Origin of the sequence: Acinetobacter bereziniae, from assembly GCF_016576965.1 — a bacterium.
GTDB classification, from domain to species: Bacteria; Pseudomonadota; Gammaproteobacteria; order Pseudomonadales; family Moraxellaceae; genus Acinetobacter; species Acinetobacter bereziniae.
Genome location: NZ_CP066119.1, coordinates 4,440,341 through 4,555,683 on the forward strand (window position 1 = coordinate 4,440,341; position 115,343 = coordinate 4,555,683).

Sequence of the window (115,343 nt, forward strand, 5' to 3'; positions counted from 1 at the left end):
TTTTTAGGTTTCTCCAAAAGTTCTTTGTCATATTTTTATGCAAACTCAGTTGAATTTTCTGCATTCAAATACCTAAACCAACCTAGAGTTGCTATAGTCTTGCCAGTTCAAAATGACTTTAATTGCTTGAATGATCGCATAGGAAAATAACATGAGTTTTTCTCAACAGCTTTGGCAACGTAATCTTGCCTTATATAACAAAACATTAGCTTTACCATTTAATCAAGAACTTGCTACAGGCACATTAAGCAAAGACGTTTTTTGTCATTATGTGATCCAAGATGCCCATTATTTAGTGGCTTATGGACGTGCATTGGCTATCTGTGGTGCAAAAGCCTTTGATGCTGACGATATTATTCAATTTACACAAGGCGCGAAAGAAGCCATTGTGGTTGAACGCAGTTTGCATGATGGATTTATGCAAAACTTCGGCATTAGCAAAGCTGATTTTGAAAACACACCACTGACGCTTGCTTGCCATCACTATACCTCTTTCTTAACAGCGACAGCGTGGTCAGAAAGCTATCCTGTTGTATTGGCATCATTACTGCCTTGTTTCTGGATTTATGCTGAAGTCGGTAAAGATATTGTCAACAAATCTGTCGCCAATAATCCTTATCAAGCATGGATTGATACTTATTCTGGTGAAGAGTTTAATGAAGCGGTTAAAAATGTTTTGGCAACTATTGACCGTATTGCTGAACATTGTGATGCCGCAACACTTGAGAAAATGCATAAGGCCTATACCAAAGGTGCTGAGTTAGAATGGTTATTTTGGGATGGTGCTTATCATCAAAGACAATGGTTAGGCTTAGATCAGTAATTTATAGATATATGCTTCCCACTCTCCCTTATACATATTAAGTTTGGGGCAGTGGGCGTTGAAAATGTAATAAAAAAGAGTGCCAAAGCACTCTTTAAAACGAAGGGATTAATTTAAAATTCTACTTTAAATTAATCTGATAAATTGCTGTACTACCGCTCACCTCGTTACCCACAATCAACATTGGTTTAGCATTCGGTGAATCTTTCGCAGAAACAAACGTCAGTCCTTCAGGTCCTAGATCACTCTTTTCAATTAAAATAGATTCACCTTTGGAATTGACATAAGTTTGATCTTGTTTAAAAGTGCGGTTGTTAAAATACTGCACAAAAACAGGTTTTTGAGGATTACTAATATCATAAACCATAATCCCACTTTGACGCTCTAAGCCAATAAAGGCAAAGGTTTTCTTACCAATCGTCCCTAAAGCCAAACCTTCGGGTTCAGGTCCTTTATTATCACTACGGTCATCAAAAGCAGCCGCTTCATGATCACTGTTAAAGTAATTTGGAAATAACTCAGCAACTTTACGTTCAAACTCACTGCCTGAGTCCCAAACCAATTTACCTTGTGTGTCCCAGATACTAAATGAGCGTGCGCCATAGCTATACAGTTTGTTATAGGTCAATAATCCGTTGGCATCTAGTTTTGGAGAACCATCGGTATTGGTTTCATACCCCATATTCCATGCAATATTTAAACGCCCCAATTGGTCGTCCTCACGGCATAAACCTGGACCAGTTGCTGTTGCTCCACAATATGCAAAGACTGTGGCATCCAATTTGGCTCCTTTTACCCCAGCAACAAGATGAGTCAAATGCGCAGGATAATCCCCTTTATTATTAAAACCTTTGACATTGAATAAATGCTTCATTCGAATTGCTTCAGCAAAACCTTTACTTTGGTCTCCAGCATAATATGCAGTTGTGTCATTTAACCATTCACGTGAGTCACCTTCATTTGCGGTCACTAAGTAACTGGTACCATTGGCTTGATAGTGGGCAATTGAATCAGGTTGATACATTCCCATCAAACCTGGCCAAGCTTGAATATTAATTTTTTTATCTTTATCACTGACATCTAAAGCATTATTTGCCAGACCATGATCTTTATAGCCCAATGGTAAAATATCAGTCACTTTTTTTGCGACAATATCAATTTTTGCAATGGCATTATTTTCTTGTAAGCTTGCCCAAGCAGTTTTTCCATCTTGGCTAACTGCAATGTATTCAGGTTCTAAGTCTTGAGCGACTGTCGCTTTTGGACCAAAAATTCGTACACCTGATTTAATCAACTCTGCTTTTTTATCATTAAATGCTTTGAAGTCTGCAACAGTTGCGGTTGGCTGACGAATATTCGTGATATCAATAATGCTGATTGAGCCTTCAGGATCAATACTATAATCATCATTAGGCTCAGCCTCATTGGCAACCAAAACTGTTTTACCATCTGGGGTAAAAGTCAGCATATCTGGTAAAGCACCCACTTCAACTTTACTGATGAGTTTTAAATCCTTAGCATCAAAAAACGCCACCAACCCTTTGTCAGTTTTTTGCTTGGCTTGAACAGCAAGCGCAACAATACCATTTTTGATCGCCACAGAATTTACTTCTGACTCTGCCAAGGCTTCACGAGCAGAGAGCTCGCCAATATGAACTGGTGCATCTGGCTTAGACACATCAAGTACATCGACCAAACCTTTTTTGGCGTTAACTACAAATACTCGTTTGGTGCTTGCATCATAAGCAGGAATTTCTGCTGCGCTTTCAGCAAAAACACCTGTCTCATAACGACCTAATAGACTTAGGCTAATACTTTCAGGTGTTGCTTCCTCAACCACTGGTGGTGTTGATTGATCATTGTCATCATTACATGCCACCAGTCCCACAGAAAGCATTGCTAAACACAATGCAGAAATCTTTAAGTTCATGCGCCAATCCGTTGTAGTTTAAATTTTCACCACTATAAGGATTAGGGGTGTAAATTTCATGACCAACACATTACACTTTTATTGCAGTTTCTTGACCTTTGACACAGTATCTTTGGCAAAAGCATTCTAAATGCGGGGAAGCTTACTCAGTGATCACATTTTAACTTTGCACAGAAATCAGTGCATTCAGATCAACTGTACAATGCCTCATTTTTTGACTCATGTACCAAAGCTCATTTATCTCGCTGGTTCAACAACGATTTCATACAGATTTAAGCTGAGCATTGTTTTAAACTATTCACAAAATTGACTTATTTCAGTTCTATGACTGCAACGCCATCGCACAGCAAATTACAGCCTAAATTTTATTTATTGGTTTTTTTAGTTTCGATCGGCTTTTTCATGCAAGGCTTGGATACCACGATTATCAATACTGCCTTGCCTGCAATGGCGGAAAGTTTGCAAGAAAATCCATTAAAAATGCATGGTATTGTCATCAGCTATGTATTGGCTGTTGCCGCCTGTATTCCTTTGAGTGGCTGGTTGGCTGATCGCTTTGGAGTACGGAATACTTTTTTTATCGCAATTGTGATTTTTACCAGTGCCTCTTTGGGTTGTGCGCTATCCAACAATTTCAATTTGCTGATCGCATTCCGAGTCATTCAAGGCATAGGTGGTGCACTACTGGTTCCAGTAGGTCGTTTAGCTATGTTAAAAATTATTCCTCGTGAACAATTTCTTTCAGCAATGAGTCTGATGAGTTTGGCAGGGCTACTCGGACCATTGATGGGTCCTGTTTTAGGAGGGTGGCTGGTTGAATATGCCTCGTGGCATTGGATTTTTTTGATCAATTTACCGATCGGAATTTTAGGGACATTTGTCACCTTTAAAGCCATGCCCAATGTCAAAGAGGCTTCAGTGAAATCTTTCGATTTCAGCGGTTTTGTTCTTTTAGCCATCGCAATGGTGGGTATGGCTCTCGGTATTGAAAATATTGCCAGTAAAGAGATCTCTCGAAACTTCAGTATTGGCTTACTTTTAATTGGCATCATTTCAGCATGTATTTACGCTTATCATGCACATACACATCAGAATGCATTATTTCGTAGCCGTTTATTTAAAAATAAAATTTATACCATCGGTGTATTGGGAAATTTCTTTGCCCGTTTTGGTGGCAATGCGGTGCCTTTTATTTTACCACTCATGTTACAAGTGGCTTTTAAAATGGAACCCTTGATGACAGGGATTATGATGACACCAATTGTATTGGGCTCATTATTTTCCAAACCCATCATCCGCCCTATTTTACAACGCACAGGCTATCGTCCATTTTTATTGGTCAACACCTTATTGATTGGTGCATGTATTGCCAGCTTTGCCTTACATACTGTCGATACGCCACTTTGGCTGCGCACACTACACTTCTTTGTTTTTGGTGTACTCAATTCATTGCAGTTTGTGACCATGAATACGTTGACGCTGAAAGATTTAACTCAACAAGACGCCAGTAGTGGTAACAGTTTCTTGTCGATGATTATGATGCTTTCAATGAGTATTGGTATTGCCTTAGCAGGCACATTGTTGAATACTTTTACTGTATATTTTACAGAGACACATATTACTCAAGCTTTTCACTATACGCTGATCTGCTTAGGTGCAATCAATATCATCACTGCTTTAATTTTCTTTCAGATCCCAAAAGATACCCGAGATTAAACTGTTCAAAATAAAACTGAATAAAGAATAAGGACACATCATATGATCATTCCAAGATATTGGGCAGAAGCAAAAATAACAACACAATACGAAAAACGCCAAGTCACCATCAAACGATTTGGTTGGTCAGATTTGAGTATGCATGATGCACTAATACATGCAGAAACACGTGTTAAAGAGGCACTTGAGCAACTTAGATCAGGACAGAACATTCGCAAACTTGACCATAAAATTCCTTATAATGGCAGTGAAGGTTTGCCCATTCGTGAAGAAATTATTCAACAACACGATGATGTGGTGATCACACGTAATTCTTATGGTGCACTCTGTCTCAATACGCCCGATGTTTTATTTGCAGACATTGATTTTAATTATGCGCCGAATAGTCGACTGTATTTTTTAAGTTTTATATTGCTCTTTTTCATCAGTATCGTCTGTACTGTATTACTTAAAACATGGTGGGTGTTGCTATTCGGCGTGTTTTTTTCCATTGTACTCAGCAAACAAACTGCCGAAATATTGTTGAGTATTCAAAATAAATGGAAGGGTTCACCGGAACAACAAGCCTTAAAATCCATTCGTCAATTTTCTATGCAACATCCAACTTGGCATTTACGTGTCTATCAAACCCCAAAAGGCTATCGGGTCTTGGTCATGCATCAGCTCTTTGAACCTCGAAGTGAAGAAACTCAACAGTTTTTTATTGCACTACAAGCCGATCCAAACTATGTGCGTATGTGTAAGAACCAAAACTGTTTCCGAGCAAGGATTAGTCCGAAACCGTGGAGAATTGGTATAGATGCCTTACGTTTAGGGGTTTGGCCAGTTCAAGAAAACCGTATGCTTGACCGAGACAGATGGATTACTGAATATCAAGCACGTGCCAAAAAATATGCATCATGTAAATTTATTGAACAATTGGGTAGTCAAATGACGCACCCTAAAGCGAAACGCGTACAATCAACACATGATCAATACTGCAACGCGACGATTAATCTAGAAATTGCATAACATTGGCAACAGGATGATTTTTGTGAAACACCAACCTAAATATCGTTCTATCTTCACCAGTATCGGATGTATCAGTTTATTGGGTATCGCCAGTTACTTGGCTGTGTTTTATCCACAAAATGCTGGTGCTCAAGATTATGTTATTCGTGGTTTCGATGTATCACATCATCAAGGTGAGATCGATTGGAAAAAAATCTCTCCTCAGCAGTATCAATTTGTTTATCTCAAAGCCACTGAAGGCGGAGATTATCAAGATGATAAATTTCAGGATTACTGGTTAGAAGCACGTGAACGTGGTATGCGTGTAGGTGCATATCACTTTTTCCGTTTGTGTCGAGACGGCGCAATTCAAGCACAAAACTTTATCAAAACAGTACCCAACAAAAGTAATGCCTTGCCCCCTGTCATCGACTTGGAATATGACAGTGCCTGTATCAACACTTACACCAAAGAACAATTACTGAAACAAATCAAAATTATACATGATCAGTTGCATCAACATTATGCTAAACAACCCATTTTTTACACGTCCAAAGTATTTTATAACATGGTTCTTACAGGCGAATTTAAGGACACACCGATTTGGATTCGTGAGTATAAAGATAAGCCTGATTTAAAAGATGGTCGTGAATGGACTTTTTGGCAAAATACCAATCAGGGAACAATTCAAGGCATTGCTAAAAATGTTGATTTAAATGTTTTTTATGGAGATGCTGAACAGTGGAAACAGTTTTTACAACAGAATAAGTTAAATTAGCCAACCCTCATCTCGACACAGACTGTCGCAGATTCGCTACCAAACACCAAATTCATCACTTACAACAAACCAGATCGGTTAGAATAAACACACAGCGCTGCAACACTGTGTCATTCATGAGAAAAATCATCCATATCGACATGGATGCATTCTATGCATCTGTGGAACTACTTGAACGTCCTGAATTGAGGCATTTACCTGTGGTGATTTCTTCACATCACCCTCGGGCGGTGATTGCTGCGGCATCTTACCCTGCCCGTGAGTTCGGCTTACGCTCTGCCATGTCGATGTCACAAGCGAAAAAACGTTGCCCACAAGTCTATGTGATTGAACCTAATTTTGAAAAATACCGTGATGTTTCTCGTCAAATTCATGAAATTTTTCAAAAATATACATCACTCATTGAACCTTTGTCTTTAGATGAAGCTTATCTTGATGTGACTGAAAACTTATTCAATATTCCCAGTGCCACGGAAGTCGCTGAACGAATTCGTGCTGATATTTTCCAACAAACGGGTCTTACTGCATCTGCAGGCGTTGCACCAAATAAATTTCTTGCCAAAGTGGCTTCAGATTGGAACAAGCCCAATGGGATTTGCATCATTAAACCCAGCCAAGTGCAAAACTTTATTCAAGATTTAGCCCTGAAAAAAATTCCTGGCGTGGGTAAAGTTACTCAAGAAAAACTCAAAAGTTTAAATTTAGAAACATTGGGCGACTTGCAAAAAATTGAAGAAAACATCTTAATTCACCATTTCGGTAAATATGGCAAACAGTTGTTTTTATATGCTCAAGGCATAGATGATCGACCTGTACAAGCAGAACGACAACGGCAGCAAATTTCAAAAGAAACCACATTTGATGACGATTTTAATCTCGAACAATGTGCAATCTATTGGGATAATTTAATCTCACGGGTTTGGCTCAGTTTAGAAAAGAAACAGATGCAAGCACGAGGTGTGACCGTCAAACTGAAATTAAAGAATTTTCAGGTACTACAACACAGTAAGAGCTTTAAGACTGCACTTAAATCACCACAAGAAATGACTCAAGTGGTTCAAATCTTATTGAATGAAATGCAGATTCCTGAGCATTTTCAATTCCGTTTAATTGGCGTGGGGCTATATCAACTCACAGATCGACAAGACGAGTCACAATTGTCATTATGGTAAAGTACATTCATGTTCGGAAAGAAAATCTTCAACCCATTCTGTCACTTGATCTGCAAAAACATGAGCTAAATCATGCTCACCTTGTGGAATGACATGTAATATTGAATTTTTGATTTTGTCCTGTAAATATTCACCGACTTTAACTGGACTGATTGGATCTGAATCACCCCAGATTAATAGAACAGGACAAGAAATCTGGGTTAATACATCATCCAAATAAGATCGATGATCCATAAACCAACTTGGAACAGCAAAAGTTTGACGATAGTCTTCTCGCCAATCCGCCACATGAAATGGAGCTAAATTGATTCCTCCTGAAGTTGCAACCAATACCAGTCCCTTAACCCATTCTGGTTTTTGTAATGCTGCTTGGACAGCAAAGATGCCTCCCATAGACTGCGCAATCAATATCGATGGTTGTTCAATCTGATCAAGAACATAAGTCTGTAGATCTTCAAAACTATGAATTTGAGGATGATCTGGGCATCCCCCAAAGCTTGGATAGGCAATCACGGTTTTTGCATAATTCATCGACAAGCTTTGCATCACGGGTTGCCAAAATTCAGTACTTCCAGATGCACCCGGTAAAAAGATCAAATTCATTTAGACTTCACTTTGAGCTCTCAAATAATTAATCGCCGCTTTTTGCTTTAGCACGTTGATAAGCAGGTCGCTGCTGAATGCGTTCCGCATAAGCTGCAATTTGAGGCATCTTATTTTGAGTACGTTGCTGCATTGCTATCACAGGGAAGCTCATCTGAATATCAGCAAAAGAGAATTCTCCTGCCGCATAATCATGCTGGCTAAAATAGTCTTCCAAAAATGCAGAATGCTCTTTTAAACGTGGATTGATAAAACCACCACGTACCCCTTCGGAGATTTTTTTTGCTATCGGTCGAATCAAAAATGGTACATGTTTCGGCATATTGGTCATCACCAAAGTCATCACCAAATAAGGCATTAAAGAACCTTCTGCATAATGCATCCAATAGTTATATTGCATCAGATCTTGAGACTTCTGAGGCTTAAACTGATTTTGGGTATCATAGGTCGTTTGAAGATAGTCCAAAATCACCGCAGATTCGGCAATTGTTAAATCACCATCCGTCAACACAGGTGATTTTCCAAGTGGATGCACAGCTTTTAACTCTGGCGGTGCAGCAAAGGTAGGCAAACGCTTATAGTGCTTAATTTCATATTCAAGCCCCAACTCCTCCAAAGCCCAAATAATCCGTAATGAGCGTGATTGATCCAGATGATGTAATGTAATCATTTTTATTGCCTCAATTATTGTGTTCTGACTATAGATTGATCTTGGCTTTTCAACAATTGAATTGCTATATTTTTAACACTTTTTTAAGTGTGCTCTGGAATGACTGTGTTTATAATCTGTCTGAATATCAGCCATACTGAAAAATAAAAATGAAGCATTTACTCGGTTTAACTCTATTATTGGCATGCGCCAATGCATATTCCTATCAGCCCAAACTTATTTTGCTTGGAGCTATTGAGCCTCAAGGTCAAGCCTTTATTGACAGTAAGGCAAATAAAGTGATTCGTGATTCATTTAAACAAGCGGTGATCTACGAAAAATATACTGCGCCAATCAAACGAAACACTGATCTGCCTTATCAATCTGTGATTAAACAACTTATTGTCGACTGTAAAGGGAAAACTATTGCCCTTCGAGGTGCTGATTACTTTGCAGGACAAACCTCAAACAGCAAACTCGTAAAAAAATTTGATGACATTACCTTGAGTCATGACGGCGAAACTGGTGCTGCGTTTTATTCTTTTGATGATTTAGATTTTAAGCCCTTAAACCAAGCTCAGTTTTATACACAAATTTATAACATCAGTTGTAAATAAGTCATCAGCAATATTGACCATATAAAAAAAGACACTTTGTTGCTCAACAAAATGTCTTTTCCAAATCAAATTATTTTTTCAATATCACTCAAATAATCGAGGTATTGATTTCTACACTACGTAACAAGGTTTTGGTGACAGGTGTTTTTTGGCAAATGTCTAATACCTTTTGGTGCAACTCTTCTGATAAAGCATTGGCAAATGATAAACGGCGTTCAATCCATTCTTTACCTTCTTTGTTGGCATTAAAATCTGCTTCAACTGTAAACTCGCCCAAATCAAAACCTTTATGTTGCGCATACATCCGTAACGTAATCATCGTACAGGAAATCAAACCAGAACAAACAAAATCATAAGGTGCTAAACCTTTGTCTTGCCCCCCAAAAGATTCAGGTTTATCAGTAATCAGTTGGTGCTTACCACTGAGCACTTCGCCAGACCATGGTTCTGGATAAGTTTTTACTTTTGCATTTGCAATAATTGCCATTTTATTTTCCTATAATATTGAAATTTTTATTTAACCTTCGTTTAGATGAAACTTTGTAAGCTCAGTATTTGCGCTAAGGGATGAGCCTTTAACGCAAATTGTTTAATTTAAGCTCGTGTCTCAAGATCAGCAATCAATCATGGTGCCGATTACTTCGATGGTCGCATCTTATCTGGAAATGCTGGGGCTTCTAAACGTGGACCATCATAATCAGGAATTGTTCCAAAACGGGCATCTTGATTGATCCATTGCTCTGTCGCTGTTTTCAGTTCCTCTTGGGTACGTCCCACAAGGTTCCACCACAATAAAATAGGCGACTCAAAGGGTTCTCCACCAATCAACAACAAACGAGAACCTTTCGGAAGTTCCACTTCAATCTGGGAGATTCCTGGTTCCAGCACCACCATATTGTCACTATTTAAATCATGACCATTGACGATTGCATCACCCTCTAAAGCCATAAATCCATACTCAAATTTAGGATTGAGCGGAATACGAGTTTTAGTCTGTTCTTTGGCAAAAAAATCAATGCCTAATAATTCTGTATGAACTTGGACTGGAGACACGGTATCCATAAATTCACCAACTAATACAGTGAATTCAATATTGTCCTTTTCGACCACAGGCAATACAGGATAATGGTCAAATTGAGGTGCCATATTGATTTTATCATCAGGCAAGGCGATCCACAGTTGTGCCGCATGCATTCGGGTTTCGGTATCAGGTGCAACTTCTGTATGAGAAATTCCGTAACCTGCCGTCATCAAATTAACTTGCTTTGGGCGAATCAATTGTTTTGAGCCAATGCTGTCTGTATGCATCATTGTGCCTTCAATCATCCACGTAAAAGTCTGTAGCCCGATATGTGGATGTGGTCCAACATCCAATCCATCTCCTTGAGGAAATGTCACTGGTCCTGCGTGATCTAAAAAGCACCATGCTCCTATCATACGTTTCTGACGACTTGGTAATGCACGTTTAATGACGGTGCCTCTGCCTATTTCTGCTGAGCGAATTGGAAAATCTTGAATAAATTGATTCACGTATTTTTCACAATCGTCAGAATTAGAAATCTCGGTATAGTTGGTATTGGTCATTTTGTTATCCTAAAGTTGTTCATCAGCTCAGGATGTTCTTTCAACATCTGCCATTTCAATATATCTAGCCTAGCGGTTTTATATCCATCAACCTATAGCTATCTTAATACGCTGAATACTATGAATAGGACAATAATAGTGTGGTTTTTGTTATGAGGATGGTGATGCTCAACTGATGATGTTGTATTTTCTGATATTGGCTTGCGCTTAAAATGCTCTACACCTAATCTCCATCCAACACCATCCATTTTCAGAACCTTTTGTTTAAGGTGCTGGCGGCGGTGTGAGATTTACAAATAGTCCAGTAAAACGGCGGACGATCGGTAAAAATATCAATACCATTGGAAAGGCAATCATCCATGAAAATAGCCAGACATCGAACCATTTTGTAAAAAATGCATCAAACCATCCCACATTTTTCCATAAATTAATCATAGAAATAGTGGCACTCATTAATCCTGAAAGGAAAAATGGCATCAACCAAGTGGCATATTTTGCGGGTAATTTGGGAATTTTACCCACGATCATTGTAGATTTTGCTTGCATTATACCAACACTCTAAATGTATCTGTTTTAATCATCATGCCTCTTTCTTTACATTTTGCTTTAAATTTTTCATAAATTGTTTTACTGCGGGTTCAAAGTCTTTAAATAAAATATGATCACGATGTGTAATCATCACTTCTAAAAACAATTTGAGTCCGACTGCAAATGCCTTTGTTGTCTCATCATCAAAAAACTCAGCTTTTTTTAAACGTTCAACAATTTCAAAAATATCGTCGTGGTTTCCCACATTAAATTCGATATTTTCACTGTAGTTTGATGGTTGACCTTTGGCATCTGCAAGATGCTGTACACTCACGTGGTATTGATGTTGTTTCATACTATTTCTCTAAACCTTCTAGTGTAATGTGTTGTTAAATTCAATCTCTAAAATATCGATATTGAATTGTTGGAAAACCTTTTCCAGTGATTCAATCAAAGAAGATTTATTGATCTGTTTCAGATCAGCACAATGAATGTTGAGAAATTCAGCTTCGGACTTGTTAATCAAGGCATAGCGTGCTTCATCTCTACCATTCAATTTTTGACTCACCAAACCCGCCCTTTCTAAGTCACTCACTACACGATAGATGGTGGATAAGCTAATCTGCTGATTGTTCAGATATAACTGCTGATAAATTTGTTTAGCCGTCAGTTGTGCTTTTTGATCTGATAAGGCTTTGAATACAATCACTCGTGCCTGAGTAATTTTTAAGTTTGCGTGACGTAATTTCTGTTGGATTTCAATATTCATGTCTCACCTTTTGGATGTCATGCTATAAACGCCCAATCTTTACAGCTGCTTGATCAATGATCTCAGCAACTTGTCTGACCTGTTCTGCATTAAAATCTTTACCTTTGAGCTTTAAACGCAACGCCGTTTTTAAATTTTCCATGGCGCGATGCACATCCAGATATTGGTCATTTTCATGAATTTCACGACGCGTTTCTAAACGCGCTAATAAATGTTGAATGTGTTGCTGTTGATCTTTTAAGTGTAACTTTCCAGCGTCAGTAATATGATATTGCTTGCGATCATCCGCCGTACTCTCTACCCGAACAAAGCCTATTTCTTCAAGATAGGTCAGTGTGGGATAAATAGTGCCTGAACTGGGTGTATAGCCGCCACCCACCAGATCACTAATGTCCTTGATAATTTCATAACCATGTTTGGCTTGCTGTTCAATCAGATGAAGTACCAAAAGCTTCATTTTTCCTGATTCAAATAAGCGACCTCTACGTCCAGCATAGCCTTTTTCTGGATGATGACCACGATGTTCAAAGTCATGCTGTGAATGATCATGCTGAGCTGATTTCATCTTTATTTTTCTCAAATTGATTAATTTATACATATTAAGATATATCTTAATGTGTCTTAATTCAATAAAATATTTATAATAAACCATAATTAATTGATTTATATTAAATTAATTTTATAAAGAGATATTGCTTAAGATATGAAAAAGACATTCTTTCAATTTTTAAAGTGGACATGATCAATTCAGAAATATCAGCAGATTTGAATCCTTTTGCCGATTGAATCAGCACATGGCTTGTTTTTATTCGTATAGTTTACTCATTATATTTTTAATCATATGCCAATAAAAAAGCGCCTATATCAGCGCTTTTTCATTTGAAATTACTGTTCCAAATGCAACATTCGCAATTGCAAACTCACATTGCCATTGAATTGATTTTTATCCAACTCATAGACGATACGAACACGATCCTGCATCGGATCAAAATTAAATTTATCACGAACATTAAATGCAATGGCATCCACAGCCTGCCCATCTGCTAAAGCCAAACGCAATTTTAAATGAGCATCTTTCAGCCAGCGGTAGTCAATCACCTTAAACTGCCCTTCGAACACAGGGGCAGGAAACTTTTGTCCCCAAGGACCCAATTGTTCGAGTGTATCAACCGTTTGCAGTTGAAAGGCTTGAGCAGGTAATTCACCGTCTGTCCATAACACCGCTTGAAACAGAGATTCATCTGATTGAGCAACCAGTTCAGTAAAACGCTGCTTAAATGCTTCGAAATCTTGCTTTTGAATGGTCAAACCTGCCGCAGCAGCATGACCACCAAAATGGCTAATTAAATCAGGATACTGTTCTGCCACTTTTTCAATCATATCTCGAATATGGATACCCTCTATCGAGCGAGCAGATCCTTTGATATGAATGCCATCTTTATCGGCAGCAAATACAATACTCGGACGATGAAATTGTTCTTTTAAACGCCCCGCAACAATACCAATCACGCCTTGATGCCAATGCTCTTCAAACATCACCAACGCAGCGGGTAAATTGTCTTGGTCTAATTCAAGTTGTTCTAGCTCAGTCAGTGCTTCTTGCTTTATTTGTGATTCAACTTGACGGCGCTCCAAATTTAAATCGTTCAACTGACGCGCCAATGCATAGGCAGTTTGCATATCAGTTGCCAATAGACATTCAATCCCAATATCCATGGTTTCCATACGTCCTGCCGCATTAATTCGAGGACCTAAGACAAACCCTAAATCAGAAGCTTTTAACTCAGCTGGATCACGCCCTGCGATATCCAACAATGCACTGATTCCAGCACGACACTGATTTTGCTGAATTCGCTTCACACCTGCATCGACCAAAATCCGATTGTTATAATCCAGACTTGCCACATCGGCATAAGTGCCTAAAGCAACCAAATCTAAATATTGCTGCATTTTTGCAGTCGATTTAGCAAGTTTTGCACGATGACTACTTAAATTCGCCAATAAATAAAAAGCAACCCCCACACCCGCCAATGCCTTGCTTGGAAACTCACATCCCAGTTGATTCGGATTCACCACAGCTTCAGCTTGAGGTGTTTGCTTCGTAGTCAAATGGTGGTCGGTAATAATGACCTGCATACCCAGTAAATGCGCTTGATCAACTCCTGCATGACTGGAAATTCCATTATCTACAGTGACCAATAAATCGGGTTGAAATTTTTTAAAAGCTAAATCGGCAATCTTAGGGGTGAGACCATAACCATATTTAAAACGATCAGGCACTAAATATTGAACATTTGCTCCCATTTCATTTAAAGCCAATATCATCAGTGCTGTACTGGTCGCACCATCGGCATCATAATCCCCCACAATGACGATTTTTTTCTGTTCATCTATGGCTTGGTCAATGATCTGAATCGCCTGCTCCAAACCTTTCATTTTGGGTGCAAGTAAATATTTCAGTTTTAAATCAAGTTCTTGTTCTGACTGCACTCCACGTCTTGCCAAAAGTTCAGCAATAAACGGTGATACGCCCTGAAAATGATCAGGGCGTGTCAACAGTGGTCGTTGTTTAATTTGTATTTTTTGCATTTATGGCATCAAACGTTGTAATTTCCAAAATCCCTCAACCTTTTCATAAGTTAAACGATCATGTAAACGATTTGGACGACCTTGCCAAAACTCATAATAGTCGGGTTGCAAACGATAGCCTCCCCAAAACTCAGGTTTTACCAGTTGGTCTTTCTCCGCAACTTGATCATACAGTGCTTGAAAGCGTTGTTGAAGTTGTTCACGATTCGCAATCACCCCACTTTGAGGTGTACTGATATGCGCTGCAATTTGGCTATCGCGTGGACGCTTGTGATAATAATCAGTAGACTCTTGCTCAGATATTTTCTCGACTTGACCACTAACACGGACTTGGCGCTCCAACTCAGGCCAGTAAAAGAGAAGTTCTGCAAAAGGATTTTCAGCTAAATCCAAACCTTTTTGACTGTCATAGTTGGTATAAAAGTCATAACCAGCTTCGGTTGCACCACGCAATAACACTGTCCTCACATGCGGGCGACCTTGTGCATTTGCAGTCGCTAAGGACATTGCATAAGGTTCATGAAGTTTGGCTTCTAGAGCCAAATTAAACCAATTGAGAAACTGTTCGTGTGGATGGGCATCCACCTGTTCCTCATGCAGTTCACCTTTCTGATAGGTTAAACGAAGCTCGCTTAAATCTTTAATCACATCACTCATGAACCCAAACCTTCTACAGATTAGATACTATTTTTAGGCAGCATTTTTGCGTACAGCATCTGCTAAATGATTTGCTAAATCAGTGACTTCTTGCAAATCATCACCTTCTACCATAACACGGATAATCGGTTCAGTCCCAGATTTACGAATTAAAATTCGACCACGCCCTTTGAGTAATGTTTCTGCTTTATCAAATTCAGCAACCAAGGCAGGCACTGCATATGGGTCAAACATTTGTTCAAGGCGTACATTGACCAACACATTGGGCAAAGTTTTAAACTCGGCGACCAATTCATCCAAAGCTTTATTTTGCTCAACCAACACCGTCAATACTTGCAGTGCCGCGATAATGGCATCACCTGTTGTGCTCTTGTCTAAAGTCAAAATATGACCTGATGGCTCACCGCCAATGACCCAGTTGTTTTCTTCTAGATTTTGTAAAACATAGCGGTCACCCACTTTAGCACGTACAAAAGGTACTTTTGCCTTTTCCAATGCCAATTCCAAAGCCATGTTACTCATCACTGTACCCACTACACCTGCTGGTTTCTGTGAAGACTGTGTGGCTAAGATATAAAGAATATGGTCACCATCTACCAGCTTTCCATGACGATCAACCAATACAACACGGTCAGCATCGCCATCAAAAGCAATGCCTAAATCTGCTTGATGCTCCACAACAGCTTTTTGTAAGTTTTCAGGATGTGTTGACCCACAATCTTTATTGATATTTAAACCATCAGGATCATTATAAAGTGCAATCACTTTGGCACCCAATTCACGGAACACCGCAGGACCCACGCTATAAGCTGCACCATTGGCGCAATCCACAACAATTTTTAAATGGCGTAAATTGAAATGATACGGGAACGTCGATTTGCAAAATTCAATATATCGCCCATTGGCATCTTTAACACGTACACTTTTACCCAAGTTAGCGGTGTCTTCAATGACTATATCTTTTTCTAATTCACGGTTAATCGCTTCTTGAATCGTATCAGGTAGTTTCTTGCCTTCATCTGAGAAAAATTTAATGCCATTATCAAAATAAGGATTGTGTGATGCAGAAATGACGATCCCTAAATTGGCATGCAATGCACGTGTTAAATGGGCAATCGCTGGGGTAGGTAACGGTCCTAACAAGTGCACATAAACACCTGCTGCATTTAAGCCTGCCTGTAATGCTGCTTCAAGAATATAACCAGATAAACGTGTATCTTTACCTAAAACCACAATAGGTTTTGTTTTTGGGCTAATTTGCTTTAATACTTTACCCGCGGCAAACCCCAATTTAAGTGCAAATTCAGGGGTAATTGGGAGTTCACCAAATTTTCCACGAATCCCGTCTGTACCGAAATAACTCATTTTTTACCCACTTATTATGCGTTGTATAACAATCAATTTTTCACGTTTATACTTTACACCAAAATAAAAAAGCCGTCATAAACTGACGGCTTTTTTCAATCAAAATATTACAAAAGATTAACCCACTCGATAGTTCGGTGCTTCTTTAGTAATCGTGACATCATGCACATGCGACTCTTGCATACCTGCTGCAGTAATTTTCACAAATTTTGCATTTTGGCGAAGATCTTCAATGGTTGCGGAACCTGTATAGCCCATTGATGAACGTAAACCGCCCATCATTTGATGTACGATGTTACCCATTGGTCCTTTGTAAGGTACACGACCTTCAATACCTTCAGGAACTAACTTTTCAGCACCTGCTTTAGAGTCTTGGAAATAACGGTCTGCAGAACCTGTTGCACCTGCCATTGCACCCAAAGACCCCATACCACGGTAAGCTTTGTAGTAACGACCTTGGAAGAATTCAACTTCACCAGGTGCTTCTTCAGTACCTGCCATGAGTGAACCCACCATAATGGTACTTGCACCAGCACCAATCGCTTTTGCCATATCGCCAGAGAAGCGGATACCACCATCAGCAATTAACGGAATTTGATCTTTCAGTGCATTTGCAACACTATCAATTGCTGAAATTTGCGGCATACCAATACCCGCAACAATACGTGTTGTACAGATTGAACCAGGACCAATCCCGACTTTTACAGCATCTGCACCCGCGTCAAGCAATGCCAATGCCGCATCACCTGTTGCGATATTTCCGCCAATGACTTGAACTTGTGGGAAATTGGCTTTGACCCAACGTACACGCTCAATCACGCCTGCAGAGTGACCATGCGCAGTATCTACCACAATCGCATCGACACCTGCCTCTACTAAAGCTTCAACACGGCTTGGCGTTTCTGCACCAGTACCCACCGCAGCACCAACACGTAAACGACCTAATTCGTCTTTACAGCTATTTGGATAAGATTCTGCTTTGCGGAAATCAGTGACAGTAATCAAACCTTTTAAGGCATGGTTATCATCCACCACCAACACTTTTTCAATGCGATGTTGTTGTAACAATGCTTGAATATTTTCTTTAGACTCATTTTCACGAACAGTCACAAGACGATCTTGCCCGGTCATGATGTTACTTACAGGTTGCTCTAAATTGGTCACAAAACGAGTATCTCGTCCTGTCACAATTCCAACAACCTTGCCGTCTTTAACAACAGGAACACCACTGATATTGTTGGCTTGAGTAATCGCAATCAAGTCACGTATCGTCGTTTCAGGAGTCACGGTGATAGGATCTTTCACCATGCCTGCTTCAAATTTTTTCACACGGCGAACTTCTGCAGCTTGCGCAGAAATATCCATGTTTTTATGTAAAATACCGATACCACCATTTTGCGCCATTGCAATCGCCATACGTGACTCAGTCACTGTATCCATTGCTGCTGAAACCATAGGTATGTTCAGTTGAATGCCGCGTGTGAGGCGTGTCTTTAGAGAGACATCTTTTGGGAGGATAGTAGAATAGGCAGGGAGTAATAAGACATCATCGAAGGTTAACGCTTCTTGAACGATGGTCAACATAACAGTCTCGCTGGTAATTTCCGTGAGCTATTATATACAAATTTCCGTTCAATTTTCATTTTTTATTGTGCGGATTTATCTTATTCTCGATCACCCTTTATTTTTCAGTATCTTATTGAAATAAAAATGGGCTTTGAATATAAAATTATAGTAGATTTAACACCACAGCAAACTGTCAGCTGACAGTCTCTGCTTTTTAAACAACTCTAGGCTACTGTCAAAAAACGACTCAATATATGATTAGAGCTTGTATCTCTTGTAAAAAAAATCTTCTCATATCCTAAACTTCCCCATTGCAGCATTAGCACACCTGATCAAAATCTTCATCATTACTGGGTGTCATGACATCAATATCAATCAAAGGAATTAAATTATGTGCCTGCCTTGCTTTGGCACATTGTGCATCCCCAGCTTGCACCTCTTTACAAGATGAACTGCGTTGTTCATACATGGTACAACTGACCTGCTGTCCAACAACACCATCCAATGCAATACAACGGGGTTGTTTTTGATTGGTCCCTTGCATACATGAATATACTGCAGTTAACGGTTCTACATAATCTGAAGGCATTGCTTCTCCCTCCGCCCAATAAAATGAGACTCGGAAAAAGGCGCAACACGCCCCACAGTTTAAGCATGCATCCTGTGCTGAGATTTGTGACAACATTTTTTTAAGATTCTCGTTATCAGTTTAAGATTTTGGCAAGAAAATCCTAAAAAAAGTCGTATCCAAACACAATAGATTTTTTGAGTTTTTTTATTGAGGACAGGTAAACACGGTCTCATCCATCAAATCAACACCGCACTGTAAATTTTCAATCCAATCTAAAAATTGATTGATCATTTCCTTTCCAATAAAAGGTTTGCCATGCTGAGGCACGATCATCTCAATATCCATCTGACGCACCATTTTCACCCATAAGCGAATGATTCTGTTGGTACACATATACCGTTGATGAAAACCACGCATACTTGGAATATGACTATTAAAATCATCTATCGGTGTAGATGCATCATCAACAATAGATGCCCCCATATCCCCAGAAAATAAAATTTTAGAGATGGGGTCGTAAAACTGAAAATTCCCTACTGAATGTAAGAAATGTGCAGGAACGACAATAATTCGAGTTTCACCCAAAGGAATTGAACCCCCTTGATCAGGTAACTCAATCAAACGCTCTAGCCAACCGCCTTTCATACGGTCACTCATAAAAGCGGAATTTAAGTGAGGTAAAAAGCGCGCCCACAACTTAGAAGCGACCACTTTAGCATCGGTATACACTAACCAACGTGGCATTGAGGTAATAATGTCAGGGTCTTGATGAGATGCCATCACATAGTCTAGGTTTTGCAAACGTGTGTATTTATTTAATTCCATAGTTAAAGGTACATAAGTTAAATCACCACCTGGATCCAAAACTGCTGCACGTTCATTATTGAGAATCAAAAATTGATTGGCTTGTACACCTTCGCCTTTCACCAAACTGGTAAAACTAATACATTTATGTGTGCCATTATCAAACAAAACTTGCGATGTGGTGCGATCTAAAGCCATACCCAGAACCCCAAAACCTTTTTTAAAATAAATCTTTATTTATCCCATACAACATATAAGGTTTTCTTCAAAGTTACAATAAATATACAACCTAAGTTTTATGATTATTTGTGTGATTATTCTCAAAATAATAAAAAACCCAACACTAGGTTGAGTTTTTTATCTTGAAAAGGTGCTGATCCAATCACAGCTTAAAGCTGCATCGAAAAAACAGCCTTAAAAAAAGTAATGTTGTACCAATGCGGCAACACCAATGATAAAGAATATCGCTGCGCCAATTTTATGAATTAAAGAAATTGGTAATTTATCTGCCAACTTATTACCAATAAATACAGCAGGTGCATTGACCAACATAATGCCCAGTGTAGTCCCTAGAGTGACCCATCCGATACTGTCAAAACGTGCAGCAAGTGCTACGGTCGCAATTTGAGTTTTATCACCGATTTCAGCCAGGAAGAACAACACAAATGTTGCACCAAAGACCCCATATTTCTGCCATTTATTTATGCTTTCAGATTCATCATCCAGTTCGTCTGGAATCAGCATCCAACCCGCCATGGCGATAAAGCCAAGTGAAACGATCCATAACAGAACAGTTGGACTGAGTACCGTGGTAATCCATTGCCCCAGCACAGCTGACACGCCATGATTGACCAATGTCGCAATCAGAATCGCGAATAAAATCGGAATAGGTTTACGGAAACGTGCAGCAAGAAGTAATGCGAGTAGTTGCGTTTTATCGCCCATTTCGGATAAAGCAACAACCACCAAAGAGATGAGGAAGGCATTTAACATGTCAAAGTCTCTGGCTAGCAATATTTACCGATGACTTACCCCTCCTGCTAGCCAATATGAATAGTCACCTATCCAACGCGGAGTGATAAATCAAAGGTCTTGCCAACAAAAGATAGCTGAGTACATGCCTTCAGCTAAATTGGTTCTTTGCTATGATGACCATACTCTGTTGAGTAATTATGTTGATCATCACCCATTTATTATCGTATTGATAACAAACAGCGGCTACTCCCCAATGAAGTACAACTATTCTACAATGCTTTTCAGTTTATTTTCAATTTTTACTATTCAATATCTTAAACACCAATCAAAGCAAAAGATTTGATCGGCTTAAATATAAAAAAACCCCGCATAAAGCGAGGTTTCCTCATCTTTAAAACTTAAAGCAAGATGTTACGAATGTCCGATAACAACTTGGTTAATTTATTGGTAAATCGAGCCGCATCCGCACCATTAATCACACGATGGTCATAAGACAATGACAGTGGCAACATCAATTTCGGATCAAAACCTGAACCATTCCAAACTGGCTGCATGGTGGCAGGTGAAATTCCCAAGATTGCAACTTGTGGCCAGTTCACCAAAGGTGTAAATGCTGTACCACCAATTGAACCTAAGCTGGTAATTGTAAAGTTGGCACCTTGCAAATCTTTCGGAGAAAGTTTCTTATCACGTGCTTTTTTACTCAACTCACCCAATTCAATCGCAATTTGCTTAATTGATTTTTGGTCAGGATTGCGCAATACAGGAACAGTTAATCCATCTGGTGTCGCCACTGCGATTCCCATATGAATTTCCTTACGTAACACCACTGACTTTTGATCGTCAGCAAGATGACCTGCAAAATAAGGTTCTTCTTTCAACAAGAACGCTACAGCTTTCGCAATAAAAGCAAGAATGGTTAAGCTTATACCGTCTTGCTTAAACTTACCTTTGAGTTCACCACGCCAAGCTTCAAGCTCAGTAATATCCGCCAAATCAAATTGTGTCACTTGCGGAATAAAATTGTTCAGTGACAACTGCGGTACAGACACTTGCTGTAAACGTGTCATTGGCGCAATTTCACTACCACCAAATGCGCTGAAGTCTGGTAAAGCAGGTAAACCTGAAGCAACCTGAGCAACTGTAGTTTGTGGCGCTGCTTGTGGTGCAGTCAGTTTCGCTTTAACAAAAGCAAAAACATCGGCTTTCATCACACGTGCATGTGGACCAGAAGCTTGAACTTGAGAAAGTATAACGCCCAATTCACGTGCAAGTTTACGCACAGCTGGACCCGCATAGACTTTAGCATTTTCAGCTTGCTGTGCTTTTGATAATTTCTCACATGAGTCTACAGCAGTAAGCGTCTCAACTTTTGCAGATGCAGTGGTCGGTGCTTGAGCTGCGACTGGTGCTGTTTCTTGCGATGATTGAGTTGCAGGTTTCGCTTGAGGAGCTGGTGTTGCTTGACCTTCTGCTTCAATGGTCACCAAAGCGGTACCTTGAGTCACAGACTGATTCAATTCCACATGAATGGCACTGACCACACCTGCAACTGTACTTGGTACTTCTACAGATGCTTTATCAGATTCTGCAACACAAAGACTCTGATCTTTTTCAACACGGTCACCCACATTGACTAAAATTTCAGAAATAGTCGCTTTGTCCACGCCCAAATCTGGCACAGTGACCTCAACTTTACCTGATTGAGTCACAGCGGACTGTTCTTGTGCAGCAGCTTGAGGTACTGGCGTTGTTTGCTGTGGCGCTATCTCAACGGACGATGCTGTTGATGCTGCTGCACCACCTTCAGTTTTCACTGTAATGAGTACTACACCCTCTTTAACACTGTCACCTTCTTTCACCACAACACTTTCAACTGTACCTGCGACTGTACTTGGAACTTCAACTGTGGCTTTATCTGATTCGACAACAACAATGCTATCGTCCACAGCAATTTCATCACCAACTTTTACTAACACTTCGCCTACTAAAGCTTTTTCCACACCAATATCTGGAACTTTCACTTCAACTGTTTGTGATGTCGTATTTGTAGATGCTGAATTTGCCACAGGCGCCGCAGACTCTGTTTTAACTTCTACAACAGCTTCTGCTTTTGCTGGCTCTTGAGCAGGTGCTTCAGCGGCTTCTGTCACAGTTGCATCAGCAGATTCAACTTCAATCAATACTGCACCTTCTGAAACTTCATCACCTTCAGCAACCGCAATACGTTTTACTACACCTGCTGAAGTGCTAGGCACTTCAACAGAGGCTTTATCAGATTCCAGCAAAACGATACTGTCATCTACAGCGATCGTATCGCCGACCTTGACGAGGATTTCGGCAACCGTTGCCTTATCTACACCAATATCAGGAGTTGTAATTTGCATCATTATTTCTCCTCAGTAGATTCAGTATAAGCTGCAACTTCTTGCACAGATGGATGTGCTTGAGGTAACCATGCAACTGGACGGTCAACATCAAGTTCAAACGAAGAAATCGCATCTTTCACTAAACGTGCGTCCACTTCACCTTCATCGGCAAGTTTTTTCAATGTTGCAACCACGATATGAGCAGCATCTACACCGAAATAGCTACGCAAGTTGCCACGTGTATCTGAACGACCATAACCATCTGTACCTAAAGTTACATATGGACGGCTATCTGGAAGGTAAGCTCGGATCTGTTCGCTATATGCGCGCATATGATCTGTTGCTGAAACGACAATACCATCGGTATCACGTAACTGCTGAGACACCCAAGATTCTTTACCATCTTCAAGTGGGTGCAAGCGATTGTATTCTTCAACAGCCATACCATCACGTGCTAACTCATTGAAGCTTGTTACGCTCCACACATTAGAATGAATTTGGTATTCATCACGTAAAATTTGTGCCGCTTTGATGACTTCACGTAGAATTACACCTGAACCCAACAACTGAACTGTGGCTTTTTCATCTTGGTTGAATAGATACATACCACGCTTGATGCCTTCTTCAGCACCTTCAGGCAATGCAGGTTGATCATAGTTTTCATTCATGAGCGTCAAGTAGTAGAACACACGTTCTTGATTGACATACATGCGTTGTAAACCATCATGCACAATCACAGCCAACTCATAACCAAAGCAAGGATCATAAGCCACGCAGTTTGGAATAGTTGCTGCCAAGATATGTGAATGACCATCTTGGTGTTGTAAGCCTTCACCATTCAAAGTTGTACGACCTGCTGTTGCACCACACAAGAAACCTTGTGCTTGAGAGTCACCTGCAGCCCATGCAATATCACCAATACGTTGGAAACCAAACATAGAGTAGTACATATACATTGGAATCATTGGCAAGTTATTGGTGGAATAACTGGTACCCAATGCTGACCAAGCACTCATCGCACCTGCTTCATTGATCCCTTCTTGTAACATGTGACCATCTTTTGCTTCACGATAGTTCATGAGCTGTTCTTGGTCTTCAGGCGTATAGTTTTGTCCATGTGCAGCGTAGATACCCAACTGACGGAACATCCCTTCTAAACCGAAAGTACGAGCTTCATCAGGTACAATTGGAACAACACGGTCTTTAATGGCTTTTTCTTTTAACAATGCTGCAATCAAGCGCACCATCACCATCGTCGTAGATTGTTCTTTACCACCACTGCCTTTCAATACACCATCAAATACTGAAAGTTCAGGAATCGCCAAAGCTTCGCTTTCTTTACGACGTGCAGGTAGATAACCACCTAAAGCTTCACGACGAGCTTTCATATATTTCAATTCAGGCGAGTTTTCACCAGGACGATAGAATGGTAACTCTTCAAGCTGTTCATCATTGAATGGCAAATTGAAGCGATCACGCACATATTTTAATGAATCAAGTTGCATTTTCTTGATTTGATGCGTTTTGTTGACTGCTTCGATTTCATCAGACAAACCATAACCTTTTACAGTTTTCGCCAAGATCACTGTAGGTTGACCGTTACTGGTCATTGCTGCTGCATAAGCCGCATAAACTTTATATGGGTCATGACCACCACGATTTAGATTATCAATATCTTCATCGCTCAAGCCTTTCACTAATTCCGCAGCTTCAGGATATCTGCCAAAGAATTTTTCGCGAGTATACGCACCGCCTTTTACTTGGTAACGTTGATATTCGCCATCTAAAGTTTCATCCATTAATGCTTTTAAAGCACCAGAAGTATCTTTATCAAGTAGAGGGTCCCAATGGCGTCCCCAAACCACTTTAATCACACGCCAGCCAGCGCCACGGAATAACGATTCAAGCTCTTGAATAATTTTACCATTACCACGAACAGGACCATCTAAGCGTTGTAAGTTACAGTTAACCACCCAGATTAAGTTATCGAGTTTTTCACGACCTGCCAGCGAAATCGCACCCAAGCTTTCTGGCTCATCCATTTCACCATCGCCAAGATAAGCCCAAACCTTACGGTTTTCTTCCTTGATCAAACCACGATTCATTAAATATTTTTGAATGTGTGCTTGATAGATCGACATGATTGGACCAAGACCCATCGAAACCGTTGGGAACTGCCAATAATCAGGCATTAAATAGGGATGCGGATAGCTTGAAAGACCTTGACCACCCACTTCACGACGGAAGTTACTCAATTGATCTTCAGTTAAACGACCTTCTAAGAATGAACGCGCATAAATCCCAGGCGCACAGTGCCCTTGGTAATAAATCATATCGCCGCCAAAGCTATCACTATTGGCGCGGAAGAAATGGTTAAAACCAACATCATATAAAGTTGCAGATGAAGCGAAACTTGCCAAGTGACCACCTAAGTCATCACCTGTTTTATTGGCACGCAATACCATTGCCAAGGCATTCCAACGGATCAATGCACGAATGCGACGTTCCATATCTTGGTCGCCCGGCATTGCTGGAGACTCTTCTACAGGAATGGTATTTAAGTAAGGAGTATTTAGACGCTGAATGGGAACATGCTTTGAAATGGCTTGCTGATATAATTTTTCTAATAAAAACGCAGCACGTTCAGTCCCCATATGCTGGAGCACTGAATCAAAGGCATCTTGCCATTCTTGTGTTTCCTGAGCGTCGCTATCACCGTAATACGCCATTTTCCACTTACTCCTTGAATAATTTTCTATATATTATATGTATCATGTTTTAGCCCTGTTAAGTTATCGTTACAGACGAATGCAGATTGTAGGTATTATTTAGGAACTAAATAGTTGTTGACTAAATGACACTTAAAATAACAAAAAACCGCCAATAATGGCGGTTTTTTATACAATATAAATTCAATTTAATGCTAGTCTGAATACAGGATTTAATTCAACGCGACACTGAATATCATCCTCAATATCCAACATAGACACTCAATGAATTACGTGATTGTTTTATGGCAACATCGCTAAGTAAGAAGAAGGGTTCTTGCGTTGACCATCTTTTACAACTTCATAATGTAAATGTGGACCTGTGCAACGACCTGTACAGCCTACATTGGCAATATGCTCACCTGCTTTGACTTGATCACCTACACGCGCAATCAGACGTGAGGCATGTGCATAACGTGTGATATAGCCATTGCCATGGTTGATTTCAACATATTGACCATAGCCTGTACCCCAACCTGATTTGGTTACAATACCAGGACCTGTAGCATAGATTGGTGTACCACTTGGTGCAGAAAGGTCTAAACCTGAATGATGTTCAGCGCGACCACCCATGGTACGACCACCAAAATCAGAACTCACACGCTTCATGTCTGGAAGAGGATGCGTGACTAACCATGAATATGGAGAACTTGCTGAATAACGAGAAGTAGAATTTGAGCTAGAACCGTATTTTTTAGCAATGCTTGCGTTGTTTAACTCGATTGGAGCATCTGAACTACGTAGCGTGACATTCATCTTTGCTGAAGCAGGAAGGTCTAAATCATCTGGATTGTAAGAACCTTGAGAAAGTGTCTTGGATAATTTTTCTAAACGATCTGGAGTTTGAATCAAGTCTGCAAATGTCGCAGTAGCAGCTGAAGCAGCTAGTGTAAAAGCTAATAAAATACGTCGCGTGTGCATAAAAACCTCTTTAACTGTTCTTAGTCAAGTTTCTTGTGTGATCTCATCCTTGATATCCGGTGAAACGAGCGCTTAAGATAGGACATAAATATGTAGGAACAATGTATGTCTGAACCCAAAAACGTCTTCCAACCAACAAGACAACACTTAAAAACAGGAAACTTATCGTTTCTTACAAAGCAAGTTGCTGAATGGCAAAAACTTACTAAATTAATTCAACCGCTACTTCCTCAACCTGAGAATTGGCGAGTTGTCTGTTATCAATACGGTATTTTGACGATTACCGGTGAAAATCAAGCCATGATTAGTCAACTCGGTTATCTTCAAAAGCAGTATATTTCTCAATTATCACAAATCAATGAACTACGTGATTTACAAAAACTACAAGTCCGATTACATATTGAAAATACCAATACTGAAACGTCCTTACAACCCCATAAAACGGTAAGCTCGATGCAACCCGCAACATCCGAAATGTTACAAAATGCCGCTAGTTTTGTGAACGACCCTAAGCTTAGCCAAGCTCTACTACGTTTGGCAAGCAATAAAAAGTAAACAGAATAGATAAAATTAAGATTTGAAACTGTTTAAAATATGACTCAATTCACACTTATTAATGTTACACTATAACACAATCTAGAGAACACAATGACTTATGTCACATTGACGAAATGAATTGGACACAATTTCTCGTCATCAAATGTTACAATTTCATAGCTGCTTGGATCACTTTTCACATTGCGTAAAAGTTGATTATTTAGTGCATGACCCGATTTGTAACCATCAAATTTGGCAATAATTTGATGTCCAAGCAAATATAAATCACCAACAGCATCTAAAATTTTATGACGCACGAACTCGTCAGCAAAACGTAAACCTTCTTCATTGACGACGCCAGTATCATCTAAACCCACAGCATTATCCAAACTTGCCCCCAATGCTAGATTGTTGGCTTTTAAATAATCTAAATCCTTCATAAAGCCAAAGGTACGCGCACCACTAACTTCATATACAAATGTTTCAGTTGAAAAATCAATGGTTGCGGATTGATATTCTTTAGCAAAGGCTGGATGATCAAAGTCGATGGTAAAGTTGATTTGGAACCCATCATGAGGAGAAAAAATTGCACGCTTATCGTCTATCAGTGCTTCAACAGGTTTTAAAATTCGGATAAATTTCTTTGGTGCATCTTGTTCAACCAACTCACCTTGCATGAGTAAGTAAATAAATGGACCTGCACTTCCATCCATAATCGGAATTTCAGACGCTGAGACTTCGATAATCAGGTTATCAATCCCCAATCCCGCAATCGCACTGGTGACATGCTCAATCGTGCCCACCTTAGTTTCTTTACTGACCAAGTTTGAACACATAAATGCTTCTTGGATCAGCATGGCATCCGCAGGGATATCGACAGGTGGATTTAAATCGATGCGTCGAAATACAATACCCCCATCCGCCACATGAGGCAAAAAGTTAATCATGACTTTTTGTCCACTATGTAGTCCGATGCCACTCGCTTTAACGACTCGCTTCAGGGTACGTTGTTTCAACATGCTAATTCGGTCTTCGTTCTCAAATCCGCTATACGTTAGCACATTTAGCCATTGATAAAAAACAAAAAAGGTAATGAATCTCACTACCTTTTTCGACAATATTAAATATTATTAATATTTATCAATTATTTACGCTGTTGGTTTTTCAAATAATCTTGAATACTCATTGGCGTAGAACGACCATTTGAACTCGGCGCCGTCACAGGTGCACCCTCTTCCTGACGCTGTTTATTGATCGCAGGAATATCATCTTCATCTACAGCATGATGTTGTGCTTGTTGTAAATGAGCTTGAGCAGCACTATTTACATGTGTTCTACGTTTCGCTTCAGTCGCATCACTTGCGTTACGCGTCAAACCTGTAGCTATCACTGTCACACGAATTTCATCACGCGCATCGGGATCAAACACAGTACCAAAGAACACTTCACCTTCTTCAAGGTCAACGATCTGGTTGACAACATCCGTGATCACTTCTGTTTCACGTAATGTCACATCTGCACCGCCAGTGATATTGATCAACACACCTTTAGCGTTCATGATGTTAACGTTATCAAGCAATGGGCTACGAATCGCCAAACGTGCAGCTTCTTCAGCACGATCTGGACCACTGCTTTTGCCTTCACCCATCATGGCATAACCGCGGGTACTCATTGCAGTTTTTAAGTCAGCAAAGTCAAGGTTAATATGACCTGGACGTACCACTAAATCAAAAATACTACGAACCGCATTCAACAATACGTCATCGGCTTTACGGTAAGCATCTTGCATAGAGATGTCACCATATACACTGAGCAGACGTTGGTTCGGAATAATAATTAAAGAATCAACATGCTGTTCTAATGCTTCGATGCCTTTTTCAGCTGAACGCTGGCGACGACGACCTTCAAAATTGAATGGCGTAGTCACAACACCTACAGTTAAAATTCCCATTTCCTGAGCAATTTCAGCAACAACTGGTGCAGCGCCTGTGCCCGTACCACCACCCATACCGGCAGTGACAAACACCATATCTGCACCTTCAAGGTGCTGACGAATTTGCTCGCGGCTTTCTTCAGCAGCAATTTGACCTACATCTGGATTCGCACCCGCACCTAGACCTCGCGTACTTTGCTCCCCAAGTTGCATTTTAAAAGGTGCATTCATACGATCTAGGGCTTGTTTATCTGTATTTGCACAGACAAATTTCACCCCTTTAATGTCAGATTGCACCATGTGTTGTACAGCATTACCACCGCCGCCGCCAACACCAAACACAGTAAAACGGGCTTGACCGTTGTTATCGGTTTGTCCATCGTCTAAAAATTCAAATGAGGCCATGACCTTTAGATTTCCTAATATAATGTGGCAGTCACTTAAGCCCGTATACTGCCTTGATCTTCAATAATAAAAATTGTTTTTAGGATGCTGTTCATTACAGAGCTTGTCAAGTATTGGATAGAACACTTACAACTTCCTAACAATATTCCCAAAAAAAATACACCTAAAAAATACCTTTTAATTTGTTATTCAAGGCATTCCAACCATTCACAATTCGGTCAAAGAATGGTCTTCCCCCTTGAACTTCAGGCTCCTCAATCGCCTCTTGCATGTCACTTTGACTAAATAAAAGTAAGCCTGCCGCTGTAGCATACATTGAACGACGTAATGAAGGTAAGTTCTGATCGTCAGTGACCACTTGTAAAGGTGGATTGCCTAGATGTGCAGAAACGCCCAACATACGACGCGCCAAAGTCACCATGCCTTCAATTTGACAAACATCACCTGTCAGTACAACACCATGATACAAGCTTTGCAAGGCACCACGCTGCTCTAGTTCGTAGCGCACTTTAGTTAAAATATCTTCATAACGTGCAATAATGATTTCAGCAAGTTCTATGCGACTGATGGTTTGCGGACCATCAATTGCCTCAAACTGAATCATGTGATCAGGTTTGACCTGATGGATATCGACACAGCCATGAAGCAACTTAATCCGTTCAGCTTCTTCAGTGGTGGTCTGCAACACTGTCGCAATATCACGTGTGACATTTTCACCACCACATTGAATGGTGCTGGCTAGAGCCAAATGACCTTCTATATAAACAGCGATATTGGTGGTACCTGCACCAATATCGAGTAGGCAAACACCATATTCTTTTTCATCTTTCAGCAAACTGCCTTCAGCAGTTGCCAAACACGAAACCACCATTTTCTCAACAGAAATATTGGCACCTTTCATAGCGCGATCTAAGTTCTGCATGGTACTGATCGGCATCATCATCAATTGATAATGTGCAGTCATACTATTGGCAGATAAGTTAATCGGATTTTGTACCCATTCAGTTGAGTCATCCAACTCAAATCCTAAAGGTACAGCACTCGCCAAATAGTGATCAGCTGCCATATGACTGGCTTTTGCCAACTCTAGAGCACGTACCACCTCAGTTGTGGTAATCGTACGTTCTGCGTTTGAAATCGGGGTACGTCCAATTGCATAATGGCTTTGTAATTCAGTACTTGGAATCGACACCCATGCTGAATGTATACGACATTCAGCCATATCTTCAGCTTCTTGAACGGCTTGTTTAATTGCATTTGTGACTTTATCAAGGCTCACAATTTTGCCTTTATTCATTCCTTTATTACGTGCGCTTGCCATGCCAATAACCTGAATATTATCAGGGGCATGTACTTTACCAATCAGTACTGAAACTTTATGTGTCCCAATGTCAATTGCAACAACTGAGGGAACAGCTTCATTCATCGCTTTGCTACCATTATCTTCATTGTTTATGTTTGGCTCTACGCCTCTTTTTCAAGCCACATATTATGGCTGTGCAACCATCCCACCTGCAACGCCTATGTCATTACTGGTTACAACAAACTGACCGTTGGTAATTTTGGGTGAAACTGAATTTTTCCACTGAATTGCCAGACCATTTCGGTAACGCAAATCAATTGCAGAAATATTCGACCACACGGGTTTTAAGTCTGTTTGTGCCAAGTGACTGAGACGTTGTAGCTTACTCATCGTTTGATCTTGGTCGACAATCACACGTAGACCTGAATCAAACTGCATAAACCAAGTCATCCGTTCAGTGAGATAAAGCTCTTTTAAACGTAAATTGACTGGGTGAAATAATTGGTTAATTTCATTATAGCGACGCATCATGACTTTGGATTGGCTGAGTGGTCCATGGAGCAATGGCAAATTGGAATGATTGGTCACCACTGCTTCACTGTAGACATCTCCAGCATCACTGAGTAATCGCCCTGTTCCCCAACGTGCGATTGCATGACGCGGCATAACGCGCACTCGAATACCATTTGGCCATGCGCGTGATACCACAACACGGTCTACCCATGATACTTCCAGTGCTTTATCTCGAATTTGCTCCAAATCCGAAGTGAAATAATTATCTTTCACAACAGGTTTTAGGTGTTGTGTAATCGCTTGCGATTCGACCGATGAACTCGTCCCCACCACTTCAAGTGTTGCAACTCGCGCATCGGTGATCACTTTGTAAAGACCATAGATTCCTGCAAATAATACAGCTATAGCAACAACCATAAGCAACCAGCTACCCACGTTCAGAAGCTTATCCTGACGTGTCGGTGGCTTATCGTGTATTGATGTAATCGCCGCACGTTTGCGACGCATCGAAGCAGGAAGTTGAGCCATAAATTAGTGAGCTTGTTCCGTGAGTGTTTGCGCTAAGATCGCAACACACAATTCATCAAAACTATAACCAACTGCTTTTGCAGCTTTAGGTACAAGAGAGTGGCTGGTCATCCCCGGAACAGTATTCACCTCTAATAACCAAAAATTACCCTGCTCATCCAACATCGCATCAATACGCCCCCATCCGCTAGCACCTACAGCTTGGAAAGCACGCAAACAGAGCGCTTGAAGATTCTTTTCTTCAGCTTCGCTTAAACCACATGGAATACCATATTCCACGTCATTACGATTGTATTTGGCTTCGTAATCATAGAATGCTACATCTGCTGGAGGTTGTAAACGAATCACTGGTAATGGCAAACCATTCAGAAAGGAAATGGTATATTCACGCCCTGTAATCCATTTTTCAGCCATCACGACTGCGTCATGTACAGTGGCTTTTTCAATTGCGGCAATAAGGTCTTCTGCTTTTTCAACCTTACTCATTCCCACGCTTGAACCTTCGTGAACGGGCTTAATGATCAAAGGTAATCCAAGACTCTCAATCACTTCATTAAGATCAGAATCCTTTGAAATAATACGATAAGGTGCGGTCGGCAAGTCTGAACCTTGCCAGATCTGTTTGGTTTTGACTTTATCCATACCAATCGCAGAACCTTGTACGCCTGTCCCTGTATAAGGTACATTCATCCATTCCAAGGCACCTTGGATTTGACCATCTTCACCACCGCGACCATGCAATACAATAAATGCACGATCATAGTCCACAAGTTCCGTCACACTACGCTCTTGCGGGTCGAAAGCCTCTGCATTCACACCTGAACGTAATAATGCTTCTAAAACAGCTTTACCACTATCTAATGACACCTCACGCTCAGCAGATTTACCACCAAGCAACACCGCTACTTTGCCGAATTTAGAAGCATTTGACACGTTTAAATCCTTAAACTTATAAGTTAGTCAATTTCAATTTTTAAGGCTTTATTCAAATCCAAATTTAAACAAAGCCAAATCAATTATTTTAAATACAGTTGGTTTTGAGCCAATTCTACAGAAATTGCTCCCACGTTACCTGCACCTTGTGTTAATAACAAGTCATTCGCTTGTAACACTTTTTGTATCACGTTCTGCAAATTACCTTCTACAGGGTCAATTAAAATCGGTTCAACTTCACCACGCAAACGAATACTACGTGCCAAAGAGCGACTATCTGCCCCAACAATTGGCTTCTCACCTGCAGGATATACTTCTAATAATAACAATTGGTCGACTTGTGACAACACATCGACAAAATCATCAAAACAATCACGGGTACGACTAAAACGATGCGGTTGGAACATCATGACTAAACGACGATCTGGATGACTCGCTCGAGCGGCTTTAATCGTTGCCTCTACTTCTTTTGGATGATGACCATAATCATCTACCAGTTTCACGGTGCCTTCATCGAGTGGATATTCGCCTTGAACTTGAAAACGGCGCCCTACCCCACTGAAGCTTTCTAATGCGCGTGCAATCGCCGCATCTGATACACCTTCATCAGTGGCAATACCAATCGCAGCCAATGCATTGAGAATATTGTGTAAACCAGGAAGGTTAATTGTTAGTCGTAAAGGTTCACGTCCTTTACGCAATACGGTGAAGCTTGACTGCATACCCGTTTGGTCAATGTCAATCGCACGGATATCATTATCTTCATTGAAACCATAGGTCACCACAGGGCGACCAATCCGTGGCATGATTTCACGAATATTGGCATCATCGCCACACACCACAGCCAAACCATAGAACGGCATTTTTTGTAAGAACTTCACGAAAGTATCTTTCAATACATCAAAACTACCGCCATAAGTGTCCATATGGTCTGCATCGATATTGGTGACAATCGCAGCCATTGGTTCTAAATGAAGGAATGAAGCATCTGATTCATCGGCTTCAGCAACGATAAAACGACTTGCTCCCAATGCAGCATTCACGCCTGTGCGATTTAACAAACCACCAATCACATAGGTTGGGTCCATGTTTTCTTCTGCCAACATACAAGTAACCAAACTTGTCGTTGTAGTTTTACCATGTGTACCAGCAACAGCAATACCATGACGATAGCGCATTAACTCACCCAGCATTTCAGCACGACGTACCACAGGGATACGATTTTCAATTGCTGCTTTGACTTCTAGGTTTTCAGGATCAATTGCTGTGGATACCACCAGTACATTTGCACCTTTGATATTGTCTTCTGCATGCCCAATAAAAACTTTAATACCATTCTCTTCAAGCTGTACTGTCGTTTTGGATGCTTTAATGTCAGAACCAGAAACTTTATAACCTTGGTTTTTTAATACTTCTGCAATACCACACATACCTGCACCACCAATACCCACAAAATGGATATGCTTAATACGGCGCATTTCTGGAATTTTAATCAGGTTCTTTGCTTTATCAGCTGGGCTTGTTGGAGACATAATCAACTCTAACTTACAAATCTTGAATTAAACCAACCACACGTTGTGTCGCATCTGGTTGAGCTTGTTGACGGGCTTTAACTGCCATTTCCATCAATAACTGACGGTTCATCAACGGCGTGAGTAAATCTTTTAGGGAATCTGGTGTCATGGTACTTTGTGGACAAATTTTCGCAGCACCCGTTTTTTCCAAAAATTTGGCATTGGCAGTTTGGTGATCGTCCACGGCACTTGGCAATGGAACAAATATCGCCGCCACACCTGCTGTTGCTACCTCAGTCACTGTTAGCGCTCCTGCACGGCAGATAATTAAATCTGCATTGCTGTAAGCCTGTGCCATATCCTCGATAAATTGTTGAACCTCAACCTGCATATTATCGGGAGCATTGGCATATAACGCTTGGGTAGTATCTTGTTTATTTTGACCACATTGATGAAATATGTTTAATGGCACATTGAGCTGTTTCAAAGCTTCAGGCAAACATTCATTCAATGCCTGCGCTCCCAAAGAGCCACCGACAATTAAAATATGTAATGGTTCATGCGCATTTTCTCGTTCTTTATAACGAAAAGATGGATTGTAAATCCCCGTAATCTCTGCACGTACAGGATTTCCAGTCGTCACAATCTTCGCACTTTGGGGGAATGTATTTGGGAAAGCTTCACATACCGTTGTAGCAATTCGTGATAATTGGGTATTGGTAAACCCTGCAACAGCATTTTGTTCGTGGATCAGAATTGGAATCCCCAATAAGCGTGCAGCTAAACCGCCTGGACCTGCCACATAACCACCGAAACCGGCAACAGCATCAACTTTGAGCTGTTTCATATAACGCATCGCGCTTAAGGTTGCTTTTAAAATTTTAAAGGGCGCAGCCAGTTTACGTACAATTCCGTTCCCGCGTACACCTTGAATATCAATTTGATAAATTGGAATATCGTGTTGTTTTAAAAGTCGGTTTTCCATACCTGTTGGTGTTGCCAACCAAGACACTTGGCTGCCTTGTTGCTGCAATTCTTTTGCAACTGCCAGTGCAGGAAATACATGTCCGCCTGTACCCGCCGCCATCATCATGACGTGTTTCGGTGTGCTTTGCTGAGGTTTGGTCACGGTCTAATTCTTCAATGCAAAAATAAATGTTTAACGAATATTTTAAACAACCAATTGTAATCACAATCCGCTATGGGGAAAAGTTTATTTACTTTTTTTCACCAAGCCTTTCATTGTTTTTTTCTACTGTTTTGAAAGTTTAAACTACTTTTGTCATTAATCTGCTAAAAAAAGTAGAATTCAATGTTATTTTTTTTATTTTTGCATGATTTATCCAGTTCAACCCAAAAAAATAGAGTCTGTCTAGACTCTATTTTTTAGCATCATTTAAAAATAAATCGATCATCTCACTATAAAATGTCATTCCACTAAATATGATGTTTAAGCAGATTTACCCGCCTCCAGTACATCAAACAGATCATCTGCGATTGAAGTACCAAATTGAGTATCGATCTCACGGATACAGGTTGGGCTGGTCACATTGATCTCAGTAACATAATTACCAATCACATCCAAGCCAACAAAGACCAGACCTTTTGCTTTTAAAAATGGACCAACTTTTGCAGCAATGGCTTTATCATTTTCTGTTAATGGACGCGCTTCACCTAAACCGCCAGCAGCTAAATTTCCGCGTACTTCGCCATTTTGTGGAATACGCGCCAAACAATAAGGTACTGGTTCACCATTGATCATTAAAATGCGTTTATCGCCCTCTACAATTTCAGGAATGTAGCGTTGCGCCATAATCGGTTGTGTACCATTTTCAGTTAAAATTTCGATGGTTGAACCAATGTTTACCCCATCTTGGTATAAACGAAAAATCCCCATTCCCCCCATACCATCTAAAGGCTTAACGATCACATCACCATGTTCCTTTAAGAATTCACGAATTAAACGCTGTTGTGAGCTGACTAAGGTTGGTACTTGTAAATCAGGAAATTGTGTTGCGAAAAGTTTTTCATTGCAGTCACGTAAACTTTGTGGTTTGTTGATGATCCACGCACCTTCCCGTTCTGCCTGCTCTAAAATATACGTGGTATAAACAAAGTTCATGTCAAAAGGTGGGTCTTTACGCATCAACACCACATCATAAGCAGCGATAGACTCTTTGGTTTTTTCACCCAACTCATAATAATGACTGTAGTCTTCAAAAACTTTAAGGGGTGAAATCAAACCAAATGCTTTGCCTTGATCAATATATAAATCTTGTTGCAATGCATAACCCAATTCATGTCCACGACGTGATGCAGCCCACAGCATCGCCATAGTTGAGTCTTTTTTGAGGTTTACACTTTCGATGGGATCCATCACAACAAGTACACGCATTTTGATACTCTGATAAATTTTTGGATTGCATGCAGTATAGCGGAGATTATGCCGTTCTTTTTCGAAATTTCGCTAAACTATTGGCAATAATTGTGAATAAGACCATCAAAATGTTGCAAACTATCCTTGGTTTTGAAATAGATGAAGAATATCATTATGTTGCTTTGCTTTCTTGTGGGCACCGCCACATATGCGCCGAGTTAAGAGTTAAAGCATTGGAAAACATTAATAAATTTGTGATGATGGTGTGGCAGATATTAACCTCTTACTGTGAATATTTACCAACAACCATCATTAAGTCACAATCATGAATGTATTTGAACAATTAATGCAAGCCCTTCCTACTCATTTTTCCGAACTCGCTTACCAACATGAAGCATTTCAACGCATTAGAAAAATCAAAAGCCCTGAAGAACTTTTTCAAATTATCATGTTGTATTGTGTACACGATTTATCATTGAAAAGCTGTGCAGGCGTGTTTGCTCAAACATATGGTCGTCTGTCCGATGATGCGATTAAAGAACGATTATGTAAGAGCATAAACTGGATTAAATCACTCATAATTCATATGTTTAAAATCACACACCGACAAAGTGACGACAGCTTACGTTTTGTAATCGTTGATAGTACAAGCATCCAAGAACGCGGTGCAGATGGAGCGACATATCGCTTACATACAGCAATGGACTTATGGAATTTATCTTTACTTGAAGTTGTACTCAGTACTCGTAAAGTCGCAGAAAGTTTACAACATCATAGGTTTGAGAAAGGAGATGTGGTGATTGCCGATCGTGGCTACAGTCGCACAAAAACCATCCTTCCTGTTGTTGATATGGGGGTAGAAATAGTGATTCGGTACAACCCAAATTCGATGCTGACTTATGAAAAAATAATAAAAAACGATCATATAGAGTTCAAACAAATAGATTGGCAAGAAAAATTAAATCAAAATTCTAATCAACCGCAAGTGATAGAAGCTTGGATGATAGGAGGAACGAAAACAGAGCAAAAATACTACAAAGTATATATTCATGCATTTCCTAGAAGTGAAGCAGACGCAGAGCAAGTACGTCGAAAAATTAAGAGGCAATCCAGTAAAAGGTGTGCAAAGAACCCACCAAAAGCGATCACATTGTATTTGGCTAATTGGATGTTGATCATCAGTACTTTGCCACCAACACGTCTTTCGGCAGAACAAATCAAGAATATTTACCAAGCACGTTGGCAGATTGAAATAGCATTTAAACGACTGAAAAGTATATTAAATATTGATAAGTTACGCGCTAAGAAAGGAAGTATGCTTGCAGAGGTTTATTTATTGGGTAAGTTACTCTATGCGGTCTTATTAGAAAAATTGATTGTGCAAAAATTTCCGCATACAACTTTATTTGAGTTTTGGAATGAACGTCCGTTAAGTCTTTGGCGACCACTCACTCTAATACAAAATCAAGTTAAAGCAGGTTTGATGGCATTGTTTCCGATGCGCTCTGAATTTACAGAGGATATACTTTATAGCCTGTCAGAACGCAGGCGAAAGCGGAAATTACAGTTTATGATCAAATGAATTTATGATGAAATTCAAATAATTGAAGAGTTATTATGGCTTAACTCGGCGCATATGGGGCACCGCCAACATATGCGCCATCTTCCGCCTTGGCAAAATCGACCTTGGGTGATGAGTGCACAAGGTCGTCAGGAAAAAATTGCAACGCCTATAGATTGTAAACAGTGTGATTTCCCCAAAAATAGTTTATAAATTAATTTATTCGCCGAATAAAAAGAGCTACCCATGTCGAATCATTCTGAATTAGAAATAAAAACCTACTACAACAAACTCGCTGAAGACTATGACAACAATCGTTTTAACAACAGTTATGGGCAGTATTTAGACCAACAGGAACGAGATTTTCTCAATCGAATACTTAAAACCATACCACCTGAGCAGTGTATGGATCTGGGTTGTGGTACAGGTCGTTTATTGGATTATGCCCATTATGGCGTGGATTTTAGCCCTGAAATGCTTAAAGTTGCTAAAGCAAAATATCCAAACAAAGACTTGCTCGAAGGTCGTTTAACTGAAATACCAATAGCTAACCATCGCTTAAACGCCATCTATAGCTTTCATGTGATCATGCATCAAGATCATGCAACCACCATCCAATTTTTAAATGAGGCACATCAAAAATTAAAATCAAAAGGTCAGCTTATTTTTGACTTTCCTTCCGCCAAGCGTAGACAAGTGGTCAAACACCAACAAGAAAACTGGCATGCAGGACATCAAATGACTTTGTCGGAAATTGAAAAAATTGCAGGCACCCAGTGGAAATTGATTGCCAGTCAGGGGTTCTTATTCTTCCCCATTCATCGTATTCCCAAACGCTTGCGTCCACTATTCAGAAGCTTGGATAATCTATTCTGCCGTTCATTTTTAAAAGAATATGCGTCTTACTTGGTTGTTGTTTTAGAAAAACAATCCTCTCTTTAACCTCACCCACTAGCATAACTCTACATGAAAAAATATTTACCTAAATCATGGAAATTACGTTATCAGCAGTTGCGAAGGTATAGCCGAGAACATCTATTTTCCTCAGCAAATTTTGCGTTGACACAACAAAATTTATGGCTATCGGAATACCAAATTTCAACGTCGCAGGAAATCAAATCGAATGCTTATTTCTCAAATAAAATCCACAATATTGATCTTGCCATCCAAACCTTAAATGGCGTGATCATTCAACCACAGCAGATTTTTTCATTTTGGCATTTGGTGAAAGCACCCACCTTAAAAAATGGCTATAAAGCAGGACGCAATCTAGTGAATGGGGTCATTTCAGAAGATCTTGGAGGTGGAATTTGCCAAATTTCGTCTTCACTCTATATCAGTGCATTAAAAGCTGGTTTAGTGATTGTAGAAAGGCATTCACATTCTATAGATATTTATCAAGAACATGAACGTTTTACACCTTTAGGCAGTGATGCCACTGTGGTCTATGGATACAAGGATTTGCAGTTTCAAAACAATCTCAACATTCCTCTTCAAATCCAAGTTTTAAGACAACACAATCAATTGATCACGCACTTGGTGAGTTTAGACGTTATTCAAGAATACACATTAAACTTCACCATTGAAGAGTTTCAGACACACCGTGTCGCCCATACCTTTCAAAATCAGAAACATATTGTTCAAAGTATTTATTTGCTCAATTCACATATGGATGATGAGAGATAATCTCTCTAGCTCATGCCAACACTTTATCTGTGCGAAATAGAGCCTTACAAGCAGTGAGAGGCTATGTGCGAGCTTAATCACACAGATAGAAATCCTTGCGTTGATCAAAAAAATCTTGTTTCAAATTAAAGAGCGTGATGCAGGACTGTCGTAGTCACAGCCCGATGCTTCTTTTCCTCTGTTTTTATTTTTAATTTTTTTCTTTAAATTGTTGTTGGTTATTTTCAATTAAATATTGATATGCAGTTTTTGGATTACGAGGCAAATCTAGTTTTACACGACAGGAAACTTCATTATCCCTTTCAAAAACAATAATTTCAGCATTTAATTCAATTGGGCGACCAATTTCAAAATCCGTTTGATCGAGACTCGCTCCGAATAATTCAGCGTATTTTGTTTCTAAATAGCCAATCGTGAAATCTTGTACCATCACTTTGATCGTATAATGTTGTCTTGGATATTCTGGTTCACGCTGTATGGATGATTTTCTGATATAGCTGTCATTTGACGGTCTTAACATCAGTTGGTTGATCAATTTTTTTTGCGCTTGCGCATTGATATTTAGAACCAGTTCAAACTGTTCTAAACCTTTCCACTGAAAAGGATATTGTCGAAAATAAATATCTCTTTCAAATTGGTATCGTTGCCAGCGTCGTTGGTCGATCTGTTTGGCAAAAATAATGCCTAATACAGCCACAACAACGATTATCACAAGAATTAACATTGAATATGGTACCTAATCCTTCATTGACCATAAAAATAAGGAGCTGATGCTCCTTATCTTATCTAATTTTTCAGCTTATATACCATATTTCACACGGTAAGCTTCCATTTTCGCTAAAGCATCTTTGTCGCCTTTCGCATCCAGATAATCCATCAAGTCTTTCATGGTAATTAAAGCATGAACTGGGATCTCAAGCTCTTTCTGAACTTCTTGAATCGCAGACAACTGACCTTGACCTTTTTCTTGGCGATCAAGTGCAACCAATACACCTGCAATTGTTGCACCTGCATTTTTAAGAATCGTGACAACTTCACGAATCGCAGTACCTGCGGTAATCACATCATCAATAATCCAAACTTTTTTGCCTTCAACTGAAGCACCCACCAAAACACCACCTTCACCATGATCTTTTGCTTCTTTGCGATTGAACCCCCAAGGTACACTCTGATTGTGAACTTGAGATAGCGCTACAGCAGTCGCAGCAACGAAAGGAATCCCCTTATACGCTGGTCCAAAAATTACTTCGACGTTGTTACATTGTGTTAATTTATCTGCATAACCTTGAGCTAAAAGCGATAATGCTTCACCATCGTTGAGTAAACCTGCATTAAAAAAATAAGGGCTCACACGACCTGATTTTAAAGTAAACTCACCAAATTTAAGCACACCACGTGATAATGCGAGTTCGATAAAAGCTTGTGGGTTAAACTGAGCTGGCGTTGACATGAGGTGCTCCAAAATTCATACATTGAGGTTATGACTGCGCATGATACCAAAGAGTAGCTATCCAAGTGATCAAAAAATTTTAAGAGTTGTCTCAATTAACGTAAATGGCTTACGTTCATCCGTCACCAAAGGCTTACTCGAATGGATGGAAAAGTCGGATGCCGACGTAATCTGTATCCAAGAAAGCCGCATTACACACGAGCAATGGACAGATAAATTTAAACCAGAGGGTTGGTTTACCCATCTGTTTCCTGCGCAAAAATCAGGTTATGCAGGTACTGCAATCTATAGTCGTTTGCCTTTTAAATCGATCAGCAATGGTCTAGGTTTTGAGCTTGCAGACAGTCAAGGTCGCTTTATCCAAGCTGAATTTGATCTTGGTTTAGATAAACCAGTACAAATTTGCTCATTGTATCTCCCTTCAGGTTCATCTGGTGATGAAGCTCAGGCGCGTAAAGACCATTTCTTAGAAGAATATGCAAAAATTTTAAAACAATGGCGTGATGAAGACAGATCAATCATTGTTTGTGGTGATTACAATATTGTGCATAAACGTATCGACATTAAAAATTGGTCGGGTAATCAAAAATCTTCGGGTTGCTTACCTCATGAACGTGCTTGGCTTGATCATATTTATGATGATTTAGGTTATGTCGACACCTTCCGAGAAGTACGTAAAGAAGCTGAACTATATTCTTGGTGGTCCAATCGCGGACAAGCTCGGGCAAAAAATGTCGGGTGGCGAATTGATTATCATGCTTGCTCACCTGACTGGAAAGAGCGTACCGTCAATGCTTGGGTGTATAAAGATGAATGGTATAGCGACCATGCTCCAGTGGTCATTGACTACAAAATTTAAGCCAATTTGAGTGGTTTTTATTCAAAATCCACTCAATAAGTTTACAAGTGTGCACTGAATATGCGGTAAAAACCTACAAAATTTGTCGTGTTATCGTATATTTTCTTCACTGCAATAAGCGCATTATACCTTCCACGGCACAGGGACATTGTCAGGATGACAGCAAAGGGATAGGACGCCGTAGGACGAAAAGAAATAAATATGTTGAATATTTATTTTGCAAGGATGTGACATTGGACGTTGTAATGAGACCCGCATAATCAGGATGATTAGATGCGGGTTTTCTCTTTTTTATTTTTGCTTTTTTGTTTTTGAGTTATTTTAAAAATCTTTTATCTCAGTCGATCTCATGCCAACTTAATCAAAAGATTAATCCTACTATATTAATTTTTTATGACAGAACACCCTCTGCTTTAAAATATTTTATCTATTCTATACAGTCTAGATCGACAATTTTGTTACTCTTTCAGTTAAATCACACAATTGTAAGTTAGGTTAAGACATGTTGAAAATTTACGGGATCAAAAATTGTAACTCAATGAAGAAAGCTTTTGATTTGCTCACAACACTTGGCTTGAGTTATGAGTTTCATGATTATAAGAAGCAAGGTATCGACAAAGATACGGTTCAGTTATGGCTAGATCGCTTAGGAAAAGATGTGGTGCTGAATAAAAAGGGGACAACATGGAAAAAACTCAGTGAACAAGAGCAACAGCTTGCCTTATCCAGTGATCAAAATTTAATTGATGCACTCACAACCCATACCAGTTTAATTAAACGTCCTGTGATTGAACAGAATGGTCAATTTGTGGTGGGTTATGATGAAGACCAAATTAGAGCCTTAAAAACTGCTGTATAAACGTTCTACGCTAAACTATAAAAAAGCCTGATCGATTGATCAGGCTTTTTTAGATGATAGAAACGTCCGTCTTAGTTTGCACGTACCCATGTTTGGTTACGACCTAAAGCCGAGATGCCCATATAGCCACGTAACTTTAATTGATTCCCAGCGAGTTCGCCTTTCAGTTTATAGGTTTTGCCATTTTTAGGATCAAGAATCGTACCATTGTCATAACTCTTACCACCGACATTTTGTAGTCCGTGAACAATGGTCACGCCTTTCAATGATTTATTGTGATAAGGTCCTTCACATTTGCTGCACGAGTTTTCTTCACCTGGTGTTAAAACACTTTGGATCGTTGCCGTCAATGTTCCATTTTTTTGTTCAGTGAATTTTACAATTGCCTTTGGTTGTTTCGTCGTATCATCAATTGTTTTCCAAACTGTTCCATTGAGTGGATCTGCAGCGTTTGCAAGAACTGTTGCCGATAATACGCCTAATGCGAGTACAATTTTTTTCATTGTTTTGTTTTCCCTAGTCTAATTGACAATCTATAGTATCAAAAACTTGCGTCAATTAAGCAATTCTTCTATGTGACTATATAGTGTACCCTTGTAACAAATGTTGGTAAATCAACAAAAATAAAGTCGAAAATTTAACAATATGGAATAAACGTGAAGATGAACTCAGCCCTGAAACAATATCTTACAGAATCTATTCTTAAATCCAGCTTCAAATTTCCAAGTCGCTTTAATCTTCCTCCTGCTACAGCGCGCTTTGCGATAGAGCAACTTGCACGCGTTTTCCCACAACGTAAAGATGTACAAATACGTCCTTTACGGATTGCAGGGATTCGAGCAGAAGAGATCAAACCTCAAGCACAATCAACTCAAATGATTCTACATATCCATGGTGGCGCTTTTTTTGTAGGATCGCTTAAAACGCATCGTGCTTTTCTTTCCGAAGTTGCAGCACGAACACAAATGCAAGTGCTACATCTGGATTATCCTCTCGCACCTGAGAATAAGTTCCCTGAAGCGGGTGACGCCATTTATGATGTTTATCAACAACTTTTGGATCAAGGCATTCAACCCAAAGACATCATCATTTCAGGTGATTCTTGTGGTGCAAATTTAGCTCTGGCATTAGCGTTAAGAATTAAAGCAGAAAATAAACAACAACTTCCAAGCGCATTAATCCTGATGTCTCCATTTCTAGACTTAACGCTCACAGGAGAGTCTTTGCGTTATAACCAAAAGCATGATGCACTGCTGTCTATAGAAGCGCTTGAATCTGGCATTGATTTTTATGTTCCGAAACATCTAGATCGTTCTTTGCCAGCGCTATCCCCAATTTTTGGCGATTTTGAAGGTCTTCCTCCAACACTTGTACAAATTGGTTCCAAAGAAATTTTGCTTTCGGATGCACAACGTTTTGAAGAAAAAGCCAAAGAAGCAAATGTTCAGGTTAATTACAAACTCTACACCGGCATGTGGCACAATTTTCAGATGTTTAGCCCATGGTTTGAGGAAGCAAAGCAATCTTTAGCAGATCTCGCAGAATTTGCACATAAAATTGATCAAGATTAACCCTTAAACCCCTGCCTCAGACCAAAAACAACAGAGAATATGCAGAATTCACTGTTGTTTTTTTTATTTATATCAATCACGAAATTTAAGCCTTACCCAAACAGCTTCAACACTATTTTTATCGTCAATCTGCTTAAAAAAGTATACAGTAAAAATATAATTTCTATTGATCAATACAACCAATGCGATGAATATATTATTGAATGATTTAAAGTTTTCATTGCCATGCTTTATATTTAGAGTTTAAATAGATTTGCGTAGGTAATGAGACTCATTGCTCAACCATTTTTTGTTTAACCATATTCTTGCGCTGCAAACAAAGCAGTGCTTTGTTTTTTTATATCCCCCACACAACATGGCGATATCCATGCCTTCTCTCGATAGAAAGACCATCTATGATTCAAAAATACAAAAATAAATGAATTTCTAAACGCTTCTAATAATTTTTATAAAAGCCTGAAATATATTGAATATGCATGATTGAAATCAAATTACTCGTATCAATAATCAGATGGTTTGACTATATTGTTAAATTTTACTGCAAAATTAGTCACCCTTTTATAAATTATGTTTATATTCATCAATTATTTACATCAACTTAAATTTGAGTTTGGCTGAATAAATTGCTACATTCTCAGAATCACACAATAAAAATCCAAGCACGGATGGATTAAATGATGCGTAATAAAATTTATTCTGAAAGACGGCGTAAAATTCACTCATTATTCAATCAAGTGTTGAAACACTCTTTTATTGCCAAGCTTATTCACAAAAACCAAGTCAATCATGATTTAGAAATTGACTCACAAACAGGCATATATAACCAATTTGCCATTAATAGCTATTTAAAAGAATTGCACCCACAAAGTGAATCTTATTATGGGATTATTTTGCTGAGCGTCGATAATTTAAATACGATTAAAACTCAATATAATTTAAAGACAGCAAATAAAGCTTTGGCTGCGATTGCTAATGAACTATCACAAAATATCCGTGAAACAGACTTGATCGGTCGCTATAGTGAGTCCGAATTTATTTTAATTTTAAGTGATGTCAATCAAACGCAAGCGCAACAAATTGCATTGCGTTTAACAGATTTGATTAACAATCATGAGTTTAAAATTAACAACAAAGTCCTGTCGCTTAAAACCAGTTGTGGTGTCTCCGTCTCGGGACGAGACAGTATGAGCAGTACAGTCTTACAACAGGCTGATGAAGCACTCTACATGGCAAAAAACAATCGCCATCAATTTTATTCAAGTACAGGAGTTCAATCTTAACAAAACGTTTTTAAATCATCGAAGCACTGTTTTTAATGTGTGTATTTTTATAAAAAATTTTTAACAAATCATGCATAATAATGTTTTGTTAACATAAATTTTAGTCATTATAATTTAGAAAATGTGATCAATATACAATGATGACTGACTAACAGAATAGAGGAATAAATATGGATGGCAGAATCAAATTTAGGCATTAATCTTTTTTTTAAAAAACTGAAAACACAATTTGATTCAAACATCATTATGAATTGGAGCAGTTTGCATAAGTGTATTCTGATTCTCATCCTCACTATGGCGCTGCATCTCTCCTGGATTGCATGGAAAGTTTTTATCCTTTTGACCCCAGAAACTTGGCAATGGGTCAATATCAGCTTGATTCAATCGCAGTTGATGGTCAATCTTGGTTCAACACTACTGCTTTTTTTTCTGATCCTATTTTGTTATTTTTTCCAACATAAAACATGGGCGAACACCATCTTACCCCATATCGTCATCAGTATTTTTATTATGTTAATGCTCACTGATGGTTTTTTAGTCGGAATTTATAGCCCTGCAACAGTATTTGCATTCGTGTGTATTTCAGGTTTGGGGCTCATTTTATTCAATCGAAAAATTATTTATATTCAACTCATCACGGCCCTAGTGATTTATATTTCAATGATGTTCTTTACCTATTGGCACATCATTCCTTATGCACCCATCTTTAGCATACGCATATTAGAGAATAATCGTCATGACAATCTGTTCTGGGTAGGAACGATGTTGTATTTTATTATCCCCATTTTAATGGTGTGTTTAATTTTATGTGAAATTTTATTGTCACAGTGGCGACATAGAGAGTCTTTAATCAAAAAACTCAGCGAAACGGATCCACTCACCAATTTATATAATCGTCGTTTTTTTAATGAAAAACTCGATGCAATGCAAAGCAAAAAAACCCACTATGCCATTATTTTAATTGATATTGATCATTTTAAAGATATCAATGACTTATATGGGCACCACTTTGGTGATGAAGCATTATGCCAAGTTGCCAAACTGCTCTCTTCACAAATTCGCCATTCCGATATCGTGGCGCGGTATGGTGGTGAAGAATTTATTATTGCTTTACCTGACACCACATTGGACAGCGCTCAAGCATTTGCTGAACGTTGTCGATTGGCGATCCAAAATCAAGTCATTGAGTCACTTGATCATCATTATGTGCAACTGACTGCAAGTTTCGGGATTGCCACCTCTATAGATGATGACAATATCAGTAAAATTATTCATCTGGCAGACAAAGCATTATATCGCGCAAAACAATCTGGGCGTAATCAAGTGCACTTGTATCACGCGCCGATCAATGAAATCGCTTAACTTTGGTATTTAGTCAGACAATGTTCGATATTGTTCTTCACATGCCACAAATCTAAACTCAGCCTGTGCTTCAGCAATCCATTGTTGCACCGCTGGTACAGTCAACATTTTTTGAATATAGCGTTCACTGTTGTCTGTTACAGGAATTCCATAGGTCATAAAACGCATTACCACTGGCGCATAAAATGCATCCACAATACTAAAACGCTCCCCACATAAGAAACCATCCAACTGTGGACGTTCCGACCACAGTTGTACAATACGATGCACATCTTGCTGTAGCGCTGGATGATCTTGCCAAAGTTTTAAACCAATATCTTTTAAATCCGCATCAATATTCATACCACATGTACTGCGTAGCGCAGTAAAGCTACTGTGCATCTCCGCAGACATCGACCGAGCCCGTGCGCGCTGTTTGATCTCTTGTGGCCATAACTGTTTTTCAGGAAACTTCTCAGCAAGATATTCACAAATCGCCAAGGAGTCCCAAATTAAAAAGCCATCATCAACCAGAGCAGGCACTTTGCCTGTAGGATTAATTTTTAAAATACTTTGCTTAAATTGACTATCCATGTCGAAGTGATCAAACGGGATTAAACGCTCCTTGAACGGAATGTTAAAATGTTGAATCACAAGCCAAGGACGCATAGACCAACTTGAATAGTTTTTATCACCAATAAAGAGTTCTAACATTTTTATCCTCCTCTATTTATTTACATTTTAAAAAGAGCATAACCAAGTTTTTGCCTATCTAAAAGCATAAAAACTCAGCAACAAAAAAAGGAGCAGTTTAACTGCTCCTTTTTTCTGAATGGTCTGGTTTAGAATAAATAGGAAATACCAAAACCTGCTTTATAGCTACGATCGCGACCGTTTAAATCAACACCGACACTGCCATCAAGCTGAGTGCGTTCATTCACAGCATAGATCAAACCTGAACCTAGACCATATTCATAATTTTTGCTTTCAGTTTTTGAATAAACGAATTCAGAAAAACCTGAAAGATTGCCTGCAATTTTATAGCCTATTGTAGGAATAGCTGTGACTGACCAATGACCATCTTGCACCGCATAGTCCATAGTGATACCCGTATTAACCAAATCGTTATACTGGTAAGCTAAAGATGTTCCAATACTGTAAATATCGTCTTCTTCAGAAAAACCTTCATTGCCCGTTGCAATCAATGCTTTTGCCAAGATCGCCATAGACAACTTATCATCTTTTAAATCAATGGCTTTTTTAATCCCAATAGAAACATCACCCAAACCAGAGTCATCGTCTTTCACGCCTCTATACTTGGTTTGTGTCCAAGCTGGACCTTGCCAACCTAACTGCAATTCCATACTTGAGGTTAAACCTGTACGAAGTAGCATATCGCCATTGAGGGTTACAGTTTTTGCTTTTGCGCCATCTACTCGGGTTTCAGTGTAGGTTGCACTTGGTAGACCTTGCTCCCAAGCCAACTGACCTACTGGAGTAATTCCTGTTCCAAAACCTGATCCAGGACGATCAAAAGAAAATTCTGCTGCCATTGCGCTTATACTTAGGCTCGAAGCAAGGGCTAATGTGATTCTATTTAAAATTGCCATATGAAGACTCAAAATTTAAGGTAATTCTTTGGACATTTTCGCACCGCGACTACGTAGTAACTCTAAAGATTCTTTCTCTTCAGGTAAAGCCTGAGACCAATCTATTTGATCAAATTCACAATCAAAAAACAAATCACTGATCGATGACAAAATGGTTTTACCTTCATCATCTTTGGTATTAGGATCAACTTTATGATCTAACAGCTTTTGAATTACCGGCACACACGCTGCGCTTGCTGCATCCCATAAAGGACCATAACACTCTTCTGCATCCCATAAATAAAAATTTGCTTTAGCATCAATCAAAGCATTTAAAATGTCTAAATGTGGTTGTAAATCTTGAGCTTTTTGTTCCGCACTTAGGGGCTGCCCTGCTTCATAAGCATCACAGATTTTTTCCCACCATTTAAATAATCCATCTGACCAGATAGATACTGCTGGACCTTTTTCTGGCTCCATAAAGTTAGGGTCAAACCCATCTGCGAGCAAACGTTTCACTTGAGCAAGGTCTAAATCTTCTAAAGCCTGTATAAAGACTTGTTGTTGTGCTGATAACATTTTGATCTCACTATTCTATTCCTATCAACATTATGACGAATATTTTAAAAATAGCTTTGAAAAAATTTAATACTTCATTTTTTTGGTTTAAATGGCATTTATTGTTAACTTATGACAAAGTGCATCGCATTTTTTGTTTTGATTCATAAAAAAAGGCCCTAAGGCCTTTTTTCTACTCATGCTTCATCCGCATCTGCAAGTTCTAACTTACCACCACGTGGATTTTCAGTTTTCTCCAAAACATGCTCTAAGCTACGTTTTACGCGATCGATCGCACCATGTAACGAGAGATCTATATTTTTAGCTCGATGTTTTACCACCACCGGTTTTAGACCTGCTGCTTTCACTTCGATCATACATTGAATATCATCATCCCCACCTTTGTCCCCATTTTCATCACTGATATGAACTGAAAATTGGGTAATACGCTCACTATGACGTTGGAATTCTTGATTTAGCTCGTCGCGTACATAAGTAATTAAACGATCACTATTTCTAATATTTTTATCTGTACGGATTTCAATATTCATAAAAAAACCTCTTTTTTCATCTAAAACAGTGCAAAACTTATATTTTTGGCTCATTCAAAGCCTACTGTTTAAAACAGCTTTTCACCTTCAATAAATTGGAACCTTAACTCCTCTATTGCAAAGATGAACACTTTTAATGATCTGCAGATAGGTGTTCTTATATCTTCAATATCAGGCTATATTGAAAAATATGCAAGCGGATTTTTAACTTTTTTATGAAAACAATATGAAAAATGACATCTTGTTACTTTACTTTATAATTTAATGATTTTTTTAAATTTTTTAGCATTAATCCTGAGTAAATTAATCAACTCTATATAAAAGGATGATGATTGCGTGAATATAAAAGTTCATTTTCTAATTTATTTTTAGATTCACTTTTTCAACACACTTCCCTACTTGATGTTTACATATTTATTTACATTCCATCTATTTTTAGCTTTATTTTTATCGCGGAATCTGTATCCTTGAAGCGCTTTTCTTGGGGGAAAGATTTTTCATGAAACTTACACATCTCGCTGCGATTTGTGCAATCGCTTCAACTGCAACTATGGCTCAAGCTGCGCCAGTTTGGCAAGATTTTAGTATTACCGGTCTTTATGGTGAAAACTATGAATTAACGCCAGATGAAAAACAATCTACAATTACGTTTGAGTATGCAGCAAAGCTAAAATACGGCGATTTTTTTGCATTTGCAGACCGTACTAACAGTGGTGGTCAATCAGACACTTATTTTGAAGTTTCACCACGCCTCAGTTTAGGTGCAGTTTCAGGGAAAAAACTTGAACTTGGTCCAATCAAAGATGTATTGATCGCAACCACTTGGGAAGGTGGTAAAGATATGAACAACTACCTCTATGGTGTTGGCGTAGATTTAGCGATTCCATATTTCCAATATGCACAATTAAACTTCTACCGTGCCAATAACGAAATCCAAGAAGATGACTATCAATTGACATTCACTTATGGAATTCCATTCAAAATTGCTTCTGAAGAATTCTTAGTAGATGGTTTCCTAGATTGGTCAACTGCAGAAAAAGATCAAGTTGCTCACTCAAGTGAATTAAACTGGACAACACAATGGAAATGGAATGCTGGTAAACACATTTCTCCAGATACTCGCCTATATCTTGGTGTTGAACATTCTGTATGGCATAACAAATATGGCGTTCCTGGCAAAGATGAAAATAACGTCAGCGCACTTGTGAAATATCACTTTTAATTGATCGTCTAGGTATTGATAAAAAAGCAGGGGTTCAACCTTGCTTTTTTATTGCCCTTAAAAATAAATCTTTTTAAAATAAACAGACAAATTTTCTTTTGATCGACATTCATGAATTTTCAGATCCGCCCTGCGAAAACCTCAGACCTGACTGAGATCATGCATATTTATAATCAAGAAATTAAAACAGGTTTAGCCACTTGGAATAGTCAATTAAAAACCTTAGAAGATTATCAACAATGGTTTTTAGAACTGGAACAAAATCGATTCCCCGTGTTTGTGGCAGAAGAAACCTCTACTCACGCGATTGCAGGTTATGCCGATTATGCGAGTTTCAGAGCAATCAATGGCTATAAACAAACTGTAGAGCATTCTGTTTATATTGATCCAAGCTATGCACGGCAAGGACTGGGTAAACGCCTCATGATCAAACTCATTGAACATGCACAACAACAAGGCATACATGTCATGGTTGCTGCAATCGATCACGAAAATGCAGCATCAATCTATCTACATCAGCAACTCGGATTCATCCAAACTGGCTATATGCCTCAGGTTGGTCAGAAATTTGGCATGTGGCGTGATTTGGTGTGGATGCAACTTAATTTTGATGAAGCATTAAGCATGTGAAATTAAAAAATAAGTTTCTTGCAAATTAAATATATCTCTATAGCCAAAGCGCTTGATTAGAATTGGATGTTAATTCAAGATGAAAAATCACACATTTTGTTTTTGGCTTTTCCAAAATCTGTTGTATAACAATGAATAATATTGCCTACTTTCTGAGCATCTATGAATAAAATTATAATCAGCCTACTGGCACCATTGGCTCTGATCCTTCATACATCAAGTTACGCTGCTGACTATGTTGACCCAAATGTCAAACAAGGGTGTGCCAAACTTAGTCAATATCGTAAATTGGGACAAAAATTTTACGACCAGAAAAACTATAAAAAGGCACTTGATCAGTTTCAAAAGCAAGCATCATGGAGCGATTTTTGTCAGTCGGTTGGTCAAGAAGAGACTGGCGTCCAAGTTTCAGACAATGACATCGACATTGCCAATAATAATGTGGGTTTAACCTATAGCAAACTCAATCAACCCTTATGGGCAAGAGCATGGTTTCAAATTAAACCCACAAAAACCAGTCAATTTAATTTAAAAAAGTTAGCAGTCCCTCAAGCAAATAGTGACTTTACCGGAGAATATGTCAGTTATGCTGGTTTTGGTGAGTGGAATCGGGTTAATGTTAAAAAGCGTGATCAGAAATATCACATCGAATTCACTGGTTTATGGATGGGACCTCGAAGCCTAATTTATGGTCCTAATATTGGTGAGTTTGAAACAGAAATGCCTCTTCAAGCGAAGAAAGCAAGCTATCGTTATAAAAATTGTCGAATTGCCATCAATTTTACTTATAGCCCGTCTTTAGGAAATTTTATTGAAGTGGAACAATTAACTGAACAGACCGATTGTGGCTTTGGTATGAATGTTTCATCAACGGGCTATTATCAGAAAGTTGAACCTCGATAATATAGGGCTTAATCCCCACCTCTCTTCACTTAGGGAGGTGGGCAAAATGTTTTCTAGATTTTGTTAAATGGCAACTAAATCTCGAATCCCCTTTTCAGGCATTTCTTCACCAATACCTTGTGCCACCACCTGCCCACGTGCCATCACCGTATAATTATCCGCCAACTCCTCAGCAAAATCATAAAATTGCTCGACCAATACAATCGCCATTTCTCCACGATCCGCTAATTTTCGAATCACTCGTCCAATGTCTTTGATAATTGAGGGTTGAATACCTTCCGTAGGCTCATCTAAGATCAACACTTTAGGTTCGGAAGCCAAAGCACGTGCGATGGCTAATTGTTGTTGCTGTCCTCCTGATAAATCGCCCCCACGGCGATGTTTCATTTCATCGAGAACTGGAAAAATTTCATATAAGTGCTCAGGAACTTTACGGGTTTTTGCGCCAGAAAATTTTGCCATGCCGATCAAAATATTTTCCTCCACAGTCAGCGTAGAAAAAATATCCCGCCCTTGTGGAACATAAGCCAACCCTGCTCTCACCCGTTGTTCAGGATTCATTTTGGCAATATCTTGACCATCTAGAAGAATCTGTCCTGACTTAATTGGTAAGATCCCCATCAAACATTTTAATAAGGTGGTTTTTCCTACACCATTTCTGCCCAAAACCACCGAGCATTCACCGATTGGCGCATTGAGGCTAACATCACGGAGAATATGACTTCCGCCATAAAATTGATTGATGTTTTTAACTTCCAACATAATACGTCCCCCCTTAGCGCCCTAAATACTTTTCAATCACGTCTTCATTCGCCTGAACTTCTGCCAATGTGCCTTCGGCGAGTATTGCACCTTGTGCAAGCACGGTGACTTTTTCACTAATGGTATCGATAAAGCTCATATCATGTTCAACCACCAACAAAGTATGATTCTTTTTTAACTCCAAACATAATTCAGCAGTACGCTCGGTTTCTGCATCGGTCATGCCTGCAACAGGCTCATCTAGCAGAATCAGTTTTGGGCGTTGCATTAATAGCATCCCGATTTCAAGCCACTGCTTTTGCCCATGTGACAATAAACCTGCTGGCTTTTGAATAAACTCTTGTAAACGAATTTGCTGCAAAGATTCATCTAATGCCAACTGTGCATCAGGGCTTAATTTGCTGAAGAAACTTTTTTTCACCGTTTTATCTTTAGGTGCAGCAAGGAGCAGATTTTCCATGACCGTAAAATTTTCAAATACAGTCGGTTTTTGAAACTTACGACCAATCCCAGCTTCAGCAATTTGCTCGGTACTCATTTTGGCTAAATCATAGTTTTGACCAAAAAAAGCCGAACCCTCTGTTGGACGTGTTTTGCCTGTGATGACATCCATCAAGGTGGTTTTGCCAGCACCATTTGGACCAATGATGCAGCGTAATTCACCTTCTTCAATATAAAGAGACAAATCATTTAAGGCACGAAAGGAATCAAACCACACACTGACTTTTTCTAAATACAGTGCAATACCATGGCTAAAATCGGCGCCTTCGGCTTTAGGGCGACCGTAACCTTCACCAATTTGACCACCATGTTGAGCATTTAAACCTAAGTCTGATAACAGTGCTGACATTAGTGATCTCCTTTTTTGAAACGTTCAAATAACCCGATCACACCTTTCGGGAGGAAAATAGTCACAACAATAAACAATGCACCTAGAATCAATAACCATGCTTCTGGATAGGCAACTGTAAAATAGGTTTTTACCCCATTAATTAATCCTGCACCGAGAATCGGACCAATCAGAGTACCCCGTCCACCTGCGGCAACCCAGACAGCCATTTCAATTGAATTGACAGGGTTCATTTCGCTTGGATTAATAATGCCTGCTTGCGGTACATACAATGCACCTGCAATTCCAGCAATAACTGCTGAAATGACCCATGCAGATAACTTATACCAAAGTGTTCGATAACCTAGATATTGCAAACGGTTTTCACTGTCACGGATCGCACCCAGTACTCGACCATAAGGTTTATTCATTAAACTGCGTAAACCTATAAAGCTCAGGAGTAATACCACAGCCGTCAGGAAGCATAAGCTAGCTCGCATAGAAGCGGAGGTAATATCCATTCCGAGAATCGTTTTGAAACCAGTAAAACCATTGTTGCCACCAAACCCTGTCTCATTGCGGAAAAATAACAATGCTGCTGCAAAGGTCATGGCTTGGGTAATAATTGAAAAATACACCCCTTTGATTTTGGAACGAAAAGCAAAAAATCCGAAAATAAAGGCAATTACACCTGGGACTAAAACAACCAACACCAAGGCCCAAACAAAATGTTGAGTCCCAACCCAATACCAAGGCAATTCAGTCCAACTGAGAAACCGCATAAAATCGGGAAGTTGATCCCCTGCCGACTCTCGCATCAAGTACATACCAAAAGCATATCCGCCCAAAGCAAAGTAAAGCCCATGCCCCAGACTTAGAATGCCGGCATAACCCCACACCAAATCCAACGCCAGTGCGACCAAAGCCAAGCACATGATTTTGCCAATCAAAGTGACCCAATACGCTGAAAGATGTAGACTTGAATCCTGTGGCAGTACATGGAACCACGGTAAAATCAGCATCACTGCAAAGCATATTGCGATCGCGATTGCACTGTAGGGTTTATCTGAAAGTAATGCAGTGATTTTCATATATTTACTCCACAAAACGACCTTTGATGGCAAATAAACCTTGTGGACGTTTTTGAATAAACAAAATCACAAGCACCAAGAGAATAATTTTAGCCAGCACAGCACCCATGCCGATTTCGAGAATTGTTCCACTGACACCAAGTCCCAGCGCCGCCAAAACTGCTCCCCAAACCTGCCCGACGCCACCAACCACAACGACAAGGAAAGCATCAATAATGTAGTTTTGCCCCAAATCTGGACCGACATTACCTACTTGTGCCAAAGCACAGCCTGCAAGTCCTGCAAGCCCTGAACCTAAGCCAAATGCCATCATGTCGATACGTGCCGAGCGAATCCCGACAGCCCGTGCCATTTGACGATTTTGCGTGACTGCACGAACAAATAAGCCAAACCGAGTTTTATTGAGTAGATAGACCAGTAACAGCAGTACAGCAATGGTAAAGACGATAATCGCAATACGGTTGTATGGCAGCATTAAACTTGGTGTGATTGAAATACCGCCTGAAAGCCATGAAATATTTGATACTTCAACATTCTGAGCACCAAAGATCATTCGAACCAATTGCATCAAGATGAGACTTACACCAAAAGTTGCCAATAATGTTTCCAATTGACGACCATATAAAGGGCGAATCACGGTTCGTTCTATCAACATGCCAATCAAGGCACTAACAAGGAAAGCCGCAGGAATGGCAGCAATCAAATACCAATCCAGATATGCACCTAAATGTGTTTTAAAAAAGCTTTGCACCACATAAGTGGTGTAAGCACCGATCATGATCAACTCACCATGCGCCATGTTGATGACGCCCAGTAAGCCATAGGTAATCGCAAGCCCAAGAGCAGCAAGCAGTAAAATACTTGCCGTACTTAAACCTGAAAAAACATGTCCAGTCCATTCACTGACCTGGATTCGTGTTTTGATACTGCTTTGTGCACTGACCAATACTGATTTTAATTCTGGGTTTAAGTTTGGTTGTGTCAGCGCTTGTTCAACGATGGCTAAAACATCAGGGCGATTAGAATCTTTTAAGGTTTTTGCAGCTTGAATTTTGGTCAAAGTATCAGGGCTATTAAAATCCATTCTGGCCTTTAGCTGTGCTAAACGTGCTTTGACTTTATTATTGTTTTCATCTAGATAAAGCTGATTGATCATTTTTATATCCAGCTCATCTAAGTTGTTTTCTAGAATATCAATCGCGGCAAGACGCTGTGAAACATCTGTAGACTGTAATTTGATTTTTGCTTGAGCAAAGCTCAAGGCTTTGTGTAGGGTATTGACCAAAGTCACTTGATTTAAATCACCCGGCCAATCCGTTATTGCTTGCTCATCGGGATAACTGAATAATTTATCCCCCTCTTTCATCAAATAAGTATTGCCTGAACTATCGGTGTAGAGTTGATCTTTTTCAACATAAGCAACCAACTGGTCAAGTTGTTCAATACTGGCAGGCCATTGATTGAGCATTGCACGGCGACTGGCGAAATCTCCGCGTACAAATTGCTGAATTGCATCATCATGAGATGCAGCTTTTTGTGTGGTTAATGCAGCTCCCATTGGCGCTGTATGTGAGGATTCAGCAGAAATAGTTTGAATCAGGAACAACTGGGAAATCATAAAAAAAAGTGTTGCAAAACTTAGTCTGATCGACATACGCAACTCCCCCTATTCTTGTTGAAATACAATGACGCTAGATCTTGGTCATGGGTTAAGCTTGCTGAAACACAGCAAGCTTCGGGGTTTAAAATGCCTATTTAGGAATATACGGACTCCACGGCTCTGCTTTGATCGGTTGAGGGCTCTTATACACCACATCAAACTGCCCATCGGCGCGAATTTGCCCAATCATGACGGGCTTATGTAAGTGATGATTGGTGGCATCCATGCTTAATGTATAACCAGAAGGGGCTTTGAAAGTTTGACCTGCCATTGCATCACGCACTTTATCCACGTCCGTTGTTCCAGCCTTTTCAACGGCTTGTTTCCACATATGGATACCGACATAAGTTGCTTCCATTGGATCATTGGTGACTAATTTGCTTGCATTCGGTAGTTTGTATTCCACTGCGTACTGTTTCATTTTATTGATAAATTCTGCATTTACTGGATTCTTCACCGACATGAAGTAGTTCCACGATGCCAGATGCCCGACCAAAGGTTTGGTATCAATACCTCGTAATTCCTCTTCTCCGACTGAGAATGCCATCACTGGAATATCCGAAGCTTTGATTCCCTGATTGCCCAATTCACGATAAAACGGCACATTGGAATCGCCATTGATAGTTGAGATCACAGCGGTTTTTTTACCCGCAGCAAATTTTTTGATATTTCCAACAATGGTTTGATAGTTACTATGACCAAAAGGTGTGTATTCTTCCATAATGTCTGCATCGGCGACGCCTTTAGACTTTAAGAATGCACGCAAGATTTTGTTGGTGGTGCGTGGATAAACATAGTCCGTACCTAACAGAACAAAACGTTGCGCCTTTCCACCTTCATCACTCATCAAATACTCAACCGCTGGAATCGCTTGTTGATTCGGTGCGGCGCCTGTATAGAAAATATTTTTAGATTGCTCTTGACCCTCATACTGCACAGGATAGAACAACAAACCATTGAGCTCTTCAACAACAGGTAATACCGACTTACGTGAAACGGATGTCCAACATCCAAAGATCACCGCCACCTTATCTTGGGTAATCAACTGACGCGCTTTCTCAGCAAATAGTGGCCAATCTGATGCTGGGTCAACCACGACAGGTTCAAGTTTTTTCCCCATCACACCACCGCTTGCATTGATTTCATTGATTGCCATCAATGCCGTGTCTTTAAGCGAAGTTTCTGAGATCGCCATAGTTCCTGACAGTGAATGTAAAATACCCACTTTGATCGTGTCGCCACTTGCAGCAGGTGCCTTGTTTTCAGCGGTAGTGGGTTTCGCGTCAGTTTTATCAGCAGGCTTTGAACACCCCGTCAATACCATGCTCCCCATCATTGCAGCAACTAACAGTGTTTTTGAAAACATTTTTTGTTGGAACATGATTTTTTCTCCAAACCTTTTGGTGCATTTTTAAATGCATGATTTTGTTTATACCTAACAGGCTGGATTCAATTTCTATGCCAAGTGGAAAATTTAATTTTTTTGAATAGCTTTCTTAAAGCAATAACATATTGAAAATTAATAAGACTATCAGTACTATTTTTTTCTCTAAAGCAGATGAATTATGCTCTACAAATACCTATCCAATAGGATAGAAAAGGAGAGATAGCGAATCTAAAAATGCGAGATTAAAGTCCACACTGATCAAATTAAGTGCGATTTTTCCGCTTAAAAATGAGCAAAGAGAGTGCAGATTGAGTGTGATAAGTTAGGATAAAAACGGACAATTCCTGTACTTTTAAAAAGTCAATATCGTCAATCTGTTGAAAACTCATACCGTAAAATAGAACCTCTCTTGATCAATAAAATCAATGCGATGAATTTATTGTTGAATGATCTAAAGCTTTTATTGCCACGCTTTAGCGCTTATGAATAATCAAGCAGTTTGACTATAGGTTGGGCAATATGGATTTAAAAGCGGATAAAAAAAGATGAGGTCTTCTAGACCTCATCTTTTTACAAGAGCTTTTATCAAAGCATATGCTGTTTAAACAGTTAAATCTGCGAGATTACCTTTTTGCTCTAACCAGTCTTTGCGATCACTGGCACGTTTTTTTGCCAGTAATTTGTCCAATAAGCCTGCGGTATGATGTGCATCATCTAAATCCAACTGAACCAAACGTCGAGTGTTTGGGTCTAAAGTTGTTTCACGCAATTGGCTCGCGTTCATCTCTCCCAATCCTTTAAATCGGGTGATCTGCGGGTTCTTAGACTTTACTCTCTTTAAGATAGCTTCTAACTCATCATCATCCAATGCATAATAAACATCTTTATTATCGTCGATTCGATACAAAGGCGGCATCGCTACGTATAAATGCCCTGCATCCACCATTGCTGGGAAATGTTTCACGAATAAAGCACACAACAACGTTGCGATGTGTAAACCATCAGAATCCGCATCGGCAAGAATACAAATTTTGCCATAACGTAATTCTGAAAGATCGTCACTTCCAGGATCCACACCAATCGCGATCGCAATATTGTGAACTTCTTGAGAAGCTAAAACCTCATCCGAAGACACTTCCCATGTATTTAAGATTTTGCCACGAATCGGCATAATGGCTTGGAAGTTTTTATCACGCGCCTGTTTGGCAGAACCGCCAGCTGAATCCCCTTCCACAATAAAAAGTTCTGATTCTTCAAGCGTATGTCCAACACAATCTGATAATTTCCCAGGTAGTGTAGGTCCAGCAACGATTTTTTTACGTTCAACTTTCTTTGCTGCTTTTAAACGTCGACCAGCTTTGGCAATCACGATTTCAGCCAATTGCATGGCAACTTCGGCATTCTGATTGAGCCACAGGGCAAAAGCATCTTTGGCAATATTCAAGACAATATTGGATGCTTCACGACTAGAAAGACGTTCTTTGGTTTGACCTGAGAATTGTGGTTCTTGGAATTTAAGTGAGAGAATGAAATTCACACCATCCCAAACATCTTCTGCTGACAATTTCATATTACGTGGCAATAAGTTACGCAATTCACAAAATTCACGCATCGCATCGGTAACACCTGAACGTAAACCGTTCACATGTGTACCGCCTTGTGCTGTTGGAATCAAGTTGACATAACTTTCTTGAATCTGCTCTCCACCTTCGATATTCCAGCAAATTGCAAATTCAGCACTGGCACGCTCAGCTTCGCCTGTTGCAACAAAAGCAGGTTCAGGAATAATTTCACGATCTTGCAATTCATCCATCAAATAGTCGACTAAACCATTTTCAAATTGCCATTCGATTTTCTCGTCATTAATCTGATCAATATAATTAATCTGCAAACCTGCAGCCAAAACAGCTTTAGCTTTTAAATTGTGCTTTAACGCTTTAAGCGCAAATTTAGGCGAATCAAAATACTTAGCTTCAGGCCAAAAACGTACCGTTGTGCCTGTTGCACGTTTAGCAACTTTACCTTCTAAAACTTCTAAAGGTGCGACAGGTTCACCACGCTCAAAAGCCATTTTATAGAGATTGCCTTGGCGCTGAACCTCAACCTCAACACGATCAGACAAGGCATTTACCACAGAAATCCCGACCCCATGTAAGCCGCCAGAAAACTGATAATTGTCTGTACTGAACTTACCACCTGCGTGCAGTTTGGTCAGAATAATTTCGATGCCACTTTGTCCATACTCAGGATGAATATCGACTGGCATACCACGACCATTGTCTTCAACAGATAAAGAACCGTCTTTATATACCGTGACAGTGATTTTGTTGGCATGCCCTGCAAGTGCCTCATCGACCGCATTATCAATAACTTCTTGCGCCAAATGATTTGGACGCGTGGTATCTGTATACATGCCTGGACGACGACGCACAGGGTCTAAGCCAGATAATACTTCAAGTGATTGAGCCGTATATTGAGACACGTTTAAGTTTTTCCTTTTATTTTACGGAGTAAGATAAAAACTCCACAATCATGGGAATTTTATCTGCAAAATCTTCCATCGCATGATTACCATGCATTTCTGTCATGATCAAGGATGTGTGTGGAGCTGTACTATAATACCGTTCAGCCTCACGATAATCCAAAACTTCATCACCTTGTTGCAATAACACCATTATTTTGTCTGCATCTTGCACAAACGGTACAGCAATATCTTCCAAATACGCCAATTGAGCATGATCCAGTGTCCATTGTTCTGTCACCTGATAAGGCATATGCTCAGTTCCAAAAAGACGACGAAACAATTCCCATGGTCGCATAGCTGGATTAATTAAAACAGCGGGTACACCGTATTTTGCGACCAACTGTGTCGCATAAAACCCCCCTAGACTGCTGCCAACCAAGACTACATCTGACCATTGCTCAATATATGCTGAAATTTTCGCCAACACATCTTTTGGATGTTGATTTAAATCAGGTAAATGCACATTATGCGATGAATGGCATCGACAGTAATCATTCAGTTGTTGCCCTTTAATAGACAACGAGCTACTTTTAAAACCATGTAAATAAATAATATTCATTGAAAATAGATTGCTTTTTCACCACTAATGTTTTAATTTTTAATGTGACTCAAATCACAGAATTGTTTTAATTTGTATGTTTGGGAATCTTGTCCGACAAAAAATTAAAACTTTAATGCAATTATCGGTATTTTAAATAGTGTTCAGGATGAACAAGATAAGATGATTGCCTAAGAATTTATACATGGATCTAGAGCAAAAATAAAGTCTTTGTTCCAGATCAATATGGATGAGGAAATAACAATGCCAAGTTTAACCCCTTTACACGAAACCTATTGTAAGTGGGATCGCTCGCCTCCGAGTCAGGCAGACGTATTAGAAGGCTTAGCACAGTTAGTGAGTACACCGCTTAGTGGTGTCGTTCAGGACTTCATCCAGTCGATTCAGCGTGAAATGTTACTGAGTATTTTTGGTTTAAGTAAGCAAAAAGCTAAACGTTTTCAGTCACGTCCAATCGTCGATAAATTCTATAAATTCGGTTATAACGCTTTACAAAATTATGGTAGTCACCTGTTGGCGCCTGTACTTCGTAAAACCATTGAACGTTTCCCAAATCTACATGATAAACCACTTAATGCGCATATGACTTTTTTAGTCAGTGCTTTAAATGGTGTGCTGGGCGATTACCTTTTGGCGACACATAATCCATTGGCACTTTCACCGGTACTTTATGATCATTACGGTGCATTACAACAAGGTGATCTGGCAGGTCGTGTGGTGATTTTCGCACACGGTTTGTGTATGACTTATCAGGATTGGAGCAACCGTGGCAATGGCGGTATTGGAGAAAAATTACTGGCACAACGTGATAACAACACCATGCTCTATTTTCACTACAATACTGGGCGCAGAATTTCAGCCAATGGACGCTCGTTAGCCAATCTGTTAGAAGACCTCATCAAACGTAATCCACGTATTACCAGTATTGATTTGATTGGACACAGTATGGGAGGTTTGGTTTGTCGTAGTGCCTTATTCTATGGCAAGCAGAATATGCACCAATGGTTTCATATGGTTGAAAACCTAGTATGTATTGGTTCTCCGCATCATGGCGCGGTGTTGGAACGCTTTGGTTTTGCAATCCAAGAAAAGATTGGACATTTCCCCATCGTCAAAATCATCAGCCATGTTGTGAATATTCGCAGTAATGGGATTTTAGACTTGCGCTATGGTAGTGTTCGTGATGATGATTGGGAACATAATAATGCGCGTATCGGTTTAATGGACGATAACCGTAAACCTGCGCCACTGCCCTCACACATCAACACCTTTTTAATTGCTGGCACCTTAGAGTTTGAGAATCGAAAAAATCGAACCTTAAAAGTAATTGGCGATTATTTGGTCAGTCTAAAGAGTGCTTTAGGCGAACACCCTAATCCACGCTTTCAATTAAAACTGCCAGAATCGCACAAAGCGGTGTTCTATGGTCTTAACCATTTTGATATTCAATATCACCCTTTGGTTTCAGAACAGATCGCCAAGTGGTTCTACCCACGCCATGATGAATTGGCGGAAGAACAAATCCGTAAATATTTGATTAAATTAGAAAGCATGCAGGGCATTGTAGAAACATAAAGGTAAAAAACCTAGCCCTAAAAAAAGCTGATGTTTAATCAGCTTTTTTTAGATTATTTGATTTCGACTCGATAGGACTTGGTTTTCTTAGGGTCAAGCATTTCACCATATTCATCAAAATTTGATTTTTCTGTACATTGTGTATCAATGAATAATTTTTGATTTTTTGCAATCAAGCCTTGTGTTAACTCACAGGTCCAACCTTGATTATAAAATTTCTGATCAACTTTTTTACCGTTTAAGTCGAATTGTGTCACTTCAATCAAAGACTGTGCCAATGTTCTTGCTGGATGGCTCTGAGATACAGACAACACATAGTATCGACCATGATGTAATTGGCAGTCTTCAACATGACTCGAAAAATAATCAGGATTGGTCTTAAACATTTTAAAAGGTTGGGCACCAAATTTGACATAAGAAACATCTGCTGGGATGGTGTCATCAAATTCGGATTTAAAGTGACAGGATACATCTTGACTGGCAAGTGGTGGTGTCTTGGCTAAAACGGGTGTAGATACACAAAGCGCAATTGCGCCAAGACAACTTAAATATATTTTAGACTTCATCATTTTAATAAGACGATATTGACTGTGATTGTAATGAAATAAGATCATAAAAAAGAGCTGAGCAATACCAACTCTTTTTTATAGTGCTTTTAGTACTTTCTAAACAACTGCCATAAGCTAATCAGTGCCAAAACACTAAAGAACAATAATGACCATACAGGTAAAGACTGACCTAAAAAGGTCCAATCCACCATTGCACACTCACCAGAACCTTTTAAAACATTTTCAAAAACAGCTTTTAAAGGCAAAGTATCTACCCAGTAGTCCAAACCAGGACCACAACTTGGCACTTGATCCTTAGGTAAGTTTTGCAGCCACACATGACGAGCAGCAACACCGACTGACCAAGAGATTGTCACTAAACCCAAGAAACTATAAATGCGTTTCAATACATTATTTTTAGGATGATGTAAAAATGCGATTAAAGAGATCAGTCCAAGACCGATCAACCCAATACGTTGAAAAACACAAAGTGGACATGGTTCAAGCCCTTGCACATGCTCTAAATAGAGTGCAAAAGACATCCCGGCCACACTTGCTAAAAATAAAAGACCACTTACGAAGCGATAACTACGCCATTGCATGGAGCTTCCTCGTTAATATAATCAATGCCTTATCTAAATTTACTCAGATAATCTTCAAAACTTATACTTGTATCTTGTTCAAGTTGCTGTTGTTCTGCGAGAGAAGTTTGAGTAAGACCCTCAAAATACGCTAAAGTTTCAGGACTTAATACATGTTGTTCGTAACTTTCGATATGCTGATTTGCCATATAACTGCCAAAACTCCATGTCCCACCTTGCTCCATGGTATCGGCAATCACTTGTGCTGATAAAGTCTCATCAACATCATCAATCCGTGTTTGCATCACATTGAGCGCTTGACGATACAAATCGGTCGAATAGCTTTGATTCAGTAAAGTTGCAAGCGGTTGCATGGCATTGAGATGTTGTTGTAACCATTCTAACAATGGATATTCAGCACCTGCCTCAATAATTTTGGCATTCGGCGCACGTCCACGATTGACCACCTCAGTTTGGTTTTGTTCAATCACATCTTGCTCTTCATCCCATAAATCTGGGCTATCTTGCAGTAAACAATATAAGGCAACCACTTCCAAGAAGCCTGCGGTATCTTCATTGATCCCGATTGCGCTGTACGGATTGACATCTACAGCACGTAATTCAACATAACCAATACCCCGATCTGCCAATGCTTGAGATGGGGTTTCCCCTGCTCGTGGAACTTGCTTAGGTCGAACAAGACTATAGTATTCATTTTCAATCTGTAAGACATGATCATTGATTTGGATCGGCTCACCTTCGGCATTGTTTAGCCCCAAATGACTAAACTGCGCATAAGGTGAATTCACCGCTTTCTGTAATTCAGCCACATAACTGTCTAAATTGTTATAGTGAATGCCTAATTGTTTTTGAGCAGAATTTTGATAACCAAAACGTCCCATACGCAATGCAGTCGCATAAGGTAAAAATAAAGTGCCTTTGATTAATGGCAATAACTGGTGCTCACGTCCGGTCATAAAACATTTACATACCGACGGGCTCGCGCCCACCAAATACATCACTAACGGCGTTAAACGAATAAAATTACGAATTAAACCCAAGTAACGGTGGCTTCGATAGTCTTGTAAACTCAATGCTTTTAATGCATCGTCTTGTTCATGTTGTTGTAGTTGTTCAAATAAAGCATCAGGAAACGAGACATTATAATGCACGCCTGAAATCGTCTGCATCCGGCGACCGTAGCGAATACCCAAACCATGACGATACAGGGTTTTAAATTTACCAATATTGGATGTGCCGTATTGTGCCAAACGAATATTTTCTTCTTTTTCATCCAACATGCATGGCATAGACAATGTCCAAAGCTTTTCACCATTTTCTAAATGGCGATGTACCACAGCATGTATATCCGTTAAAAAATTTAGCGCTTCAGCAATACTTTCTTTTGGAGGCGTAATAAATTCCATCAACGCTTCCGAATAATCTGTTGTGATATGCGGATGCGTCAAAGCAGAACCTAAAGACAGCGGATGATCGGCTTGTGATAAAAAGCCATTATTTTGCATACGCAGGCTTTCCCGTTCAATGCCACGTAACATCCCTTTGAATAAGGTAGAATCCACCCAATCTGGCACGATAAATTGGGAAATCATTTCGGGTTGACTCATACTTACTCACTTATCTTAAAGAATTTTTTAAAATAAAATATTTGGATGCGCGCAGTATAACGTTATTTATCGATATACACGTATAACCATCGTTGTTTTAAATCAATTATTCACTTTATTTCGAAAAAAGTTTTTATCACAAAGTTCGACTACAAGACATCAAAAATTTGTGTTTGTATAGAAAAATCACCATTAAAGAATTGTAAACATTATGAATTATCAAGAAATTATCGATTTTTGGTTTAGTGCAGAAACGCAACCTTTTTGGTTCGCCAAAAGTGACGCATTTGATCAAACCTTAGATGAGCGCTTTGCACATACCTTAGATCAAGCCAAACAGTGTGAATTATGGACATGGCGGGCAACAGCCGAAGGTCGCCTTGCTGAAATTATTGTTCTAGATCAATTTTCTCGTAATTTATATCGAGATCAAGCCAATGCATTTGCTCAGGATGCTTTGGCACTCGCATTGGCACAAGAAGCGATTCAGCTTAAATTAGATCAAGCGTTAAAGCCTGAACAACGTTCATTCTTATATATGCCATTTATGCACAGTGAATCGAAAATCATTCATGCTCAGGCTTTACAGCTTTTTGAAACGTTGGGTAATCCAATCAATTTGGACTTCGAGAAAAAGCATAAACTGATTATTGACCGTTTTGGACGTTACCCACATCGTAATCAAATTTTGGGAAGAACCTCAACTGCTGAAGAAATTGAGTTTTTAAAACAACCGAATAGCAGTTTTTAATCGCTGTGGCTGATGTAAAATTCATATTGCATCAGCCACTAAAAAACATAGCTTTGCTTAATGATTTTATTTTCAATCATTTCCGCCTGTAATGACTTTAATTGGCGTTCAGTTGTATTAAAGCGAGGAAATAGAGGAATACCACTTCCCAATAAAACAGGCATAATAAAGACATCTAACTGATTGATAAGATTTTGTTCTATTAATGTATTTTGTAATTGAGTTCCTCCAACCACCCACACATTGCCAGAATAATTCTGCTGAAGATGATCAATTAAAGCACTCACTCCATTTGTCCATACTGAAAGAGATGAATCACATAATGTTAAATGGGGGATTGGAACTTACAATAAACCCTTTTTGATTAGGGTAAGGCCATTCAGTACCAAAAGAGCATATCACCTCATAAGCTTTACGCCCCATCAGAATAATATCAATCTCCTTGATGAAATCATCATAGCCACAGTCAATACTTTGAAATGGTGTCAAAAACTCCACGGATCCATCAAGCGTTGCAATATATCCATCTGCACTGGTGGCAATATAACCTCTAATTTGAATCGTCATTTAATTCTCTACACATAATTTATGTTTAATATTCAACTTTTGATAGGCGCATAGGGCAATTTCAGAATTGAGCTAATTTCAAATTACAATCTTCTCTATGGCGATTTAACAAAAATCTTCTTGAAATTCATTGTCAGTCCATCAACTTAGAACACTATAGCACTTAGAAATTTATTCACTTCCATCCCACAAAATGGACAAGGAGCAACAGATGAAAAAAATACTGATTGGTCTGACAATTGTAGCTGTACTCACCATTACGGGTTGTGCCACTACACCAAGCAAACCACGCACCTTTGACCAACTTGGACAATACACCACAGTTCCACTCAATGATCATAGCTATCGCATTAGTTTTCAAGGCAATAGTAATATGAGTTTTGGAACTGCTGAAGAAATTAATCTCGTCAAAGCTGCTCAAACCACCCTATTAAATGGTTTTACATACTTTAAAGTTCTAGATGATCCGAGCAATCGAAGTCAGCAACCTCCTCGTAAAGCTGTGGTCTATCCATCCACAAACTACTATCCATATGGTTGGGGGTATCGTCGCCACCCAATGTTCTGGAATGACCCATTTTACGATATGCCACAAGTCGTCAATATTGATCCCGTACAGATTTCCTATACGATTGAATGTTATAAAGATAAGAAATCATCACCCAACGATGCTTTTGACGCTCGTCTGATTTTGCAATCTTTAGGACCTAAATATGGGGTTAGTCCGACAGGACAGGTACTACAACCACAACCTGATACGGTAACATCAAAGCAATAAAGATAAAGACACTTGTTTTAGGAAAATGAATGAGCGGAATTGAACACAGTGAAATCGCCAACAGTATTCCCAGCCTAGATCGAAGCAAACGCTTTGCCACAATTGCATTGATTGTGGCAGTCGTGGCGTGGATTGCTTTAATCATTTCTGCCAAGTTGCTCCCTGAATATGCATGGTTTATTCATATCCTCATGTTAGGTGCTGAAGCTGGAGTTGTTGGTGGTCTAGCCGACTGGTATGCAATTACGGTCTTGTTCCGCAATCCCTTTGGGAAAATCCCTATTCCTAAGTTTTTAAAAGATCACACTGAAATTATTCCACGTAATAAGGCACGTATTGCGGAATCGATGGGTAAATTTGTTCAGGAAAACTTTCTTTCTCCCCAAATCGTTGAACGGAGTTTAAAAAATACTGACCTGAGTTTAGCCGTAGGTCAATGGTTGGCACATCCAAAAAATAACGGTCAAGTGGTGGATGTGATCCAACAAACAGTACCGAAAATTTTTGAATTTGTTGGTCAGGATCAAATTGGACGTTTTATCCAAAATAACAGCGTGCAATGGGTTCGTAATACCCGTATGAACCAACTTGCCAGTGAAATGCTTCGTGCAGTTTTAGACAATGATTTCCATCAAGATGTGTTACAACGTGGACTCGACATTGCCCATGAATGGATGATGACCCATCCTGAAAGAACACGTGAACTCACACAAACTCTGTTTAAAGAGCTGGGCGTTTCACGCCTTGCCAAAGGTGCAAGCTGGATTGGGATTGATGTTGAGCAACGCACCATTGATTCAATTATTGAAAAAGTTGAGTCGATGCTGGCAGATGAAGAGCATCCAATCCGCCAAAAAATAGAACAAGCAGCACATCAACTGATGGTGCAATTGGCAGATAATAATAGCAATGCCAGCATACGTTTAAACGAAACCAAAAATGCCCTTTTAGACAGTGAACCTGTTTTGAATTTTATTACTGGTGCAGTGGTTATTTTATGTGATGCGATTAAATCTGACCTGCTTAAAGCAGACTCAGGTATTGCGATGAACCTGCGTGTTGCAATTCAACAAGTGGGAGAAAACCTCGTACAAAACCAATCGGTTCGTGACCTGCTCAACGACCGAATCAGCGGTATTGCTGTCAATCTAAGCGATCAATATAGTGAAAAAGTGATTACGTTTATTAGTCAACGAATTCATGAATGGGACTCTACAGAGATGATTGCTAAAATTGAAAATGAAGTCGGTGGCGACTTACACATGATACGCGTGAATGGTGTGGTCGTAGGTGCATTTATTGGTTTGAGTTTAGGTGTCATTCGCGCTGTGATTGATTTTGCGATCTAACGATGACAATGCATACGATGAAATCCATTCAATCACAAGTATAAAATGAATTAAAAATGGGAGCTGAGCTCCCATTCTTTTTACTTAAACATTGATGATGTTAAGACATAATTTGCTCAAATTGAGCTTTTAAGGGTTGGTTAATCAATTGAATAATTAATCGTGACGACGACACGAGCAATTTTATTGATGGTATTTTTGTCATATGCACCGCCATAATCACTGTCATCGTCTGAGCCACTTTCAGGCAAGATATAAAACGCACCTTGGCTTGCAGAGCGCATTGCACCCACTTTCACACCACCCACTTTTGCAAATTCATTGGCACGGCTATGAGCATTCTTTGTGGCATTGGCAATCAATGACATCTTTATTTCTTCTAGATTAGAAACCAAATACTGTGGTTTTTGTTCAATTGAAATACCTTTTTCATCCAGTAGGTATGCATCTTTTGCAGCTTTTTCAATTTTTTGAATATCGCGGGTATTGATCACCAACGACTGCATCGCAACATAACCTCTAAATTCACGAATTGTTTTTCCATCACCCTGATCTACATCTTGATAATAGGGTTGCGAACTTTTATTGCCTAATTTCATTTCTGTGGCTTTAAAACCATGTTCAACAAAGAACGATTGTAAGGTCTTTATTTCTTGATCAAGTAATTGATAGGACGCTGTCACACTGTCCGTCGCACGACTGGTTTGAAGGTTGATTTCCCAACGTGCAGAATCTGCTTGGATAGGTTTTTCTGCCAAACCTTTCACAATAATTGAATTTTTTTCACCACCAAATTGCTTAAAAGCATATCCCAATACACTTGCCGAAATAATAAAACCTAAACTCAGGATCAGTGCAAAAACCCATAAGGTTTTATATGTAATTGATTTATTTTCCATTATTCTAATTTCATCAAAATTATCATATAGATTTTATAATAATAAATGAGCACTAAGTCAACCATATATGATACTGAATAAGATGCTAAATAAATCGTCTTCTTGTATCCTAGCTAAAATAAATGCTTATTTAAATTCGGAGAGAAAATTAGTGAGTTTAATTAATATAAGAAAAGCCGATATTGAAGATTTTAATATTTTATCCGAAATCTGGCTTGAAGCATCATTAATCGCTCACCATTTTATTCCAGAAACATATTGGAAAGCGCATAAGCTCAAAATGCAGCATGTTTATCTTCCTATGTCCGAAGTTTATCTTGCAGAACATAACCAACAAATCTGTGGATTTATTGCTTTACTAGACACCCAAATAGCCGCAATTTTTATCTCACCGCAATATCAGGAAAAAGGTATAGGTACAGGGCTGATCCAATACGCTCAAGCCATACGGACTGAACTAAAATTAAATGTCTATCAAGAAAATCCAAAAAGTGTACAATTTTATAAGACTTTAGGTTTTGAAATTTTAGAAGAAGGTATCGATTTAGAAACCAATTCAAAAGAATTTTTAATGCATTGGATAAAATAATTTGATTGTATTTATTTATACATGAATCTGACGTTTATTCTAAAAATCAGATTCAGCTTGGATTAAAGAATCGTAAACATCATGGCTGTATATAATTAACGCCTTCATCATCAATATAAGCAATAACAAATAAATTATGACTATATTTTTCTTTAAGGTAATGGATTGGGATAGATTAAATTCTTTATTCAAATCATCAACTATTTACATACACCTTCTCGTTTATATTCATGAATTAATGTTGTATTGGATGGCATTTTCGCTTCAACAATTAAATGATTTGCTGAAACACGCTGTACTCGATAATTGACTTTAAATACACTGAAAGCACCTGAACATTGTAAAGCCATACGCCCCTCATTCGGCTGATCACTGGTAATTTGAGTTTTACATTCTTGAGGAATGCTTTCTCGCATCTCATCTGTTTGTTGTTTGATGAAATCTTTAATCTTGATACAACCACGTTCAGTATGGTCTGCTGCTGTAGACTTATGTGGTCGCATGGTTGATTTCCAGCTCCAAATTCCATCTTGAAGATTTTGTGCAGCTTTGAGCTGATAGATTGGAAAATCCGCAGCTACAGCAAGTTTACTTAAGATAAAAACGAAACAGCCCATCAATAGCTTAACGAAATGCATGAAGTAACCCTCCTTTTATAAGTATATGTTTTCTATTTCAGTTCTCATTTTACAGAGACAAAATGTCATTATTATTGACTTAGATCCTGAGCATCAATGGTCTTAAATTATTATCCCCTAATCAACCGTTCAATCACTCAGCAAAGAAACCTCTCAAATATCATTGTATACATATTCAGTCACCCAGTTCAGTATATGACTCATTTGTAATGATTCCATTGTTTTAAGCTGTGAAATATTCAGATGTGATAAGACTATTTGATCACGCAAGTCTTTCTTAATTGAATAAAATTATCAATCATGAATTTTATTCAACTTTTTATGAATTAATATCATTTTTATTCATGTCTGGTTTGGGGTATAAATTACACCATGCTCCTCGCTACAGACCATATCAGCATTGATTTTCAATTTTTCATGCAGTTCAGATAAGAAAATATTGAAAAACTATGGATGAATAAGTTTCAACAATACTTTGAGGTAGTCGACAAGAGCATGAAATAAATTCAGGTTTTTATCTCAGAAATTAGGGTTATCACAATGAGTAAAGAGTTTACATTTACGATTAAGCGCATTAGTTTCGATGAAAACTATCATCCAGCTGACAGTACGCGCATTACAACCAACTTTGCAAATTTAGCAAGAGGTGAGAGTCGTCAAGACAACTTGCGCAATACTCTGAAGATGATCAACAATCGTTTCAATGCTTTGGCACATTGGGATAACCCGAAAGCAGACCGTTACGCTGTCGAACTTGAAATTATTTCAGTGGATATTGATATTGAAGGCAATGGTGAAACTTTCCCAACAATAGAAATTTTGAAAACCAATATTATCGATCACAAAAACAATCAACGTATTGAAGGTATTGTTGGAAATAATTTTTCCTCTTATGTGCGAGACTATGATTTTAGTGTACTTCTGTTAGAACATAATAAAGATAAAGCTGAATTTAGCCTTCCAGACAACTATGGTGAGCTTCACGGTAACATTTTTAATTCATTCGTTCATTCGAATACTTATAAAGATAATTTTAGTAAAGCACCAGTAATTTGTTTGAGTGTTTCTAGCAGCAAAACCTATCACCAAACTGCAAATCAACATCCTGTTTTAGGCGTTGAATATCAACAAGATGAATACTCTCTAACAGATGAGTATTTTGCAAAAATGGGTTTGCAGGTTCGCTATTTTATGCCGCCGAATAGTGTTGCGCCATTAGCATTCTATTTCCGTGGTGATTTACTCAGTGATTACACCAACCTTGAGTTGATCAGTACCATCAGCACCATGGAAACTTTCCAAAAAATTTATCGCCCAGAAATTTACAATGCAAACTCTGTTGCTGGAAAGACTTATCAACCAAGCTTAAAGCATCAGGATTATTCACTGACCCGTATTGTGTATGACCGAGAAGAGCGCAGCCAGTTGGCCATTAAGCAAGGCAAATTTACTGAAGAACAATTCATCAAGCCGTACAAAAGCATCCTTGAGCAGTGGTCTTCAAACTACGTTGCTGTATAACCTAAATAGACAAGATATCGATTATGAAAATTTTATTACCGACTTCAACTGCTGGCAGCTTACCAAAACCGTCTTGGCTTGCAGAACCTGAAAAACTTTGGTCACCTTGGAAATTACAAGATGAGCAATTAATTGAAGGTAAACAAGATGCTTTGCGTTTGTCATTGCAAGAGCAACAACACGCGGGTATTGATATCGTCAGTGATGGTGAACAAACTCGTCAGCATTTCGTAACGACTTTTATTGAACACCTTAATGGTGTCGATTTTGAGAAACGTGAAACTGTTCGTATCCGTAATCGTTATGATGCGAGTGTCCCTACAGTCGTAGGTGAAGTGTCTCGTCAAAAACCAGTTTTCGTTGAAGATGCGAAGTTTTTACGTCAACAAACCTCGCAACCGATTAAATGGGCGTTGCCTGGTCCAATGACCATGATTGATACGCTTTATGATGCGCATTATAAAAGCCGTGAAAAACTGGCTTGGGAATTTGCCAAGATTCTCAATGAAGAAGCGAAAGAGTTAGAAGCCGCAGGTGTAGATATTATTCAGTTTGATGAGCCTGCATTTAATGTATTTTTCGATGAAGTTAACGACTGGGGTGTTGCAACTTTAGAGCGAGCGCTTGAAGGACTTAAATGTGAAACTGCGGTGCACATTTGCTATGGTTATGGTATCAAAGCCAATACAGATTGGAAAAAGACGTTGGGTTCAGAATGGCGCCAATATGAAGAGGCATTCCCTAAACTTCAACAGTCTAAAATCGATATTGTCTCTTTAGAATGTCAAAACTCTCGTGTACCCATGGATTTGATTGAATTGATCCGTGGTAAAAAAGTGATGGTGGGTGCGATTGATGTTGCGACCAACAACATAGAAACGCCAGAAGAAGTTGCCAATACACTGCGTAAAGCACTGCAGTTTGTCGATGCGGATAAGCTTTATCCTTCAACCAACTGTGGAATGGCACCACTCTCTCGTCAAGTCGCACGAGGTAAACTGAATGCCTTAAGTGCAGGTGCAGAAATTGTGCGTAAAGAGCTTTCTCGCTAGTTTTCATTCGTAGTATTCGGTATAAAGGGGAACCATTTCAGTTTGTTTGGATATATATTTCTACGCAAACTGATAACCCCCATTTTTAATCCTGTGTAATTATCCGCCCTACGCATATCTGATCCAGTTAAAATGGTCGACAAGACGCAATAGCAAGGTATCGCTAAATCTAAAAGTGGTACGGTTCAATTTAGGAATGATGTAATGATTGAAGCAAAAAACTATAGAGATGCAATGTCTTTGCTCACCAGTGCGGTCAGTGTGATTACAACAACGGGCTTGTCGGGTCGTTACGGATTCACTGCATCAGCTGTATGTAGCGTGACTGATACACCACCAACCTTACTGGTATGTATGAACAAGGCATCTAGTTCACACGCACATTTTATTGAAAATAAAATTTTAACTGTCAATGTACTCAGCGCACATCATCAGCATATTTCTAAAGCTTTTTCGTCTAAGTTAAGCCCAGAAGAAAGATTTAAACATGGTGTTTGGACCGAGTTAGAAACCGGCGCACCTGTTTTAAAAGATGCTTTGGTGAATTTCGATTGTGAAATTGAGCAAATGCAAGAAGTTGGCACGCATACGATCTTGATTTGTCGTATTGTTGCGATTCAACAGAGCCAACATGATCAAAGCTTGGTTTATTTTAATCGTGCTTACCACCATGTGGGACAGACGGAAATTGCTTAGTGTGTTTGCTGATTTGTAGTGTGATATTAAAATGATTAAAGACTTCTGTGTTATATAAATGCAGTTAAGATGTTAATTTTCAAATTTTTTCAAACTATGCACTTCTATTAATTTCTTCTTTTCATTCATAGATATATTTTTTAATTTTAAAATATCTTTATTTAATAGCTTGTCTGTTTCTAACAACTCTTCAAATGTCATAGATTCTAGAGTCGCAATTGTCTCAGGCTCTAATTGTGTAAGTTCAAACTTTGCTTTGTTCGGATCATAGTAAGTAAATTTTTTTACTCCAGAGTTTTCAAAGTTTTTGTAATACAAAATACCAGAGCTAAATAACTCTTTATTTTTATAAACTTTAAAACTTAAATGATCTTTTGCAAAAACATAGTCATTTTCGACATTTATGTCTTTAAAAATATTTTCTGTATGCTGAATTTTATTAAATTCAGGTGTAAATATATAAAATTCATAATAAAAAATATTTGAATTTAGTGAAGACTTTTTCACCAATTTTCCTTGGTTAATAATGGTTTCTTTCTTAACCAAACCATACCACCTTGAATTTAAATAGTTTTTATACGTATATAAATTTATATTTAAGTTTTCTGAACTTGCTTGATCTTCCACGTTAAAATTTAAGCGAGTAGATTCTTTGATATGTTCTGAACATCCTAATAAGAATATGACTATCAAAATTAATATTTTCATAAAACTTAAATACCTTTCTTAATTTAAATCATCCAAAATTTTTAAAAATTTTGTATCAACTTGATCAAAATCTTGTTTATTTTTAAATGAATTTTGATGAATAGCTTCGGGGCTTAAAACAGTTTCACTTGAAGATAAATACACTAGGTTATCAAAGATATTAATAAAAATTCTTATATCAGTTTGATTACTTCCCATTACCAAACTATTGGTATATTTCATTTTTGCATACTGATTTTTATATTTTGCGTAGATATAATAATCACTAAAAGTATTTATATCTTCTTTTTTATAATTTTGCATTCTTCCTTCTTTAAATAAAACAGTATAATTGTTAGTTTTTCCTATATATTTTTTTAACTCATATCCATCCAAGAGATATCCATACGGATTCACCACAATTTTTAAATCTTTATTATCTATGGATTTATCAAAGATAACATCTACTTTTGTTTCATAATTCTGTGAAGATATTTTTGAGCATGAATTTGTTATAACTACTATGATAAGAACGATAAGAATTTTAAAAAACATGATTAAATCCTTATTCGTTTAGGGGTTTATTATACTAGACCTACAAACGATTCTGACCAATACATTAATATAAAGACAACATAAATAAATCTTTTTAACACAAATAAAATCAACTATTTAACATACAACCAAACATCAGGATCTATATAGCTTTCATCTATATGATAACCTTTAGATCTCATATCTTTTTCATCTATTCCTCTTGACCGTTTATCTTTAATTAAACTTTGTTTGAATGCATTCTCTAATTCTTGAGGTGTCATCTTATCGGTATCAGACATTAGGTTTCTTTCATTATAACGGACTGTTTGAAAGCTATAACGTACAATATATTGTTCTTTACCTTCTTCATTTTTTTTAGTTTGTTTTAGGCTAATATCTAGTAGAATACCATTTGCGTATAAACGGTAACCTATCGTTTTACCTGCTATAGAGTTTATAATTTTTTTCCACTCTTCAAAATTAAATATATAACTCATATCAACGATGTCATGCCCTTCCATTAAATATCTAATATTGTCCTCTTTTGCTACTCTTGGGTTATATCTAGCAAAATAAGTATTCCATCCTGCTTGATTTAAGCGTTTCATTAACTCAACATAACCGTGATAAGCTTGCTCAGGGCTTACGAATTCTTCCTTATTTAAACCAGCATCAATATCAAATATTTGAATTCCATCAGTTGTATTCCATTGTGTCCCTAGTACGGAAAAAACATGGTCAATGACTAGGCTATTTGTTCCATTTTCTATTTTAATTTGACCTAGACTTGGAGGAGAAAAATCTAATTCTCTAAAGCTCGCGCCTGCTGATTGATGATCTACCTGTCCATCATTATATTTCAAAAAATCTTGAACACCTTGTTGACCAAAATGCAAAATGTAAGTCTGTTGATTCATTGCGTTATTCTCGATGTCTTTTGCCTTTGGTTGGCATGCCGTGAGTAAGTACCCACATATAAAAATAATAATTATGGAATAAGTAGAATGTTTAAATTTTCCCATCATTACTGTCTCTTTTAACGATGAAGTCAGCCTTACTATCGCCCCATCCCGCAATAATTCCTAATTCTTTTTCTAAAAAAGTACGTCTTTTTAAGATTTTTATATTAATTTTACTAAATACAAATCTCTGCTAAATCTGTTTTAGATATATTTAACTTTATTCTATTATCAAGAATACAAGAATAATTTCTTAAATTATATTCTTGTACTGATGAAGTTAAATCTATTTCTATGCCAATATCTGATTGAATTGGTCCTTTTCCAACTTCTTTTTTAAATTCGTCTAGGTTATAACAAAATAGATAATTTTTGTCATCTTTATCAAATTTTAAATTTCCACTTATCACTTCACCATTAAAATTTCTAACTTCAGGAAATAACCAGTTTATTTTATTAGCATTTCCTATAGTTTTACTTTTTGTAGCACATATTTTTTGATCTAATATTTTATATTCAAAGGTATCTTCATATTTTTTTTTACAACCTATTAAATCAAAAAATAGAAAGCCAAAAGGATAAATTTAATTTTCATTTTATATCTCTATAAACTTTAAGACTAAATATCTTTGTTTTCAGTTGAAATTTTTAGCTTTTACTACACTCTAAAGCTAACAAAGTTGTATTTAAAAAAGATATTGTTATGATATTCTCTAGAGCTTATTGATATCTAAATTCTAGATTATTGGCACATTTCTATACTTTTTTCTCTATCACTAAAATTTATTAACTTATTATTTTTTAAACAAAAATAATTTCTAAATTCGTATTGCCGAAATGTTTTTCCTCTTTGTAGTTCAACTTGAATATATGTTTCTAAAAAATCTGATCTCATGTCTTTTTTTGAAAAACAAAAAATATATTTACTCTTTTTATTTGATAAATTCTTTAAACTTTGTGTATAAATACTATTTGATAATTCATCATTAGGATTTCCATTCAGATCTTTAAAAAATGTATCGAATCTTGCAAATTCTTTAGACTCAAAAACTTCTTTCGGTTTCAATGAACAAATTATCTCATTATTTACAATTTCGTATTGAAAAGAATCAACCTTTTTATCTTTACAACCAGCTATTGATAATAAAACAGCTAAAAAAACCATATATTTCATTATGATGCACTTTAGTAAATTAAAAAAATAAATGAAACTGCTGGAATTATAGTAATATTTGAAACTAATTTATATCCCACTGGATCATTAATGATTGGTTGCATCACCTGTTTTATATATTGAAGATTATTATCCCTATGCTTTATCCAAGCAGAACTTAGGTTGATATCTTTATAGCCCTCAATTAGCCCAAAATAATCAGAGACTATACTCGCTTGTTGTTCAGGGTTCAATTTTTTAAAGTCAGTATCTATTGCTAATTCATAGTTATAAGGATCATAAATTGAATCAGGTAAAGTCCACTCTAAACTTTGTAATATTAAACCTTTACCTAAAATATTCATTCCTTTCTGATATTGCCATACATGAGTCATTTCATGAATGAATGTTAGCTTTGCCCTAATTCTTAGATCACTACCGTTCGCCCTAATTGGATTATCTTTAAATTTAGGTTCAGAAAAATCATCTTGATAAATATCTGATCCAACTAGACCATCTGGATAGTGAGCATGTCCCCTTGGTGTCATTGGAACTTGTTGTTTTGGTAAAAATGCTTTATTTATTATTTTTACTTTATTGTAATCTATCGAGTCTTTAAATATTTTTTTACACATTGCTATTTCACCGACAGTCAATGTTCTATATTTTTTTGATTGATCCTCTCTAAGAATAACTTTAGACTTTGCTGTTGTATTTGTCATGATTTTATCAGTTACAAATCTAATAACTGATTTTCCTGATGGTAACTCAGGCATATTAGGTAGCTTAAATCCGGGAACTTCTGGTAAATGTAGATCTGGCACGACTTTAAAATCCATTTTTTATTCTCCACAAGAGCAAGATTCATTGCAATTACTATCAATAATTAAATCAACAGAAACTATTCCCAATGAAGTTTTTGTTTTTAGTCTTTCAGTATTACCATTATTATCAGTTACGCCATTACAGATAGAACCATCTTCAAAAGTGACTATATACTCGACATTTGCATAAGGTTCGCCATTTGTATTTTCTAATTGTATTTGTTCATCATAAAAATTACTTTCGTCATCAACAAAGCTATTCCTTTGAGCGGCTATTGGGTTCAAATTTGAATTTACCCTACCAGATCCATTGTCCATCACTGCTAAATCAGAAATTTTTAAATACTTGGAACCACAACTTGAAGTATCACCAGCAGCGACAATACTTTTACCACCAACGATCATAAAGCCTTGATTGGAAGCAATTGCTCGCGATTGAACTTTACATTTTGGACAAAAGTGTGTCATTCCATCAAGGTGTACAGCTTTACCTTCGACTAAAAAAGATGGATCACCTAAAATAATGATTCCACCATGGTCTGTTTTACAACCGATTGTAATTAATGCCTTCATTTATATTTTATATTTAATTAATAATGACTTTATTAAAACATAAAGAAATAGGAGATACAAAACTTTGAAAGACTCTCTCCAAGTTATATTTACATTCAGCTTATAGACTTCACGTTATACCTACCTTCTGTCTCCTATAATATATTTTGTAATAAAATATTAAATTAATCTGGTCATGATCGAAATCCACCCCAAACTCCCTGCTTAGGGCTCCACCATTTTAAGTATCATGACCGCAATGGCACAATGACTGACTTACAACATCTTAATAGAGATCTCAAAGACTACTCAGCTTTTAACAATGAAACGGATTGGATCAATCATTATATCAATCGAATCGCAGTGATTTATCAGAAACAAAGCCTGTGTGATCCACTCATGAGTCAAAGCTTTGATATTTTCTTTCAAAGTAAGGAGAAATATTTCTTTGGGCATGTGCCCAATACTCAAGATGAGCCTTTAGAAGTAAAAAGACTGGTCACTAAGCCATAAGTATGAACGTTATACAGTTCGATGTTTTGAAATCGTATGTTTGAAAAATATTTAGTAACAAAAGAATTTATGAATTTTTAGAAATTCTAAGAATTCAAATAAAAAATCAACTAATAATCCGATTCAATTTACTAAATACTATAAAGAAATTTTTTAAAAATCAATTGATATATAAAATAAAATTTAAAAAATTTCATGTGAAACATATTATACCAATTCTATAAAAAATCTTTTTATCCGTAATAGATTGTAGATTTCGTATTGAAAAATTTTTACTATAATAAGATGATATTAAACAACTGAAAAATAACTTCTGAATTTTATCACCAAGCTTTTTTTTCAAATAGCATCCAATTTTTTAGATGTTTTTTATAAATAAAACTCCAAATTAATAAATAACTTATGAACATCTTTAACTATTTTAATGCTTCAACCTTAAAGATATATTATTTTAAAATACATTTATGTCTATTATTTTTAAAATAAAATATTAGTTCAATAACTATGTTATATATCATATAAAAAATTAAAATTCTTACGATTTATAATTTTTCATCTATATAAATTTATATCCAAATTGTCTTACAGAAATAAAACACCTTTTTGAGTTGTATGTGAATATCGTGCTGCTTTATTTTTTTGTTTATTAGTTAAAATTAATAAAAGGAAATCACATGAAATTATTTAATACATATCAATACTTACCAAACTTCAAATTTAGTTCAGTATTTACTATCCCACTTCAATTAGTAGCCAATGGGTTAGTCACTGCTGCAAATACCATTAATACTATTCTTGATATTACATCTCCAATTGGTTTAGCAGGAAATAAAATTTTCGGTGCTCCATTTGAAATTGCTCATGTAGTGGGTGATAAAGTTATTGGTTCAATTTCTAATGTTGTATCAAATATTGGTGTTTCTTTAGGCGCAACAGTAAAACCTGCTGATACACATTTCAAAAATGAATGGATAGATAAAGAGCTTACAACTAAAGGTCTGTTAAATGTTCCTAGCGAAGTAATTGGTAATGCCTTAATTGGTGGAACTAATCTTGCGAATGATTTGTTGAATACAGTCGCTCCATTAGGTCTTGCTGGTAATAATATATTTGGTAAAGGTTTCGAAACCATACATAAGGCTGGTGATGCTTTTATTAATCAAATTTCAAATATTATTGTTAATACTGGAAAAGGTATTGGAGGAACTTTATCTGCTCAAAACAACCATTATGAAAATGAATGGAGAAATCAAAGCCAAGCTGAACATGTACTAATATACGAAAAAAATGGACAAACAAGTTATCAAGTAAGCTCCAGTGTTTTAAACAAAGTGGCTGAACTCTATCAGCAATTTGAGCAAGCTCCTTCGCAATATGTTAATAATTTATGGCGCCCAATTTATTCATTAATTGCTAATGACCTAAAAGGCAAAGAAGGCATCGATCCAGGCACTCTCAATTGGTTCCATGTGGCTGAGGCTGTTGCAACAACAGATCCGACAAATATTCTTTACCAATATGTACGCTTAGGGACTGAAAAAGCTTTAGGGGATAAAGGGATTTATTTTGCGGATGGTGAATTTTATAAAGCATCGAATATTTTAGTTAAAACGCTGGCTGATAATTTACTGTATGGCGTGAATGATACAGATGGCAATCTTATAATTCCTGCTGGTTATGTTCCAAGTGCAGCAGGAACATTTGGTCTTGTACATATGGATGCAACTCAAGCACTACAAAATCTAGGTGGCACACTTTCAGATTGGTCTGGGATTACACCTTTTGGTCTTTTAGATCATATCTTAGGTGTTGATACTTCAGAACTAAATGGTGGAGATAGTCGTCCCATATCATGGTATTTAGAATTATTAGGTGATGTGGTTAAGGAAACGCTAAAAAGTGGAGCAAGTTTAATTGATGTAATCAGTCAATTCACAAAAGAAGGTCTGAATTATATTGATTTATTGATACAAGGAGAAGTATTTCAAAACGGTTTTTCTTCTAAAGATCAATTGGTCAATACACTTACTCAAATTGCTTATGCATATGCGGGTGATTTAGCTGGACCAGTTGCTGTAGTGACTAATTTCCTTAATCCTAATACCAATGTGATTTCTACATTATCTCCTTTCGGTGCAACATTAACTGGAAAAAATGGTAATGATGTCATAAATGGTGGAATAGGCAATGATAAGTTATACGGTGGTAAAGGAGATGACTTATTATTTGGTGGTTGGGGTAATGACATTCTAGATGGGGGATCAGGAGTTAATGTTTTGGTTGGGGGTAAGGGTAATGATACCTATTATGTTCAATCAAACTCTGATTTTGTTTTAGAACATAATAATGAAGGTATTGATACTGTCATTAGTTCAGCTAAGCATTTTTTTCTAACAAAAAATGTGGAAAATCTTACATTAGCAGGCAATACAGACATTTCTGGCTCGGGTAACGAATTGAATAATATAATTAAAGGAAATACTGGAAGCAATCATCTTTATGGATTTGGAGGTGATGATACTCTAGAAGCTACTGGAGGTTTATTTAATGTTCTAAATGGTGGAACAGGCAATGATAAATTGATTGGTAGTTCAGGTAACGAAACCTACGAATTTGAAAGAGGTTTTGGTAAGGATATTATTCAGGAGACTGGAGGTAACGATACTATTAAATTCGGTAAAGATATTAATATAGATGATTTAATTGTTTCATATATTGGCTCAAATCAAGTGATTTCAGTAAAAGGATCTACAGATCAAATTACGATTAAAGATGCTGCTAAGGGTAGTCAGTATCAGGTTGAATCTATTCAATTTAGTAGTGGTGATCGTTTAGATTTACAAACTTTAGAGTATCAACAACACTATTACTTCTAATTTATCCTAAAGTAAATTTTTCAATTTTTTGTTGGTTGATATTGACTCAATTTGAAAATAATTTTTCGTGTATTCAGAATCTTCAAGCAAGGTCGTAGATACTAAACTGCCCTGTAAATCTTATTATTTTGGATACACGCTTAAGTCTTGTTGCAAATAAAAAATGGAAGTTTTAAGCTTCCCACTGCTGTGATGTATGCAAAACTCTTAAAATACGAACCGTATCTTTAACGTCATACACTACAACATAGTGTGAATGAACCACTAATTCACGAGTCCCTTTGACCAGACCAGAGCGCCCCATCAAGCTGCTGTGAGAAAGTAAATCTGTTTTTTCCTCAATCAGATCGTGCAATTCAATTGCAGCAACCAAATTACGCTCAGTAATGTAATCAATAATTCTCTCTAAATCGTCTAAAGCAGTTGGTGTCCAAAACACTTTCATTATTTAGCTGCCAATTTAGCGAGTAGGCTTGCACGTTTTTCTTCAAAACGGGATTTCACTTCTTCTTGAGGAACCAATTGCCCTGCATCTGCTTCGTCTAAGCCAATTTGGACTTGTTTTTGATACCACGCATCGTAAGATGCGGCTTCTTGCTGTTGCTTCACAAAATCACGCATGAAGTCACGCAATAATTGCGCTCCGCTACGGTCTATATCTTTGGCAAAACTAGAAAATTCTTGCTTCAAAGATTCATCCACTCGGAATGTGAAAGTCGATTCTGTCATGGCTTTGACTCCAATGTGTTACATTTGAATTCTATTATAACACAACAAAAAACATGACATGTCAAAACAACAGTTAGGAATCGGCCTATCTACAGCTAGAACCCTGATCCATCATGATTAAAATTAAAAATATGGACTGGTTTAGCCCAATAGATGTTCATTATAAGAATCAGTTAATTATGCACCAAAAAAATGGCTGATCCCAAAAATCTTGACCCAGCCGATAGAGCATTACATCAAAAATGGCACAAGCAAGGAGGAGGAACAGCAGTTGAATGGGAAAAATTAAAAAAAGATGAAAGACATTAAGAACTCCTATTTAACATAATGGTCATACACGAAGCCTACATCTTCCTTTTACTTATAGGTTTCATCACATTTTTACCAACTCAGACCTACTATATATTTTGCTGTTAAAAATCACCTGCTACACTCACAATCACAAACCTCATTAAAACAGTCTGGTCATGATCGAAATCCACTCCAAACTTCCTGCTCAAGGCGTCACCATTTTCAGTATCATGACCGCAATGGCACAACGACTGACTTACAACATATTAATAGAGACCTCAATGACTACTCAGCTTTTAACAATGAAACGGATTGGATCAATCATTACATCAATCGAATAGCAGTGATTTATCAGAAGCAAAGCCAGTGTGATCCACTCATGAGTCAAAGCTTTGATATTTTCTTCCAAAGTAAGGATAAATATTTCTTTGAGCATGTCCCCAATACTCAGGATGAACCTTTAGAAGTAAAAAGGCTGATAACTAAGCCATATACATGGCGATCATACAGTTCTTTTTTGACATCATATGTTGAAAATATTGAGTAACATAAAAGATTTAAATACTTTTAAACATTGTAACAATTTGATTAATAAAGTGTGAAACGTGAATTATCATGAAAAAGCCGTTCCAGTACGCTGAATACTAGAACGGATTTGATTAAGATATTGATACAAAATGAAAAGTTCAAGCATTTCGTATAAGGCGTATTATGTTAATTTTAGGTAATCTTAAGAAATAGTCTAAGATAAAGCTGTAGTTAATTTTTTAACCACTTTATCAGTATAATGATAGTTAATATCCTTAATGACCCCATCAGTAATAGTATAAAGTAAATCTGGAACCTTCTCTGGAGTCATTACTATGGAGACTTTCTTTAGGAAAAAATCTTCAAGATCATTGAATGCTTCTGTTCCTCTAAGCTCTTCTCCACTTTCTAAATCACCTAAAATTGTATCTCTTAAATAAATTTCTCTAGCATTTCTTCTGACTAAACAGAATCTAAAATTAATTTCCATATATTCTTCTCTAGAAGAAATAATTTTCTTCTTGAGTGCATAATGATATAGATTTGTGAATCCATCAATAACCTTATATCTAATATCTTTATATTTACAGCTCCCTGACTTAAACTCTAAAAAGTAAAGCGTATCATTAGAAGCTCTATAAATAAGACAATCTGCAGATCTATTTTTACTTTTACTATTCTTTAAATTCTGACATTGATTATCAATCTTATCAAAATCTAAAATACCAACATCACATTCTATAAAATGCTGATCATTATCATCATCATAACTACAACTAGTTATATTTTCATTAGGACCTATTGAAAAATCCTTACATAACTCATCATAAATTAATTTAGCTTTAGTAGTCATCTTTTAACCCTGATAACTCATTATTCAAATCTCTTAAAGGTTGTGCAAGTACATTAATTATCTGAGAAATATCTTTATTTTTTTCAGAAAAAATAATTTCATTATTATCACAATCTCGTTGAGCTAAATAAAAATTAACAGGTGAGTTATATTTTTCTGAATAGCCCCTTAAAGATTCAACCATATAAGGACTATGAGTATTTATTAAGATATTAGCCCCAGAACTACATAATTTAGCTATTACTTCTGCATATTTTTTTTGCCAAGCTGGATGTAAATTCGTCTCTGGTTCATCAAGAATCAGTAAAGTATCATTATTTATATAATCACCATTAAGCAATAAGTCTAGAATAGCTAAAGATTTAACACCGGAAGAAATATTATTAATATCAAAAATTTTATTATCTTTTTTCTTAAATACAAATCCATGTTCTTTTTGCATGTAATACAAACTTCCATCAAAAAAATCATTTATAAATCTTGTATTTAGTTTATCATTGTCTTTTGATTTTTTGATATCCTTATCTAAATCAACCGCACTCTCTATTTTAGAAATTGAGAATCCATCTTCTAGTTGAAGCGTAAATAAATCATCAGATATTTCTTGACCTTCTTGAATAGATGAATTTTTTAATTTTTTCCATAAATCCATTACGTGATAAGGAACACCAATGTTTCTAAATTTTTTATTGGTTCCAAGCGAGTTTAGAATAGAGTTAGAAAAAATAGTTGGTAAATATTGTAATATTGCTGGGTTTTCTACAATAGTTACATCTCTAAAATTAGGTGCACCATTACGTGCATATAAAGTTTGATTCCGTCTAGAAAATTTAAATTGTAATAAAAAACTATCATTTTCATCATTATTTTCGATAGATTTTAAAACAATATTAGAGTTTTTAGATCCATATCTAACAGCATTGTTTCGAAATTCATTGTTTATAATATCAAATAATCCATCTGATGATCGATATTCATGGTTTATATCCTTTTCATAAAAATCACTGATAATATATTTCAATTTTTCTAGAAAATTTTTTTCTTCGCCATCATTCGTATTAAATATAAAATAATCTACTTTATCTAAAATTTTTTCATGATCATATCTCCTAGAATCCATACGCATTCTAGAAAAGAAAGCTATAACTTCTCTATTCTCAGATAAAGATGAATGATCTCTTAATCTGGTATAAATCCAATTATATAATAGATTGCTTCTAGGGTTTTCTCTTTGAAAAACCTCAGTATAAGTATTACATGATTGAATAAGGGCAAACATTAATTTCCCAACAGTACTTTTTCCGACATCATTTTGACCAGAAATAACTGTTAAATTCTTAAAATTTATGGACGCTTGTTTGATATCACCAATATTTTCAAAAAATAAATTCATAACTTATGTGTACACCTTAATTTGGTTTTTAGTATATCTTATCTACTTACATTTAGATCATTTCATCCATGTCTAATCAATCGTATTTGTTTTTTTTATAACAAATTTTTCTCATTTCAAGATCCTTATTTAACATAAAATCTCTTATACGAAGTCTACATCTCCCTTTAAATTATAGGCCTCCCACTATTCAGATTACCTTAAATTCTTTTAGTATATATTGTAATAAAATGTTTCAAAAGTTAGTTCTAATTTACCTTCTATCAAACTCCTTCCGATCCACCACAAATCACAACAACCTATTTTGCTACTAAAAATCACCTGCTACACTCAGCTCTACAAACCTCATTAAAACAGTCTGGTCATGATCGAAATCCACTCCAAACTTCCTGCTCAAGGCGTCACCATTTTCAGTATCATGACCGCAATGGCACAACGGCTCAATGCGCTAAACTTATCACAAGGCTTTCCTGACTTTGATGCACCGCCTGCATTACTACAGGCGCTGAGCCAAGCTACATTAGATGGTTTTAACCAATACGCAGCGGGTGATGGCTTACTGCAGCTTAGACAACAACTGGCTCAACTGTTTTTAAAACGAGATCAATTACACCTTGATCCACTTACAGAAATTACCATTACACCGGGCGCAACGATTGGGATTTTCAGTGTCATACAGGCCATCATCAATCCAGATGATGAAGTGATTATTTTTGATCCAAGCTATGACAGTTATGCACCTAGCGTACAATTGGTTGGTGGCAAAGCGGTTCATATTCCACTTCATGCACCTGAGTTTTCTGTAGATTGGGATCAAGTCAAATCTGCAATCACTGATAAAACCCGAATGGTCATCGTAAATACCCCGCACAACCCAACTGGAGCAATTTGGTCTAAGCAAGACTGGCTGAATTTAATTGAACTGATTCAAGATAAAAATATCATCGTGCTCTCAGATGAAGTTTATGAACACCTGATTTTTGACGGCGAAAAGCATTATTCAGCGTTGTCATTTCCAGCGCTTAGAGAGCGTAGTTTTGTCGTGGGTTCTTTTGGAAAAACCTTTCATGTGACGGGTTGGAAAACCGGTTATTGCATTGCCTCGCATGAGCTGATGAAGGTGTTTCGTCAAATTTATCAATTTGCCAACTTCTGTGGTGTCACACCTGTACAAATGGCACTTGCCAATTTTATGCAACAGCACCCTGAACATATCGATGGCTTAGCCAGTTTTTATCAACAAAAGCGCGATCTATTTAATTCAGGTATTCAAGATTCAAAATTTAGCTTTATTCCATCCAAAGGAACGTTTTTCCAAAATGTTGACTACAGCCAAATTCGTCCAGATTTAAATGATGTCGAGATGTGTAAATTCCTTGCAGAAGAACACAAAATCGTGGCAATTCCAGTCTCTGTTTTTTATCAGAAAGCCGCTGAAAACTTACGTTTAATTCGTTTTTGTTTTGCCAAAAAAGATCAAACTTTAGTACAGGCATGTGAAATTTTAAATCGAATTTAAACCGAATAAATTCTGAATTTTCATAAAATAAAGCTTGAGTTACTCAAATACTCAGGCTTTTTACTGAGTAGTTGTATATTATCAATAAGATAAAGATACTCGAAAATAGACAGTAGAAAAAAAGATGCCAGCTCGTCCCGACATGCTCCACCAACCCAAATTCTGGAAGGTTTTTTTAATCTTCTTGGGTCCATTGATCTTAACCAATATATTGCAAAATCTGTCAGGGACAATTAACACTATTTTTGTCGGGCAAATGCTGGGTGTTGAAGCAATTGCTGCGATTTCAGTTTTTTTTCCGATCCTATTTTTATTGCTGGCTTTTGTGATTGGTCTCTCGACAGGGGCAACTGTGTTGGTGGGACAAGCTTGGGGCGCCAAAGATATTGAAAAAGTGCGTACCATTGTTGGCGCATTGTTATTTATGACTTTGATTGGCGGAACCATTATTGCCTTTTTAGGCGTGCTTTTCGCGAAGCAGATTTTATTGCTGTTGGGAATCGACCCGAAAATCATGCATCTTGCACTACCATATGTGCAATGGATGTTAATGAGTAGCCCATTTTTATTTATCTATATCACCTATACCTCCATTTTGCGTGGGGTCGGTGACAGCACCACACCTCTTATGGCTTCCAGCCTCACCATTATTGTCGGTGTAATCGTCACTCCTGTATTGATTGGGGGTTATTTGGGTATGCCAAAACTAGGAATTATTGCCCCAGCGATTGCCAGTGGTTTAGGTTTTATTTCTACCCTCGCGTTTCTGATTGTCTATTTAAATAAAAAAGACCATGCTTTGAAGCCCGATGTGGCATTAATCGAACATGTGCGCTTTCACCCGCAGTTTAGCCGCAGTATTTTACGTTTAGGCATACCGACAGGTATCCAAATGGTCACCAACTCTGTTGCAGGTTTGGTGGTGATCGGACTGGTCAACCAACATGGTGCACATGCCACAGCTGCCTATGGTGCAGTTAACCAAGTGCTTAACTATATTCAATTTCCTGCCTTATCCATTGCGATTGCAGGCTCAATCTTTGCAGCACAAGCCATTGGTGCAGGCAAATCCGAATTGCTGGCAAAAGTAACCCGTACAGCGCTGGTCAGCAATATTGCGATTACAGGTTCATTGGTGCTGTTGGCCTATATTTGTTCAAAATATTTGATGGCGTTGTTTATTACCGATCCATCCGTGATTGAACTGGGTCAGCAATTGTTATTTATTGTGTTGTGGTCGATTATATTTTTTGGTGCAAGTGCCATTTTTGCCTCTATCATGCGTGCCAGTGGTACGGTCACTGTGCCGATGATTTTTAACATTTTATCGATCTTGCTGATCGAAGTGCCTTGTGCTTATTTATTTAGTCAGTGGTTTGGCTTACAAGGCATCTGGTATGCACTTGCGCTAACCTTTTTCAGCCTCTGTGTAATGCAAGGTCTGTATTATCAATTCGTTTGGAAAAAGAAAACCATCGAAATTTTGATTTAAATGCATCAGCCCTGTGCTCATGCATTTAAATCAGCCATGATGATCTCACCCCAAGATGATTTTAATCTTCTTGATGAAGCTTGATCACTTTCAGTTCCGATTGTGCTAAGCGTTTGGTTTTATTGCGTGCAAAGACTTGTTGCGTTGCAGGATCATTTGGATCAAAGACTAAGGCTTGCGGTAAAATTTTCTGATCATTGAGATAGCTTTCAGCAAACAAGATTAAAATTTTGCCATTTTCCAGCAGTTCGATGTGCTGAGGTTTGCTCGGCAGTTTAAATGCTACTTTTTGGCGATTTTCTTGAGTTTGGTCAACAAGATTCAGCAGATAAATATCTAAGTCTTGCTGATCTAAGGCACTATTTAATGAATTAAATCGATTAAAGTTTGCCTTCTCAGCATAATAAAAATATTGATCCGCTAAATATCCCATCATCACTGGTATGCTTCTGGTATAGACATCTCGATAAGTATAGCGATTGTCTTCTTGCTCATCTTGATCTTGATCTTGATCTTGATCTTGAGAGGGTGCATCCTGCACATTGATCACACTGACCAAATCTGCAATCCGTTGGTCATAAATTCCGATCTGATTTTCCGAGTCTTGATAAAACTCCACCACTGAACGATAGTCATCGACTGTATAGAGCACTTTTTGTGGTACATCAAAATTCAGTTCAAAAAAGCTTAAATCGGCAGTATTCATATAGATAAAAGGACGATTTGCCCAATCACCTAAAATACGAATGCTTTTTTGGTCTGGTTCAAATACCATATCGATTTCACGACAAAAGTGTTCCTGATAATTTGCTGGCAATGCGGCTGTGGTGATTTTGCCTGATTTCAACTGGATGCGTGAAATACTGTTTCCTACACCATTGTAAACATATAAATTTTCACCCTGTTGATCCAATAATAGTTTGCGGGGATAACGTTCAACTTTAAACTTTTGCAATATCTGCTTGGTCTTTAAATCAATTGCAAAAACTTGGTCATAATCTAAAGATGCTACATAGATAATTTGACCATCGTGGCTTAACACCACATCGGTTGCCCCCACACCACGGCACATATTGTGCATACAACCGCTTTCATCATCAGCTAAAGCATATTGGTAAAGCAGTTCCTCTTTGAATGAAATAAGATTAAATCGATAGACTGCATTTTTCTCTGTTTCGGTATAGTAAAGATCATCCCCATATCGACGAAAATCTCCCATTGCATTCATATTGGGTAAAGTAACAGTTTGCTGTGGGACTGCTTCCAAAAAGACCTGACTTTTATAAAATTGTTGAATCTTGGTCTTTTGTTCCTGACAATCCCGAATATATTGCTGTTGGGTTTTTCCTAAGTAACCTGCAATCTCATCCCTTTCTTCACCATTCCATAAATAATTACAATATTGACTAGAATCCTGTAAAGCCCCGACCTGATCTGGCGCTTCAGATGACGCTGTATCTGGACTTTGTTCTTGAGCAATCACCGCCATGATCGCATTTACTTTTTTTAGGTTCTGCTCAGACTGCGCAGCATGTTGGTATTTTTTAGCATAGGCTGGATGCGCTTCAGCATCATAGGAATCTAATACACTATAGGTCGCCTTAAATGCATCGTAGCCTTGCAGTTGAGCAGATAAATAATGCCCAATCAATGCCACTTTTCGATTCAACACATCGATATTTTTCTGATGCTGTTTTTTTACGCGTTTTGATACAATCTTTGCAAACTCATCTACTCGATCTTGGTACTGATCGATCATTTGGACGAGTAAAACGAGTTGTTTTTTCTCTGCGTTCTGAACATCATTCATGTTACGTAATGCCGAACGATAGGCACTGCCTTGTTCCACGTCCAGCAATGGATAAGGCTGATCAAATTTAATCTGATCGACAATCACACGGTTAAAATCAACCACGGGTTTTAAGTGATTTTGAATCTGATCAAGTGACTGATAAATACGGGTTAAATCTGCATATAACATCGCATCCAGCTTAGAAAGCTCAGGATCGATTTTACGCAATTGCTCTTGTTGAATTAAGCTTTGATATAAATCTAAATATTGTACAGAGCGATCAAAATATGCTGACCAAAATTTTCTATATTGATAATCTGCTAAGAACGTTGAATATAACTGATCCCCTTCGTCCTCTTTGATATATTGTGGATAGAGTCGCTCCACTTCTACTCTATAAAGTTCTTTATCGTCTGCTGGAGCAGGGCTTGAATGCTCTGGTACACCTGCAATGCTATCTAAAATACTGGCATTCTCTTGATCAGTAGACGCATAGGCTAAATGTGATGCAAATAAAATCATACCTATACTGAGGCTTAAAATGGCTTTTTTCATAAAATGCTCAATTCAAATTATCTTTATAATAAAAATAAAAAATTTAATATTTTCTAAGTCAGTTTAACAAATTATTTTATCAATCCCAATCCGTAGATGATCGGTACAGTAAAAGTATGAAGATTTTTATTAACAATCAAGGAACTTGACACATTTCCTGAGAAAGTAAAAAGCCGCCAAATTTGACGGCTTTTTATAGAAAGGTTTATTTTGGTTCTAATTTTTTACTAAATTTAGTCGCAAAACCTGTCAATTTTTGATAACCCGTTGGTAAGATTCGCTGAATCAAATCTAACGTTTTTGCATCATTACCAATCAATAAACGACGTTTATCTTTGAGCACCGCATCAAGCATTTGTTGAGCAGCATCTTCTGGAGGCATACGTAATAATTTATTAAATGCTTTTGCTGACTTATCAGGATTCATGCCCAAAGAACGTAAACTGTCATTCATACGTGCATCATTGGCAATGTTGGTACGAATACCACCTGGATGTACACATAATGCAGATACACCACAGTTTTCGATATCTAATTCTTGACGTAAAGATTCAGTAAAACCACGTACCGCAAATTTTGATGCATTATATGCAGATTGCGTCGGCTGAGCCGTTAGACCAAATAAGCTTGAAATATTGATAATATGACCATCACCTGTTTTCTTGATATATGGTAGAAACTCTTTGGTTCCGTATACCACACCCCAGAAATTGATATTCATAATCCATTCAAGCTCTTCATAGGTCGCGCCTTCTACCGTCGAACCTAAAGCAACACCAGCATTATTGAAAATCATGTTTACAGAGCCATGATTTTGTACGGTTTCAGCAGCCCATGTACGCATTTCTTCGACATTTGCCACATTCACTTTCTTAGAAGTAACACGAACATTATAAGGCTTAACCAATTCGATCGTTTCTGCTAAACCTTTTTCATTCACATCACTGATTGATAAATGACAGCCTGCTTTTGCCAGTAAAATCGCAAGCTGTTGTCCCATACCAGAGCCAGCACCTGTAATTGCAGCGACTTTGTTTTTAAAATTTTTCATTGTCTATCCTTTATTAAAATCCGCACACAATAATACTGATAATGTGCAGCTCACCTACTCAATATAATTTTGACAATAACTATTGTCAATATTATATTGTGAATGAGCAGTTGTTTTTTTATACAAAAAATCTTAAATAGGTTTCAATGACTTTTATTGCTAAAATAACCACTTCTTTGTGACAATCGAACATGACACGAGTAATTTTTTACAATGACTGAATCTCGCTTAACTGAAAAGAAAACCATAAATAAAACCACAAAAGAACGCCAATTCAAAGGTATGTCCTTGTCTGAAAGAAAGCTCGCCCGTCGCGAAAAATTGATTGAAGCAGGCATCGCGGCATATGGAACACATGGTTTCTTTTCCGTGACTGTTAAAGATATTTGTAATGAAGCAAAACTTACTGAACGCTACTTCTATGAGTCATTTAAAAAGAGTGAGGAGCTGTTTCAAGTTATTTTTTTACAATTGATTGAACAGTTACAACAAACCGTGATGCAAGGCGTGATGCAAGGTGCGCCAGAGCCTAAAAATATGATCAAAGGCGGTTTGACAGCGATTTTTACCATGTTAAAAAATGACCCACGTGTTGCTCGTATTATTTATATCGATGCCATGCTGGTTCAAGAATTACATAATCATGCGACTATTCACGAAACTATGGGACGTTTTGATCGCTTAATTCACTCTTTTGTGACGCTGATGATGCCGCATATTGAACGAAGTGAACAGGAAATTTCATTGGTTGCGACTGGTCTAAATGGTTATGTTACACAAATTGCTGTGCGTTGGGTGATGGGTGGTTTTAAACAGTCCTTAGACGAAATTGTTTCAGCATGTGAAGTGGTCTTTGTGTCATTGATTAATACCTTTGCTCCTCAGCCCTAGACTGATTTGAGTAGTGTGAAGTAAGTATAACAGTGTCATCAAACTGTCATATTTGCATTTTTAGTCACCAATTTGATGTTCTTTTTAAGTTGAAGCTGCAAAGATTATTTAAAAATGTCATCTAATTTTCATCACATCGCCCATTTTTTGTCACATTTTTTTGCAAAAATTCGTCTACATCTTGTTTTTGCAATGATACTGTCATAATTAATCTTTGTAATAAGCCTGTCATAAATAAAAGACGGTACACCGTTCATACATAGGATATTGCGTTGTGAAAGATGACTATATATTAATCGTCGATGACGAGCTTCCGATTCGAGAAATGATCCATACCTCACTGGATATGGCAGGTTTTCAATGCCTGCAAGCTGAAGATGCAAAACAAGCACATCAAATGATCGTAGACCAACGACCATCATTAATCTTACTCGATTGGATGATGCCCGGTGGTGTAAGTGGCGTAGATTTGTGTCGCCGCTTAAAACGAGATGAAAATCTAGCAGAAATTCCAGTGATTATGTTAACTGCACGTGGCGAAGAAGACCATAAAGTTCAAGGTCTTGATGCAGGTGCGGATGACTACATGACCAAACCATTTTCAACACGGGAATTAGTTTCTCGTATCAAAGCTGTACTTCGTCGTGCCAATGCATTGAGTGGTGAAAAAACCATTGATGCGAACGGCTTAGTGCTTGATCCTGTCAGCCAACGAGTAAGTTTTGGTGACAGTATTTTAGATATGGGACCAACAGAATACCGTTTGTTGGCTTTCTTTATGACCCATCCAGAACGTGCTTATACACGTGCCCAATTACTTGACCAAGTTTGGGGTGGAAATGTCTATATTGAAGACCGTACCATCGATGTCCATATCCGTCGCTTACGCAAAGTACTTGAACCTTATGGCGCAGATCGCTATGTCCAAACTGTTCGTGGAACAGGTTATCGCTTCTCTACGCGCGCAGATGTCGCTATAGGTTAAGCACTGTTAAGGTAAATAAATTTCTATGTATGAACCCTATCCCGTCCCAGATCTTGCACGTGAACATAAAAAGTTTCGCTACAGCAGTTTATGGGAGTTTGCAAAACAAGACTTACGCCTGTTGGCTTTTTTACTGGTGATTGGCGGATTTATTGGTTTAGGGATCGGTTATTTTTGGATTTGTATTTCCATCGGTTTTGCCGTTTTTTTTATATTTCAATTGCGCTCTTTGTATTTGGTCAATGAATGGATTTCCAACCGTCCTTATGATTCTCCACCAAATCTCGAAGGTATTTGGGGAGCGCTTCTATTTAATGTCTATCGCGCACAACGCCAAGAACGCGTTGTTCAAGCTGAAATGGTTGGCTTGATTGATCGTGCACAATCCTCCTTAGTGGCTTTGGCTGAAGCTGTCGTTTTAACAGATGAACTCCATCAAATCGAATGGTGGAACCCTGCTGCGGAAAAACTTTTAGGTATTCAACCTTTAGATCGTGGTCGTAATATTTTAACCATTATCCGCCAGCCGAGTTTTATTGAATACTTTAATAATATTGACCAATCACCTGATGGTATAAAAATAAAGTCTTCGGTCTATGAAGAACATTATGTACAAATCAAACTGACTCGCTTTGGCAGTGAAAGTCGCTTGTTGGTCGCTTATGATGTAACCCGTGTGCATAATCTTGAGCAGATGCGTAAAGACTTTGTCGATAACATCTCACATGAGCTTCGTACCCCCTTGACTGTACTCAGTGGGTATATTGAAACTTTTACCGACCAAGAAGACCTAAATCCTCGTTGGAAACGCGCCTTTGAACAGATGCAGTCACAAACGCGACGTATGAATGCTTTGGTGAATGATTTATTGTTACTTTCGCGATTAGAAGGCAATAAACAGGTCGCGAAAAATCAAATTATTGATATGCCCAATTTAATGAATCAGCTTTTTGATGATGCGCAAGCCTATAACGTCGATTATGGACATACTTTAAATCTGGATATTGACAGTCATTGTGACCTGATTGGTTCAGATGCAGAACTCGCCAGTGCTTTCAGTAACTTAATTACCAATGCCATTAAATACACACCTAAAGGCGGTACTGTGACGATTGGTTGGCATGATGACACTGAACATGGTTATTTTACAGTTGAAGACACAGGCATTGGGATTGATCCCAAACATATTCCACGTCTAACTGAACGTTTTTATCGTGTAGACAGTGCGAGAAGCCGACAAACAGGTGGAACAGGTCTAGGTTTAGCGATCGTAAAGCATGTTTTAATGCAACATAATGCTTATCTTGAAATTGATTCTAAAGAAAACCAAGGTTCAGTTTTTAGAGTGGTGTTCCCGAAAGAGCGCCTTGATTTTGCAGGCTGATTTTTGATTAATCCAAATGAAATTATTTTTAGATTGTGAATTTAATGGTTTTGGTGGTGAACTGATTTCATTGGCATTGGTCGATGAACAGCATCAATCTTTTTATGAAGTTTTAGAATGCCCAAACCCTGTACCTTGGGTAAACGATCATGTGATACCACGTTTAAACCAACCACCCATTCAATTCAAAAAATTTCAAAGTCGTTTGCAGATTTTTCTATTTCAATATGATCAGATTGAAATCATTGCAGATTGGCCTGAAGATTTCGCTTTATTTATGCGGAGTTTAGTGCTTTCAGCAGGAAAATGTATACGAACACCACCACTTTCCATGCAACTTTGGATGCAAGATCCGATCGAAACTCATGTACCTTCTCAAAACCCACACAACGCTTTAGCAGATGCACAGGCTTTAAAACTGTCTTATTTAAAAGCACATGGATTTTGATTTATTCTAAAAACTAAAACAAGTTTTATATGAGACCAATCAATATTATCCACTTAACGTGAGTTCGACATAATTTAAATAATGTGAGTTCGATGCAACTACATCTCAACCCATTGAAAAACAATAAGTCTTTCCGGATCCTTGCTGGGTTTCCATCCATTTTTTGGATCAGCCTGCGGCTCGCCATGTTTAGCAGGGGTATATGAACAAGAACGTGCTTAAACAAAAAAAGGGGTGAGAAAAGTGAGGCATCGTCTACGCGAACGATCAAAAATTTTCTCAACATATGAGGCTATGAAAATACCTTCTCTAAACGATACAAGTTCTCAATCATACTATTGATGAATTTAACTTAACCTGAGTTCGATGTAATTAAATCTTCAACTCATTGAAAAATAATAAATCTCTATGGAGTCTTGCTGCGTTTTCATCAAATTTTAGGATGAGGAGCGGAGCTCCGCAAGCGCAACCATCAATAGCGTTTCATTTCTCTTGATCAATAAAATGAAAGCGATCAATAGATTGTTTGATGATCTAAAGCTTGCACTACCACGCTTTACTTCTAAAGTTTAAATTGTTTTGCGTAGGCGAGCCTCACTTTTCAGAGATGAAAAGTGACAAAAATCTTTCGTTGAGCGAGGGTACATCCTCATACCCCCACTCAACATGGCGACATCCATGTCGCCTCAAGATCGCAAGACCATCTATGATTCAAAAGTACAAAATAAATGAATCATCCAAATCACTTGTATGAATAATCAGGCGGTTTGGCTGTACCATCTTTCATCAAGGATTTTTATCAAACTCAGGTTAACTTATTTTGACGTTTGGTTTTATATAGGCAACTGTAACATTTAAGAAGAGTTGTATTTCTTACATGAAAAAACACAACCCCTTATAAATAAAGCAAATTAAAGTGTATGCCCTAAAGCTTCACCCATCACAACAACGGAGTTGGCTTTAAATTGTGCATCCCAATTCATTTTATCTTGCTCAAACAATACAATTGCAGTTGAGCCTAAATAGAAACGTCCAAGCTCAGCACCTTTTTCTAGTGCTAATTCATGATGATTTAATTCTAAGCGCCCAGTTGGCTTCACTTTACCCGTTGCCACAGTTTCAATACCTGCCACAATCATCGCACCCACTAAAACAACAGCCATACGACCGAGTTCAGTATCAAACAAACACACCATACGTTCGTTACGTGCAAACAAGCCCGGAATATTTTCAGCCGTGGTTTGATTGACTGAAAATAATTCACCTGGAATATATAAAGTTTCTGTCAGTGTTCCTGCGAATGGCATATGCACACGGTGATAATCGCGTGGTGATAGGTACACTGTGGCAAACTCACCTTGCACAAAAGGTGCAGCCAACTTTGGGTCACCAATCAATTGGTCTACAGTAAAACTCTGACCTTTGGCTTGAAAGATATCTCCATCTTTAATTTTACCCAACTGTGAAATTGCACCATCAGCAGGGGAAACAATACTACTCGGGTCTGTATCAATTTCACGTACACCCTGTTTTAAGGCACGCGTAAAAAATTCATTAAACGACTTATATTTCAATGCATCCGTTTGTTCAGCGATCGACAGGTCAATCCCGTACTGAGCTTTAAACGCTTGAATCGCTATATTTTTAATAATCGGATTTTCACTGGCTGCAACTTTACCTACGACACGGCTGAGTTGTTGCTGTGGAACAACTTTTTGAGCTTGGATAAAAATTTGTTTTTTTAAGTTTGATGTAAGACTCACGCAGGTGATTCTCCAGTAATAATTGGACTATCGAGGCGATTGCCCCACTCACTCCACGCACCATCATAGGCTTGGATATTCCAATCCAATAACCGACCTAAAATGTAAGCCAAGCCTGAACGATGATGCGACTGACAGTACACCACCACAGGTTGATCAAATTGAAAGCCTAATTGTTCTAAACGTTGTTGCGTGCGCTCTAGAGGATGCAATTTTAAATGATTTTGACGGTTAATTGCAGTACTCCACTCAAAATGTTGTGCATTTGGAATGTGACCGCCGCGTCTAGCTGCCAAACGTTGTCCTGTATATTCTTCGGATGTCCGACAGTCCCAGACTTGAATACTTTGTTGCTGAACCTTTTCCAACAATTTTGCATATTCAATACGATGTTGCTCAAGGTGATTTAAATTGACTGGAACCAATGTTTCTACTGGTTCAAACACTTCAACGTCAGATGAGGTTGGAAAACCTTCTGCCAACCATGCATGAATACCGCCATTTAATAAACTGGTATTGTAAAAGCCAAGGCAATGCAAATTCCAAATCAAACGTCCAGCCCAAGCGCCACCTTCATCATCATAAACCACAACATGATGCTCAGGAGAAATATTTAAATATTCAATCAACGCATTTAAACCGTCTTCATCAGGTAAAAGCCCTGAAGCTTGTTCTTCCTGTCTTACCAACAATTGTGGTTTAACATGTAAAGCATGAGGAATATGTAATTGTTCGTAGACAGAACTACGACTCAAATCGACGATACGAATCTTATCGTGTCCTAAAAAAGGCACGAGTTGTTCTGCTTCGATGAGTAATTCAAAATTAAAGGCAGGTGTAGTCATAAGTTTTTCTATTTTAAGACCCTGAATATGCATGATCTTAGCACAGTGTTTTTTTCCAATAAGCTGATTTTTCACATTCTTTTAGCAAAAAATCAGATAAGAATTTTCTATGCTTCGACAACTTCTGGTATTTCAAAGACCTGTCGCAGATACGCCAAAAATGTATCATTATCTGTCATGGTTTTTCCTGGACTATCAGAAATTTTCGCGACAGACTGGCCATTGCACTCCACTAATTTTAAAACAATGTTCAATGGAGTTTGTCCCATATCATTGGTCAAATTGGTTCCTATACCAAAACTGACTTGGAAACGGTCTTTGAAGTATTGGTACAATGCCCAAGCTCTTTCGATATCTAAACCATCACTAAAGGTTAACATCTTCGCTTTGGTATCAATTTTTAATTTACGATAATGATGATACGCCTTATCACCCCACTCAAAAGGGTCACCACTGTCATGGCGCAAACCATCAAATAGTTTGGCAAAATACAGATCGAAATCTCGTAGGAATGCGTCCATACCAACAACATCGGTCAAGGCGATACCTAAATCTCCACGATACTCTTGTACCCAAGTTTCCAAAGCGGCTTTTTGAAAATCTCTTAGACGCACATCCAAAGCTTGGAAAGCTTGCAAAAACTCATGTGCCATTGTTCCAATTGGATAAATATTTAATTCTTTTGCCAAGAGAACATTACTGGTTCCTCTGAAAACATTGGGTACCGCTGCATGGAACGTTTGAATGACATGTCGCTGCCAGTCCAAGCTATAACGACGACGCGTACCAAAGTCAGATACCAAGAATGGGGGCTTATCCGTCTGTTGCTGCTGTTCAAGTTTCTTTAATAACTCAACTTTGGCTTGTAAACGTCGTTCGCCTTCAGCATACACCTCATCATTGCGAATACGGCTAAAATAAAGCTCATTGACGATCGCAAGAACAAAAATTTCAAACATCATCGCTTGAACCATTGGACCTTCTACCCAAATATCCAAACGACCTTCTTCATCTATACCCGCTTTAATAAAACGGCGTTTCAGTTGGAATAATTCTAAATAATCAACAAAATCACTTTTGATAAAACGCATGCTGCGTAAATATTGTAATTCGTCTTCTTTAAATTTTAGTAAGCAAAGATGATCCAATTGTTCATTCAAATCCTCCAAAATATCCGTTAATGGATAAACGGTATCATCCAGATTACGGCAGCGGAAATGGTAGACACTGTGAGTTTGGGGAAATTTATGCAGTACCACTTGCAACATGGTAAATTTATATAAATCGGTATCCAGCAAAGATTGAATGATTGGCGCCATATCTGTTTGTAATTTCGCTATGCTTTTTTTATTAAAGCATATTTTTGAAGTGCATAACGTAATCATTTCGCTGTGAATGGCTATATTTGCAATTTAACAGTGTTTAAAAATCGAACACCTAGGTCTTTTTCATATCGGAAAATGCTGAATAATCAAACAAAAGCCATGCTTATTCAAATATTTATAATGTTTTAAAGATGGACTTTTTTAGACAATCTTGCTGTTCTATAACTGTTAGAATGGTCTTATCATATTTTAGTCTTATTGTTCTTATGCGTGCATTATTACAACGAGTGTTAGAAGCCAAAGTCGTGGTTGATGGTCAAGTCACAGGAGAAATCCAAACAGGAATTTTGGTTTTTTTAGGTTTAGGTAAAGAGGATAACTTTGAAAAGGGTCAAAAACTGATTGATAAGATTTTAAAATATCGATTTTTTGATGATGAACAAGGAAAAATGGGCTGGAACGTCAGCCAAGCCAATGGTGGACTTTTGCTGGTTTCGCAATTTACCTTAATGGCACAAACGCAAAAAGGCTTGCGTCCCGACTTTGGACCAGCAATGCCACCCACTGAAGCCAAAGCACTGTATGAACAACTGGTTGCATATGCGCAATCACAATTTGAAAATGTACAAACAGGAATCTTTGCCGCAGATATGAAAGTGCATTTGGTCAATGACGGACCTGTGACCTTCAACCTAGAGGTCGAATAAGCTCACATACACAACACAAAATCACTGTTTAAAATATAAAAAAGCCCGAATGGGCTTTTTTAATGTTTGAAAAACAATTATCGACCTGTCTTTTCCTTTAAGAACTGACGTGCCAATTTGATTTTTTCTTTGACAGGTTTTGGTACTTTCGGTGGGATTAACTTAGCAACTTGGTTAAACCACACCAGCAAACTAAAATCACCTTCCATTTTAATCGTGCCGTTTTGCATACCCGTCATAAATGCAGTTGGATCACCTTTGACCAAAGTTTTCACACCTTGATCACTGTCAGCAAACTGTAAAACGAAATCCGCTTTTTGTTCAGCACCTGAAACTGTATCAATTTGACCGTTATTGACAATAATTTGGCGAGCCACGCCTAAGTCTGTACCAATCTGGATACGGAACTGACGATCATGGGTCAATTCAATAAATTTTGGGCTGGTACGCGCCAATTGTTTCATACGAAGCGCTAAACCCAATACAAGTAAATCCAATGGATCTGTACTTGCATCAACGATTGGTAACTTCACAACTGGAATTGCAGAAAGTTTCATGACATTTAAGCCTGTTGTTTTTTAAATTAGATCCGAATTTGCTCATCCTAGCATAACTTGTCAATTCTTAGACATGGCTTTGAGAACAAAGTATAAACTGAAAAAAGGTATACCATTTTGATATACCTTAAAATGTCTAAATTGATTTTTTTCGTGTAATTAAAGTCACTATTGTTATCTTGGTTTGCATATTGTCATTCTGTTCACTCAATACTTATTCATCTTCATAGACTGGGGTATGTTCAATATATTGACGATTTGCCAGTGCTTTTTGGGCACGGCTGTCTTCACGTAATAACAACGCAATCAATGCAGACATTGCAAGCATGATTGCCGTTAAATAACTATATGCTACCGAAAGATCGAAAATATTCTGTACGCTGTAACGCATTGCTTCTAGAGTGCCCCAGAAGATCATACCCGCAAACATAAACCCTAACCAATGACGATAAGGGGAAAAGAAAACAGTAGCCAACGCTGCAGCAATTAGAGCGAATCCAATCAATGTTGCAAATGTCGCTGATACCATAACAACCTCCGTCAAAATGATGTCTCTCATAAACCGTCTAAGTGGTGTTTCACAACAAGTTCAAGCTTTATAATTTTTCTTTAACCATCTTATAGAAGCTTATGCATTGCATTATGTATGGTTTTTATGAGAAGGAAAGTGCTGTTTTTCGGGTAAACGACACACTTTGTCGCAACATGCATTTGTCATTACATTTTTTAAGAATCCTGTTTTTCTCAAAATCTAATTGCCATCAATCATGCAGTGTCATTACAAAAAAATACATGTTGTTTTTCTATAGAAATAAAAAAATTTAAGTTTTAAAACGAATCTCTTTTTCAAAAAGTATTATTTAGATTTGATGACAGCAAAGTGGTTCATTTTCAAACAAAAATAGCGACATTATGTCGCTATTTTTCATGTTCTGGCAATCTTATTTAAAGCATTTAAGCACGAGTGAGGTCTTTATCATGAACACCCAAGAGGTAAAGTACACCATCTAAACCAACACTTGAAATGGCTTGATTGGCATTTTGACGAACCAAAGGTTTAGCACGGAATGCCACGCCTAAACCAGCGATAGACAGCATCGGCAAGTCATTTGCACCATCACCCACAGCGATCGCCTGCTCTGGTGAAATTCCCATTTTTTCAGCCAATTCAGTCAATAAATATGCTTTGCGTGCACCATCTACAATATGTCCTTTCACTTCACCTGTGACTTGACCATTTTCAACATCAAGGATATTGGCATGAACTTCATCAATACCTAATTTCTCTTGTAGATATTCTGCAAAATATTGAAAACCACCCGATAAAATTGCAGTTTTATAGCCCAAAGACTTCAGGGTAGAAATTAAACGCTCCGCCCCTTCAGTAATGGTTAAACGTGCGGCAATTTTTGGTAAAACCTCAGCATCTAAGCCTTTCAACAAGGCTACACGTGCACGGAAGCTTTGCTGAAAATCCAATTCACCTTGCATGGCAAGTTCGGTGATTTCAGCAACCTTGTCTCCAACACCTGCTTCTTTCGCCAACTCATCAATAACTTCTTGTTCGATTAAAGTTGAGTCCATATCAAAGCAAACTAAACGGCGATTACGTCGGTAAGCATTGTCTTCCTGCACAGCGACATCAATGTTTAATTCAGCCGAAAGACGTAAACATGCTGCACGCATCGCTTGTGCATCTAGCATCTGTCCACTTAAACCAAATTGGACACATGAACGTTTGAGTATATCTTGATGCCCATCACGCTCAGGACGACCTGACAAACGAGTCACTGTTTCAATATTAAATCCCTGACTTGAAACAATATTTGTTACAGCTTGTAAGTGTGCAGCAGTTAATTCAGGTGCCAATGCCGTCACGATATAGCGGGTACGTCCACCTTCGCTTACCCATTGGTCATATTCTGTACCTGAAATTGGTTTAAAACGAACGGTAAGACCAATATCATGTGCTAAAATAAGGATGTCTTTCATTGCTAAAGCTGTTGCAGTCTGGTCGTTTGACGACACTACAATACCTAAAGTCAATTGATTGTGAATGACCGCCTGCCCTACATCTAATATTTGCAAAGAATGTACGGACAACACTTGCATTAATCGAGTAAACTGATTGGGTTGGTCAGGTCCTAAAAATGAAATAAGAATGATTTCTCGCATGAATTGACTCGGGTCTGAGCTACAACAATTGGAAGAATCATAATCGAAATCGAAATTTTTTGCTTTGGAAGTTTACGTTGAATGCGCCAAGACAAGGGCTATTTGCTAGCCTACTTATTGTAAGTTTTGCATTTCATACCTTTTTATTGGTAGTTGCAACAACACATCAGTTAAATGAAAACCGTGCCAGTCAAGGGCAACTGATGACCAGTCAACTGGTCACAGACAGCCTGTCTGAGCTTGAACCTGCGAATACAGTTTCATTGGCACTGTTGGCAAATCGTTATGCGACCAATCCAAGCGTTGCTTCGATTCGAATACTTGATGCTAAAAAACAAGTGCTTGCAACCAGCGGCATGGCAAAAACTCGCCAAGGCGAAGTATTTGTTCGTGATGCATTGCAGAACGAGAAAAAAGTCGGAACGATTGAAATTACGTTAATCAAACCGAGTATTGGTGAAATTTTACGGACCCAATGGCTTGCGATTTTAGTTTCACTTTTGATCCACGCTTTTCTTTGGTTGGCTTATCGCGCAATTGCACGCCCAACGCGTAGTGAATATTTGGCACGTATCAATAATGAGGCGCGCTTAAAACACGAAATTCAACAATTAACAGAAGCTTTGGAGGCTGAAAAAGCCAATCGCACCTTAGCAATTGCTCAGGCACAGCAACAGGCTCAAAACAAAGTTAAACCTGAACCTAAAGTTGCGGTCACTTCTACTGTCGATGATGATCAAGAAATTCTTGCATTGAATATTCAGTATTATGATCCAAAACAATTGATGAATACCGTCAATCAATCTGTATCTGTACCTTATTTTAACTTATGTCAGATTTTCCTGAATAAAAGCATTGAACTTTGTGCACAACATTTCAAACTCAATTCTAAAGATTTCGTCATTCATCAAGCGTTTAATCAACACGGGGCGATCTTGAGTATTGATGCTGAAAAGCCCGATGCTGCACAATCCATACTGATGATTGGTTCAGTGTTCCAATTGCTGTCTGAGGTTCTGTACAAACGTTATCGCGAAGACAAACGCTTCGTTTTACAAACACGCTGTGCCGTGACCACTTCTGTAGAAGCAATGCAGTTGGATGCTAAACATGCAGCAGAACGTTTGGTGAATCATTTAATTGCTAAAGAAATGGCACTGTACTTAAGCAATGATCAACTCAAACATATTGGTGATTGCTATCAATTGGTCGCTTTGCCAAATCCTACCAATGTACTGACACGCCACGCCTTTATGATTAATGGAATGAATAATGAGTGTGCTGAGCTTGCACAAAATATTCGTACAGAAATTTTAAAAGGTAAAAAACAAAGCGTCAGTTCTGAACCTGTTTCAGACCTATAATTCAAATCAGCATAAAAGCGTTCTACCCATAAAGGTAGAGCGCTTTTTTATTTTTACTTGCTTTAATACTCATAAGCTCATCTTATTTTTTTCGAAATAAGCGTTTAATGTTTGTTCAAAATCTGCATAAATCAATTTTCCTTCTCTTTTCATACCCCTATAAGCTTGTGTATAACTATGAGCGGTAAAGGAAGATGATAAGCATAGGCAAAATACGTAAAAACGCGTTAGACTATGTGCCGAATGAATCCAATGAAAATGTCACACGACAGAACAAAAAGGTGAAGGTTGATGCCGCTCAATACCGTTGAAGAGCTTGTAGCAGATATCCGTGCAGGGAAAATGGTTATCCTGATGGATGACGAAGATCGTGAAAATGAAGGCGATTTGGTGATTGCTGCAACACATGTACGTCCTGAAGACATCAACTTTATGATTACACATGCACGTGGTCTAGTGTGCTTGACCTTGAGTCGTGATCGCTGTAAGCAACTGGATTTACCATTGATGGTCGATCACAACGGTGCACAACACAGCACAAACTTCACGCTTTCAATTGAAGCGGCAAACGGTATTACAACAGGTATTTCTGCGGCAGAACGTGCACATACCATTCAGACTGCGGTTGCTGCACATGCCAAACCTTCTGATATTGTACAACCAGGTCATATTTTCCCATTGATGGCTCAACCAGGTGGTGTACTTCACCGTGCTGGGCATACCGAAGCAGGTTGTGACCTATCTCGTTTGGCAGGCTTAGAACCAGCTTCAGTGATCTGCGAAATCATCAATGAAGACGGTACAATGGCACGTCGTCCAGATCTTGAAGTGTTTGCAGAAAAACATGGTTTGAAAATTGGCACGATTGCAGACCTCATCCATTATCGAATGACCAATGAACAAACGGTAGAACGTTTGGATCAGCAAAGCATTGATACTGAATATGGAACATTTGATCTTTACCGTTACCGTGAAATCGGTAACCCAGATATTCATTTGGCTTTGGTGAAAGGTGAACCTAAACAAGGTGTAACCACTGTACGTGTACACGGTTTCAATCCTGCTCGCGACTTACTTAAACTCAATAAAAAAGATGGTGAGCCTGCGTGGAATCTAGATAAAGCACTGAAAACGATTGCCCATAGTGATCGTGGTGTATTGGTCTGGATCGGGCAACGTCATTTATCTGATTTAGGTCCAGCGTTAGAAGCATTGGGCAAACCAAAGCCGACCAAATCAAATGCCGCACTTTCTCAGCAATATCAAACGATTGGTGTAGGTGCTCAGATTCTACGTGATTTGGGCGTAGAAAAAATGAAGTTGCTAAGCTCACCACTCCGTTTCAATGCATTATCAGGATTTAATCTGGAAGTGGTTGAGTATATTACCGCTGAACAAGAGATTGATTCATAATTGTTTCAATTGATCTCTTTGATCTGGGTGATTCCATGAAAGAAAGCATTTGATCAAAGAAATCTGTAAAATAACTTATCTGTAAAATTATCGAGGTTGCTATGGCGATTCGCCGAATTGAAGGTTTATTACATCTCGCGAGCGAAGACCGTTACGCGATTTTAGTTGGTCGTTTTAACAGCTTTGTTGTTGAACATTTATTAGAAGGTGCGATTGATACATTGCATCGTCATGGTGTAAGCGACGATAATATCACTGTCGTTCATGCACCTGGCGCATGGGAACTTCCTGTTGTCGCTAAAAAACTTGCAGCTTCAGGTAAGTTTGATGCAGTGATCGCTCTTGGCGCAGTGATTCGTGGAAGTACTCCACATTTCGACTTCGTTGCAGGTGAATGTGCCAAAGGTTTAGGTGTAGTTGGTTTAGATACTGGTTTACCTGTAATTAATGGTGTATTGACTACGGATAGTATTGAACAGGCGATTGAACGCTCTGGTACAAAAGCAGGTAATAAAGGTGGTGAAGCTGCCCTTACTGCAATTGAAATGGTTAACCTGTTAAAGGCAATTTAAAGCATGTCGCAAACACTCCAAGCTACTTATGCAGCGAAACGTAAAGCACGTCGCTTTGCTGTACAAGGGATTTATGAATGGCAAATGAGCCACAACCCAGTGCATGAAATCGAAGCACGTACACGTGCTGAAAATGCTATGCATAAAGTGGATCTGAGCTATTATCATGAGTTGCTCACTACTGTGATCGCAAACCATGAAGCATTGGATGCTTTACTTATTCCAGTACTTGATCGTGAGATTGATGCATTAGACGGTGTAGAACTTGCTACATTACGTTTAGGCGCATATGAACTCAAAGATCATCTTGAAATTCCATATCGCGTGGTACTGGATGAAGCCATTGAATTGGCAAAACACTTTGGTGGTGCGGACAGTCACAAATACATCAATGGTGTATTAGACCGTTTAGCAACAAGCCTGCGTGAAGCAGAAAAACAACAAGCGAAATAAGTTGTTTTTACATGGCTGAGTTTTCAATTATTGAACGCTATTTCAATCGTCAGCAACAGTCTGATGTTGACTTAGGTGTTGGAGATGACTCAGCCCTGCTCACCCCGCCTTTAAATCACCAACTGGTGATTTGTACAGATACACTTGTCGCAGGACGGCATTTCCCCTTAGATACTTCTGCCCATGCCATTGGTTGGAAATCTGTCGCTGTCAATCTTTCAGACATTGCTGCCATGGGTGCAAAACCGCATAGCATTCTTCTGGCATTGAGCTTAGCCCAAATCGATCATGACTGGCTAAAAGATTTTAGTCAGGGCTTATATGATTGTTGTGATCAATTTGGGGTACGTTTAATTGGTGGTGACACCACACAAAGCCCTCAGCTGACCATCACCGTAACCGCACTTGGCTGGATTGAAACTGGTCAAGCTGTGACGCGTGCGCAAGCACAAGTGGATGATCTGATTGTGGTCAGTGGTTCCATAGGTGATGCCGCATTTGCGCTACAACATTTAGGGCATCCCCTTCAACAACGTCTAGACTACCCAACGCCTCGTTGTGAACTTGGCGCAATGCTCAAAGGTTTAGCGTCAAGCATGATTGATGTTTCAGATGGTTTAGCTCAAGACCTTGGGCACATCTTGGACGCTTCTAAGGTCGGTGCTAAAATTAATTTAAATCAACTCCCGATTAATCCTGCTTTAAGGGATTTAAGTGAAAATCAGCAATGGAAATATGCTTTGGCTGGCGGAGATGACTATGAATTATGCTTTACAATAAGTATGCAAAATTATGATAAACTTTTGCAATTACAACCCAATGTAATCACTACAATTATTGGAAAAGTTACACAACAATGTGGCATTGCATTTGAGAAAGATGGCTTAGACCATTCATTGCAACTTCAAGGGTACCAACACTTTGCATAAACCTCCGATTGTCTTTAAAAATATGACATGGACAGAACGCTTTATTGTGTTCTGTGGTGTAGGCTTTGGTTCTGGTTTAGCACCCAAAGCACCAGGCACTTTCGGCTCTGCTTTTGCCCTATTGTTTATCCCGATTTGGCTTGCAATTGGCTTTTATGGCGCCATATTGGCAATCATCATTATGTCTTTGGTCGGCATCTGGATTTGTGGAAAAACGGCAGACATTATTCATGTGCATGATGATGGTCGAATCGTTTGGGATGAGTTTGCAGGGCAATCTATTACATTTCTTCCCTTGATCTATATTGGACAAATGAATTGGATATGGGTGGTGGTTGGATTTGCATTGTTCCGCTTATTTGATGTTTGGAAACCTTGGCCAATTCGCATTATTGATGAAAAAGTCGATGGCGGTTTTGGCATCATGTTCGACGACATTATTGCAGGGGTCTGGGCAGCAATATGTATCATGATTTATTTATATTTTAAAATGGCTTAAGCCAGATCTGTTAGGTGTGATATGTCTACAACTGTGATCATTCTTGCGGCGGGTAAAGGAACGCGTATGCGCTCACGTTTACCGAAGGTACTTCAACCTTTAGCAGGACGTCCATTACTCGGTCATGTAATTGAAACAGCAAAACAATTACAAGCAAAAAATATTATTACCATTTTTGGGCATGGCGGTGATCTGGTTCAACAGGCATTTGCACAAGAAAACGTTGAATGGGTAGAACAAACTGAGCAATTGGGTACAGGGCATGCCGTTAAAGTGACCTTACCTGTTTTACCTAAAGATGGAATTTCGTTAATCCTTTCTGGTGATGTACCTTGTGTCCAACACAGTACCTTGCAACGTTTAATCGATGTGTCCACGACAACAGGTATTGGCTTAGTTACATTGACGCTTGAAGATTCAACCGGTTATGGACGTATTGTTCGTAAAGATGGAAAAATTCAAGCAATCGTTGAACATAAAGACGCTTCTGAAGAACAACGCCAGATTAAAGAAATTAACACAGGTATTTATTGTGTCAGCAATGCCAAACTGCATGAATGGTTACCTCAACTCAGTAATGACAATGCGCAAGGTGAATACTACCTGACTGACATCGTTGCAATGGCATTGGCTGACGGAATGGAAATTGCCTCAATTCAACCTGAATTGGCATTTGAAGTTGAAGGCGTTAATGATCGTATCCAACTTGCGGCTTTGGAACGTGAATTTCAAAACTATCAGGCCAAACAGTTGATGCAACAAGGTGTGCATTTAATCGATCCATCACGTTTTGACTTACGTGGTCAACTCACAGTGGGTACCGATGTTCGTATTGATATCAATGTGATTATCGAGGGCAATTGTAGCTTTGGTGATGGTGTTGAAATCGGTGCAGGCTGTGTGATTAAAAATACTCAAATCGCTGCAGGCACTAAAGTTCAAGCGTATAGCGTATTTGAAGATGCTGTGGTGGGTTCGAATGTATTGATTGGTCCATTTGCACGCCTTCGTCCAGGCGCTCAACTCGCAGACGAAGTGCATATTGGAAACTTTGTAGAAGTTAAAAACTCCACAGTTGGTCTAGGCTCAAAAGCAAATCATTTTACCTATTTAGGTGATGCTGAAATTGGTGCAGGCTCCAATATTGGTGCAGGTACCATCACCTGTAACTATGATGGTGCCAATAAGCACAAAACAATCATTGGTGATAATGCCTTTATCGGCACCAATAATTCTCTGGTTGCCCCAATCAAGATTGGTCATGGCGCAACCACAGGTGCTGGTTCTGTGATTACCCATGACGTCGCTGACAACAGTCTTGCATTTGAACGTGCAAAACAAATTTCTAAAGAAAATTATCAACGTCCCCAAAAGGTCAAGAAATAAGAGGATATTAATATGTGCGGTATTGTTGGTGGCGTTGCTGAAAGAAGCATTACAAATATTTTAATTGAAGGTCTAAAACGCCTTGAATATCGTGGTTATGATTCTGCTGGTGTTGCCCTTGTTGACCAAGGTCAAATCTTGCGTGAACGTCGTGTTGGTAAAGTTGCCAATTTAGAAGGGGCAATTTCTGAATCAAATATTTTAGGTTCACTGGGTATTGCACACACGCGTTGGGCAACTCACGGTAAACCTACTGAAAATAATGCCCATCCACATATTTCTGGGCATGTGGCTGTTGTACATAATGGTATTATTGAAAATTACCAAGAACTCAAAGATGATCTTGAAGCGCTTGGTTATATATTCACTTCACAAACAGATACTGAAGTTGTTGCACATTTAATTTCTGAAGCACTCAAATCAACGCCAAGTTTACTGAAAGCAGTTGAAGAGGTTGTTCCTCAACTGAAAGGTGCTTATGCATTGGGTATCGTACATACTGATTTTCCTGATGAATTGATCGCTGTGCGTGAAGGTTCACCTTTAGTCATCGGTGTAGGTATTGGCGAAAACTTTATCAGTTCTGATCAATTGGCGCTTTTACCTGTCACCAATCGTTTTATTTATCTTGAAGAAGGTGATATTGCACGTTTAACCCGTGAAACCATTGAGGTTTTTGTTAAAGATCAATTGGTTAAGCGTCCTGTTAAGGAGTTAGATGCCGCAGTAAGCAATGCATCAAAAGGTGAATACAAGCATTATATGCTCAAAGAAATCTATGAGCAGCCTGAAGCAATTCAGCAAACCATTTCTCAAGCCTTAAACGGCAATGCATTGCGTGAAGACTTTTTACAAAATGCTGAATTAGATTTCAAAAATGTCCAACAAATTCAAATTCTTGCTTGTGGTACCAGCTATCATGCAGGGATGATTGCAAAATATTGGTTTGAACAACTGATCAATTTGCCATGCCAAGTTGAAATTGCCAGCGAATTCCGTTATCGCTCGCCAGTGATTGTAGCAAATACCCTGTATATCTGTATTTCTCAATCAGGTGAAACAGCGGATACTTTAGCCGCCTTGCGTGACACCCAAAAACGCGCGCAGGCAAAAGGCTTAAATATTTGCACCATGACCATTTGTAATGTTGCAACATCGTCAATGGTTCGTGAAACCAACCATCATCTTTTAACCCTTGCTGGCCCTGAAATTGGTGTTGCTTCTACCAAAGCATTTACCACTCAGCTTGCCGCTTTGATGTTGTTAGCGCTAAAACTCGGTCAAGTTAAACAAAGTATCAGTGCAGAATCTATTGAACAAATTACCTCTGCGTTATGGCATATTCCAAAGGTTATTCTTGATACCTTACAAAATGATGCGGAAATTTTACGTTTATCAGACCTGTTCAAAGAGAAACAACACTGTTTATTCTTGGGTCGCGGTACAGAATTCCCGATCGCTTTGGAAGGTGCTTTAAAGCTTAAAGAAATTTCATATATCCATGCTGAAGGTTATGCTGCTGGCGAATTGAAACATGGTCCATTGGCTTTGGTTGACAATGATATGCCTGTGGTTATTCTTGCACCGAATGATGATATGTTGGATAAACTCAAATCCAACATGGAAGAAGTTCAAGCGCGTGGCGGTGAATTATTTGTGTTTGCCGATGAGAACAGTGGAATCGTCAATAAAGACCGCCAACATGTTGTTAATGTACCTGCAGTCAACGGATGGTTAGCGCCGATTGTTTACAGTGTGCCAGTACAGTTGTTGTCTTATCATGTTGCTGTTTTACGTGGTACAGATGTAGATCAACCACGTAATTTGGCTAAATCAGTCACTGTTGAATAATTCATATTTTAGATATTGAGTATATGTATCTGATTGATAAAATCTAATATATACCCATAGTAAAAGATCCACACAATTCATGCATGAAAATGGCATGGATGTGTGGATTTTTTTATATAAGCCTGTATAGAAGTACATCAGACTTTAAATATTTTGATCAATAATAAAATAGAGCAGTTAACATAAACACATTTGACAAAACAAACATATGAACATATATTCATATGTAAGCAATCTAATAATGTAGAGGTCCTTATGGGACATAATCACAATCATATCCATAACAGCCATAGCGATCATGACCATGCGCCTGAAGCGAATGGTGGAAATGAGAAAAAAATTCTAATTTCATTTTTCATTATTTTTAGTTTCATGCTCGTCGAAGCTGCTGGAGGAATCATATCTGGTTCACTGGCACTTCTTGCGGATGCAGGACATATGATGACAGATGCACTTGCTTTAGGCTTAGCTTACGCAGCCTTTCGCTTTGGTCGCCGCACCGCAGATAAATCCCGTACTTTTGGTTATATGCGATTCGAAGTGATTGCAGGGTTAATCAATTCTCTAACTTTGTTTGGGATTGTGGGTTGGATCGTTTATGAAGCTGTTGTACGCTTTCAATCACCTCAACCCGTTCTTGCGGGACCCATGTTCATTGTGGCTATTATCGGAATGTTGGTAAATATCTTTGTATTATGGTATCTGACACGTAATGACACAGATCATGTGAATGTTAAGGGTGCAGTTCTTCATGTGATGGGTGATTTATTGGGTTCTGTTGCTGCAATTATCGCGGCGATTGTGATCTGGTACACAGGTTGGACCCCGATTGATCCTATTTTGTCTGTTCTTGTCTCATTACTGGTATTACGTAGCGCATGGGCATTGTTTAAACAAACAATTCATATCCTATTAGAAGGTGCTCCTGCAAATGCCAGTACTACAGATATCACCACGCACTTATTAAAATCTGTTCAAGGCATTCAGAAAATTAGCCATATTCATGTATGGATGATCACGTCTGGAAGAGCAATGGCAACATTACACGTCCAACCTGAAGCGGGTGTAGATATCAAGATCCTCACCGAACAAATTGAACATGAATTAAAAACCAAATTTGATATTGAACATCCCACTGTTGCCATTGATTGGCAAGGCGATAGCTCATGTAGCCTTGAAAAGCCTGTCAAAATTGATCCTCATGCTGGGCATAGTCACTAAGTTCTGCATCAATCAACCACACAACGCCACAAGGGAATTACATTAACCATGTGGCGTTAACGTTCAAACTTAGGATCTATGTTTTGAAGCGTCTTTGTTTATTCTTCGTGTTTAAATCCAACTCAAAAATATGAATAAAAATAAAGATTCAAATCAAAAAAACTAGCATAACATAGTCAATCAATTCAAAAATCACACAGCAAATATGAAATTTAGACCAATAAAATCAATATGATACATGTTATTTGACGGTATAAAGCTTGCAATACTACCCTATGCTTCTAAAGTTTGAATCGATTTGTGTAGCCGATGTTTTACTTTTTAGAGATGAAAAGATAAAAATAATCTTTCGTACCTTTTCATTTATATTAAGTTAATCATATTGATTGGTATAATTTTCTAAAAACTAGAATACCAACATTAACCACACTGCTCTTCTGCAATATGTTTTGCCATATCAGACAAAACATGACTCACATGTGTATCTGCAATTTCATACAAGACTTGCTTCGCCTGACGTTCACTTTTAACCAATCGTGCAGAACGTAATAAACGTAAATGGTGGCTGACCAAGGATTGAGACAAGTCCAGTGCCTCACAAATATCACCTACAGGGCGAGGTCCACGCATACAGAACATAAGAATTCTCAGACGTGACGCATCACCTAAAAGCCGAAAAGTTTCAGCCAAAATAATAATGTCGTCCTGTGATATTTCTGTTGGACCTTCTTTAACACTCATATTTCTGTCATTGTTCATCATTGATCGTCATCAAAGATTCTACCCTTGCGCTCCTCATCAGAACAAGACTGAATCTCTAGAAAAGTATCTTGATAAATGTTCTCTCTACACAATATTTATCAAGATTGATTTAATTGAAGTTTAAGCTGCTTTCCACAAGCAATAATGGTTTTCCGATCAGCATCAATTGCCCCATGCGCAATGGCGATGACCCGCATTTGCAGAGTAATATCATAATGAGGATAAGATGCAGAACGATGAAATAAACGCGAATCTATGCCTAACATGTTTGCAAAATGGTGTAATTCCTCTAGTGTATCTGCCATGAGATGACACCATTCTTTGCCTTTAAACGGTACTTTTGCACGATCCACATAAACGCTCATAGCAACATTCATTTCCCATATTTCAGATTGATTATCACATGAAAATCATCAATGATTGAACATCGCATCAAATCATAATAAGCCATCATTTTAAGATAAAACATCATGAAAATTTACCAAGCCACGATGCTCCATGCAAATCAACTTTATGCACTAGGCAACACAACATATCGCCAACATTTTAGTGATATTTGGACAGAACAAGGATTACAAAATTTTCTCAACCAAGATTTTAGTCTTGAAAACTTATCGAAATCTCTAGCGGACCCGCAACAAATTTGGATATTGGCTGAAAATGAGCATGCTCAACTGA

115 protein-coding genes, 1 pseudogene and 1 riboswitch (1 of these 117 cut by a window edge) are annotated in these 115,343 nt (G+C 38.2%); of the genes and pseudogenes, 47 read left to right on the forward strand and 69 right to left on the reverse strand.

Features of this window, described 5'->3' with window-relative positions:
- Nucleotides 1–151 precede the first annotated feature (151 nt).
- A complete protein-coding gene (tenA, locus tag I9192_RS20835) occupies nt 152–823 on the forward strand; it encodes a thiaminase II (protein WP_005035207.1) in 672 nt (223 codons plus the stop codon).
- A 121-nt stretch (nt 824–944) separates the two neighbouring features.
- Here the strand turns inward: tenA and I9192_RS20840 are convergent, their stop codons facing one another.
- Nucleotides 945–2,753, reverse strand: coding sequence for a choice-of-anchor I family protein (locus tag I9192_RS20840; RefSeq protein WP_005035205.1), 1,809 nt, complete (start codon nt 2,751–2,753; stop codon nt 945–947).
- 324 nt (nt 2,754–3,077) lie between these two features.
- On the opposite strand from I9192_RS20840, the gene mdtD reads away from it, so the two are divergent.
- From mdtD to dinB, 4 genes are all read left to right on the forward strand, one after another.
- Nucleotides 3,078–4,469, forward strand: coding sequence for a multidrug transporter subunit MdtD (gene mdtD, locus I9192_RS20845; protein ID WP_005035203.1), 1,392 nt, complete (start codon nt 3,078–3,080; stop codon nt 4,467–4,469).
- A gap of 42 nt (nt 4,470–4,511) precedes the next feature.
- The gene (locus I9192_RS20850; protein WP_005035201.1) at nt 4,512–5,480 is read left to right on the forward strand and encodes a hypothetical protein; all 969 of its coding nucleotides are present in this window, start codon (nt 4,512–4,514) and stop codon (nt 5,478–5,480) included.
- A gap of 13 nt (nt 5,481–5,493) precedes the next feature.
- Nucleotides 5,494–6,237, forward strand: a complete 744-nt coding sequence (locus I9192_RS20855) for a glycoside hydrolase family 25 protein (RefSeq protein WP_009585484.1) — start codon at nt 5,494–5,496, stop codon at nt 6,235–6,237.
- 116 nt (nt 6,238–6,353) lie between these two features.
- Nucleotides 6,354–7,409, forward strand: coding sequence for a DNA polymerase IV (gene dinB / locus I9192_RS20860; protein WP_010590907.1), 1,056 nt, complete (start codon nt 6,354–6,356; stop codon nt 7,407–7,409).
- Here the strand turns inward: dinB and I9192_RS20865 are convergent.
- Together I9192_RS20865 and I9192_RS20870 are read right to left on the reverse strand one after the other, a co-directional pair.
- On the reverse strand, nt 7,401–8,012 hold the full coding sequence (locus I9192_RS20865; protein WP_005035197.1) for an alpha/beta fold hydrolase: 612 nt from the start codon (nt 8,010–8,012) through the stop codon (nt 7,401–7,403). The two genes, dinB and I9192_RS20865, sit on opposite strands and share 9 nt — an antisense overlap.
- A gap of 28 nt (nt 8,013–8,040) precedes the next feature.
- A complete protein-coding gene (locus tag I9192_RS20870; RefSeq protein ID WP_005035195.1) occupies nt 8,041–8,682 on the reverse strand; it encodes a glutathione S-transferase family protein in 642 nt (213 codons plus the stop codon).
- Between the two features lie 149 nt (nt 8,683–8,831).
- Here I9192_RS20870 and I9192_RS20875 point away from each other — a divergent pair, with 149 nt between their 5' ends.
- Nucleotides 8,832–9,278: a surface-adhesin E family protein gene (locus I9192_RS20875; protein ID WP_151801064.1), complete on the forward strand. Its 447-nt coding sequence runs from the start codon at nt 8,832–8,834 to the stop codon at nt 9,276–9,278.
- An 88-nt stretch (nt 9,279–9,366) separates the two neighbouring features.
- Here I9192_RS20875 and I9192_RS20880 read toward each other — a convergent pair whose 3' ends face one another.
- From I9192_RS20880 to I9192_RS20955, 16 genes are all read right to left on the reverse strand, one after another.
- Nucleotides 9,367–9,765, reverse strand: a complete 399-nt coding sequence (locus I9192_RS20880; protein WP_005035190.1) for an OsmC family protein — start codon at nt 9,763–9,765, stop codon at nt 9,367–9,369.
- 149 nt (nt 9,766–9,914) lie between these two features.
- Nucleotides 9,915–10,862 (reverse strand): pirin family protein, encoded by a 948-nt coding sequence (locus I9192_RS20885; RefSeq protein ID WP_004826117.1) that lies wholly within the window; start codon nt 10,860–10,862, stop codon nt 9,915–9,917.
- A 264-nt stretch (nt 10,863–11,126) separates the two neighbouring features.
- A complete protein-coding gene (locus I9192_RS20890; RefSeq protein WP_005035187.1) occupies nt 11,127–11,408 on the reverse strand; it encodes a DUF2798 domain-containing protein in 282 nt (93 codons plus the stop codon).
- A 34-nt stretch (nt 11,409–11,442) separates the two neighbouring features.
- Nucleotides 11,443–11,745 (reverse strand): DUF3861 domain-containing protein, encoded by a 303-nt coding sequence (locus I9192_RS20895; protein WP_004826114.1) that lies wholly within the window; start codon nt 11,743–11,745, stop codon nt 11,443–11,445.
- A gap of 18 nt (nt 11,746–11,763) precedes the next feature.
- Nucleotides 11,764–12,159 (reverse strand): Fur family transcriptional regulator, encoded by a 396-nt coding sequence (locus I9192_RS20900; protein WP_004826112.1) that lies wholly within the window; start codon nt 12,157–12,159, stop codon nt 11,764–11,766.
- 22 nt (nt 12,160–12,181) lie between these two features.
- Nucleotides 12,182–12,724, reverse strand: coding sequence for a PadR family transcriptional regulator (locus tag I9192_RS20905; protein ID WP_005035183.1), 543 nt, complete (start codon nt 12,722–12,724; stop codon nt 12,182–12,184).
- 320 nt (nt 12,725–13,044) lie between these two features.
- The gene (gene recJ / locus I9192_RS20910) at nt 13,045–14,748 is read right to left on the reverse strand and encodes a single-stranded-DNA-specific exonuclease RecJ (protein WP_005035180.1); all 1,704 of its coding nucleotides are present in this window, start codon (nt 14,746–14,748) and stop codon (nt 13,045–13,047) included.
- Nucleotides 14,749–15,405 carry a pyridoxamine 5'-phosphate oxidase gene (gene pdxH / locus I9192_RS20915; protein WP_004826106.1) on the reverse strand — a complete coding sequence of 219 codons (657 nt, stop codon included), beginning with the start codon at nt 15,403–15,405 and terminating at the stop codon, nt 14,749–14,751.
- Nucleotides 15,406–15,438: 33 nt separating this feature from the next.
- A complete protein-coding gene (glmM, locus tag I9192_RS20920; protein WP_004826105.1) occupies nt 15,439–16,770 on the reverse strand; it encodes a phosphoglucosamine mutase in 1,332 nt (443 codons plus the stop codon).
- A gap of 117 nt (nt 16,771–16,887) precedes the next feature.
- Nucleotides 16,888–18,354 (reverse strand): IMP dehydrogenase, encoded by a 1,467-nt coding sequence (gene guaB / locus I9192_RS20925; RefSeq protein WP_004826103.1) that lies wholly within the window; start codon nt 18,352–18,354, stop codon nt 16,888–16,890.
- Nucleotides 18,355–18,655: 301 nt separating this feature from the next.
- A complete protein-coding gene (locus I9192_RS20930; protein ID WP_026040289.1) occupies nt 18,656–19,021 on the reverse strand; it encodes a YkgJ family cysteine cluster protein in 366 nt (121 codons plus the stop codon).
- A gap of 90 nt (nt 19,022–19,111) precedes the next feature.
- Entirely contained in the window at nt 19,112–19,909 is a 798-nt protein-coding gene (locus tag I9192_RS20935; RefSeq protein WP_004826099.1) for an oxygen-binding di-iron domain-containing protein, read from the reverse strand.
- A gap of 216 nt (nt 19,910–20,125) precedes the next feature.
- Complete coding sequence (locus I9192_RS20940) at nt 20,126–20,704, reverse strand: TMEM165/GDT1 family protein (RefSeq protein ID WP_004826097.1); 579 nt, start codon at nt 20,702–20,704, stop codon at nt 20,126–20,128.
- Nucleotides 20,705–20,792: 88 nt separating this feature from the next.
- Nucleotides 20,793–20,950: riboswitch (yybP-ykoY riboswitch) on the reverse strand.
- Between the two features lie 134 nt (nt 20,951–21,084).
- The gene (locus I9192_RS20945; protein WP_200150437.1) at nt 21,085–23,073 is read right to left on the reverse strand and encodes a 2-oxo acid dehydrogenase subunit E2; all 1,989 of its coding nucleotides are present in this window, start codon (nt 23,071–23,073) and stop codon (nt 21,085–21,087) included.
- Nucleotides 23,074–23,075: 2 nt separating this feature from the next.
- Nucleotides 23,076–25,784, reverse strand: a complete 2,709-nt coding sequence (aceE, locus tag I9192_RS20950; protein WP_005035172.1) for a pyruvate dehydrogenase (acetyl-transferring), homodimeric type — start codon at nt 25,782–25,784, stop codon at nt 23,076–23,078.
- A gap of 282 nt (nt 25,785–26,066) precedes the next feature.
- Nucleotides 26,067–26,744 carry a M23 family metallopeptidase gene (locus tag I9192_RS20955; RefSeq protein WP_004826089.1) on the reverse strand — a complete coding sequence of 226 codons (678 nt, stop codon included), beginning with the start codon at nt 26,742–26,744 and terminating at the stop codon, nt 26,067–26,069.
- A gap of 105 nt (nt 26,745–26,849) precedes the next feature.
- Between I9192_RS20955 and I9192_RS20960 the strand changes: the two genes are divergently transcribed.
- Nucleotides 26,850–27,299, forward strand: coding sequence for a hypothetical protein (locus I9192_RS20960; RefSeq protein WP_004826088.1), 450 nt, complete (start codon nt 26,850–26,852; stop codon nt 27,297–27,299).
- Nucleotides 27,300–27,397: 98 nt separating this feature from the next.
- Here the strand turns inward: I9192_RS20960 and lpxC are convergent, their stop codons facing one another.
- The 8 genes from lpxC to gshB form a co-directional block, all read right to left on the reverse strand.
- On the reverse strand, nt 27,398–28,300 hold the full coding sequence (lpxC, locus tag I9192_RS20965; RefSeq protein ID WP_009585483.1) for a UDP-3-O-acyl-N-acetylglucosamine deacetylase: 903 nt from the start codon (nt 28,298–28,300) through the stop codon (nt 27,398–27,400).
- Nucleotides 28,301–28,425: 125 nt separating this feature from the next.
- Entirely contained in the window at nt 28,426–29,619 is a 1,194-nt protein-coding gene (gene ftsZ, locus I9192_RS20970) for a cell division protein FtsZ (RefSeq protein ID WP_004826084.1), read from the reverse strand.
- 163 nt (nt 29,620–29,782) lie between these two features.
- Nucleotides 29,783–31,045 carry a cell division protein FtsA gene (gene ftsA, locus I9192_RS20975; protein WP_004826082.1) on the reverse strand — a complete coding sequence of 421 codons (1,263 nt, stop codon included), beginning with the start codon at nt 31,043–31,045 and terminating at the stop codon, nt 29,783–29,785.
- Nucleotides 31,046–31,108: 63 nt separating this feature from the next.
- Entirely contained in the window at nt 31,109–31,963 is an 855-nt protein-coding gene (locus I9192_RS20980; protein ID WP_004826081.1) for a cell division protein FtsQ/DivIB, read from the reverse strand.
- A gap of 3 nt (nt 31,964–31,966) precedes the next feature.
- A complete protein-coding gene (locus tag I9192_RS20985) occupies nt 31,967–32,896 on the reverse strand; it encodes a D-alanine--D-alanine ligase (RefSeq protein ID WP_004826080.1) in 930 nt (309 codons plus the stop codon).
- An 83-nt stretch (nt 32,897–32,979) separates the two neighbouring features.
- Complete coding sequence (gene murC, locus I9192_RS20990) at nt 32,980–34,428, reverse strand: UDP-N-acetylmuramate--L-alanine ligase (RefSeq protein WP_004826079.1); 1,449 nt, start codon at nt 34,426–34,428, stop codon at nt 32,980–32,982.
- 13 nt (nt 34,429–34,441) lie between these two features.
- On the reverse strand, nt 34,442–35,539 hold the full coding sequence (gene murG, locus I9192_RS20995) for an undecaprenyldiphospho-muramoylpentapeptide beta-N-acetylglucosaminyltransferase (RefSeq protein ID WP_010590909.1): 1,098 nt from the start codon (nt 35,537–35,539) through the stop codon (nt 34,442–34,444).
- A gap of 321 nt (nt 35,540–35,860) precedes the next feature.
- Nucleotides 35,861–36,805: a glutathione synthase gene (gene gshB, locus I9192_RS21000; RefSeq protein ID WP_005035167.1), complete on the reverse strand. Its 945-nt coding sequence runs from the start codon at nt 36,803–36,805 to the stop codon at nt 35,861–35,863.
- A 307-nt stretch (nt 36,806–37,112) separates the two neighbouring features.
- On the opposite strand from gshB, the gene I9192_RS21005 reads away from it, so the two are divergent.
- From I9192_RS21005 to I9192_RS21020, 4 genes are read left to right on the forward strand one after another with little or no spacing between them, the layout of a single operon-like run.
- On the forward strand, nt 37,113–38,369 hold the full coding sequence (locus I9192_RS21005) for a transposase (protein ID WP_005034183.1): 1,257 nt from the start codon (nt 37,113–37,115) through the stop codon (nt 38,367–38,369).
- Nucleotides 38,370–38,561 carry a DUF3565 domain-containing protein gene (locus I9192_RS21010; RefSeq protein ID WP_051084258.1) on the forward strand — a complete coding sequence of 64 codons (192 nt, stop codon included), beginning with the start codon at nt 38,370–38,372 and terminating at the stop codon, nt 38,559–38,561.
- A gap of 33 nt (nt 38,562–38,594) precedes the next feature.
- Nucleotides 38,595–39,290, forward strand: a complete 696-nt coding sequence (locus I9192_RS21015; protein WP_004826071.1) for a class I SAM-dependent DNA methyltransferase — start codon at nt 38,595–38,597, stop codon at nt 39,288–39,290.
- A 24-nt stretch (nt 39,291–39,314) separates the two neighbouring features.
- On the forward strand, nt 39,315–40,034 hold the full coding sequence (locus I9192_RS21020) for a VanW family protein (protein WP_005035164.1): 720 nt from the start codon (nt 39,315–39,317) through the stop codon (nt 40,032–40,034).
- A 190-nt stretch (nt 40,035–40,224) separates the two neighbouring features.
- Here I9192_RS21020 and I9192_RS21025 read toward each other — a convergent pair whose 3' ends face one another.
- Together I9192_RS21025 and pyrE are read right to left on the reverse strand one after the other, a co-directional pair.
- Nucleotides 40,225–40,758, reverse strand: a complete 534-nt coding sequence (locus I9192_RS21025) for a hypothetical protein (protein WP_004826067.1) — start codon at nt 40,756–40,758, stop codon at nt 40,225–40,227.
- 75 nt (nt 40,759–40,833) lie between these two features.
- Nucleotides 40,834–41,484 carry an orotate phosphoribosyltransferase gene (gene pyrE, locus I9192_RS21030; protein ID WP_004826066.1) on the reverse strand — a complete coding sequence of 217 codons (651 nt, stop codon included), beginning with the start codon at nt 41,482–41,484 and terminating at the stop codon, nt 40,834–40,836.
- Between the two features lie 40 nt (nt 41,485–41,524).
- Here pyrE and I9192_RS21035 point away from each other — a divergent pair, with 40 nt between their 5' ends.
- Nucleotides 41,525–42,343 (forward strand): exodeoxyribonuclease III, encoded by an 819-nt coding sequence (locus tag I9192_RS21035; protein ID WP_004826064.1) that lies wholly within the window; start codon nt 41,525–41,527, stop codon nt 42,341–42,343.
- 502 nt (nt 42,344–42,845) lie between these two features.
- A complete protein-coding gene (locus I9192_RS21040) occupies nt 42,846–43,202 on the forward strand; it encodes a Spx/MgsR family RNA polymerase-binding regulatory protein (RefSeq protein ID WP_004826062.1) in 357 nt (118 codons plus the stop codon).
- A gap of 71 nt (nt 43,203–43,273) precedes the next feature.
- Here the strand turns inward: I9192_RS21040 and I9192_RS21045 are convergent, their stop codons facing one another.
- Entirely contained in the window at nt 43,274–43,705 is a 432-nt protein-coding gene (locus tag I9192_RS21045) for a DUF2147 domain-containing protein (protein ID WP_004826060.1), read from the reverse strand.
- A 159-nt stretch (nt 43,706–43,864) separates the two neighbouring features.
- Between I9192_RS21045 and I9192_RS21050 the strand changes: the two genes are divergently transcribed.
- The 3 genes from I9192_RS21050 (at nt 43,865) to I9192_RS21060 (ending at nt 47,415) form a co-directional block, all read left to right on the forward strand.
- Complete coding sequence (locus tag I9192_RS21050; protein WP_004826058.1) at nt 43,865–44,773, forward strand: alpha/beta hydrolase; 909 nt, start codon at nt 43,865–43,867, stop codon at nt 44,771–44,773.
- A gap of 674 nt (nt 44,774–45,447) precedes the next feature.
- The gene (locus I9192_RS21055) at nt 45,448–46,053 is read left to right on the forward strand and encodes a GGDEF domain-containing protein (protein WP_005035160.1); all 606 of its coding nucleotides are present in this window, start codon (nt 45,448–45,450) and stop codon (nt 46,051–46,053) included.
- A 174-nt stretch (nt 46,054–46,227) separates the two neighbouring features.
- Nucleotides 46,228–47,415 carry a GGDEF domain-containing protein gene (locus I9192_RS21060; protein WP_005035157.1) on the forward strand — a complete coding sequence of 396 codons (1,188 nt, stop codon included), beginning with the start codon at nt 46,228–46,230 and terminating at the stop codon, nt 47,413–47,415.
- Between the two features lie 9 nt (nt 47,416–47,424).
- Here I9192_RS21060 and I9192_RS21065 read toward each other — a convergent pair whose 3' ends face one another.
- From I9192_RS21065 to I9192_RS21080, 4 genes are all read right to left on the reverse strand, one after another.
- Nucleotides 47,425–48,108, reverse strand: coding sequence for a glutathione S-transferase family protein (locus I9192_RS21065; RefSeq protein WP_200150023.1), 684 nt, complete (start codon nt 48,106–48,108; stop codon nt 47,425–47,427).
- A 128-nt stretch (nt 48,109–48,236) separates the two neighbouring features.
- Entirely contained in the window at nt 48,237–49,004 is a 768-nt protein-coding gene (locus I9192_RS21070; protein WP_005035152.1) for a transporter, read from the reverse strand.
- A gap of 15 nt (nt 49,005–49,019) precedes the next feature.
- Nucleotides 49,020–49,562, reverse strand: coding sequence for an ankyrin repeat domain-containing protein (locus tag I9192_RS21075; protein ID WP_005035149.1), 543 nt, complete (start codon nt 49,560–49,562; stop codon nt 49,020–49,022).
- A gap of 176 nt (nt 49,563–49,738) precedes the next feature.
- Nucleotides 49,739–50,092 carry an HPF/RaiA family ribosome-associated protein gene (locus I9192_RS21080; RefSeq protein WP_004826046.1) on the reverse strand — a complete coding sequence of 118 codons (354 nt, stop codon included), beginning with the start codon at nt 50,090–50,092 and terminating at the stop codon, nt 49,739–49,741.
- Between the two features lie 499 nt (nt 50,093–50,591).
- On the opposite strand from I9192_RS21080, the gene I9192_RS21085 reads away from it, so the two are divergent.
- The 3 genes from I9192_RS21085 to I9192_RS21095 all read left to right on the forward strand — a co-directional run bounded on the left by I9192_RS21085 (nt 50,592) and on the right by I9192_RS21095 (nt 52,847).
- Nucleotides 50,592–51,314 (forward strand): outer membrane protein OmpK, encoded by a 723-nt coding sequence (locus I9192_RS21085; protein ID WP_004826043.1) that lies wholly within the window; start codon nt 50,592–50,594, stop codon nt 51,312–51,314.
- 111 nt (nt 51,315–51,425) lie between these two features.
- Nucleotides 51,426–51,944 (forward strand): GNAT family N-acetyltransferase, encoded by a 519-nt coding sequence (locus I9192_RS21090; RefSeq protein WP_005035146.1) that lies wholly within the window; start codon nt 51,426–51,428, stop codon nt 51,942–51,944.
- Nucleotides 51,945–52,106: 162 nt separating this feature from the next.
- Nucleotides 52,107–52,847, forward strand: a complete 741-nt coding sequence (locus tag I9192_RS21095; RefSeq protein ID WP_005035144.1) for a hypothetical protein — start codon at nt 52,107–52,109, stop codon at nt 52,845–52,847.
- 63 nt (nt 52,848–52,910) lie between these two features.
- Here I9192_RS21095 and urtE read toward each other — a convergent pair whose 3' ends face one another.
- From urtE to I9192_RS21130, 7 genes are all read right to left on the reverse strand, one after another.
- On the reverse strand, nt 52,911–53,609 hold the full coding sequence (gene urtE / locus I9192_RS21100; RefSeq protein WP_005035141.1) for an urea ABC transporter ATP-binding subunit UrtE: 699 nt from the start codon (nt 53,607–53,609) through the stop codon (nt 52,911–52,913).
- A gap of 13 nt (nt 53,610–53,622) precedes the next feature.
- Complete coding sequence (urtD, locus tag I9192_RS21105) at nt 53,623–54,459, reverse strand: urea ABC transporter ATP-binding protein UrtD (protein WP_004826035.1); 837 nt, start codon at nt 54,457–54,459, stop codon at nt 53,623–53,625.
- Nucleotides 54,459–55,529 carry an urea ABC transporter permease subunit UrtC gene (gene urtC / locus I9192_RS21110; protein WP_005035138.1) on the reverse strand — a complete coding sequence of 357 codons (1,071 nt, stop codon included), beginning with the start codon at nt 55,527–55,529 and terminating at the stop codon, nt 54,459–54,461. The genes urtD and urtC overlap by 1 nt, the downstream gene beginning before the upstream one ends.
- Nucleotides 55,530–55,533: 4 nt before the next feature.
- Nucleotides 55,534–57,183: an urea ABC transporter permease subunit UrtB gene (gene urtB / locus I9192_RS21115; protein ID WP_005035136.1), complete on the reverse strand. Its 1,650-nt coding sequence runs from the start codon at nt 57,181–57,183 to the stop codon at nt 55,534–55,536.
- Nucleotides 57,184–57,280: 97 nt separating this feature from the next.
- Nucleotides 57,281–58,570, reverse strand: coding sequence for an urea ABC transporter substrate-binding protein (gene urtA, locus I9192_RS21120; protein WP_005035133.1), 1,290 nt, complete (start codon nt 58,568–58,570; stop codon nt 57,281–57,283).
- Between the two features lie 607 nt (nt 58,571–59,177).
- Nucleotides 59,178–61,058, reverse strand: a complete 1,881-nt coding sequence (gene parE / locus I9192_RS21125; protein ID WP_004826028.1) for a DNA topoisomerase IV subunit B — start codon at nt 61,056–61,058, stop codon at nt 59,178–59,180.
- Between the two features lie 16 nt (nt 61,059–61,074).
- The gene (locus tag I9192_RS21130) at nt 61,075–61,659 is read right to left on the reverse strand and encodes a YqiA/YcfP family alpha/beta fold hydrolase (protein WP_005035131.1); all 585 of its coding nucleotides are present in this window, start codon (nt 61,657–61,659) and stop codon (nt 61,075–61,077) included.
- Between the two features lie 243 nt (nt 61,660–61,902).
- On the opposite strand from I9192_RS21130, the gene I9192_RS21135 reads away from it, so the two are divergent.
- Nucleotides 61,903–63,234 carry a PGAP1-like alpha/beta domain-containing protein gene (locus tag I9192_RS21135; protein WP_005035129.1) on the forward strand — a complete coding sequence of 444 codons (1,332 nt, stop codon included), beginning with the start codon at nt 61,903–61,905 and terminating at the stop codon, nt 63,232–63,234.
- 53 nt (nt 63,235–63,287) lie between these two features.
- Here I9192_RS21135 and I9192_RS21140 read toward each other — a convergent pair whose 3' ends face one another.
- The 3 genes from I9192_RS21140 to gshA form a co-directional block, all read right to left on the reverse strand.
- Nucleotides 63,288–63,803 carry a hypothetical protein gene (locus I9192_RS21140; RefSeq protein WP_227567162.1) on the reverse strand — a complete coding sequence of 172 codons (516 nt, stop codon included), beginning with the start codon at nt 63,801–63,803 and terminating at the stop codon, nt 63,288–63,290.
- 86 nt (nt 63,804–63,889) lie between these two features.
- Nucleotides 63,890–64,384: a disulfide bond formation protein B gene (locus I9192_RS21145; RefSeq protein WP_005035126.1), complete on the reverse strand. Its 495-nt coding sequence runs from the start codon at nt 64,382–64,384 to the stop codon at nt 63,890–63,892.
- A 29-nt stretch (nt 64,385–64,413) separates the two neighbouring features.
- Complete coding sequence (gene gshA, locus I9192_RS21150; protein WP_005035124.1) at nt 64,414–65,991, reverse strand: glutamate--cysteine ligase; 1,578 nt, start codon at nt 65,989–65,991, stop codon at nt 64,414–64,416.
- A gap of 211 nt (nt 65,992–66,202) precedes the next feature.
- Here gshA and I9192_RS21155 point away from each other — a divergent pair, with 211 nt between their 5' ends.
- Entirely contained in the window at nt 66,203–66,742 is a 540-nt protein-coding gene (locus I9192_RS21155) for a DUF924 family protein (protein ID WP_004826015.1), read from the forward strand.
- A 38-nt stretch (nt 66,743–66,780) separates the two neighbouring features.
- Here the strand turns inward: I9192_RS21155 and I9192_RS22430 are convergent, their stop codons facing one another.
- Nucleotides 66,781–67,029: a dihydrofolate reductase family protein gene (locus I9192_RS22430; RefSeq protein ID WP_005035122.1), complete on the reverse strand. Its 249-nt coding sequence runs from the start codon at nt 67,027–67,029 to the stop codon at nt 66,781–66,783.
- A gap of 28 nt (nt 67,030–67,057) precedes the next feature.
- Entirely contained in the window at nt 67,058–67,309 is a 252-nt protein-coding gene (locus tag I9192_RS22435; protein ID WP_005035119.1) for a dihydrofolate reductase family protein, read from the reverse strand.
- Nucleotides 67,310–67,520: 211 nt separating this feature from the next.
- On the opposite strand from I9192_RS22435, the gene I9192_RS21165 reads away from it, so the two are divergent.
- Both I9192_RS21165 and I9192_RS21170 read left to right on the forward strand, forming a co-directional pair.
- Nucleotides 67,521–68,087: a CC0125/CC1285 family lipoprotein gene (locus I9192_RS21165; protein ID WP_005035116.1), complete on the forward strand. Its 567-nt coding sequence runs from the start codon at nt 67,521–67,523 to the stop codon at nt 68,085–68,087.
- A gap of 29 nt (nt 68,088–68,116) precedes the next feature.
- A complete protein-coding gene (locus tag I9192_RS21170; protein WP_005035114.1) occupies nt 68,117–69,436 on the forward strand; it encodes a DUF445 domain-containing protein in 1,320 nt (439 codons plus the stop codon).
- A 140-nt stretch (nt 69,437–69,576) separates the two neighbouring features.
- On the opposite strand, the gene I9192_RS21175 is transcribed toward I9192_RS21170, so the two are convergent.
- The gene (locus tag I9192_RS21175) at nt 69,577–70,335 is read right to left on the reverse strand and encodes an SIMPL domain-containing protein (RefSeq protein WP_004826006.1); all 759 of its coding nucleotides are present in this window, start codon (nt 70,333–70,335) and stop codon (nt 69,577–69,579) included.
- Nucleotides 70,336–70,486: 151 nt separating this feature from the next.
- On the opposite strand from I9192_RS21175, the gene I9192_RS21180 reads away from it, so the two are divergent.
- Complete coding sequence (locus tag I9192_RS21180; protein WP_200150024.1) at nt 70,487–70,924, forward strand: GNAT family N-acetyltransferase; 438 nt, start codon at nt 70,487–70,489, stop codon at nt 70,922–70,924.
- Between the two features lie 200 nt (nt 70,925–71,124).
- Here I9192_RS21180 and I9192_RS21185 read toward each other — a convergent pair whose 3' ends face one another.
- Complete coding sequence (locus I9192_RS21185) at nt 71,125–71,562, reverse strand: hypothetical protein (protein WP_005035109.1); 438 nt, start codon at nt 71,560–71,562, stop codon at nt 71,125–71,127.
- 540 nt (nt 71,563–72,102) lie between these two features.
- On the opposite strand from I9192_RS21185, the gene I9192_RS21190 reads away from it, so the two are divergent.
- The 3 genes from I9192_RS21190 (at nt 72,103) to I9192_RS21200 (ending at nt 74,831) form a co-directional block, all read left to right on the forward strand.
- On the forward strand, nt 72,103–73,083 hold the full coding sequence (locus I9192_RS21190) for a DUF1852 domain-containing protein (RefSeq protein ID WP_005035107.1): 981 nt from the start codon (nt 72,103–72,105) through the stop codon (nt 73,081–73,083).
- A gap of 23 nt (nt 73,084–73,106) precedes the next feature.
- A complete protein-coding gene (locus tag I9192_RS21195; protein WP_005035105.1) occupies nt 73,107–74,135 on the forward strand; it encodes a methionine synthase in 1,029 nt (342 codons plus the stop codon).
- Between the two features lie 204 nt (nt 74,136–74,339).
- On the forward strand, nt 74,340–74,831 hold the full coding sequence (locus I9192_RS21200; RefSeq protein ID WP_004825996.1) for a flavin reductase: 492 nt from the start codon (nt 74,340–74,342) through the stop codon (nt 74,829–74,831).
- 72 nt (nt 74,832–74,903) lie between these two features.
- Here I9192_RS21200 and I9192_RS21205 read toward each other — a convergent pair whose 3' ends face one another.
- The 7 genes and pseudogenes from I9192_RS21205 to I9192_RS21230 all read right to left on the reverse strand — a co-directional run bounded on the left by I9192_RS21205 (nt 74,904) and on the right by I9192_RS21230 (nt 79,564).
- Nucleotides 74,904–75,539 (reverse strand): hypothetical protein, encoded by a 636-nt coding sequence (locus tag I9192_RS21205; RefSeq protein WP_005035102.1) that lies wholly within the window; start codon nt 75,537–75,539, stop codon nt 74,904–74,906.
- Between the two features lie 18 nt (nt 75,540–75,557).
- The gene (locus I9192_RS21210; protein WP_005035100.1) at nt 75,558–76,073 is read right to left on the reverse strand and encodes a hypothetical protein; all 516 of its coding nucleotides are present in this window, start codon (nt 76,071–76,073) and stop codon (nt 75,558–75,560) included.
- A 113-nt stretch (nt 76,074–76,186) separates the two neighbouring features.
- Nucleotides 76,187–77,080, reverse strand: coding sequence for a hypothetical protein (locus tag I9192_RS21215; protein ID WP_009585362.1), 894 nt, complete (start codon nt 77,078–77,080; stop codon nt 76,187–76,189).
- Nucleotides 77,064–77,168, reverse strand: a pseudogene (locus I9192_RS22620) (DUF2515 family protein); the annotation flags it as partial. The pseudogene I9192_RS22620 and the gene I9192_RS21215, both read right to left, overlap by 17 nt.
- Nucleotides 77,169–77,756: 588 nt before the next feature.
- Nucleotides 77,757–78,188, reverse strand: a complete 432-nt coding sequence (locus I9192_RS21220; RefSeq protein WP_005035095.1) for a hypothetical protein — start codon at nt 78,186–78,188, stop codon at nt 77,757–77,759.
- A gap of 11 nt (nt 78,189–78,199) precedes the next feature.
- Nucleotides 78,200–79,006: a hypothetical protein gene (locus I9192_RS21225; protein WP_005035093.1), complete on the reverse strand. Its 807-nt coding sequence runs from the start codon at nt 79,004–79,006 to the stop codon at nt 78,200–78,202.
- Nucleotides 79,007–79,009: 3 nt separating this feature from the next.
- Nucleotides 79,010–79,564: a PAAR domain-containing protein gene (locus I9192_RS21230; RefSeq protein WP_005035088.1), complete on the reverse strand. Its 555-nt coding sequence runs from the start codon at nt 79,562–79,564 to the stop codon at nt 79,010–79,012.
- A gap of 246 nt (nt 79,565–79,810) precedes the next feature.
- On the opposite strand from I9192_RS21230, the gene I9192_RS21235 reads away from it, so the two are divergent.
- Entirely contained in the window at nt 79,811–80,056 is a 246-nt protein-coding gene (locus I9192_RS21235) for a hypothetical protein (RefSeq protein WP_005035086.1), read from the forward strand.
- Nucleotides 80,057–80,730: 674 nt separating this feature from the next.
- Complete coding sequence (locus I9192_RS21240; protein ID WP_005035083.1) at nt 80,731–82,932, forward strand: calcium-binding protein; 2,202 nt, start codon at nt 80,731–80,733, stop codon at nt 82,930–82,932.
- A gap of 172 nt (nt 82,933–83,104) precedes the next feature.
- Here I9192_RS21240 and I9192_RS21245 read toward each other — a convergent pair whose 3' ends face one another.
- Both I9192_RS21245 and I9192_RS21250 read right to left on the reverse strand, forming a co-directional pair.
- Entirely contained in the window at nt 83,105–83,377 is a 273-nt protein-coding gene (locus I9192_RS21245; RefSeq protein WP_005035081.1) for a type II toxin-antitoxin system RelE/ParE family toxin, read from the reverse strand.
- A complete protein-coding gene (locus I9192_RS21250) occupies nt 83,377–83,661 on the reverse strand; it encodes a CopG family ribbon-helix-helix protein (RefSeq protein WP_004825980.1) in 285 nt (94 codons plus the stop codon). Before I9192_RS21250 ends, I9192_RS21245 begins: the two co-directional genes overlap by 1 nt.
- 467 nt (nt 83,662–84,128) lie before the next feature.
- Between I9192_RS21250 and I9192_RS22200 the strand changes: the two genes are divergently transcribed.
- A complete protein-coding gene (locus I9192_RS22200; protein WP_154652948.1) occupies nt 84,129–84,293 on the forward strand; it encodes a hypothetical protein in 165 nt (54 codons plus the stop codon).
- A gap of 401 nt (nt 84,294–84,694) precedes the next feature.
- Here I9192_RS22200 and I9192_RS21255 read toward each other — a convergent pair whose 3' ends face one another.
- Both I9192_RS21255 and I9192_RS21260 read right to left on the reverse strand, forming a co-directional pair.
- On the reverse strand, nt 84,695–85,333 hold the full coding sequence (locus I9192_RS21255) for a hypothetical protein (protein ID WP_005035074.1): 639 nt from the start codon (nt 85,331–85,333) through the stop codon (nt 84,695–84,697).
- The gene (locus I9192_RS21260; RefSeq protein ID WP_005035072.1) at nt 85,323–86,726 is read right to left on the reverse strand and encodes an AAA family ATPase; all 1,404 of its coding nucleotides are present in this window, start codon (nt 86,724–86,726) and stop codon (nt 85,323–85,325) included. Before I9192_RS21260 ends, I9192_RS21255 begins: the two co-directional genes overlap by 11 nt.
- A gap of 364 nt (nt 86,727–87,090) precedes the next feature.
- On the opposite strand from I9192_RS21260, the gene I9192_RS21265 reads away from it, so the two are divergent.
- Nucleotides 87,091–88,245, forward strand: a complete 1,155-nt coding sequence (locus I9192_RS21265) for a methionine aminotransferase (RefSeq protein ID WP_200150025.1) — start codon at nt 87,091–87,093, stop codon at nt 88,243–88,245.
- A gap of 124 nt (nt 88,246–88,369) precedes the next feature.
- Nucleotides 88,370–89,737 (forward strand): MATE family efflux transporter, encoded by a 1,368-nt coding sequence (locus I9192_RS21270; RefSeq protein WP_005035066.1) that lies wholly within the window; start codon nt 88,370–88,372, stop codon nt 89,735–89,737.
- A gap of 61 nt (nt 89,738–89,798) precedes the next feature.
- Here I9192_RS21270 and I9192_RS21275 read toward each other — a convergent pair whose 3' ends face one another.
- Both I9192_RS21275 and I9192_RS21280 read right to left on the reverse strand, forming a co-directional pair.
- Nucleotides 89,799–92,084: a YncE family protein gene (locus I9192_RS21275; RefSeq protein WP_005035063.1), complete on the reverse strand. Its 2,286-nt coding sequence runs from the start codon at nt 92,082–92,084 to the stop codon at nt 89,799–89,801.
- 205 nt (nt 92,085–92,289) lie between these two features.
- The gene (locus tag I9192_RS21280) at nt 92,290–93,135 is read right to left on the reverse strand and encodes an SDR family NAD(P)-dependent oxidoreductase (protein WP_004825964.1); all 846 of its coding nucleotides are present in this window, start codon (nt 93,133–93,135) and stop codon (nt 92,290–92,292) included.
- 213 nt (nt 93,136–93,348) lie between these two features.
- Between I9192_RS21280 and I9192_RS21285 the strand changes: the two genes are divergently transcribed.
- From I9192_RS21285 to I9192_RS21300, 4 genes are all read left to right on the forward strand, one after another.
- Nucleotides 93,349–94,026: a TetR/AcrR family transcriptional regulator gene (locus tag I9192_RS21285; protein ID WP_005035061.1), complete on the forward strand. Its 678-nt coding sequence runs from the start codon at nt 93,349–93,351 to the stop codon at nt 94,024–94,026.
- 274 nt (nt 94,027–94,300) lie between these two features.
- Nucleotides 94,301–95,011: a phosphate regulon transcriptional regulator PhoB gene (gene phoB, locus I9192_RS21290; protein ID WP_004825961.1), complete on the forward strand. Its 711-nt coding sequence runs from the start codon at nt 94,301–94,303 to the stop codon at nt 95,009–95,011.
- A 25-nt stretch (nt 95,012–95,036) separates the two neighbouring features.
- Complete coding sequence (gene phoR / locus I9192_RS21295) at nt 95,037–96,395, forward strand: phosphate regulon sensor histidine kinase PhoR (protein WP_004825958.1); 1,359 nt, start codon at nt 95,037–95,039, stop codon at nt 96,393–96,395.
- 16 nt (nt 96,396–96,411) lie between these two features.
- Nucleotides 96,412–96,843 carry a hypothetical protein gene (locus tag I9192_RS21300; RefSeq protein WP_004825956.1) on the forward strand — a complete coding sequence of 144 codons (432 nt, stop codon included), beginning with the start codon at nt 96,412–96,414 and terminating at the stop codon, nt 96,841–96,843.
- A 911-nt stretch (nt 96,844–97,754) separates the two neighbouring features.
- Here I9192_RS21300 and asd read toward each other — a convergent pair.
- The 3 genes from asd to pncB form a co-directional block, all read right to left on the reverse strand.
- On the reverse strand, nt 97,755–98,606 hold the full coding sequence (gene asd / locus I9192_RS21305; protein ID WP_005035058.1) for an archaetidylserine decarboxylase: 852 nt from the start codon (nt 98,604–98,606) through the stop codon (nt 97,755–97,757).
- Nucleotides 98,603–99,451, reverse strand: coding sequence for a sulfurtransferase (locus I9192_RS21310; RefSeq protein ID WP_010590830.1), 849 nt, complete (start codon nt 99,449–99,451; stop codon nt 98,603–98,605). The genes asd and I9192_RS21310 overlap by 4 nt, the downstream gene beginning before the upstream one ends.
- 107 nt (nt 99,452–99,558) lie before the next feature.
- On the reverse strand, nt 99,559–100,770 hold the full coding sequence (gene pncB / locus I9192_RS21315) for a nicotinate phosphoribosyltransferase (protein ID WP_004825951.1): 1,212 nt from the start codon (nt 100,768–100,770) through the stop codon (nt 99,559–99,561).
- A gap of 272 nt (nt 100,771–101,042) precedes the next feature.
- Between pncB and dtd the strand changes: the two genes are divergently transcribed.
- Complete coding sequence (gene dtd / locus I9192_RS21320; RefSeq protein WP_004825949.1) at nt 101,043–101,483, forward strand: D-aminoacyl-tRNA deacylase; 441 nt, start codon at nt 101,043–101,045, stop codon at nt 101,481–101,483.
- 77 nt (nt 101,484–101,560) lie between these two features.
- On the opposite strand, the gene I9192_RS21325 is transcribed toward dtd, so the two are convergent.
- From I9192_RS21325 to serB, 3 genes are all read right to left on the reverse strand, one after another.
- The gene (locus I9192_RS21325) at nt 101,561–102,040 is read right to left on the reverse strand and encodes an SCP2 sterol-binding domain-containing protein (RefSeq protein WP_004825947.1); all 480 of its coding nucleotides are present in this window, start codon (nt 102,038–102,040) and stop codon (nt 101,561–101,563) included.
- Between the two features lie 214 nt (nt 102,041–102,254).
- Complete coding sequence (aciT, locus tag I9192_RS21330) at nt 102,255–102,569, reverse strand: ciprofloxacin tolerance protein AciT (RefSeq protein WP_004825944.1); 315 nt, start codon at nt 102,567–102,569, stop codon at nt 102,255–102,257.
- Nucleotides 102,570–102,994: 425 nt separating this feature from the next.
- Nucleotides 102,995–104,215, reverse strand: coding sequence for a phosphoserine phosphatase SerB (gene serB / locus I9192_RS21335; protein ID WP_005035050.1), 1,221 nt, complete (start codon nt 104,213–104,215; stop codon nt 102,995–102,997).
- Nucleotides 104,216–104,274: 59 nt separating this feature from the next.
- Here serB and I9192_RS21340 point away from each other — a divergent pair, with 59 nt between their 5' ends.
- From I9192_RS21340 to I9192_RS21380, 9 genes are all read left to right on the forward strand, one after another.
- Nucleotides 104,275–105,579: a hypothetical protein gene (locus I9192_RS21340; protein ID WP_094195001.1), complete on the forward strand. Its 1,305-nt coding sequence runs from the start codon at nt 104,275–104,277 to the stop codon at nt 105,577–105,579.
- Nucleotides 105,580–105,870: 291 nt separating this feature from the next.
- The gene (gene ribBA / locus I9192_RS21345; RefSeq protein WP_004825939.1) at nt 105,871–106,992 is read left to right on the forward strand and encodes a bifunctional 3,4-dihydroxy-2-butanone-4-phosphate synthase/GTP cyclohydrolase II; all 1,122 of its coding nucleotides are present in this window, start codon (nt 105,871–105,873) and stop codon (nt 106,990–106,992) included.
- A 101-nt stretch (nt 106,993–107,093) separates the two neighbouring features.
- Nucleotides 107,094–107,564, forward strand: coding sequence for a 6,7-dimethyl-8-ribityllumazine synthase (gene ribH / locus I9192_RS21350; protein WP_004718750.1), 471 nt, complete (start codon nt 107,094–107,096; stop codon nt 107,562–107,564).
- A 3-nt stretch (nt 107,565–107,567) separates the two neighbouring features.
- Entirely contained in the window at nt 107,568–108,017 is a 450-nt protein-coding gene (nusB, locus tag I9192_RS21355) for a transcription antitermination factor NusB (RefSeq protein WP_004825937.1), read from the forward strand.
- Nucleotides 108,018–108,028: 11 nt separating this feature from the next.
- Nucleotides 108,029–108,946: a thiamine-phosphate kinase gene (thiL, locus tag I9192_RS21360; RefSeq protein WP_005035044.1), complete on the forward strand. Its 918-nt coding sequence runs from the start codon at nt 108,029–108,031 to the stop codon at nt 108,944–108,946.
- A gap of 22 nt (nt 108,947–108,968) precedes the next feature.
- Nucleotides 108,969–109,445: a phosphatidylglycerophosphatase A family protein gene (locus I9192_RS21365; protein WP_009585439.1), complete on the forward strand. Its 477-nt coding sequence runs from the start codon at nt 108,969–108,971 to the stop codon at nt 109,443–109,445.
- Nucleotides 109,446–109,466: 21 nt separating this feature from the next.
- Nucleotides 109,467–110,831, forward strand: a complete 1,365-nt coding sequence (gene glmU, locus I9192_RS21370) for a bifunctional UDP-N-acetylglucosamine diphosphorylase/glucosamine-1-phosphate N-acetyltransferase GlmU (RefSeq protein ID WP_005035042.1) — start codon at nt 109,467–109,469, stop codon at nt 110,829–110,831.
- Nucleotides 110,832–110,843: 12 nt separating this feature from the next.
- Entirely contained in the window at nt 110,844–112,682 is a 1,839-nt protein-coding gene (gene glmS / locus I9192_RS21375) for a glutamine--fructose-6-phosphate transaminase (isomerizing) (protein WP_200150026.1), read from the forward strand.
- Nucleotides 112,683–112,937: 255 nt separating this feature from the next.
- Nucleotides 112,938–113,903 carry a cation diffusion facilitator family transporter gene (locus tag I9192_RS21380; protein ID WP_005035037.1) on the forward strand — a complete coding sequence of 322 codons (966 nt, stop codon included), beginning with the start codon at nt 112,938–112,940 and terminating at the stop codon, nt 113,901–113,903.
- A gap of 420 nt (nt 113,904–114,323) precedes the next feature.
- On the opposite strand, the gene I9192_RS21385 is transcribed toward I9192_RS21380, so the two are convergent.
- Both I9192_RS21385 and I9192_RS21390 read right to left on the reverse strand, forming a co-directional pair.
- Entirely contained in the window at nt 114,324–114,644 is a 321-nt protein-coding gene (locus I9192_RS21385) for an ArsR/SmtB family transcription factor (RefSeq protein ID WP_005035035.1), read from the reverse strand.
- 119 nt (nt 114,645–114,763) lie between these two features.
- Nucleotides 114,764–115,030, reverse strand: a complete 267-nt coding sequence (locus I9192_RS21390) for a DUF4031 domain-containing protein (protein ID WP_026040265.1) — start codon at nt 115,028–115,030, stop codon at nt 114,764–114,766.
- 105 nt (nt 115,031–115,135) lie between these two features.
- Here I9192_RS21390 and I9192_RS21395 point away from each other — a divergent pair, with 105 nt between their 5' ends.
- On the forward strand, nt 115,136–115,343 hold the beginning of the coding sequence (locus I9192_RS21395; protein ID WP_005035033.1) for a GNAT family N-acetyltransferase. Its footprint extends 311 nt past the window's final position; 208 of the gene's 519 nt are visible here — the first part of the coding sequence; the start codon lies at nt 115,136–115,138; its stop codon lies off the right edge, out of view.

Coding starts and splice junctions, on each gene's coding strand:
- I9192_RS21025 (WP_004826067.1), bottom strand. CDS start 40,758: ATGTTAATTCTTGTGATAATCGTTGTTGTGGCTGTATTAGGCATTATT.
- thiL (WP_005035044.1), top strand. CDS start 108,029: ATGGCTGAGTTTTCAATTATTGAACGCTATTTCAATCGTCAGCAACAG.
- I9192_RS21260 (WP_005035072.1), bottom strand. CDS start 86,726: ATGAATTTATTTTTTGAAAATATTGGTGATATCAAACAAGCGTCCATA.
- dinB (WP_010590907.1), top strand. CDS start 6,354: ATGAGAAAAATCATCCATATCGACATGGATGCATTCTATGCATCTGTG.
- I9192_RS21080 (WP_004826046.1), bottom strand. CDS start 50,092: ATGAATATTGAAATCCGTACAGATAAAAATATTAGAAATAGTGATCGT.
- pncB (WP_004825951.1), bottom strand. CDS start 100,770: ATGGCGCCAATCATTCAATCTTTGCTGGATACCGATTTATATAAATTT.
- I9192_RS21245 (WP_005035081.1), bottom strand. CDS start 83,377: ATGAAAGTGTTTTGGACACCAACTGCTTTAGACGATTTAGAGAGAATT.
- pdxH (WP_004826106.1), bottom strand. CDS start 15,405: ATGAGTGATGTGATTAAAGATTTAAGCGAGCTTCGTTTAACCTATCAG.
- urtA (WP_005035133.1), bottom strand. CDS start 58,570: ATGTTCCAACAAAAAATGTTTTCAAAAACACTGTTAGTTGCTGCAATG.
- I9192_RS21285 (WP_005035061.1), top strand. CDS start 93,349: ATGACTGAATCTCGCTTAACTGAAAAGAAAACCATAAATAAAACCACA.
- I9192_RS22435 (WP_005035119.1), bottom strand. CDS start 67,309: ATGACGATTCAAATTAGAGGTTATATTGCCACCAGTGCAGATGGATAT.
- I9192_RS21300 (WP_004825956.1), top strand. CDS start 96,412: ATGAAATTATTTTTAGATTGTGAATTTAATGGTTTTGGTGGTGAACTG.
- I9192_RS21145 (WP_005035126.1), bottom strand. CDS start 64,384: ATGCAATGGCGTAGTTATCGCTTCGTAAGTGGTCTTTTATTTTTAGCA.
- murC (WP_004826079.1), bottom strand. CDS start 34,428: ATGTCTCCAACAAGCCCAGCTGATAAAGCAAAGAACCTGATTAAAATT.
- I9192_RS21275 (WP_005035063.1), bottom strand. CDS start 92,084: ATGAAAAAAGCCATTTTAAGCCTCAGTATAGGTATGATTTTATTTGCA.
- I9192_RS20940 (WP_004826097.1), bottom strand. CDS start 20,704: ATGTTAAATGCCTTCCTCATCTCTTTGGTGGTTGTTGCTTTATCCGAA.
- I9192_RS21085 (WP_004826043.1), top strand. CDS start 50,592: ATGAAACTTACACATCTCGCTGCGATTTGTGCAATCGCTTCAACTGCA.
- I9192_RS21185 (WP_005035109.1), bottom strand. CDS start 71,562: ATGCATTTCGTTAAGCTATTGATGGGCTGTTTCGTTTTTATCTTAAGT.
- I9192_RS21070 (WP_005035152.1), bottom strand. CDS start 49,004: ATGGCAATTTTAAATAGAATCACATTAGCCCTTGCTTCGAGCCTAAGT.
- I9192_RS21140 (WP_227567162.1), bottom strand. CDS start 63,803: ATGATGAAGTCTAAAATATATTTAAGTTGTCTTGGCGCAATTGCGCTT.
- I9192_RS21130 (WP_005035131.1), bottom strand. CDS start 61,659: ATGAATATTATTTATTTACATGGTTTTAAAAGTAGCTCGTTGTCTATT.
- I9192_RS21390 (WP_026040265.1), bottom strand. CDS start 115,030: ATGAGCGTTTATGTGGATCGTGCAAAAGTACCGTTTAAAGGCAAAGAA.
- I9192_RS20855 (WP_009585484.1), top strand. CDS start 5,494: ATGATTTTTGTGAAACACCAACCTAAATATCGTTCTATCTTCACCAGT.
- I9192_RS21220 (WP_005035095.1), bottom strand. CDS start 78,188: ATGAAATATATGGTTTTTTTAGCTGTTTTATTATCAATAGCTGGTTGT.
- I9192_RS20905 (WP_005035183.1), bottom strand. CDS start 12,724: ATGAAATCAGCTCAGCATGATCATTCACAGCATGACTTTGAACATCGT.
- urtB (WP_005035136.1), bottom strand. CDS start 57,183: ATGTCGATCAGACTAAGTTTTGCAACACTTTTTTTTATGATTTCCCAG.
- I9192_RS20885 (WP_004826117.1), bottom strand. CDS start 10,862: ATGACCAATACCAACTATACCGAGATTTCTAATTCTGACGATTGTGAA.
- I9192_RS20840 (WP_005035205.1), bottom strand. CDS start 2,753: ATGAACTTAAAGATTTCTGCATTGTGTTTAGCAATGCTTTCTGTGGGA.
- I9192_RS21385 (WP_005035035.1), bottom strand. CDS start 114,644: ATGAGTGTTAAAGAAGGTCCAACAGAAATATCACAGGACGACATTATT.
- I9192_RS20890 (WP_005035187.1), bottom strand. CDS start 11,408: ATGCAAGCAAAATCTACAATGATCGTGGGTAAAATTCCCAAATTACCC.
- I9192_RS21075 (WP_005035149.1), bottom strand. CDS start 49,562: ATGTTATCAGCACAACAACAAGTCTTTATACAGGCTTTAGAAGATTTA.
- nusB (WP_004825937.1), top strand. CDS start 107,568: ATGTCGCAAACACTCCAAGCTACTTATGCAGCGAAACGTAAAGCACGT.
- I9192_RS20865 (WP_005035197.1), bottom strand. CDS start 8,012: ATGAATTTGATCTTTTTACCGGGTGCATCTGGAAGTACTGAATTTTGG.
- I9192_RS21020 (WP_005035164.1), top strand. CDS start 39,315: ATGAAAAAATATTTACCTAAATCATGGAAATTACGTTATCAGCAGTTG.
- I9192_RS21170 (WP_005035114.1), top strand. CDS start 68,117: ATGAGCGGAATTGAACACAGTGAAATCGCCAACAGTATTCCCAGCCTA.
- glmM (WP_004826105.1), bottom strand. CDS start 16,770: ATGAGTTATTTCGGTACAGACGGGATTCGTGGAAAATTTGGTGAACTC.
- I9192_RS21175 (WP_004826006.1), bottom strand. CDS start 70,335: ATGGAAAATAAATCAATTACATATAAAACCTTATGGGTTTTTGCACTG.
- gshB (WP_005035167.1), bottom strand. CDS start 36,805: ATGCGTGTACTTGTTGTGATGGATCCCATCGAAAGTGTAAACCTCAAA.
- I9192_RS20900 (WP_004826112.1), bottom strand. CDS start 12,159: ATGAATATTGAAATCCAACAGAAATTACGTCACGCAAACTTAAAAATT.
- I9192_RS21240 (WP_005035083.1), top strand. CDS start 80,731: ATGAAATTATTTAATACATATCAATACTTACCAAACTTCAAATTTAGT.
- I9192_RS21135 (WP_005035129.1), top strand. CDS start 61,903: ATGCCAAGTTTAACCCCTTTACACGAAACCTATTGTAAGTGGGATCGC.
- guaB (WP_004826103.1), bottom strand. CDS start 18,354: ATGTTGACCATCGTTCAAGAAGCGTTAACCTTCGATGATGTCTTATTA.
- I9192_RS20895 (WP_004826114.1), bottom strand. CDS start 11,745: ATGAAACAACATCAATACCACGTGAGTGTACAGCATCTTGCAGATGCC.
- I9192_RS21215 (WP_009585362.1), bottom strand. CDS start 77,080: ATGATGGGAAAATTTAAACATTCTACTTATTCCATAATTATTATTTTT.
- ftsZ (WP_004826084.1), bottom strand. CDS start 29,619: ATGGCCTCATTTGAATTTTTAGACGATGGACAAACCGATAACAACGGT.
- I9192_RS21200 (WP_004825996.1), top strand. CDS start 74,340: ATGATTGAAGCAAAAAACTATAGAGATGCAATGTCTTTGCTCACCAGT.
- lpxC (WP_009585483.1), bottom strand. CDS start 28,300: ATGTTGAAACAACGTACCCTGAAGCGAGTCGTTAAAGCGAGTGGCATC.
- I9192_RS21310 (WP_010590830.1), bottom strand. CDS start 99,451: ATGACTACACCTGCCTTTAATTTTGAATTACTCATCGAAGCAGAACAA.
- I9192_RS21365 (WP_009585439.1), top strand. CDS start 108,969: ATGACATGGACAGAACGCTTTATTGTGTTCTGTGGTGTAGGCTTTGGT.
- I9192_RS21225 (WP_005035093.1), bottom strand. CDS start 79,006: ATGGATTTTAAAGTCGTGCCAGATCTACATTTACCAGAAGTTCCCGGA.
- I9192_RS21005 (WP_005034183.1), top strand. CDS start 37,113: ATGAATGTATTTGAACAATTAATGCAAGCCCTTCCTACTCATTTTTCC.
- I9192_RS20870 (WP_005035195.1), bottom strand. CDS start 8,682: ATGATTACATTACATCATCTGGATCAATCACGCTCATTACGGATTATT.
- I9192_RS21165 (WP_005035116.1), top strand. CDS start 67,521: ATGAAAAAAATACTGATTGGTCTGACAATTGTAGCTGTACTCACCATT.
- ribBA (WP_004825939.1), top strand. CDS start 105,871: ATGCCGCTCAATACCGTTGAAGAGCTTGTAGCAGATATCCGTGCAGGG.
- pyrE (WP_004826066.1), bottom strand. CDS start 41,484: ATGTCAACGCCAGCTCAGTTTAACCCACAAGCTTTTATCGAACTCGCA.
- I9192_RS20930 (WP_026040289.1), bottom strand. CDS start 19,021: ATGTTGTCACAAATCTCAGCACAGGATGCATGCTTAAACTGTGGGGCG.
- I9192_RS21095 (WP_005035144.1), top strand. CDS start 52,107: ATGAATAAAATTATAATCAGCCTACTGGCACCATTGGCTCTGATCCTT.
- I9192_RS20960 (WP_004826088.1), top strand. CDS start 26,850: ATGTCTGAACCCAAAAACGTCTTCCAACCAACAAGACAACACTTAAAA.
- I9192_RS20980 (WP_004826081.1), bottom strand. CDS start 31,963: ATGGCTCAACTTCCTGCTTCGATGCGTCGCAAACGTGCGGCGATTACA.
- I9192_RS20955 (WP_004826089.1), bottom strand. CDS start 26,744: ATGCACACGCGACGTATTTTATTAGCTTTTACACTAGCTGCTTCAGCT.
- I9192_RS21155 (WP_004826015.1), top strand. CDS start 66,203: ATGAATTATCAAGAAATTATCGATTTTTGGTTTAGTGCAGAAACGCAA.
- I9192_RS21250 (WP_004825980.1), bottom strand. CDS start 83,661: ATGACAGAATCGACTTTCACATTCCGAGTGGATGAATCTTTGAAGCAA.
- urtE (WP_005035141.1), bottom strand. CDS start 53,609: ATGTTGGAAGTTAAAAACATCAATCAATTTTATGGCGGAAGTCATATT.
- I9192_RS21210 (WP_005035100.1), bottom strand. CDS start 76,073: ATGTTTTTTAAAATTCTTATCGTTCTTATCATAGTAGTTATAACAAAT.
- I9192_RS21050 (WP_004826058.1), top strand. CDS start 43,865: ATGAACTCAGCCCTGAAACAATATCTTACAGAATCTATTCTTAAATCC.
- I9192_RS20850 (WP_005035201.1), top strand. CDS start 4,512: ATGATCATTCCAAGATATTGGGCAGAAGCAAAAATAACAACACAATAC.
- I9192_RS21035 (WP_004826064.1), top strand. CDS start 41,525: ATGATACCAAAGAGTAGCTATCCAAGTGATCAAAAAATTTTAAGAGTT.
- I9192_RS21205 (WP_005035102.1), bottom strand. CDS start 75,539: ATGAAAATATTAATTTTGATAGTCATATTCTTATTAGGATGTTCAGAA.
- I9192_RS21280 (WP_004825964.1), bottom strand. CDS start 93,135: ATGAAAAATTTTAAAAACAAAGTCGCTGCAATTACAGGTGCTGGCTCT.
- I9192_RS21190 (WP_005035107.1), top strand. CDS start 72,103: ATGAGTAAAGAGTTTACATTTACGATTAAGCGCATTAGTTTCGATGAA.
- gshA (WP_005035124.1), bottom strand. CDS start 65,991: ATGAGTCAACCCGAAATGATTTCCCAATTTATCGTGCCAGATTGGGTG.
- I9192_RS21325 (WP_004825947.1), bottom strand. CDS start 102,040: ATGAAACTTTCTGCAATTCCAGTTGTGAAGTTACCAATCGTTGATGCA.
- glmU (WP_005035042.1), top strand. CDS start 109,467: ATGTCTACAACTGTGATCATTCTTGCGGCGGGTAAAGGAACGCGTATG.
- I9192_RS21040 (WP_004826062.1), top strand. CDS start 42,846: ATGTTGAAAATTTACGGGATCAAAAATTGTAACTCAATGAAGAAAGCT.
- I9192_RS22200 (WP_154652948.1), top strand. CDS start 84,129: ATGATCGAAATCCACTCCAAACTTCCTGCTCAAGGCGTCACCATTTTC.
- I9192_RS21055 (WP_005035160.1), top strand. CDS start 45,448: ATGATGCGTAATAAAATTTATTCTGAAAGACGGCGTAAAATTCACTCA.
- I9192_RS21045 (WP_004826060.1), bottom strand. CDS start 43,705: ATGAAAAAAATTGTACTCGCATTAGGCGTATTATCGGCAACAGTTCTT.
- I9192_RS21060 (WP_005035157.1), top strand. CDS start 46,228: ATGGCAGAATCAAATTTAGGCATTAATCTTTTTTTTAAAAAACTGAAA.
- I9192_RS21255 (WP_005035074.1), bottom strand. CDS start 85,333: ATGACTACTAAAGCTAAATTAATTTATGATGAGTTATGTAAGGATTTT.
- I9192_RS21270 (WP_005035066.1), top strand. CDS start 88,370: ATGCCAGCTCGTCCCGACATGCTCCACCAACCCAAATTCTGGAAGGTT.
- mdtD (WP_005035203.1), top strand. CDS start 3,078: ATGACTGCAACGCCATCGCACAGCAAATTACAGCCTAAATTTTATTTA.
- I9192_RS21015 (WP_004826071.1), top strand. CDS start 38,595: ATGTCGAATCATTCTGAATTAGAAATAAAAACCTACTACAACAAACTC.
- I9192_RS21195 (WP_005035105.1), top strand. CDS start 73,107: ATGAAAATTTTATTACCGACTTCAACTGCTGGCAGCTTACCAAAACCG.
- ribH (WP_004718750.1), top strand. CDS start 107,094: ATGGCGATTCGCCGAATTGAAGGTTTATTACATCTCGCGAGCGAAGAC.
- serB (WP_005035050.1), bottom strand. CDS start 104,215: ATGCGAGAAATCATTCTTATTTCATTTTTAGGACCTGACCAACCCAAT.
- tenA (WP_005035207.1), top strand. CDS start 152: ATGAGTTTTTCTCAACAGCTTTGGCAACGTAATCTTGCCTTATATAAC.
- I9192_RS21230 (WP_005035088.1), bottom strand. CDS start 79,564: ATGAAGGCATTAATTACAATCGGTTGTAAAACAGACCATGGTGGAATC.
- I9192_RS21380 (WP_005035037.1), top strand. CDS start 112,938: ATGGGACATAATCACAATCATATCCATAACAGCCATAGCGATCATGAC.
- I9192_RS21065 (WP_200150023.1), bottom strand. CDS start 48,108: ATGTTAGAACTCTTTATTGGTGATAAAAACTATTCAAGTTGGTCTATG.
- urtD (WP_004826035.1), bottom strand. CDS start 54,459: ATGTCAGCACTGTTATCAGACTTAGGTTTAAATGCTCAACATGGTGGT.
- I9192_RS21265 (WP_200150025.1), top strand. CDS start 87,091: ATGATCGAAATCCACTCCAAACTTCCTGCTCAAGGCGTCACCATTTTC.
- phoR (WP_004825958.1), top strand. CDS start 95,037: ATGTATGAACCCTATCCCGTCCCAGATCTTGCACGTGAACATAAAAAG.
- I9192_RS20875 (WP_151801064.1), top strand. CDS start 8,832: ATGAAGCATTTACTCGGTTTAACTCTATTATTGGCATGCGCCAATGCA.
- I9192_RS20880 (WP_005035190.1), bottom strand. CDS start 9,765: ATGGCAATTATTGCAAATGCAAAAGTAAAAACTTATCCAGAACCATGG.
- dtd (WP_004825949.1), top strand. CDS start 101,043: ATGCGTGCATTATTACAACGAGTGTTAGAAGCCAAAGTCGTGGTTGAT.
- I9192_RS20935 (WP_004826099.1), bottom strand. CDS start 19,909: ATGGCTTTAGATCGCACCACATCGCAAGTTTTGTTTGATAATGGCACA.
- glmS (WP_200150026.1), top strand. CDS start 110,844: ATGTGCGGTATTGTTGGTGGCGTTGCTGAAAGAAGCATTACAAATATT.
- I9192_RS21235 (WP_005035086.1), top strand. CDS start 79,811: ATGACTGACTTACAACATCTTAATAGAGATCTCAAAGACTACTCAGCT.
- urtC (WP_005035138.1), bottom strand. CDS start 55,529: ATGAAAATCACTGCATTACTTTCAGATAAACCCTACAGTGCAATCGCG.
- I9192_RS21090 (WP_005035146.1), top strand. CDS start 51,426: ATGAATTTTCAGATCCGCCCTGCGAAAACCTCAGACCTGACTGAGATC.
- I9192_RS20945 (WP_200150437.1), bottom strand. CDS start 23,073: ATGCAAATTACAACTCCTGATATTGGTGTAGATAAGGCAACGGTTGCC.
- ftsA (WP_004826082.1), bottom strand. CDS start 31,045: ATGAATGAAGCTGTTCCCTCAGTTGTTGCAATTGACATTGGGACACAT.
- aceE (WP_005035172.1), bottom strand. CDS start 25,784: ATGGCGTATTACGGTGATAGCGACGCTCAGGAAACACAAGAATGGCAA.
- recJ (WP_005035180.1), bottom strand. CDS start 14,748: ATGCAAAAAATACAAATTAAACAACGACCACTGTTGACACGCCCTGAT.
- aciT (WP_004825944.1), bottom strand. CDS start 102,569: ATGGTATCAGCGACATTTGCAACATTGATTGGATTCGCTCTAATTGCT.